This is a genomic window from Nocardia brasiliensis ATCC 700358 (assembly GCF_000250675.2).
GTDB lineage: Bacteria > Actinomycetota > Actinomycetes > Mycobacteriales > Mycobacteriaceae > Nocardia > Nocardia brasiliensis_B.
This window is the reverse complement of the sequence record NC_018681.1, coordinates 3,556,588-3,671,930: the sequence shown is the minus strand read 5'-3', so window position 1 is coordinate 3,671,930 and position 115,343 is coordinate 3,556,588. Positions and strand designations below refer to the sequence as shown.

The following is a 115,343-nucleotide window of genomic DNA, read 5'->3' as shown; positions in this document are numbered from 1 at the left end:
TGATCGCCTACACCGCGCTCTGGAATGTGACCGGCCACCCGGCAGCCTCGTTGCCCGCCGGTGTCGGGTCGGACGGGCTGCCGCTGGCGGTGCAATTGGTCGGGCCGGCCAACGGCGAAACGACGATTCTGTCGGTGGCCGCGCAACTGGAGCAGGCTCGGCCGCACCCGCGGCCACCTGCCTGAACGCCTCCGGCAGGGCGCCGGGCGACCTGCGAGTTACGAAGATAATTCAAACAACCGATAGACTCGCGAAGAAAATTCGGTACCGTCGGGGCATGCGTAAGAGTGAATCACCCGTCGGCGGGGGCGCACCGGCTCAGCTGGTGCACCCGCCTGCCGGTGTCCCGATCGATGATATCGACCGGATCCTGTTGGACAACCTCGCCCGCGACGGGCGTATGACGAACAACGCGCTCGCCGCGGCCGCGGGCATCGCGCCCTCCACCTGCCTGGGCCGGGTACGAGCCCTGGTGGAGCGCGGCGTGATTCGCGGATTTCACGCCGATATCGACCCGGCCGCACTGGGCCGCAGCCTGCAGGCCATGATCGCGGTGCGATTGCGCGCCAGCGCGCGCCAGCAACTCGCCGAGTTCGGCGAGCAGATGTCGGAATTCGAGGAGGTGCTCAACGTGTACTTCATCGCGGGCGCCGACGACTACCTGATCCACGTCGCCACGTCGCACACCGACGAGCTGCGCCGGTTCGTGCTCAATAATCTGAGCGAGCATCCGGCCGTCGCCTCGACCGAGACGATCCTCATCTTCGAGCACATGCGCCCGCGCACGAATACCCAGGGCTGACCAGGGCGGCCGGCCCCACCGGCCGGCCGCCCTGCGCAATGCGGTCCCGACTCAGGCCACGAGGCTTTCCGCGACATAGCCGTGCGCGGCCGCCACGGACTCCGAAAGCAGCACGCCCGCATGGGTGCTCAGGCCGTCGGCCAGGCCGCGGTCCGCCGCGACCGCGTCCCGCCAGCCGCGCTCGGCCAGCGAAACCACGTACGGCAGTGTGGCGTTGGTGAGGGCCACGGTCGAGGTGTAGGGCACCGCGCCGGGCATGTTCGCGACACAGTAGAACACCGACTCGTGCACCCGGTAGGTGGGCTCGGCGTGCGTGGTCGGCCGTGAATCGGCGAAGCAACCGCCCTGATCGATCGCGATGTCGACCAGCACCGAACCCGGCTTCATCTGCGCGACAAGGTCGTTGGACACCAGCGTCGGCGCCTTCGCACCCGGCACCAGCACCGCGCCGATCACCAGATCGGCCTGGCGCACGGCCTTTTCGATCTCCAGGCGGTTGGACATGATCGTGCGCACCTGGCCCTTGTACTGCGCGTCGATCTCCCGCAGCCGGGCGATATTCAGGTCGAGCACGGTCACCTCGGCGCGCATGCCGTGCGCGATGTTGATCGCGTTGCCACCCGAGACGCCCGCGCCGATCACGACCACATTGGCGGGCGGGGTGCCGGGCACGCCGCCCATCAGCACGCCGCGGCCGCCGCCGTTGCGCATCAGGTGGTAGGCGCCGGCCTGCGGGGCCAGTCGGCCCGCGACCTCGCTCATCGGCGCGAGCAGCGGCAGCGAGCCGTCCTTGGCGGTGACCGTCTCGTAGGCGATCGAGGTGATGCCGGAGCTCAGCAGCGCGTCGGTGCACTCTTTGGAGGCGGCCAGGTGCAGGTAGGTGAACAGCACCTGCCCCTCGCGCATGCGCCCGTACTCCTCGGCGACCGGCTCCTTCACCTTGAGCACCAATTCCGCTGTGCCCCAGACCTCGTCGGCGGTGGGCAGGATGCGCGCGCCCGCGACCGTGTAGGCCTCGTCCTCGAACGCGGACCCACGACCGGCGCCGGTCTCGATGTACACCTCGTGCCCGCGGGAGACGAGTTCGTGCACACCGGCCGGGGTGATCGCCACCCGATACTCGTGGTTCTTGACCTCGCGGGGTACCCCGATCTTCACCTGCGCTCCTGAATGTCGATGTCGGTCGATAGTCGATCCGCATGATGTGGACCGTTACAGGTAAAATTATGAAGATCATGCAAGATCAGGTCTAGATCTATGAAGATAATTCTAGAAATTGCCAAATAGCTCGATTAATCATCAGACGAGACCTGCCGCCGGGGTGCTCATCCGCATGATCTTCGGCACAGCGCCTTGCTCAGTCGCCGAGACCCTGCGCCAAGATCGGCCACGAGTCGTGCAGCGCGGCCTGCCAGTACGGCCAGGAGTGCGTCCCGAAGTCCGTGTAGCGGACGGTCGCCGGGACGCCGTACGCCCGTAGGTCCGCGTCGAACTCGGTCGTGCAGTCGTGCGCGAGCGACTCCAGCACGATCGAGTTGAACGTGTCCTCGGGATAGTCGGCGGTCGGGTCGTAGGTGAAGTCGGCGCGGCCCGGCACACCGCTGGCCGTCGAGATGTAGATCTGCTTGCCGCGGAGTTCCTCGATGTGCTTGCTCGGATCGTGCGCGGCCCATTCCGGATCGGTGCGGGTCCCCCACATGTTGTCCGGGTCGCCGCCTTTGATCGTCACCGCCGACCGCACGGTCGCCTGATCGAGTTTGCCGGAGATCAGGCAGCCGCTATAGGCGGCCATCGCCCGATAGAGCGCCGGATGCCGGAACGTCAGCGTCGCCGCGGCCTGCGCGCCCATCGACTCCCCCGCGATCGCGTTCCTTCCGTTGCCGTCCAGCAGCCGGTCCAGCAGCGGTGGCAGCTCCTGCGTCAGGAACGTTTCCCACCGGTTGTGGCCGAGCTTCGGATCGTCGCGCAACCAATCGGTGTAGAAGGACCCCGGCCCGCCGACGGACATCACTACGTTGACCGCTTTGTCGGCGAAGAACTGCACGATGTCGGACTTGCGGGTCCAGGTGCTCTGCGCCTCCTGATCGGTGGCGCCGTCCCCGTCGAGCAGATACAGCGTCGGATGCGGCGCGGTGCCCGCCACCGGATGCAGCACGTCGAGTTGCATCACCCGGCCCATCGCGGGCGAGCGCACGAACACCTCTGCCCAGCGATCCGATTTCGGCTCGATGTGGTCGAGCACCGCTTGCGATTGCGCGTGAGCCGGGGCGGGAGTGACCGAGATCGATATCAGCAGCAGAGCCGACACGGCGACCACACAGCCGACGGACCGGTACGCGGCGGCACGAAGCCAGAGACCGAGGGACAAGGTTCGTACCGTCCTTGCTGACGAGAGGTGACGCGGTCCGAGTGTCCGCCGGTCGGCGCGGCCGACCGGTTCGAGCGGTGTGCGCCGGTCCTGCTGGAACAGAGTTCGAGCAGTGTGCGTCGAACGGGCACGGCGCGCAGTAACAAACCTCACAGTCGGTTAGATGCTGCTCACCCCTAGGATACAACTTGTGTCTAAGACGTATTCATCGGCCGAGCAGGCCTATCGCGAGGTCAAGGAGCGCATCCTCACCGGCACACTGGCCGGTGGCGAGCTGATCAGCGAGGGCGAGATCGCCGCCGACCTCGGCACGTCACGCACGCCCGTCCGCGAGGCCTTCCTGCGGTTGGAGACCGAAGGGTGGATGAAGCTCTATCCGAAGCGCGGCGCCCTGGTCGTGCCGATCCCACCCGACGAAGCCGAACACGTCGCCTACGCCCGCTACGTGGTGGAGGCCGCCGCCGTGCGAGCCCTCGCGTCGACCGACCGCACTGCGCTGACGACCCAGTTCCGTGACTCGCTCGACCGCCAGCGCGCACTGGCCGCGGCCGGCGACCTCGACCAATTCGCGTTGGTGGACACCGACTTTCATCGCTCCTACGTGATCGCGGCGGGCAACCCGCTGCTCGCGAGCTTCTACGACTCGCTGCGCGAACGGCAGCGCCGGATGAACAGCGTCGCGCTGCGCCACGGGCCGATCGACATCGACCGGATCATCGAGCAGCACGCCCACCTCGCCGGGCTGATCGAAACCGGTGCGGTGGACCGTTTCGCGAGCGCGCTCGCCGAACATCTGTCCGGCGTGCACCAATTGGAGCTGAAGGGACTGTGATGGCTGCCTCGACCACCACCGCCCCACCCACGTCCACCCGCGTCAGCTCGCGGCAGTGGTGGGGCGTCGCCGCGACGATGTTCGCGATCGCCTGGGGCGGAAACGAATTCACACCGCTGCTGGTGATGTACAAGAACCACGGGCTGCCCGCCACCACCGTGGATCTGCTGCTGTTCTACTACGTGCTCGGCATCGTGCCCGCCCTGCTGATCGGCGGTCCGCTCTCGGACCGGTACGGCCGTCGCGCGCTGCTGCGTCCCGCCCCGCTGATCAGTGCCGCGGGCGCGCTGCTGCTGGCGTTCGGCGCCACATCGGTGCCGCTGCTCTCGGCCGGGCGCGTATTGTGCGGCGTCGCACTGGGTCTCGCGATGGCCGTCGGCGGTAGCTGGCTCAAGGAACTCGCCCAGCCGCCGTTCGGTCCCGCGCAACCCGGCGGCACCGGGGCGCGTCGGTCGGCGATGAGCTTGACGGGCGGCTTCGCGGTCGGCGCGGGCCTGGCCGGTGCGCTCGCCCAGTGGGCGCCGTGGCCGAACGAGCTCGCCTACCTGATCAACGTGGCATTGTGCCTGATCGCCGCCGTGTGGGTGACCCGGGTGCCGGAAACCGTGGTGACGCAGGCGAACCCCGGCCGATTGGTCGACGACCTGAAGGTGCCCGCCGCCGGGCACCGGCGCTTCCGCTACGTCGTCCTGCCGGTCGCCCTGTGGTTGTTCACCTCCGCCGGTACGGCTTACGCGATCATGCCCGCTCTGATGGCCCCGCATCTGCGTGGCGCGCCGATCGCCTTCTCAGCGCTGATCTGCGTCATCACCCTGAGCTGTGGTTTCGCCATCCAGTCCGTCGCTCGCCGGATCGACAAGCCCGGCACCGCGCGCGCCGCGGTCGTCTCCCTGCTCTTCGTAACCATCGGAATGGTCACGGCCACTTGGGCTTCCGGGGCGCTCACCTTCTGGGCCACACTCGCCGTCGCCGTCGTCCTCGGCGCGGGCTACGGTATCGGCCTCGTCGCCGGCCTCCAGGAGATCGAACGCATCGCCCGCCCCGATGATCTAGCCGGCCTCACCGCCGTCTTCTACTCCGTCAGCTACCTCGGCTTCGGCGTCCCCGCCCTCCTCGCCTTCCTCCACGAATCCGCCGCCTTCACCTACCCCTCGATGTTCGCCGTCGCCACCCTCGCCGCCCTGGCTTGCCTTGCCCTGGTAGCCGCCAACTACCGCACGGGTTCGCTCATCGACAAAACCGATGGCGAGTCGGGGGTGGGGGTTGTTACGGTTTTTCGGCGCTGAGTACAGCGCCGAGAACTTCGATCAGGGCCGGTTCGCCGGCGGAGAGGGTGTCTATGCCCCGGAATGCGCCGCGCGCGCCTCAATGCGTGGACGGTAGCCGTATCGGTTGCCGTCGCGCACGTACCGCTGAACGCCGCTAGCACTTTCGAGGCGCGCTCGGCCTGCTCCTGCTGTCACTGCATCAACCAACAGCCGAGGAGTAATCCGAGTGTCAGACAACACTTCGCCCAATTCCGGACCCAGCGCAGCGCTGCGGACCGACACCTTCACCTGCGTCCGCTGCGGCCTCGTCGTGGCGACGCTCGCACCGGACAACAGCTGGCGCAACCACTGCCCGAGCTGCCTGAGTTCCCGGCACACCCACGATCAGATCGAGGGTGGCACCTCCGACTGCCGAGCCCGGATGGCTCCGCTGTCGATCGCCGTGTTGCGCAGCGGCGAATGGGCGGTGGTCCACCGCTGCACCCGCTGTCAGGAACTGGCGCTGCACCCCGTGTGCGGCGACGACAACCAGCTCATCCTGATGCGGATGGCCGTCCGGCCGCTCGCCGAACCCCCCTTCCCGCTCGAAGTCTTCGGCGATCTGTAGGGGTGCGGCATGCCACGACGCAAACCGGCGGCCCGCCGGCCACAGCGGGCCAAACATGTATTGCACGGCCGCGCAGGCGAATCCGGCGAGTCGTTCCGCTGCGTCGGCTGCCGGATGGACGTATCCGTCACGGCGCCGGGCACCGCGCACCGCAACCACTGCCCGCACTGCCTGTCCAGTCGCCACTTGGACCGGCGGGTGCCCGGCGACCGGGCGGCGACCTGCCGCGGGCGGATGGTCGCGGTCAGCATGTGCACCCGCGACGACGGCGAATGGCTGCTCGTCCACCAGTGCCTCCCCTGCGGTGCACTGAAGACGAACCGCATAGCCGGCGACGACAACGCACTCGCGCTGATGCGAATAGCGTTGCGCCCGTTGGCCGATCCCCGTATCGGCCACCGCGCCCTACGCGCACTGTGACCGGGTGGCGCTCGCTCCCCTCCCGGGCGAGCGCCACCCTGGCCTGCCCCCGACTCCACGTACCGGCGGGTCACGCGACAAGCCCGCAGGACCGGTCAGTGCTGCGCGCCGAAGGCGACGGCCTCGGCTAGTACCGTGCCGATTTCGTCGCCGTACGTGGCGAGTTCGGCGCGCAGCGCCCGCTGCGCATCGGTGTCCGCGCCGTTCAGCAGCGCTTTCAGCATGGTCTCGTGCACCACATCGGCCGGTGTGGCGATCAATCCGGTCATGGCGAAGAAGGTCAGGAAGGTCGGGTCGAACGCCGTGCCGTCACCCGCGAACTGCTCGGTCATCCGCTCCAGCGCCAGGTCGAAGTATTTGTGCAGCAGCGGGATCCGCGCGAACGCCGACCCGCCGCGGTGCTCGACCCCGGGCCAGCGCAGGTCTTCGAGCGCGCTGAGCCACCACGCCGGGTAGGACGACCGCTGTAACCGCCGGAGCATGTCGAGTTCGCCGCCCGGACCATGCTCCTCGGCCAGGTATTCCGCGAGCGCCTCGGCTTGGATCGCCGCGACGGTCATTCCCTGCCCGTAGATCGGGTCGACGGTGGACATCGCGTCGCCGAGCACCAGCAGACCGGCCGGCCACCGCGTCATCTGCTCGTAGTGCCGCCGGACGCAGACCGGAATCCGGAACCCGCGCGGCGCGGTCAACGGCTCTGCGCCGCACAGCGCTTCGGCCATGGCCGGGCTGATCAGTTCGGTGAGTCCCGCGTCGAAGCCCGCGGCGTCGACGGGCGGATACTGCCCGCCGATACCGGACAGGCACGCGCTCCAGACGTCGTCTTCGATCCGCTTCAGCACTCCACCGGCGGGATTGCCTGCCCGGTAGTCGTTTTCGATGACCACCAGGGCCGGTACGGTCGCCCGGTCCCGCGGCACCCGGTAGTAGCGCGTGCTGTATCCGATCCCGGAGCTGACCGTCTCGTCCGGCGGCGCCTGATACCCGAGCTGCGAAAGCCATTGCGGCAGTTTCGACGACCGCCCGCTCGCGTCGACGACGAGATCCGCCGTCAGTGTTGCCGACGCCCCGGGTGCGCCGCCGGCTCGGCAGCGCACGCCGGTGATCCGCGCACCGTCCCCGGCCGCGACGAGATCGACGACTTGCTGCTCGTAACCGAAGCGCACGTTCGCGATCGCGCGCACGCGGTCGCGAATCGCCTGTTCGACAAGCCCTCTGCTATAGAAGGCGCCCTTCTCCGGGCTGGGCGTCGCCATCGTCCCGTACCGGTTCGTCCAGGTGAGCGTCGCATCAGCCAACGGAAAAGCACCGAGCCGCAACACATCGTCGAGAAAGCCGGGCAGCAGGCGTTCCAGGACCTGTTCGCCGCGCGGCAACATCTGGTGCAGATGAAAGGTCTGCGGCACACCGCGGCGGCGAATTCCCGGCCCCGGCTCGACATCACGGTCGAGTACCAGCACCTCGGCGTAATGTTCGGCCAGCACGCGCGCCGCGAGCAACCCGGCGATCCCACCGCCGATCACGATCGCTCTCGCCCGCCCGTCTCCCTGCCATTGCGTCATGCTTTCGACGGTAAGCACGTCGTCGGCGACGCGCCTCACACCGCAGTGCGAATCCGGTGTCCCCCGTGGGTATGAGCCCTACCGCTGCACCGCGAGACGCACGCCGAGGCCGATGAAGATGCCGCCGGTGGCCACCTCGATGCGCCGCCGCGCGGCGTGCCGGCGGCGCAGCCAGCCGCCGATCCGGCCCGCCAGCACTCCCACCGCACCGTCCACCAGGAACTCCAGCACGATCATGATCGCGCCGAGAATCGCGAACTGCAGCCAGATCCGGCCGAGCGACGGGTCGATGAACAGCGGGAGGAACGCGATCGTGAACGTCACCATCTTCGGGTTCAGCAGGTTGGTCAGCAGCCCGGACACGTACGCCTTGCGGGCCGAGACACCGACTTCGCGCTCGTCCGCAGGCAGGCTGCCCCGCTTCCGGATCGCTTGCACCCCAAGGTAGATCAGATAGGCGGCACCGAGTATCCGGACCACGGTGAAGGCCGCGGGCACCGCCGCGAACAGCGCCGCCAGCCCGGCCGCGGCGACCGCGATGTGGATGGCCTCGCTCGTCGCCACCCCGGCGGTGGCGTACAGCCCGGCCCGTGGGCCGCCGCGCATCCCGCACCCCAGCACGAACAGCATGTCCGGCCCCGGCGTGATCATCGCGACGAAGGTGGTGGCCACGAAGGCGAGCAACAGACTTTGATCAACCGGCATAGGCTGATTCTCGCAGTGCGCGAGGCCGGCGGCGAGCCGGTAGAAGCCTGGTCAGTCGGCAGACGGCAAGCGGAACCGGAAGATCGCCCCACCATCGTGCGCCGACTGCGCGGTCACCGTGGCCCCGTGCAGATCCGCCACCTGCTGCACGATCGCGAGACCGAGTCCGTGGCCGGGTTTACCGCGACCGTTGGTGGCGCGATAGAAGCGATCGAAGATATGCGGCAGATCATCGAGCGAGATACCGGGACCGTGGTCGCGGACCGTCAGTTCACCGTCGTGCAACGTGACCCGGATGATGCCTTGCGGCGCACTGAATTTCGCCGCGTTGTCGAGCAAGTTGGTGATCGCGCGAGCGAGCCGGCCCGGCACGCCGGGCACGACGGTCGGGTGCAGTTCACTGGTGAACGTCAGGCCGGGCCAGTGCCGCTCGGCGGCCCGCAGGCACTCCGTCACCAGGGTGTCCAAGCGCAGATCCTCGAACGGTTCCGGGACGGCGGCCGGGTCGTCCGCCCGCGCCAGCTCGATCAGATCCGTGACCAGGCCGGACAGTTCCGCGGACTGGGCGCGCAACGCGGTCGCGGTCGCGTCGAGTTGGCCGGCCGACATGCGCGAGGCCCGACCCAGCAGCTCGATATTCGTCCGCAATGCCGTCAGCGGCGTGCGGAGTTCGTGGGAGGCGTCGGCGATCAAGCGATGTTGCGCGGCGCGGGCCGCGCGTTCGGCGGTCAGCGCTTGATCGAGTTCATCGAGCATCGCGTTGAAACTTGTTGCCAGGCTAGCTAGTTCGACCGGCCCGCGGACGGTGATGTGCTGCCGCGGATCGCGGGTGGTGGCGATGCGCTCGGCTGCCGCGGTCAACGCGGTGACCGGCTCGACCGCGCGGCGCGCCACGACCAGCCCCGCGGCGACGGCGAGCAGGGTGCCGACCCCCGCTGCGGCGAGCAGTGCGTATCCGACGCGGCGCAGGCTGGTGTCCACCGGATCGGCCCGTTGCGCGCTCTGGACCGCGGAGCCGGAACGCAGTGGGGCGGTGTACATCCGCAGCGGATGATCGCCGAGCCGGACATCGCTGAAGAACGCGGCCCTGGTGCCCGCGGCGACTTCTTCGGTCGCACGGTCCACCGGCAACGACTGCGCGGGGTCGTGCTCGGACTCGATCCGCCCGTCGGCGGCCACCACCTGCACGCAGCTCGGCGCGGTCAGATACCGGCACGGCCCGGACGCCGTCGCGACATCGGCGTCCGCGCCGACCGTGCGGCCGATCCGCGTTGCCTCCCTGCGCAATCCGAGGTCGAGCGAGCTGTCGAGTTCGTGCGCGACGACGACGTAGGCGGCCACCCCCATCCCGGCGAGCGCCACCGCGATGGCGACGACGCAGAACAGCGCGACCCGCGCGCGCAACGACCCCGGCAGCCTCATGCCGCCGCCAATCGATAGCCGATCCCGCGCACGGTGTGGATCAGGCGCGGCTCGTCGCCGGATTCGAGTTTGCGGCGCAGATAGCGGATGTAGACCTCGAGCGAATTCGAGGTCGGCCCGAGTTCGGTGCCCCAGACCCGTTCGATGAGCGTCTCGCGGGGCAGCGCCTGGCCGCTGTTGCGCAGCAGCACTTCGAGCAACGCGAATTCGGTGCGGCTGAGCTCCACCGGGCGGGTACCGCGCCGGACCGTGTGCGCGGTGGTGTCCATGACGAGGTCCGCACACGACAGCACCGCGCCGTCCTCCGGATAGGTGCGCCGGACCAGCGCGCGCACCCGGGCCAGCAGCTCCTCGAGGTCGAACGGTTTCACCAGGTAGTCGTCGGCACCGGCGTCGAGCCCGTCGACCCGGTCGGCCACCGCGTCCCGCGCGGTGAGCATCAGGATCGGCGTGCGGTCGCCCCGTGCCCGCAACCTCCGGCACGCGGTGAGGCCGTCCATGAACGGCATCAGCACGTCCAGTAGCACGACCTCCGGCTGCCAGCGCTGGATCTCGGCGAGCGCGGCCGCGCCGTCCGCGGCGGCTCGGGTCTCGTAGCCTTCGCTGTCCATGGCGCGCACCAGGGCCTCGCGGACCGAGTCCTCGTCGTCGACCACCAACACGCGCATCTTCCGGATGATACGGACCGCGTCTGCCCAGGCCGGGGACCCGGCGCGGTCTCATCGAACTCTCATCCGGCGCCGGAAAGGTGCGGGCCATGAGACGTCGGAGCATCGAGCGCACCCACCGCAGGATCGCCGCGGGCGCCACCGTGTTGTTGATCTTGGTACTGACCGGCACCGCCTGCGACCGCGCCACCGCGGGCCCGCGCCCGGAAGTCCGCGGCACCCACGTGCTGGTGCCGATCGGCGGCGGCCGGGCCGATATCGACACGGCTTCGCTGGCGATCACCGCCGACCCCGGCGACGAGCCGAACCTCATGCTCTCCGCCCCCGCGGCCGCAGAGCTGGGCGCAGCGGGACCCATCGAGACCGCGCCGGATCGAGCGACCTGGAGCTATCCCGGCAAAGGATTGACCGTCACCGCCGAGGCCGCCGACGGCCGCCTGAGCGTCACGCTGCGCAGCGATCGCGACCAGCACCTGTCCTGGCCGGTGACCGGCACCGATCCCATGACGACGGCATTGCAGCTCCCCCGCGGTGAGGGCCTGTCCCTGCCGGTCGGCGATCCGTTCTGGAACTCCCCCGACGCCGCTCTGATCGACCGGCCACTGGATCTCACCGAGAGCCTGACCATGCCGTTCTGGGGCTACCAGGCGGGTGCGCGTGGCGTGAGTTACCTCGCGCCCACCGATATCGGCACCACCCTCACGGTGCGCTCGGTGGACGAAAAGCTGCGCACCACAGCCGAACACGACTTCGACGCCAGGGCGGACACGCGTGCGTACACGGTCACCTTCGCGCTGACGGACGCCTCGCCGGTGGCCGCCGCAACGGATTACCGCGCCTGGCTCATCCAGCACGGCCGATTCCGTTCCCTCGCCGACAAAATTGCGCAGCACCCGGCGGTCGGCAAGCTGCTCGGCGCCTTTCACGCCTACCTGTGGGGCGACGGCCGCACGCCGGAGGCGATCCGCACGATGCGCGAGCTCGGCCTCACCCGCATGTGGCTGGGCTACGACGCCGGGGCCGATCCGATGACCCGCGCCGCCGTCGATGCCGCGAAAGCGGCCGGTTACCTTGCGGGACCGTACGACTCGTACGACAACGCCCAGGACCCCGCGACCGCCGATAACCCCGGCTCGAGCTGGCCCGGCCTGTGGCCGTCGGGCTGCGTGCACGACGCGGAAGGCAACCCGGAGACCGGCTTCGGCGGCCGCGGCTGCTACCTCAGCACGCAGGCGCTGGCGCAGCGGCCACAGGTTCTCGACGAGCGCTACGCGACCATGACGGCGAACGGCGCGAACACCTACTTCCTCGACGTCGACGCCGCGGGCCAGTTCTTCGACGATTACAGCCCCGGCCATTCGATGAACAAGAAGCAGGACCGCGACAACCGGCTCACCCGCATGCGCGCCCTCGTCGAACAGCGCGGACAGGTCCTGGGTTCGGAATCCGTCGGCGCCTGGGCGAGCACCCTGCCCGCGTTCAGCCACGGCTCCCAGACCCCGGTGTCCGATTTACTGTGGAAAGCACAGCGCGACAAGCAATCCTGGGGCGGGTGGGCGCCGGAAAGCTCACCGAAGTTCTTCTTCCAGCCCGCCGAGCTGCCCGCCGCCGCGGCCAGGGCCATGTTCGATCCGGCCTATCGGGTGCCCCTCTACGAGACCGTGCTGCACGACTCCCTCGTCAACCTGGACCGCTGGGAACTCGCCTATTACAAACTGCCGCAACAGCAGACCATGCGCGCGCTCACCGCGATCCTGAACAACACCCCGCTCAACTTCGCGCTCGACCGCGCCGAGCTAGACCGCCACGGTGCCGAAATCGCCCGCCTGCAACAGTTCTTCGCACCCCTGCACGAGGCCGCCGGCACCGCCCCGATGACCGGCTTCCAGTGGCTCACCGCCGATCATCTGGTGCAACGCAGCACCTTCGGCGACGGCCTCCTCACCGTCACCGCCAACTTCGGCACGGTGCCGCACGACGGGCTCCCCGGCGGCTGCGTAGACGCCCGGCTCGCGACCGACGCGGCGCCGCGACGGTTGTGCCCCGCCGGGTAGCGGACAGCACGATGGACCCGGCGCCCCTCCAGCTCCGGGTCCATCGTGTTCCACCGGCCGCCTAGGCGGCCGTGCATCGGGTGGGCAGCGCTGCCAACCCGCGGATCACCACGTTCGGCTTGTACGCCGGCGTATCGGTCAGCGGCTCGATGTCCCGCACCTTGCGCAGCAGCACATCCAGCAGCACCTCCATCTCCAGCAGGGCCAGCGGCGCGCCGAGGCAGTAGTGGATGCCGAGGCTGAAACCGAGGTGCTTTTTGGCCGGGTGCTTCGGATCGGAGTATCGCGCAACGTCCACCCGGTCGGGGTCGCCGAACGCGGCGTCGTCGCGATTGGCCGAATTGATCAGCACCACAACGCCTTCGCCGGTCTCGAAATCGTGGCCGGCCACAGTGATCGGCCTGGTCGCGGCCCGGGTGGTGATCTGCACCGACGGTTCGAGGCGGAGCAGTTCGTCGGGCGCGTACGCGGTCAGCTCGGGACGTGCGCGCAGCGCGGCGATCTGGTCCGGATTGCGCATCAGCTGCAGCAGACCGGTGCCGATCAGATTCGCGGTGGTCTCGTGCCCCGCCACGAAGGTGGTGATGCAGGTGGCCAGCAGTTCCTGCTCGGTGAGCACGTCCCCGCGGTCCTCCACCTGCGAGAGCACGCTGAGCAGATCGTCTTTCGGGTTCGCCCGGCGCTCGTCGAGCAGTTCCCGGAAGTAGTTCATGAAGCCGCGGGAGGCCGCGCTACGCGCCCGCAGGGCCTCCTCGGGCAGCGTGTAATCGTGGTCGAAACCGCGCGCCAGATCCTGCGACCACCGGTGCACCTGATCGTAGGCCTCCGGCGGCACGCCGATCAGCTCGCCCGCGATGATCAGCGGCAGCGGGTAGGCGATCTGCTCGACCAGGTCGAATTCGCCAGCGGCCAGACAATTGTCGACCAGCTGCTCGGTGAGCTGCTCGATCCGCGGCCGCAGCCTGGTCACCATGCGCGGCGTGAAACCCTTCGTCACCAGGTTGCGCAGCCGGGTGTGGTCCGGCGGCTCCATCCACAGGAACGAGGTGGGCAGCTCTTCGGGCGCGTCCTCGGGCGACACTGTGGGGTGCATCATCGCGGCCTCTTCCGCGTGGCTCCACGCGGTGGTGGACAGCACGGCGACGCAATCGTCGTAGTGGGTCAGCAGATGGTGGCCGAGCGGCGTCCGGTGCAGCCGTCCCGCCTCCCGCAACACCCGCGCCGGGGTATACGGATCGGCCCGGCCGTCCGGGCCGAACAAGTGGGCGATGGCGGTCTGCACCGCGGAATCCTGTTCCGCGACAGCCGTACTCGCGTGCGACGAGTCCATGTCGAGTAGTCCCTCCTGTGCGCCCCGGGCGGCAACGCCTGGCCCGGATCGCGGGTAACGTTCGGAATGCGGATGAAGGCTGTTCGCTCAGTGCAGCTGCGCCGGCTGCGTAGCTGCGGTCGGTACGAGATCGGTGGACGGGGCCGCCGACGCGGGTGCGACCTGCGGTTCGGCGTTGCTTGCCCTGCCGCGCAACAGCACTCGCGCGGCGAGCTGCGGCCGCAGCAGTGCCGCAGGCGGTTCGACGAGATTGGCCACGCGCAGGAACGTGCGCGCGACCACGGGGTCCACCTGCGCCGCGCGTTGTACCCGCGATACATAGGCGTTGGTGAGGCGAGTGCGGGGGCTGCGCGGGCCGACCACCCCGGGGTGCCCGAGATCCGCACCGGACGCGAGTTGCCAGGCCACGTCCACCACACCCGCGGCGGCGGCGTAGAACCGGCCGGGCAGTTCCGCGGAGGCCGTGCCCGCCCCGAGGCATTCGCGCAGCGCCAGTGCCTGCTGCGCGGCCACGGCCATACCTTGGGCGTAGAGCGGATTGAAGCTGCACAGCGCGTCGCCCAGCACCAAGAACCCCTGCGGGGCTCGGTGCAGCCGCTCGAACCGGCGCCGCACCGGTGACCGGAACCGGTGCGGCACAGCGTCGTCGAGCGGCTCCGCGCCGGTGACGAGTTCGTGGATATCCGGGGCCGCGATCGTCGCGGCGAAGGCCGCGAAGCCCGCGGGATCGGTCGGTGGGTGGTCGCCCAGCATCCCGGCCAGCGTCACATGCCAGCGATCGCCCTCGACCCGGATCGCCCCGCCGCCACGGCCGTTCGATCCGGTGGAGATGATCACCGACGAGTGATCGCCCAATTGGCCGGGCGTGCGCCGGAACATCCGTGAGGCGTAGCCGAGGTCGACGTCGAGCCGGTCTTCCTCCGGCGCGTCCGCGCCGATGGCGTTGAGCCACATCGGCGCCCGGGAACCCCGACCGGTCGCGTCGACGACCAGGTCCGCGTCCTGTGCCTGTGCGCCGTACGCGCCGGCGACCGAGACCGCGCGCACCCGGCGCGCATCGCCGATCAGTCCGCGCGCCGTCCCCTCGCACAGCCGGACACCGGGTGCGGCCAGCGTCCGTTGCCGCAGCACCGATTCCAGCAGTGGCCGGGTCGCCATCACCGAGGTCAGTCCGGTCGAGGCGGGCGCGACGCGTGATCCGCCGACATACCAGCGGGTTCCGACGAGCGCCTCGGCCGTACTCGCGCCCCGTGCCGCCATCTCGCTGGTGAATCCGGGATACAGCTGCTCGATGATCGTCCGCCCGCGATCGAGCAGCCCGTGCAGATGCCGCGCCTGCGGCACCCCACGCCGCAGCGCACCGTCGGCGTCGCCGTCGCGCTCGACGATCGTGACCTGCGCGAAATTCTCGGAAAGCACGCGGGCGGCGAGCAATCCGGCGATTCCGGCGCCCAGCACGACGGCGTGCCCACGCGCGTTCACAGCGTCACCGGCAACGAGCGGATGCCCCGGTGGATCAGGCTCGGCTGATACTCGATCGACTCGGTGGCCAGTGCGAGTTCCGGTGCCTCGCTCAGCAGTCGCCCGATCGCCTGCTCCGCTTCGATCCGGGCCAGCGGCGCGCCCACGCAGTAGTGAATGCCCAGGCTGAACCCGAGATGCTTACGCGCGGGCCGGTTTCCGGCATAGCGGGTGACGTCGAAGACATCCGCGTCCGGATAGACCCGGTCGTCCCGGCTGGCCGACGCGGTGAGCACCACGACGCCGTCACCGCGCCGGAATTCGTGCTCGCCCACCGTCGTATCCGCCAGCGCGACCCGGATGGTGAACTGAGTCGGCGCGTCGTAGCGCAGCATCTCCTCCAGCGCGGGACCGATCAGTGCGGGGTTGTCCCGAAGCAGCGCAAGCTGTTCCGGGTTGCGCAGCAGCGCGAGCATGCCGTTGCCGATCAGGTTGATCGAGGTCTCCATGCCCGCGACCAAGGTCAGCAGCGCGATGCCGATCACCTCGGGCTCGGTGATCAGGCCCGCACCCGCGGCGGACACCAAGGCGCTCAGCAGATCCGGCGTCGGATTCGCCTTCTTCTGCTGGGCCAGCCTGCCGAAGTAGCCCATGCACTCCATCGCCGCTGCCCCGCGCTCCTCGACGTCGGCCGCGCCCAGCAGCGAATCCGGGTCGCTGCCCCGGGCGATCGCCAATTGCCACTGCCGGAACAGCGCGCCGTCGGCCGGATCCGCGCCGAGCAGCCGCACCGGGACCATCGCCACCGCCAGCGGCACGGCCAGCCCGTTCAGCACGTCCAGTTCGCCCCGTCGCAGCGCCGCCGCGACCAGATCCGCCACGACCTGCCCGGCCAGCGGCACCATCTCGGCCATCATGCGCGGCGTGAACGCCTTGGCCACCAGCTTGCGGTAGCGACTGTGCTCAGGCGGGTCCATCCGCACGAACGAGCCGGGGATCGCGGCGGTGGTGTCCCGGAACGGGCTGATGCCCGCGGCGTAACCGTGCCCCCAGTCCGCGCCGGTCAGGATGGCCGCGCACTCGTCGTATCTGGTGACGAGGGTGACCGGGACATCACCGAAGGCGTAGGGGAACAGCGGCGCCGCGTCGCGCACCCGGCGATAGGCCGGATAGGGGTCCACCCGCTCGCTCGGATCGAACGCGTCGAAGGTGAGGTCGGTGGGGAGGGCTGTGCTCATGGTTGCTCCTGTTTCCGTGCGCGAGCGAGGGTCATCGGCTGTCCAGCCGGACGCGGAGTCGCGACATGCCGCGCACGACCACGTTCGGCCGGTACGGCGGTTCCTCGAGCAAAGTCATCGCATCGACCCGGTCGGTGATCGCGCGCAGCACCACCTGCATCTCGAGCCGCGCCAGCGGTGCGCCGAGGCAGTAGTGCAACCCGAGCCCGAAGGACAAGTGCCGCTCCGCTTTCCGGCCACGGGCGTAGCGGGCGATATCGAACCGGTCCGCGTCGGGAAAGGCCCGCGGGTCGCGGTTGGCGGAGGCGAGCAGCACGATCACCGCGTCGCCCGGCGCGAAAGTGCGCCCGGAAACGGTGATCACGTCGTGCGCGGTCCGGGTGGTCAGGTGCACGGGTGCGTCGTAACGCAGCACCTCGTCCACGGCGGGCTCGCACAGCTCGGGAAAGCTGCGCAGCCGCTCGAATTCGCCGGGGTTACGGATGAGCGCGAGGACACCGTTGCCGATCAGGTTCACCGTCGTCTCGTGCCCGGCGACCACGAGAATCAGCAGCGTGCCCAGCAATTCGTTCGAGGTGAGCCGCGCGCCCGCGTCGTCGGCCTGCACCAGCGCGGTGATCAGATCGTCGCGCGGGTCCCGGCGCCGCTGCGCCACCAGCTCACCGAAGAAGTCGAGGAACGCGTAGACGGCGGCGGTCCGGGCGGCCAATTCGTCGGGGGAAAGCAGCACATCCGGGTCGAGGCCGCGGGCAATGGCCGTGGAGATCTCCCGCACGTGCTCGTGGGCATCGGCAGGCACGCCGAGCAGTTCACACACCATGGTCAGCGGCAGCGGATACGCCAGCGCGTCCAGCAGGTCCACCTCGCGCGCGGCGAGCATCTCGTCCATCAGGTCCGCCACGAGTTGCTCGGCGCGCTCGCGCATGCCGCTGATGGTGCGCGCGGTGAACGCCTTGCTCACCAGGCCGCGCAGCCGGGTGTGGTCCGGCGGCTCCATCCAGAGAAACGAGCCGGGCAGTTCGACGTCGCTGTCGCCGTGCAGCAGCTGTGGCTCCTCGGCGTGACTCCAGCGCGGATCCTGCATGATCGTCTGTGCTTCGTGGTGCCCGGTCACCAGGTGCATGTCGTGCGGTCCCGGCACGAACGGTCCGGCGCCGCGCAGCACCGCGTAACTGCTGTACGGGTCGTGGCGCATATGCGGTGCGACGCTCTCGATCACCGCCAGTTGAACCGGGGTCAATTCCTCGACCGCCGCATGCTCGGAACTCACCGGTAACTCCTGAATTGTCGAAAATTAGGCGCGCCATCGAAATAGCGATGCGTAATGGATCGTCGTGGTCACCGACACTTCCGCGCTGCGGCGATCATCCGTTCCTATCGCGCCATAGTGGAAATCCTTTATCGCGCACGGCGATTGGTTGATCGCCGCTGCTTATCGCACACGGCAATTCACAGTCAGTTCAAGGGACCGTCACAATTCGCTGTTGTCGTGGCAGCCATGAATTCTGCGGAATCGGTCGAAACCCTGCACGGCGCGCTGGCCGAGATCGCGGCGGGGCACCCCGGGGTGTCGGCCACGTTCTGGTCGGTGTCGGAAACCGTGGACTACGCCGAACTCGACCGGCGCGCCCGGGCGGCCGCCGCCGCGCTCGTACGGCACGGGATCACCCGCGGCGAGCCGGTGGGCATCCTGTGCCCCAACGCTCCCGAGTTCCTGGTCAGCCTGTTCGGCATCGCGGCCGCGGGCGGCGCGGCCACGCCCCTGCCGCTGCCCGCGGGCACGCGCCAGCTGGACGGCTATCCGCGCAAACTCGCGGCGATCGTCGCGGCGGCGGGCATGCGCACCATCCTGGTATCGCCTCGATTCGCGGATCTGACCGCCCTGCTCGGCTCCGCCGTCGATGTCGAATTACTCGACACCGCAACGCTGTTCGCCGCAGACGGGGACGAAGAGCTGCCCGAGCTGACCTCGGACGATCTCGCGATCGTGCAGTTCACCTCCGGCAGCACCGCGACACCCAAGGGCGTGCGGTTGACCCACCGCAACGTGCTCAGCGGCCTGGCCGCGATCCGCACCGGGATCGCGCTGAGCCTCGACGACCGCGGCGGCTTCTGGCTGCCGCTGTTCCACGATATGGGCCTGTTCGGCACGCTGTCGGCGATCCTGCGCGGCATACCCGCCCATGTCTGGTCGCCGGTGGCCTTCGTCAAGGACCCCGCGCGCTGGCTGGCCGAATTCGCCGCCAGCGGAACCACGATCACCGCCATGCCGAACTTCGGTTACGAGGCACTGCTCGCCGCGGTGCCCCCGGAACAGGTCGCCGAGTTCGATCTGCGGCACTGGCGGATCGCCTTCAACGGTTCCGAGCCGATCTCGCTGGACGTGGTCGGCGCGTTCTGCGCCCGGTTCGCGCCCGCCGGTTTCGCGACCTCGACCATGTTCGGCGTCTACGGCATGGCCGAGGCCACCCTCGCGGTCGCGTTCCCGCCGCTGGGCCGGGCCCCGGTGTTCGATTGGGTGGATCGCGCGGCGCTCTCCGACGACGCTCTGGCACAACAGGTTTCCTCGCGCGCACCCGGCGCGCGGGCCGTCGCGTCCGTCGGGTCGGCCGTGGCCGGCCTGCGGTTGCGCATCGTCGACCCGGCCGGCGACCGCGAACTGCCCGACGGCGTCGTCGGCGAGATCCTCATCCAGGGTCCCTCGGTCACCGACGGCTACCTGACCGCGGCGCCCGAGACCGTCGCGGGCCTGCACACCGCGGACGGCTGGCTGCGCACCGGCGATCTCGGATATCTGCGCGACGGTGAGCTTTTCGTCACCGGCCGGTGCAAGGACATGATCACCGTGCGCGGCGTGAACTACTACGCCCAGGACGTCGAGGCGGCCGTGCACGACCTCGACGGCGTCTACAAGGGCCGCTGCACCGCCGCCATCGATCCGGACGGCACCGACGTGATCGCGCTCATCGCGGAGACCGAGCTCACCGGACCGGCCGCCGACGCGCTCGGCGACCGGATCCGGGCCCGGGTCGCGGCCCGGCTCGGGCTCGCCGCGGTGGACGTGTACCTCGTTGCGCCCCGGACCATTCCACGCACCAGCAGCGGCAAACTCCAGCGGCTGGCCGCGCGCGGCCTCATCACCGCGACCCGATGACACCGCCACCACAGACATCCTCCCCGCACCGACGAACAGGAGTCACCTGTGCACAGCTATGACGTCTTCCGCCACTACGAGCGCCTGCACTGGCAGCTGGCCGACCTCGAGCTCGACGCGGTCGACCGCGCGCTGGTCCGTCCCGAATACGTGACCCTGGCCAAGAGCGCGACGATGGGCGAGTCCAACGTGATCGCCGCCGTCCACGGCTTCATGAACGAATTCCTGGACGACTACGACTTCTCCACCTTCGCGGTGGTGTGGGGCTACCAGGAAGTGCAGCACCACTACGCCTTCCGGTCCTGGCTCGGCGCGATCGGTGAGAGCGTGGACGAGAAGGCGGTCGACTCGATGCGCGAGCCGTACGCGCCGGGCAGCACCCCGTCGGCGACGCTCGCGACCAACATCATCTCCGAACTCACGGTGAATCACATCTACCGGGCGGTCGCGGCCTGGGTCCAGGAGCCGGTGCTGAAAGGCTTGCTGCTCAACGCGAGTCGCGACGAGGCCGGGCACGCGCGCGAGTTCATCCACTACGCCACCAAGCGGCTGGCGCAGCGGCCCGAGGAGCTGCCCTCGGTGCTGGAGACGCTGTACGTCTACAGCTCGGAGGCGAAGATCAAGCACCCGGTGAGCACCTTCAAGGCGGGCATCAGCGAACTCGGCGACCACGAGACCATCGACACCGGCTTCGACCTGTTCCTCGAGCAGGTGGCGGCCGAGGGCGAGCTGAATGTGCTGCACGACAAGGTCCGTCGCACCTTCGCGAACATGACCGGCCTGGACCTGTCCAGCAACGCCAAGGTGCGCCGCGCGCTCGCCGACGTGCTGGGCTGACGCGATGGCCGCCCCGGTTTCACCGAGCCCGGACACCGTCGAGGTGCCGTGGTCGATCATCCCCGACTATCACTGCTTCGGCTGCTCGCCGCACAACGCCGGCGGATTGCGACTGAGCTTCGTCCCGCATCCGGACGGGCTGCAGTCCCGGTTCCGGCTCGGCCGGCGGTTCGAGTCGTATCCCGGTGTGGTGCACGGCGGTTTGACCGGCGTGATCTGCGACGAGGTGATGGGCAACCTGATCGTGCTCGCGCGCAATCAGCCCGCCTTCACCGTCACCCAGCGCACCAGGTTCCTCACGCCCCTGCTGGTCGACCACGAATACACCTGCGTCGCAACGCTGGCCGAGTCCGCGCCGGATCGGCCGATCCATGCCTCGGCCGAGATCCTGGACCGCCACGGCGCCGTCTGCGCCACCTCCGCCGCCACCTACCAGCCCTTCGCGCTCGACGACGTGCGCCACCAGCTCACCCTCGGCGACGACGAGGTCGCCGTGCTCGCCGCGGCACTGTCCGCCACCACTACCTTTTCGACGAACGGAGTTCACTCATGACCGCCCCCGCCGACATCCTGACCACCGTCACCGCGATAGCCGCCGCCGAAACCGGCATCGCCGCAACGGATCTGCGGCCCGACCTCGACCTGCGCGGCATGGCGGGCGTCGATTCCGTGCGGGTGCTGCGCATGGTCGCCAAGATCGAGAAGACCTATGACATCGAGCTCGAGGACGAGGACGTCTTCGGGCTGTCCACCTTGCACGACGTGGTCGCGGTGGTCGAACACGCGTTGCGCGAGGCCGCGGCGTGACCGCCGTCGAACAGCCGGTAGCGCCGCAGGCCGGCACCGCCGACACCAACCAGCACTACGACCTGGATCCGGATATCTTCGGCCAGTTCCTGGATCCGCTGCGCAAGTACAGTTCCGCGCTCTACACCGCCGCGAACGATACCCTCGAGCAGGCGCAGCGCAACAAGCTGCACTTCGTCGCCGACCGGCTCGGCTTGCGCGGCGGCGAACAGCTGCTCGACGTCGGATGCGGCTGGGGCTCACTGATCCTGTTCATGGCCGAGGAATTCGGTTGCCGCACACTGGGTGTCAGCCCGGCGCCCCGCCAGCACGCCTATATCGCGGAACAGGCCGCCGTGCGTGGCGTCGGCGAACTCGTGCAGACCAGGGTCGGCCATTTCGAGCGAATGGACCTGCCGCCCCGCAGCGTCGACGCCGTCACCCTGCTCGGCTCCATCGTGCACATGCCGGATCTCGGCGAGGTCTTCCGCCGGGCGCGCGCCGTGCTGCGCCGCGGTGGCACCCTGTACGTCTCGGAGAGCTGCTTCCGAAATGCCGCGGCGCACCGGGCCTTCGACACGAAGGACGGCACCGAGTTCGTCCGTGCGGACATCTTCGGGTGGGGTGATCTGCGGCCGCTGTCGGACCTGGTGACCGCCGCCGAGGACGCGGGCTTCTCGATCGTCGCGGTGGACGACCTCACCGACCACTACCGCCGCACCATCGACGACTGGATCGGCAACGTGGACGCGGCCGCGGCGCGCATCGACGCGCACGGGCCGGGACTGTCCGCGAAACTGCGGCACTACCTGGAGATCGCCAACGCGGGCTGGGGCTACACGACCAAGCACTACGCGCTGACCTGCCGCAACGCCCGCTGACGGGCAGGAGAGACAGATGGATATCGAGTCAGCACGCATCCCGGTCGACGAGGTGGCGGCGGCGGTCGACGGCTTCCTGGCCGCCTCCCCCGCCGCGCGGGCGTGGGACGTGGAGACCGCCTTCGACTGGGCCCGCGCCGACGCCGGCCGGCTCACCGAGGGCCAACGGTCGGCGGTGCAGTTCGTCACCCTGATCGAAGATCACCTGCCCGGCTATTTCGAGGTGTACCACCGGTATTTCCCGGTGGACGACAGCGTCGACCGGGACACCTTCGTGCACAACCGCGAGCTCTATCACTTCACCGTGCGCTGGGCGCTCGAAGAGGACACGCACGCCAGGGCGCTCGCCCGGTACCAGGAGGCGTCCGGCCTCGCCGAACGAGGCGCGCTGCGTAAGGAATTGGCGGTCGAGGGCCAGAAGCCGTTCGACCTGCCCTACGACCACCCGGTGCAGTTCTTCGCCTACGCGCTGGTGCAGGAGAAGGCCACCCAGATGTACTACCAGCACCTGCGCGACGTCGCCGACGATCCGGTGCTCGCCGCCGTGCTCGGCCGGCTGGCCAGGGACGAGGCCAGGCATTTCAGCTTCATGGCCGACGTGGTCGGGCGCTATCTGCGAGTACACGGCGACGCGACGGTGCAGCCGATCCGCGACGTGATCGCCAACTTCCGGATGCCGTTGGCCGACACCATGCGTGGCTACTGGCGCTGGGCGTTGCGGATCGCCGACGTGGCCGCCTACGACCACACCGAGGCCTACGAACACCTGATCAAGGTGATCGATCGCGCGGTGGACGCTCGCACGGATCGACTGGACGAACTGGTGCGCTTCATCGACGAATGCCGCACCGTGGCCTGAACTTCGGCAGCGAACTGGCCCTGCCCCCGAATGCTTTCGGGGGCAGGGCCATTCGGCTGTCAGCGGCGGTTCACTTGTCCGGCGACAACACCAGCACCGTGGTCGAACCGTGCGCGATCAGCTTGCCGTTCGCGTCGACGATGCGGCCTTCGGCCGTCGCGGTCCGCCTGCCGACGTGCACCGCGGTGGCCTCGCAGGTGAGCCGGGAGCCGTCCAACGTGACCGCCCGGATGAAATTCACCTTGAGCTCGAGGGTCGTATAGGCAATGCCGTCACCGAGTTTCGTGAACACGGCGCTGCCCATCGCGGTGTCCATCAAGGTCGCGAGAACCCCGCCGTGCACGGTGAACATGGCGTTGATGGTGGCCGGATTCGGGTCGAGGTAGTAGCGCGTGTATCCCGCGCCCGCTGTCTCCAGACGGATGCCGAGCGAGGCGCCCACGCCCAGGTTCTCCTGTAACCCGCGCTCGAAAACCGTGGTCAGCTCGTGGACGCGGGACGCGACCGTCGGATCGGCGAGCGTACCCGTGTCCGCGCGCTGCGTGGCCGCTTCGCCGGCCTGTAAATCGGTGCTGGTCATGACCTTTTCCTCCCTGGCGAACGATGCCAGGCCATTCGATCAGCACCCGGTGAACACCAGCGAGCTTGCCGCCGTTGCATTCTCACCTTCGATCGGCTGATCGAACACAGGCCGCCCGCTACGCGTCCGCCGGCACGCCGAGCACGAGTCTGCCGATCTCCCCGGCGATCACCTCGGTCGAGTACGCCATGAGCTGGCCGGCTTCGGCGTCGCGCAGATGCCGCTGGATCGGTGAGGTCTTGAGGTAGCCGGACGCACCGCCCACCCGCACGCCGAGCTGGGCGACCTCGACGGCGATCTTGTTCGCCAGATATTTGGCGCGCGACAGGTTCGGGAAGAACGCCGGGACACCGTTGTCCGCCTCCCACAGCGCACGGTCGTACAGTGCGTGCGCGGCAGCCAAGCGCGTTTCGACATCGGCGACCTCGTACTGCACCCACTGTTGATGCGAGAGCGGCCTGCCGAGGATCTCGCGCGAGCGCGCGTGCTCGATCAGCGCCGCCAGCGCCGCGTCGGCGATGCCGAGCGAGATCGCGGGCAGGCCCGCCGGAATGACCGCGAAGTCGCCCGGACCCGGTGCGCGACCGCGATATTCGGCCCGCAGCAGGGTGTGGTCGAACGAGAGCAGCTGGCTGCGGGTCGCGCGCAGCCCGAGGGTGTCCCAGATCGGAATGGTCGTCACGGTGTCGTCGGGCACCACCCCGAAGAACGCGGGCACATCGTCGACCCGCGCGTTCACGAGCAGATATTCGGCGATCTCACAGCCGGAGACGAAGCGTTTCGCGCCGGTGAGCTGCCAGCCCCCGGCCACCGCGACGGCGTCCTGCTGCGGATTGAGAAACCGGTTGCCGCTGGCGGGTTCGGACAGCGCGTTGGCGAATCGCTTGCCCGCGAGGAACTCCTCGGCGAAGAACGAGCCAAGGGTCTCGGCGGTGAATTCCGCGAGCGCGACGCCCGCGCCGGCGTGCATCGTCCAGATCGTCGCGGTCGAGGGATCCGCCTTGGCGAGCACCCGGACCACATGCCCGAAGGCCGCGTAGCTCAGCCCCAGCCCGCCGACCCGTTCCGGCAGCACGGCACGGTCGAGTTCCGCCTCGTGCAACGCCGCCAGGTGCCCCACCGCGATCTCCGCGCGTTCGTCGTATTCCGCTGCGACAGTGGCGAATCCCGCCGCCAATTCGGCGACTCGATCGAGCACCTTGCGCTCGACGTCGCGGACCGGGAATGAGAATTGAGCAGTGGTCACGAAACGCTCCCTGGTCGAAGGTCCGGCGCGCTCGCCACCGCGCGGCGATCGCCGGGCAAGAGTACGCGCCGAATCGGACAGCCGGGGCGAGTCGACCATTTCCGAAGCGACTACTCCGCTGCCGGACGCCCGATCCCCGTGCGGCGCAACCCCTTGTAGTCGTAGTACCGCGTCACCACCGCGCCCAGCACCACACCGATCACCACCCCGAGCACGGCCATCCACACGCCGCGCGTGAGCCCGGCCGGACCACTGGCGTCGAAGTAGAGGATGGCGCGCACGCCGAGGAACACCTGATGCATCGGCTCGAAGGAGGCCAGCCAGCCGAAATATTTCGGCGTCGCCTCGATCGGCACCGTGCCGCCGGAGGACGGCAGCCCGAGGATGATGAACAGAATCAGGTTGATCAGCAAACCGGCCGACCCGACGGCCGCGAGCACGGACAAGCCGGTGACGCCGACCGCGATGATCGCGAACGCGCTGAAGAGGAACAGCCCGAGCGGGTGATCGACCGGCATGCCCAGCACCTTCGCGACGAGCAGGAAGACCCCGGCGACGACGTTCGCGGTCACCACCATGACGCCCCATTTGATCAACAGCGTGTGGAAGCGCGAGATGGGCGTCGGCGGGAAATGCACGTACCAGGGCCCGTATTCGGTCGGTACGAAGCCCAGTTGCGCGTCGATCATCGTGTGAATGGTCATCGAACCGACCAGGCCCGCCAGCAGGAGCAGTAACGCGTAGAAGAACGCGGTGAGGCCCTGGCCGGTGCCCTCGGGCAGCGGATGGAACGGCTCGACGACGATCTGCAGCGGCTCCGCGAGCGCCACCCTGGTCGCCCCGCTCAGTTCGGGCGCGGGCGGCCCGCCGGGCGGGGGCGCCAGCTGGGCCTGTACCTGCTCGGTGAGCTGCGCGCCGACCTGCTTGTTCACCTGGTTCAGCGCCTGGTCACCGATCTGGGTGACGATCGAGGTGACGAACGCGCCGCTGCGCGGGTTGGTCTGCAACGTGATGAGCGGACGCTGGATATCGCCGGGGATCACGCTGCCGACGCCGAAGATGCCCAATCGTTTGCTGAAATCGCTCGGAATGAGGATGGTGCCGTAGACCTTGTTGTTCTGCATCCGCTGCGAGGCCTCGTTGACGCCGAGCACCTGCAGATCGATCTTGTCCCCGGGCACCGCCTGCCGCAATCCGTCGACCACCTGCGCCCCGAACTCGACCCGCCGCTCCTGGCCCGGCGCGCCGATCGTGTCGCCGACATCCTGATTGACCAGCGCGATGGGGAAATCGTGCAGGTTCTCCTCCGGATCGACGACGTAGTCGAGATACATCGTGCCGAGCAGCGCCATGAACACGGCGAGCACCGCCACCGGCAGCAGCCACAGCCGCAACCCGAGGTTGCGCGGGGATCGACTAGTTTCCGCAGGGTCCGTAGTCACGATTTCGGACGGTAGCAGCTGATTGCGCACGGCTCGGGGAGCTACGCGCGGCTAGTTGCCAGAAGAATGCGCGAGCGATCACGGCGAACGCAGGTCGAGTCGCCGCATCACCCGGTCGACCAGATCCGGCGGCACCCCGGGTTCGCGGCGCGCGGCCATCGCTTCTTCGCGCCCGGCCGCCAGTATCTCCTGATCGATCCGGTGCAGCGCGCGGTTCAGCTCGGCGCTCTGCTCGGTCGTCTGCCGGGCGTCGTCCGCGGCCTCGGGATCGGCTCGGGCGAGCCGTCTTTCGATGCCGACGTGCAATCGGTCGTAGACGTCGTCCGGGAGCCGCTCGGTCACCGCGACCTGTTGCAGGCGCGTGAGTTCGGCGCGCAGGATGCGCGCCCACAGCTTGCGCTCCATATCCCGCTCGGCGTCGATATCGACCCGAACTCCGGTGGCGCGCACCACGAGGGACAGCGTCGGCCCCTGGATCAGCAGCGTGAACAACACCAGGGCGAAAGCGGTGAAGAGGATGCCGCTGCGCCAGGGGAACGGCGCGCCCGAAGCGGTGGTCAACGGCACCGCCAACGCCAGCGCCACGGTGGCCACACCTCGCTGTCCCGCCCACCAGGTGACGACGGTCTCGCGCCAGGTGTAGGGCTCGTCGGCCTCGCGGCGGCGCCACCACCGGCCGAACAGGGCCCAGGTCGCCAGCAACCAGAGCAGCCGCAACCCGACCACCACGCCGATCACCGCGGCCGAGACACCGAGGTAGCGCGGCCAGTCCGGCCCGGCCGCCCGCAGCACGGTGGCCAGTTCCAGCCCGATCAGGCCGAACGCGATCCCGCTGACCAGCATGTCGATGATCGCCCAGAACGAATCGCCGACCAGCCGGTAATCGCTGTCACCGAAGTCGGAGGCGGCGTCGGTCAGATACAGCGCGCACACCAGCACCGCGAGCACCGCCGACCCGTCCCAGGCATCGGCGAGCCGGTACGCCGCGAAGGGCAACGCCAAGCCGAGCGCGACCTGCCACGGGGCCTCGGCCAGCCGCGGCATCAGCCTGCTGCCACCCCAGCCGAAGACCAGGCCGACCGCGACACCCACCACCGCCGACACCACGAAGTCCAGCGCCGCCGACCACGCGGAGAACTCGCCGGTGACCACCGCCTGCACCGCGATGCCGTAGAGCACGATCGCGGTGACATCGTTGAACAGCCCCTCCCCCTCCAGCACGGACACCAGCCGGCGCGGCAGACCGAGCCGGCCCGCCAACGCGCCGACCGCCACCGGGTCCGGCGGCGCGACCAGCGCACCGAGCACGAACGCCGCGGCCAGCGGCACGGCGGGATGCCACAGGTGCACGGTCACCGCCACCACCGCCGCGGTGACGACGACCAGGCCGACCGCCTGCAACGCGATCGCGCTCCAGTTCTGCGCGAAGGTACGCCACGACGTGCGCCGGGCCGCGGCATACAGCAGCGGCGGAAGCAGCAGCGGCAGAATGAGATCCGGCGCCACCCGGACATCGGGCACCGTCGGCAGCAGCGCGAGGACGCAACCGAACACCGTCATCAGGACGGCCGGTGCCACCCCTAGCCGCCGCCCGAGCGGCTGGGCGAGGATCGTGCCGAACAGCACGAGAAACGGCAGTTCCAGATGATTCACGCTCGTCCAGCATGCGCCCCGATCCTGAGAATCCCCGAAGCGGTTGCTGATTGTTCCGCGCGAGGTGCGCAAGCTGGCGGCATCCGGACAACCGAGTGTCCGCCCGCTTTCCCGGTGATCTGCCGTTTCGGCCGCGAGCACGGGGCAATCATGTGCTTACGAGGCAGTTCCGGTGTGGTGAAAGGAGAATCCGATGATCATCGGCGCGGTCAGTCACTGGGTTCGGTTCATGCTAGATGTGATCGGGATCTGACTGGCGAATGCTCCAGCGTTCACCGTGGTGTGGCCCGCGAGACCGCCGGTCTCGCGGGCACTCTCGTCACAACCAGATCAGGCAGAAGATGTGCCCCACCGGATCGGCGTAGACGCGGAACTGATCATTGTCGTTGGGCTGCACCAGTTTCGCGCCGAGCGCGAGCGCGCGCGGCTCAGCTTCCTCGATATCGTCGACCAGCACATCGAAGTGGACCTGCTGGGACGCTTCGGGATCCGGGAAACGCGGCGGCTTGTACTCCGGCGACAACTGGAACACCAGCCGCCGCCCTTCGCCGTCCGCGGTGACGATCCAGGTGTCGTCCTCGTCCTCGATCAGCCGTACGCCGAGCAGGCCGATGTAGAACTGCGCGAGCTTACGCGGCTCCGGACAGTCCAGCACCACGCTGCGCAGGGTGCCGACCGGCTTCTCGCTGTCCGCTGTCATGACAAGACCTCCTTCTGTTCCGATGTCGATCACCTACCCGCAGTCGTCCGTGCGAAACGCTGCCACGGTACAGGGCCGAACAGCACCGGAGGGGTGCCGCACGATGCGACACCCCTCCGGTGGCAAAGACTTGCGCGAGAGGACTATTCAGGTTGCAGCAGCACCGGCAGCCTGCCGTGCCCGTTCGAGATGAAACTCACCACGGTGCCCAGCTCCGCCGGGTCCGCGGCTAGTCGCATGTTCGGGAAACGCGCGAAGAGGGCGGGGAGCGCGACCGCCGCCTCCAGCCTGGCCAGCGGCGCGCCGAGGCAGTGGTGCACCCCGTGCCCGAAGGCCAGGTGATCCTTGCTCGCCCGGGTGACGTCGAACTCGTCGGCCGTCTCGCCGTGCACCTTCGGATCCCGGTTGGCCGCCGCGTAGGAGGCGAGGATCGGATCGCCCTTGGCGATCTTCACGCCCTCCACGTCGATGTCCTCGACCGCGAACCGCAACGGCAGATGCGCCACCGGCGCCTCGAACCGCAGCGCCTCCTCGATCAGCTCGGCCCAGCCGACCTTGCCCTCGACCACCGCGGCGCGCTGCTCGGGCCGGGTGAGCAAGGCGTAGATCGCCTGATCGAGCAGATTGACGGTGGTCTCGTGGCCCGCGCTGATGACCAGCAGCAGCGTGTCGATCAGCTCCTGCTCGGTGAGCTGCGACCCGTCGTCCTCGTCGCGATGCGAGATGAGCAGGCTGGTCATGTCGTCGCCCGGCTCGCCGCGCCGGAAGGCCACCAGCTCGGCGAGGATGCGGTACATCTCCATGTAGTTGGCCTGCGACTCCTCCGGGCCGAGCGAGGTGTCGAAGATCCCGTCGACGCATTTGCGCAGGCCGGGATTGAGCGACTCCGGCACGCCCATCAGCTCGGAGATGACCTCGATCGGCACCGGATACGCGAAACCCTCACGCAGATCGACCACTTCGCCCGCGGGCACCGCCGCGAGCTCGCCGATCAGCCGCTCGGTGATCCGGTTGATCCGCGGCCGCATCGCCTCGGTGCGGCGATGGGTGAACGCGGGGGCGACCAGCTTGCGCAGCCGCCGGTGATCGGCGCCGTACGCGGTGAACATGTTGTTCACCGCGACCCAGAGAAATAACGGCCAGTCCTGCGGCACTTCACCTTTGGCGAAAGCGGGCCAGTGCTGCCTGGCATCCTTGGACACTTTCGGATCGACGAGCAGTCGCTTCAGCAGGTCGGCATCGGTCACCGACCACGCTTGCACGCCGCCGGGCAGCTCGACCAGGGTCGCCGGTCCACGCTCGCGCAGGCGTGCCGATTCGCCTTGAATATCGGTTCCCGTCGGATCCAGGACTAGGGGCGCAGTGTCCATCGCGGTCTCCTTAAAACACGTTCAACGGTGGTGACTTAGGAAACACTACGGGGAGGGAGACCAGCGCGCGATGGAAAGGCCCTGGCCGCCAAGACAATTCGTGGGCAGGCACGGCCAGATCGAGCTCGGGGAGGGCATCGAGAAGTTGATCGATGGCGTCTTGCACGATCAGATAGGCCATCGACCTGGCGGGGCACGCGTGCGGCCCGACGCTCCACGCCAGATGGGACCGGTTGTCCACGTACTCCCCCACGCTGATGGTGGGATCGTTGTTGCAGCCGGACATGCTGATCACCACGGGCTGATGGGCGGGCAGCCACACGCCATCTATCAGGATGGGCTGTTTGGGGTACGACACGCAATAGTTCGCCATCGGCGGGTCGGTGAACAGCACCTCGTCCAGCGCGTCGCGCGTCGAAAGGCTGCCGCCGAGAACATTTCCCGCGAAGCGGTCGTCGGTGAGCATCAGCAGCAGCGTGTTGACGATCAGGTTCTGCTGCGGCTCGATGCCCGCGCCGTAGAGCGTGACCAGCTGATGGATCATCTCCACGTCGTCCAGCTTGGCCGGATGGGCGAGCAGCCGCGAGGTGATATCGTCGCCCGGCTCTTTGCGTTTCAGCGTGACCAGGTCGAACAGCGCGTCGGTGAGCATCGCGTTGCCCTTGTCGGCGTTGACGCCCTCGAAGATCGCGGCCATGCCGGTCGCGACCTGCTGGCCGATCTCCGGCGGGCAGCCGAGCGTGGCGTTGAGCACCGCGAAGGTGAGCGGAAAGGCGTACTGGCTGATCAGATCTGCCGCACCGTCCTGGCAGAAGGCGTTGATCAGCGGGATGGCGATCCGCTCGACGGTGGCGTGCAGGGTGTGCAGGTCGACGTCGGCCACGGCCGCTAAGTTGGCCTGGCGGTAGCGCAGATGCTCGAGGCCCGCGCTGCGCAGCGCGTTCGGCCGCCACTCCAGCATCGGCAGGATCGGGCACTCGCCCGGCACGTTCTTCTGCCAGGTGCGCGGATCGGCCGGAAAGTGGTCGGGATCGTTGAGGATTCGTAAGGCCGTGTGGTAGCCGATCACCAGCGTGGCCGGAACATCCGGCGCGAGATTGACCGGCACCAGCGAACCATATTGGCGCCGCATCTCGCGGTAGGCCAGATGCGGATCGGCGGCGAACTCCTCGGAATATATTGAGACCCGAGGACCTTCGGTATCGATCGGGGATCCGTGCTGGACGGGGCAGGACGGGGGCGTGGTCAAAGACGTGACTCCAGACGCTGGAACAGGAATTCGACGAGCGTGATCAGGGAGCGCAGGCACGTGCCTCTGTCACGTGCGTCCAAGGAGGTGAGCGGGGTGTCGGGAGCCAGGTCCAGCGCGTCGCGAACCTCGCTGAGCGGATAGTTCCTGGCACCTTCGAATTGGTTGACCGCCACCGAATACGGCACGCCACGCTCCTCCAGCACCGAGAGCACCTCGTCGGATTTCTCGATGCGTCGCGTGTCGACGAGCACCAGCGCGCCGAGCGCGCCGCGGGCCAGCTCTTCCCACAGCGGGACGAACCGCTGCTGGCCCGGCGTGCCGAACAGGTAGAGCGCGAGTTTCGGGCTGAGTGTGATGCGCCCGAAATCCATCGCGACGGTCGTCTGCGATTTACCGGGCAGGCCCGCCATGTCGTCGACGCCGACGCTGGCCTCGGTGATCGTCTCCTCCGTGCGCAGCGGCTTGATCTCCGAGACGCTGCTCACGAAGGTGGTCTTGCCGACCCCGAAATTGCCTGCCACCAAAAGCTTTACGGAACGGGTAACGGTCTCCGGCACATAGTCGACTGGGCGATCAGACGGCGAGAGCACGGAGCCCATTGAGTACCTCCTCCAGCAGAGCGATCTCCGGCAGGTTTTCCGCCGGGGTAGGTGAGACAAGGTGGCCGCTGTCCATGAGATCGGCCGCGACGATCTTCACGACGGACGGCGGCAGGTCGAGGTACGCGGCGATCTCGGCGATCGACAGCGCACCCCGGCGGCTGCAGAGATTCATGACCCGGCGTGTGTCGGGTGTGGCACCCGGCGCCGGGTCCTTGGCCGCACGGACCAAAGTGACCAGGTCCAGCTCACGAGTGGGACGGGTGCGTCCCCCGGTGCGCACGTATGCCCGAACCAGGTCGGGATCACGCCGGGACCGTGGTGTCATGGCAATTCGCCACCATCGACACGCCTGCGGGGTTGGCTGCCGAGTTCGTGCCCGACCCGGCCGGCCAGTTCGTTCATCCGGTGCGCGATGAGGGCGATGTCGATCTCGGTGCTGGTCGCGACGCCGAGCAGCGCGCCCTCCCCCGCCGCGGTGATCAGGATCATGCCCTGGTCGTATTCGGTCATGTTCTGTCGCACACCGTTGTTCGCGTCGCCGCAGAACTCGCCGAGTGCCTTGCCGAGCGACCGCAGGCCCGACGCCGCGGCGGAGAACCGCTCGGCCTCGTCGCGCTCGATACCCGGCGAATGCGCGATCCGCAGACCGTCCTCGGAGAGTAAGACCGAGAATCTGACGCCGGGAACGTTGAGATCGTCGAGTAGCCAGCCGAGCTTGTTGCTGCTGTCGGTCACGGGGGTGCCCATCAGGATGTCATCCCTTCGGTGTGCTCGGAGTGATCGGTAGCGGCGGCACGGCCGCTCTGGGAGCCGGTGTGCCAGGCGGCGGCGACATCGGGGCGGGCCAGTCCCGGCTCGGTACGCGGCCCGACCGGAGCTAAGGCGACGGTACGGCGACGGCGCTTCGGTAGACCGCCGCTGGTGATCTCGTGCACGGCGAATTGCTCACTCTCGCTGGGCTCTTCACGCTGCGGTTCGCGGGCCGCGGGCACCGGGGCGGGCGCGGGCGGCGGGGCGACCTCGGCGGCGGGCTGCTCGTGCGCGGGCACCACGTCCTGACCGGGCTGCTGGGTCATCAGCAGCGCCTCGGGGATATAGACCATCGCCCGCATGCCGCCGTAGACGTTGGGGCCGTCGATGTAGACGGTGAAGCCGTAGCGGCGGGCCAGTGCGGCGATGCCGGGAAAACCGACCTTGGGCGAGGGGCCGAGCTGATGGATGTCGACCGAGCGCTCGTGCGCGAGCACCTGCCGGGCCTCCTCCATCTGTTCGGCGTTCATCCGGACACCGGCGTCATCGATGATCACGGTGACGCCGTGATGCCCTTCCTGGAAACTCACGTCCACGAAAGACGTTGGCGGAGAATAGCGCAGCGCGTTGTCGAGCAGCGTGGCCAGGGTGTGCACGAGCGGTTCCACCGCCCGGCTGATCACCACCCGGTCGAGCTGATTGGGGCGCACCCGCAGGTAGTCGCGGACGCGGCCGATGGCGCCGCCGACCACATCGGTGAGCGACTGGGCGGGCCAGCGGCGACCGGGCAGGCCACCGCAGACGATCACGTAGGACTGCGCCTGGCGGATCATCTGCTGCACGGTGTGGTCGATCCGGGTGAGCGTCTCGTAGACCTCGTCGTTGCGGTGCTCACGCAGCGCGGAACTCACCACCTGGCTCACGTCGGCGCCGAGGCTGACCACCGAGGTGCCGAATGAGCGCACGGCCGCGCTGGTCGCCTGCCGCGACGCGGCCGACACCTCCTCGCGGACCTTGCCCTCGGCGGCGCCGATCGCCTGCTGGGCCTCGTGATTGGCCTGCTCCCTGGTCTCGGACCGCAGCAGGCTCAGATCGTCGGCGTACCGCTCGGCGATCCAGCGCAGCACCTGGGCCAGCCGGGAGTTCTCCAGGCCGGGCGGCACCTCGACGGTGGGCGGCTGGGTGTCGAAACGTCTGATCGACTCGGTGACCGCGGGCATCGTGTTCGTGGCGAACCGCTCGACGGTCTCGTCGACGGCTCGCTGCTCTCTGGCGAGTGCTTCGGCTCTGGCTCGCTGTTGTTTCGCATACTGGAATGCGTACAGCGCCACCGCTATCGCAACCAGCAGAGCGGCGGCGAGGATCCATGCAAGCACCACGGCGATATCTTGATTCATCAGTTCTTTCGTCGTCGATTGGCGCCGAGGAATCGACTCTCCGTCATCGTGCTTCGTCTCGCCTTCCTCGCGACGCCGACCATGCACATCCCTGGTCGGATCTGGTCCACGTCGGAGGACCGGTAGACCTGCGCGCACTGACGAGGCCGTTCTGCTCTTGCCTCACAGTGCCCGCGGGGCAGGCGATTCCACGGTCGATCGCCGACCGAACGGATTGTGTCCGAACGGTTACCAGAACCCGACGCCCCGACATTAGCAGCAATGCAACCAAGTCTCGCCCGATCCACTCACATGATTGCGTTTGCAGACAAGAGGTGACTACCGCACACGAATGCGCAATAATGCTGCGCCCCTGGCGATCACGGCCGCTAGCCACGCAGTGACCAGGGGTGTTTCCATGGTGTCGATAGAGGACACATCATCCGATCTATTCGTGCCGCCGCACATCTCGCGCATTCTGTCAACCGCGCCTACCTAGCCGACCGCCGGAAACCGGCCCGCAACAGGGCATTCGGTTTGCTCTTGCTCGAAAGTTAGCTGGTACGTCCAGTTTGATATGAGCGATTTACGGACCGGTCGGTCTACCGGAGGCGGACCGAACAGTTGCCCGGAAGTCGCCGGTCGAGCGAGACACCGCGACCGCCGCGAGTCCCGAGTGCACTTGGACAACGCCGCACCGAGGTCGCACAGGTAACTCAGACTGGCGGTACCGGATACTATGCCGCCATGGCAAAGCTGAAGGTGTCCGTCGATGTGCCGATCTCCCCGGAGGACGCGTGGTCGCACACGTCCAACCTGGCCGACCTGGACAAGTGGCTGACGATGCACGAGGCGTGGCGCAGCGGGGTGCCCGAGCAGCTGACCGTCGGCACCCAGTTGGTCGGCGTCGCTTCCGTGAAGGGACTGCGCAACCGGGTGACCTGGACGGTGAAGGCCGCCGAGCCGCCGCGGCGGTTGCTGCTCACCGGGGCGGGCAAGGGCGGTACGAAGCTCGGGCTCGAGTTGCTGGTCGCGCCGAAGGGCACCGGCTCGGAGGTGACCGTCGATATCGAACTCGGCGGACGACCGCTGTTCGGGCCGATCGGCGCCGGCGTGGCGCGCGCGGTGAAGGGTGACATCGAGCGGTCACTGGACAAGTTCGTCGCGCTGTACGCCTGAAAGATGCCGCAGGACAGGGCGTTTGCGTCGAGCGCGGCCTACCGGGCCGCGCTCGGTGCGTCCTGCGGACCCGCCCCGGTGATCCGGCGGCCGAGCCCCGCCTTCAGATGATCGATCACCGCCCTGGTCCGGCGCGGTAACGGCGCGGCGGCCGCGTACACCGCGCAGATGTCCGCGGGCGGCGTCTCCAGCTCCGGCAGCACCTGAATCAGCGACCCGTCTTTCAGCAGCGGATCGACGTGCCAGCGCGACCGCATGACCAGCCCGCGACCCTCCAGGCACCAGCGGGTGATCACGTCGCCGTCGTTGCTGATCAGGTTCCCCGCCACCCGGACCGCGAGTTCCTTTCCCGCGCTCTCGAACCGCCACAGCGCGTAGTCGGATTCGTTCTCCCGCAAGATGATGCAGTTGTGCTCGGCCAGCTCCTTCACGGTGGCGGGCATGCCGTGCCTGCGCACGTACTCCGGAGCCGCGCACACTACCCGCCGATTGACCCACAGCCTGGTCGCGGTCAACCGCGAATCCTGCAGCGGGCCTACGTGAATGGCGATGTCGTAGCCGGTGCCCGCGATGTTCAGCGGCAGCGCGGACAGCTCCAGGTCCACCTGCACCGAAGGGTGTCGCTGCACGAAATCCGCGACCAGTGGCGCGATGTGCGCGCGGCCCAGGCCGATCGTCGACCGCAGGTGCACCCGGCCACGCAGGTCGTGGCGCTGTTCGGCGATCGAGTCCTCCAGCTCCTCGAGCTGGGCGGCGATCACCGCGGCGCCCGCCGCGTACCGCTCCCCTTCCGGGGTCAGCGTCAGCCTGCGCGTGCTGCGCTGTACCAGCACTACCCCGAGCCGGGCCTCCATCTGCGCAAGCCGCTTGCTCACCGACGACACCGAGATGCCGAACTCGCGGGCCGCCTCGGTCAGGCTGCGTGAGCGCGCGACGATGTCGAAAAACGTCACGTCGTCGGTGGACGCACCGTACACGGCGACCTCCTTCGTCTTTTCCTTTCGGGAAAGAGTCTCTTGCGCGTTCCGTGCTTTTGCCGCGGAATATCCGAGCCTACCGTTGAGAACGTCTCGTTACCAAGAAGATCGGAGCACGCGACGATGGGTGCCACACACCGAATTGCTGTCATTCCGGGCGACGGCATCGGCAAGGAAGTCGTGCCGCAGGGAATTCGAGTTCTCTCGGCCGCGGCGGCCGCATTCGACTTCACCCTGGATATCACCGAGTTCGATTTCGCGAGCGCGGATTACTACACGGCGACCGGGAAAATGCTGCCGGACGGCTGGTTCGACCAGCTGTCCGTCTTCGACGCGCTCTTCTTCGGCGCCGTCGGCTGGCCCGAGGTGGTGCCCGACCACATCTCGCTGTGGGGCAGCCTGTTGCAGTTCCGCCGCCATTTCGACCAGTACGTGAGCCTGCGCCCGGTCCGGCTGCTACCGGGCATCAGCAGCCCGCTCGCCGGGCGGCGGCCCGGCGACGTCGACTTCTACGTGGTCCGGGAGAACACCGAGGGCGAATACTCGAGCGTCGGCGGCAAGATCTTCGAGGGCACCGACCGGGAAACGGTGCTGCAGGAGACCGTGATGACCAGAACCGGCGTCGATCGAATCCTGAAGTACGCGTTCGAACTAGCGCAACGCAGGCCGAAACGACACCTCACCTCCGCGACGAAGAGCAACGGCATTTCCATCTCCATGCCCTATTGGGACGAACGCGTCGCCGACATGGCGGGCAGTTATCCCGACGTGGCGGTGGACAAGTACCACATCGATATTCTGACGGCGAATTTCGTCTTGCATCCGGACTGGTTCGACGTGGTGGTCGCGAGCAATCTCTTCGGCGATATCCTGTCCGATCTCGGGCCCGCCTGCACCGGCACCATCGGCATCGCGCCGAGCGGGAACATCAACCCCGAGCGGCGTTTTCCGAGTCTGTTCGAGCCGGTGCACGGTTCGGCGCCCGATATCGCCGGGCTGGGGATCGCCAACCCCATCGGCCAGATCTGGAGCGGCGCGATGATGCTGGAGCATCTGGGCGAGGACGCGGCCGCCGCGGCGGTGCTCGCCGCGGTCGAAGCCGCGCTCGTGCAGGACAGGTCCGCGATGACACCGGATATGGGCGGGTCCGGGACCACGGAGTCCTTCGGTGCCCTGGTCTGCGCGCAGCTCGAGGCGGCCACCTCGATGACCGCGGCGAGGCGAGCATGAAGCTCGACGCCCGGCCCCGTTCGTTCCCCGCGCCCGCGCTCGACGGCATCCCGCTGGTCGTGCCGGTGGCCCTGACCGCGGGTGTGCTCGCCGCGGGCTTCTTCGATGCCATACCCGAGAACATGATCGGCGGACTCGCGGTGATCGTCGGCTTGGGCATGCTGCTCGGCCCGCTCGGCAACCGGCTCCCGGTCATCTCGAAAATCGGTGGCGGCGCGTTGATCTGCCTGATGGTGCCCTCGATCCTGGTGTACCTCGGCGCTTTCAGCGAGAACACGCTCGCCGCGGCGACTGCGCTGATGAAGCAGGCGAACTTCCTCTACTTCGTCATCTGCACGCTGGTGGTCGGCAGCATCCTGGGCATGAGCCGAAAGGTGATGATCGGCGGGCTGATCCGCATCTTCCCGCCGCTGCTGCTCGGCACCGCGGTCGCGGTATCGGTGGGGATCGCGGTCGCCATGGCGTTCGGCTACAGCTTCCATCGCGCGCTGTTCTACATCGTCGTGCCGATCATCGGCGGCGGCATCGGCGAGGGTGTCATTCCGCTGTCGTCGGCCTACGCGTCGGCGCTCGGCGGGCAGCAGGCCGATTTCGTCGCCGAACTCATCCCGGCGGCGATCATCGGCAATATCGCCGCGGTCATCACGGCAGGCGTACTACGCCGGCTCGGGGATCGCCGTCCGCACCTCGACGGTGGCGGGCAGTTGGTGAAGGTGCCGACCGCCGACCCCGACCCGGTCGGCCCAGTGGCACCCGCCCCGCGCGATCCGGCCGCGCCCCCGCGCAATCACGCGCTCGGCGTGCTTCTCATCTGTGGCATGTTCGTGCTGGCCACCTTGCTGGAGCATGTGGTACACCTGCCCGCGCCAGTGCTGGTGATCATCATGTCGGTGCTGTGCAAGCTGTTCGGCGTCTTCCCGCCGGTGGTCGAGGACAGCGTGCGCGGCGTCTATACCGTCATCTCGAAATATTTCATCTACCCCACGATGATCGGGCTCGGGCTGCTGTACCTGCCGTTGGAGAGCATCATCGGCGTGCTGTCGGTGGGGTATGTGATCGCGTGCGTCGCCGTTGTCCTGTCGATGGCCGCCACCGGCTATTTCGTCGGCCGCGCCATCGGTATGTACCCGGTGGACGCCTCGCTGGTCACCGTGTGCCACAGCGGCCTCGGCGGAACCGGTGACGTGGCCATCCTTTCCGCGTCGAACCGGATGAATCTCATGCCGTTCGCGCAGATCTCGACCCGGATCGGCGGCGTCACCACGGTCATCTCGGCGGCCGCGCTGATCAAGGTGTGGCAAGGATGAGAGTGCTGGTCGCGCCCGACAAGTTCAAGGGCAGCCTGTCCGCCGCCGAGGTGGCCCGCTGTCTTGTGCTGGGGCTCAGCGCATCCGGGGCCGAATGCCGGGCCCTTCCGCTCGCCGACGGCGGCGACGGCAGTGTCGACGCCGCAGTCGCCGCCGGATTCGAGGCGGTGCCGGTCACCGTCGCGGGCGCGACCGGGACGCCGCGGCAGGGCCTGATCGCCCTGCGCGGCGACACCGCCGTCGTCGAGGTCGCGAACACCTGCGGACTCGCCACACTGCCCGGCGGGCGGCTCCGGCCGCTCGACTCGTCGAGTCTCGGCCTGGGACAAGCGCTTCGGCAGGCGCTGCGGTTCGGGCCGGGGCGAATCGTCTTGGCACTCGGCGGCAGCGCGAGCACCGACGGCGGCATGGGGTTGTTGACCGCCATGGGATTCCGGTTCACCGATGCCGCCGGCCGGGTCCTGCCGCCGAGTGGTCGTGCGCTGCTCGACATCGCCGCGGTCGACGTGTCCGCGGCGGTGCGCCTGCCCACCGTCGAGTTGGTGCTCGCCTCCGATGTCACCAACCCGCTCACCGGACCCGACGGTGCGGCCGCCGTCTACGGCCCGCAGAAGGGCGCGACCCCCGCGCAGGCGCGCCGCCTCGACGCAGGCCTGCACCGATTCGTACAAACGCTGTCCCACAACGGTTTTCCCCAATCCCCCACCCTCGCCGCCACTCCAGGAGCAGGCAGCGCGGGTGGCGTCGGCTTCGCTGCCCTGCTCCTCGGCGCCCACCCGCTCTCCGGCGCCGACTACTTCCTCGACCTACTCGACTTCGACCGGCACCGCGCGGCTGCCGACCTGATCGTCACCGGCGAAGGCCGCCTCGACCAGCAAACCGAACGCGGCAAACTCCCCGCCGCCGTCGCCCACCGCGCCGCCCCCACCCCCGTCATCGCCGTCGCCGGCCGCAGCGAACTCCCCCGAACCCACTGGCCCCGAGCCGGTTTCACCCACGTCTACACCCTCGCCGACCTCACCCCCACCGACACCGCCCAAAACCCCACCCTCACCGCCCACCTCCTCACCCGAATAGGAGCCCGGATCGCCAGCCTCGGACAGACCGTTCACACGAGCTGCACATCGTCCTGAGCGACACTGCCACAAGGCAATTCACGCCTTCAGTTATCCGCGTGCTGGTCGTCCATGTGCCGCACCATCATGGCGTGCGCTCGAACCGCAAAGGCTCGAGGCAGAGCCGGGTACGAACTATGCCGAAACTCATTGCTGTGCAGCGGCAGTTCTGTTCACGCCCAGCGCCGCAGCGATCGGCGTGACGACGACGGTCACCGTCACCTCGGAAAGCCATGGCGGCCGGGCGGGGACCGGCTGCAAGGTCACTCTCACCTAGGTTCTGTCTCGCAGTGGTGAGGGGGGTCATTAGCAGTTGCACCACTTCTCGGGATTCACACCTTTTCTGGGCGGCCAGAAGGGGTGTGAATCCCGAGAAGTGGTGCAGGTGTGCGGCTTTCGCGTGTCGACACGGGGCTAACTGTCGCTTGGTTTGCTTGCGTTCGGGCTTGTTGGCTGGCTGCCGAAGCGTGACTTTCCCGGATTGGTGTGCCTGCCGCGGGAGTTACAGGGATGGTGCTGGGCGCGTCAGGTGGGGTTCCCGGCTTTAGGCGCATGTCAGGTGCGCGGGGGTGGGGTTCCGGCGGGGTCGTCTGGCTGTGGTGCTGTTTTCGAGAGTTCCTTGACGAGGTAGCAGCGGTTTCGGGTGGGTGGGGTTGTGGCTCGGCGTGTTTTGCTGGGCGAGTCGTGGGGTCACAGACTTTCCATACGGTTCACAGCAGCTATAAACCCTGTGAGCAGTACGAAAACTCTGTGACCCCAACCTATCTGTCGCTTGGTCCACACCAACCGGCCCGCCTCCCAACCGCCCTTCTCTTCCCAAGCCGCTCGAGACGCCACCACAGCCAGATGACCACGCAGGAACCCCACCTTCACGCACCTGACCTGCGTCTAAAGCTGGGAACCCCACCTGACGTGCTCAGCACTATCCCGGTAACTCCCGCGGCAGGTGCACCGAACTAGGCAGGCGCGAATGGGACTTCGAGACAGAACCTAGACGAGTAAGTCCGAACTGTGGCCCGACGGCTATCTATCAGGGGAGACTTGGTACTACTCCTCCGCGGCGACGGCCTGTAGGACGGCCGCCAGAATGGCGGGGAAGTGGCCGAGGGTGTCCTCCCGCAGGGACACGAAGCATCGGGTGCCTTCCATGCGATGCCGGGTCAGGCCCGCCTCGCGCAATGTTTTCATGTGATGACTCAGGGTCGAGGGGCCGACCTGCACCTCGAAATCGCCGCGCTGATGTTCTCCGCGATCAGCCAGCACCTGCATGATCCGAAGGCGGGCGGGGTCGCCGAGGGCCGACAGGACTTTGTCGAGCCGGAGGGCGTCGAGTTCGGGATGGTCGGGCTGACGGGGCGCGAGTCTATGAACTGCCCGCCGAAGAACGAGACAGGGTGATCGAGCGAGAGCGGGCTCGAGGGCGTGAGCTGCAGACCGAGGGCGTGCTGCGCGACATCTGGCGGGTGCCCGGGCGGCGGGCGAACATCGGTATCTGGTCGGCCGCCGACGCCGACGCGCTGGAGGCCACGTTGACAAGCCTGCCGATCTGGCCCTACGCCGAGTTCGATGTGAGCCCGCTGGCCACCCACCAACTGAGCCGCTCTGTGTAATCGACACCGCCCAACTCGGGTCGGCGACCATCAGTCCGAACTGTGGCCCGCCTGTCGGCGGGCCACAGTTGATTCGCGGTGGTTCAGTGCCCGGAGTCGCTGCGAAACACGAGACGGATGAAAGTTTCGGCGTGGCGGGAGATTTCGGCGCGGGCTCGGGTGCGTTCCTCATCGGGGGCGTGGGCGTGCAGGTGCAGGACTCGGGTGAGGCCGATCAGGCCGGTGAACGACATTGCGAGGTCTTCCGGGGTGGCGAGGTCGGCGGGGATCTGATCGGCGGCGATCCAGTGTTCGAACAGGCGGCTCACGGGCAGGCGCATGGCCGAGATCGCTTGCTGCAGTGCGGGACTGTGCAACAGGCCGTCCTGCGCCATGACGCTGATCAGTAGGCGTGCGTCTTCGTGTTCCCACCCTTCGAGGACGGCGCGCACTAGTTCGCGCAGGTATTGCGGCGGGTCGGTGTCGACGAGGGCGGCCGTGGCGGCGTCCATCATGTCGAGCGGGTTGGTGGGGCCGAGGGTGGCGAGCACGGCGTCGAAGATCGCTTGCTTGCCGGCGAAATGTGCGTAGAGCACGCTCTCGCTCAACCCCACCTCGCGCGCGATGGACCGGATCGAGGTGCCCGCGTACCCGTTGCGGGCGAACAGGCGCAGGGCGGCGCTCAACAACGCGGCTTTGGTGTCGCCCGCATCCGCCTTGCGCGGCCGTCCTGGTCTACGCCGTGGTGTCGTCATGCCACTTCCACCCTTCCCTTTCGAGGCCTACAATTAATCGAACGATCGATTATTTTACTCGAAAGGACGAGATCATGAGCACCGACCCGCGCACCCAGACCAACCCACCCGCGCCATACGTCGAACCGGCCCCCTACGGCTATCTCTACCTCGGCTTCCGCGTGGACCCACCCCGGCGAATCCCGTTCGTGCCCCGGAGTTCCCGTCGCCGCGAGGTCTTGCAACGATGCCAGGACCTCGCGCGCCGACTGGCGGCGATGGACGAGGTGCTGTCGGCCAGGGCCTACCGCGCGATCGCGATCCAGCCGTCCGAGGTGAGCCCCCGCTTCGACGTGATCGTCCTGATCGAGACCAGCACACCGGAGACGCTCGCCGCGGTGCAGGCCACGCCGGAGTTCCAGCAGCTCAACGCCGACTTCATCATGCCCGCGCGCAATATCAGGCGCCTCGGCGACATCGATCGCGCCCCGACCGGCACCTTCCTGTTCAACCACTTCACCGCCGACGACTACGACCGCGCCTTGCGCTATTTCGACTCGGTCGCCGGCTGGTTCGACCACGACGCCAAGGTGGACGACATCGCCCTGCTCGGCCCGATCGAAGACGCCCCCTACGTCTTCGTCAACCAGGTCCGCCTGCCCGGCACCCTCGCCGCCTTCATCCTCGCCCTGCTCCGCCCGAACTTCCGCCACTCGGTCCACGATGTGATGGTTGCCAACCGCGTCGGCTTCGCGTCCATCATCTGCAAGCCCGTCTGATCCGCACCCCGCACGCAACCCCGTTGGCGCCCTTCCCTTCCGCCGGTAGGGTGAGCGAATAATTCACCGCGGCGGACGCCTGGGACGGCCCGGGTCGCGCGCTGGCAAAGGGTATGAGATCTGCTGAGTCAGGATGTCTTCACTCGGCCGGCAGGTCCGCGGTGACGAGACGGTAGCCGAGGTCGAGGTGGGGCCGGCTGAGGAGGTCGGCGTAGCGAGCGGACCAGGAGCCATCGGTGAGATCTCGACGCAGGCGGGACAGTCCTTCTCGGAGTTGCGGTTCCGGTGTGAGCGCGAGCATGGATATTCCGGCGCGGACGGTTTCGTCGAGGTAGGCCTCCGGGCGACGCCAGTATGCGCCGCCGAAACCGTCGACGCAGTCGTGTGGCACCGGGACCGGCTGTACGGCAAAGTCTTCCAACTGAGCGGTCAAGCGGGCCACAGGCACGGCGAGGCGGGCGTCGGTTTCCGCGGCCGCGGGTAGGTAGTCGCGCACCAGCCAGAATTGACGGAACACCGAGTGATCCCAGGTGAGGATCACGATGCGACGCCGCGCAACTCGGATCATCTCGGCGATGCCGCGCTCGAGGTCAGTCCAGTGATGGATGGTGAGCACCGCCAAAGCCGCATCCACGGCACCGGTGCGGATCGGCAACTGTTCAGCGGCCGCGCGCACGGCAGCGGCGGCACCGCTCGGCCGCTGCGCGATCATCACCCGGCTGGGCTCGACCGCGAGGACAGTGCCGCCCGGTTCGTAGGAGCCGGTGCCCGCGCCGATGTTCACGATCGACGCCATACCCGCGAGGGACGCATCGATCGCAGCGGCGATGCGCGGATCCGGTTGCCGGGTCGCCGCATACGTACGGCCGGTGGTGTCGTACACCGTCATCGCCGCCACCTCGCCGAGCGGCCGCGACGGCCACCCACCCCGGTCCGGACTTCGATCGCCATCGTCGGACCTTAGCGGGCGCACGGCCGCCGCAGCCACCCCGTCAGCGGGACGGCCGCGCTCACACTCGCGGCGCAGGAATCACTTTCCGTCCGACAACCAGCGCGAATTCAGCTCCCGCTCGGCCGCCGCGGTGAGCGCACCGAACACCCGCAACCGCGCGATGCCCCCGTCCGGGTAGATGTCGACGCGCACATGCGTGGCAGCCCGTTCGGACGGTGCCAGCCGGAAACGATGCGGCGTGTCGGGCTGCAATGCGGTGCGCGGCAACAACTCGAACCAGGCCGGGTCGTCGCTCGGCGGCAGTGGCCCGGTCCCCTGGTGATCGATCGCCACGACGCGGGCTTCGCCGGGCGCGTTGAACAGCAGATGCGTGGTGTCGAGTTCGATCAGCGCGGGAACGCCCTGCGCGGCGAGCTGGATTGTCGCCCAGTCGTTTCCGCCGTCCCGGCGGCGCGCCGTCTCCCAACCCTCGGCCTGGTTGCGAGCCAGTCCGGGCGCGAGCATGTTGTCCGGCGCCGAGTAGAACATGTTGGAGCAGGCGATGGTTCGCGCGCCGTGCGCCAGCGCGGCGAGGTCGACGGTGAGCCCGGTGAGCAGCGTCGGATCCGGCACCACTTCACCGTGCACACGCAAGCGGGCGACTCCGCCATCCGGGAAGATGTTCAACCGGACGTGGGTGAAGATGCGGTCGTCGGCCACCGGAAGCTCGTGCTTGGCGTCGCCGCCGAGCGCGGTCCGCGGCACGATCTCCACCCACTCCGCCGAATCGAGTTGCGCCGGAGACGGATAGCCAGGCGCCCGGCAAGCCTCGACGGAGGTAAACGGCGGATAGTTGCCTTTGAACCAGGCCGTGTCGACGACCACTCCGCGGATCACGCCGGGCATGCCGAGCCGGATGACGGCCCAATCGTGGCCGGGTCCGCGATGACGGCGGGTCTCCCAGCCGTCGTACTCCTGACCTTTGGGACCGAAGGTGTGCTCGGCGAACCGGGGTTCCCATGGGTTGATGAGGTTTTCGCGTTCCTCGAACGATTCGTCGCTCGCGGCGATCACGCCGGCGCGATTGGTGCGCAGCGCCAGGTCGGGCAGATTGGTGAAGTCAGACATATTTCCCTTGTCGATTGCGGTTCGCGATAGTGTCGGCGGGTGCTGTATCCCACTGCCGCACAGCGTCTCTGGGCTGTACGAGAAGTTCCCCCGCCGGCGGATGCCCGTTCCCCACGACCCGCCCGCGCAGCCAGGTCGCGTGCACGAGGCCGCGCAGCTCACGCCCGCCGTAGGGCGTGATGGGGTTCTTGTGCGCCAGTGCGGCGGGATCGACGGTGACCGGCGCCCACGGATCGAAGGCCACCAGGTCTGCGTCGCAACCGACTGCGATGCGGCCCTTCTGTGGCAACCCGGCCAACTCCGCGGGGGCGGCGGCCATCCACCGCACCACATCGGTGAGCCGGAAACCCCGTTCGGCGGCGGCCGTCCACACGGCGGGCAAACCGATCTGCAGGGACGAGATTCCGCCCCACGCGGTGGCGAAGTCCCCCTCCTTCAGCTCCGGCGTGCACGGCGAATGATCGGAGACCACACAACTGAGCACGCCGTCGGCCAGGCCCTGCCACAGCGCGTCCTGATTACCGGAATCCCGTATCGGCGGACAGCATTTGAACGCGGTGGACGACGCCTCCGCCGCCGAGAGCGTCAGGTAGTGCGGGCAGGTCTCGGCGGTGATCCGCACGCCACGGGCCTGCGCCTGCGCCAGCGGTTCGAGGCAGGCCGCCGCCGAGACGTGCAGGATGTGCGCCCGCACCCCCGTGAGTTCGGCGAGCGCGATGACTTCTTGCACCGCGGCCTTTTCCGCCTCGCCCGGCCGGGAATCGAGGAACGCGCGATACGTCCCGTCGACCGGATCGTGCAGCCGCACGGGATCTTCCGCGTGCACCACGAGCAGACCGTCGTACGCGGCGAGCTCCCGCATGACCTGTTCGACCTCGCCGAGTCCGAGCGGGGGGAACTCGTCGACTCCGGAGGGCGAGAGGAAGCATTTGAAACCGACGACCCCCGCCGCGTGCAGCGGTCGCAGCGCGGCCAGATTGCCGGGGATCGCGCCGCCCCAGAAGGCCACGTCGACATGGCACTGCCCGTCCGCGACAGCCTGTTTGGTGCGCAGGTGCGCCACGCTGACCGTCGGCGGCAACGAGTTCAGCGGCATGTCGACGATCGTCGTCACCCCGCCCGCGGCCGCCGCCTTGGTGGCCGTGGCGAAACCCTCCCACTCGGTACGCCCCGGCTCGTTGACGTGGACGTGGGAGTCCACCAGTCCGGGCAGCACGACCAAGTCGGCTAGATCGGTCGTCGCGGCCGCGGGCAGCACGGCCTCGTAGTCGGCAAGGGCCGCGATCTTGCCGTCCCGCACCGCGATCGAGGCCGCGCGAATTCCCTCCGGCAGCGCGACCCGCCGGGATCGGATCACCAGATCATGCATGAGCGTTCGCTCCCAACCAGGCGCCGGCGAGTTCGCCGGCCAGCTGTTCCAGCAGTGGTCCCGCCTGCGCGATGCAGACCTCGGGGTCGGGCTCGAGGTCGGTCAGCGCGTACGCGGCTTCGATGTGCGCGCCGCGCAGCTGCTCGTCGGTGAGTGCACGCTGCCCGGCGACCGCGACTACCGGCACGGACGCGCTCGCCGCCGCTCGCGCGACGCCGACCGGAGCTTTGCCGTGCAGGGTCTGCGGATCGAGCGAGCCTTCCCCCGTGATCACCAGGCGAGCACCCTGAACCTTTTCGGTGAACGACATCAGTTCGAGGATCAGCTCGATGCCCGGCCGCACAGTCGCGCCCAGGAAGGCGAGTGCGGCGTAGCCGACCCCGCCGGCCGCCCCCGCTCCGGGCCGCTGCGCCACCGCGGCGCCGACGTCGCGTTCGACGATCGAGGCCAAACGTGCCAGACCCCATTCCAATTCGTCCACCTCACGCGGCCGGGCGCCCTTCTGCGGACCGTAAACCTGTGCGGCGCCGCGCGGCCCGAGCAGCGGATTGTCGACGTCGGAGGCGACGATCACCGGCACCTGCAGCATGTCCGCGGCGTCGATGCGCGCCAGCCTGCTCAATGCCGCTGCGCCGGGCGGCAACTCACGATCGTGCTCGTCGAGAAAACGCACACCCAGGGCGGACATCATGCCCACCCCGCCGTCGGTGCAGGCGCTGCCGCCGAGCCCGAGCACCACCTGGCGGGCGCCGCGCCGGGCCGCCGCGCGAATCAGTTCGCCTGTGCCGTAACTGGTTGCGGTCATGGCGGTGTGGAAGGTAGGCCGCAGTGGCAGCCGTCGCAGGCCGGACGCTTCCGCCAGCTCGATCACGGCCGCCTCGCCCCTCATCGCGAACGAGGCGGCCACCGGCAAGCCGAGCGGACCGGTGACGCTGGTCTGGAAGCGGACGAAGCCCGATTCCACCACCGCGTCCACCGTGCCGTCCCCGCCGTCGGCCACCGGCATGGTGACGAGCGGGAGATCCGGGCGGACCCGGCGGAGTCCGGTCGCGAGGTGCGCGGCGACCTCGGGCGCGGTGAGCGAGCCCTTGAATTTGTCGGGGGCCAGGACGCAGTGTCCGTCGCGCCACCCGCCGCGCACGCTCGCCGATCGCAGCTCTACCGGCGGCGCGTCCGGCCTGCTCACCGCCCGCCTCCCACCGGTTCGGGTGCGATGGGGGCGGTGGCGGTTGGTGCGTCTGCGGCGGAGGTCGCGAGTTCTTCGAATTCGACGATGTTGTCGATCTCGAGGCCCATGGACACGTTGGTGACCCGCTCGAGGATGACCTCGACCACCACCGGGACACGATGTTCGGCCATCAGCTTCTTCGCGTCTTCCAGTGCGGGACCGATGTTGTCGGGTTCGAAGACCCGGATCGCTTTGCAACCCAACCCTTCCGCGACCTTGAGATGGTCGACACCGTAACCACCGACCTCGGGACTGTTGATGTTGTCGAAATCGAGCTGAACATAATAATCCATATCGAACTGCCGTTGCGCCTGCCGGATCAACCCCAGATACGAATTATTCACCACCACATGGATATACGGAATATTGAACTGCGCCCCGACCGCCAACTCCTCGATCAGGAACTGGAAATCGTAATCACCCGACAACGCCACCACCATCGCATCCGGATCCGCCGTCGCCACCCCCAACGCCGCAGGCAACGTCCACCCCAACGGCCCCGCCTGCCCCGCATTGATCCAATGCCGCGGCCGATACACATGCAACAACTGCGCCGCCTGGATCTGCGACAAACCGATCGTGCTGACATAGCGCGTGTCTCGCCCGAACGCCCGGTTCATCTCCTCATAAACACGCTGCGGCTTGATCGGGATATTGTCGAAATGGGTCTTCCGCAACCCCTCCTGCTTCCGGGCCCTGACCCGATCCGCCCACTCCGTCCGATCGGCCAACTCACCCGCGGCTTTCCACTCACGCGCCACCTCGAGGAAGACCTCCAACGCCGCACCCGCATCCGAGACCACCCCCAAATCCGGGGAAAAGACCCGCCCGATCTGCGTTGGCTCGACATCGACATGCACGAACCGCCGATCCCGCGTATACGTCTCCACCCCACCGGTATGCCGATTCGCCCACCGATTACCGATCCCCAACACGAAATCGGACTCCAGCATCGTCGCGTTCCCATACCGATGCGAGGTCTGCAACCCCACCATCCCCGCATGCAACCGATGATCATCACCGATCGCACCCCACCCCATCAACGTCGGCACCACCGGCACCCCTGTCACCTCCGCGAACTCCACCAACAACCCCGCCGCATCCGCATTCACCACCCCACCACCAGCCACGATCACCGGCCGCTGAGCTGCGTTCAACATCCCCAGCACCTTCACCGCCTGCCCCCGCGAGGCCACCGGCCGCCCCACCGAAACCTCCTCGTTGTGGCGTGCGGCGCGACGGCTCGTCACGGCGCTCATTCGCCCTTGCCCGACAGTGCTTCGGCCACCAGCAACAACCCGGAGTGATCCAGCGAGCCGTAGCCCATCGCCCTGGCCGCGGCGATCAACTGCGCGGTCAGCGCGCCCATCGGAATGGCGACCTCGGCCTCGCGCGCGGCGGCCTGGATGATGCCCATGTCCTTGTGGTGCAGGTCGATCCGGAAACCGGGGACGAAGTTGCGGGCCAGCATGGTCTCGCGCTTGAGCTCGAGGATCTTGCTGCCCGCGAGGCCACCCGCCAGCACGTCCAGCCCCTTCGCCGCGTCCGCGCCGAGATTCTCCATCAGCAAGATGGCCTCGGCGACAAGGGCGTACGTCCCGCCGACCACGAGCTGGTTGGCCGCCTTGACGCACTGCCCCGCGCCGTTGCCGCCGACCAGCGCGAAGGTCTTGCCGAGCGCCTGGAAAATCGATGTCGCCGAGTCGAAGTCGGCCTGCGTGCCGCCGACCATGATCGACAGCGCGGCGTTGACCGCGCCGGCTTCGCCGCCGCTCACCGGCGCGTCCAGCACCCGCAGGCGGTTCTTCTTGCCTTCGGCCGCAGTCCATTTGGCCGTCTTCGGGGTGATCGTGGAGAAGTCGATGTACAGCGTGCCCGGCTCGGTGTGCGCGACGATGTCGCCGAACACCGCCTCGATCTGCTCGTCCTGCGGCAGCATCGTGATCACGATGTCCTTGTCGCGCACCGCCTCCGCGACGCTGGCCGCGGCGGCACCGCCTGCCTCTTTGAGCTTTTCCAGCCCCCTGGGGCCGATGTCGTAGCCGGTCACCTCGTGACCGGCCGCGACGAGGTGCCCCGCCATCGGGCTGCCCATGATCCCGAGGCCGATAAAACCGATCTTGCTCATGCCTTGATCCACTTCCAATCCAGCTCAGGGTCTTTGTATTCGAGGCCGATCCAGCCGTCGTAGCCTGCGGCGGCGAGGGTGTCGAAGAGGGTGCCGAAGTCGAGTTCGCCGGTGCCGGGCCTGCCGCGGCCGGGATCGTCGGCGATCTGCACGTGGCCGATGTGGCGTGCATGGGTCTTGATCACCTCGAGCAGGTTCTCGTCCATCCGCGCCAGGTGGTACAGATCGCAGAGGAAGCGCACATTCGGCTCGCCGGTCTGCTCGATCACGCGCACGGCGTGCTCGGCGCTGACGATCGGATACTGCGGCGACTCATACGCGTTCAACGCCTCGACCAAGACGACGGCCTCGATCCGGGCGGCGGCGCGGGCGGCCAGGCGCAGGTTCTCCAGCGCGAGCTCGTCCTGTCGCACGGGATCCTCGCCCGCGATCCGGTTGCCGTACAACGCGTTCAGCGCGCGGCACCCGGTGCGTTCGGCGAGACCCACGGCCACGTCGATGTTGTCCCGGAAGCGGGCGACCTCGCCGGGCACCGACACCAGTCCGCGACCCGCCGGAATCAGATCGATGAAATTCAACCCGACCAGCGCCACGCCGGCGTCGTCGAGCGCGCGCACGAAGGCGTCGATCTCTTGGTCGCCCGGCACCGGATTCTCGCCGAAGGGCCACCAGAATTCGACCGCGTCGAATCCCGCGGCCTTGGCCGCGGCGGGGCGTTCCAGCAACGGCAGATCGGTGAAAAGAATAGAGCAGTTGACGTCGAACTTCGGGAGACCGGACTCCCCTGCGTAATGCTTCACTCAGCTCCTTCGCGATATTTCTGCCAACTGCCGACGCGGGTGATGTCGATCAGCTCCGGGTAGGACGTCGGCGGTTTGCGCAGCACCATGGACAGCACCGAGCGCCCGTCGTCGAGCTCGATCGCGCCGAGCTCCAGCTCGGGCGGTTCCGCAGGCAGCAGATGTTCCCGCAGCACGTCCATGGGCACGTCGAACAGCTCGCCGCTGATCGAGTTGCCCCCGTCGGCCGCCGGGTCCAGCCCGGGAAACCGGTCGCCCACCGAGAAGAACCGGTAGCGCGGCGCGGTTTTCGCCTCGCCGGCGAACGGCGCCCCGTGCAGCAGATGATTGAGCGGCCCTCCGCGCATGGCGGAACCGTTCAGGAAAATCAACGGCATGTTCGGGTCCTTTGTCTAGAATTTCACCAAGTATGCGGGCATTTCATATTCTTCGGATAGCTGAGATCAGCCCGAAATCGGCTGATAATTCCGAAGCAGAATTTGTATGAAGCTCCAGCGCCGGAAGTCCCGCAGCGCCGTGCGGTCACCAGGTGGGAATCAGGTCCCGGTGAATAGGTCCGCCGCTCGCGCGCAACGGCTGGGCCGATCCGCCCCGGCGGACCGCGACGATCTCCGCGGCGATGGACACCGCGGTCTCCTCCGCCGTGCGCCCGCCGAGATCGAGTCCGATCGGTGAATGCAGTGCGGACAGTTCGGTTTCCGACAAGCCCGCGGCCCGTAGACTCGCCATCCGATCCTCGTGTGTGCGTCGTGACCCCATCGCGCCCACATAGGCGACCGGCAGCCGTAATGCCAACTCCAGCAACGGAATATCGAACTTCGCGTCATGGGTCAGCACGCACAGCACGGTGCGGGCGTCGACCGTGGTGTGCCGCAAATATCGGTCGGGCCAGTCCACCACGACCTCGTGGGCGTCCGGAAAGCGCGCCTTGGTGGCGAACACCGGACGGGCGTCACAGACGGTCACCCGATAGCCCAGGAACCGGCCGATCCGGGTGAGCGCCGCGGCGTAATCAATGGCGCCGAAGACGATCATCCGCGGCGGCGGCACATAGGATTCCACGAACACGGTGGCTTCCCGGTCACCGCACCCGATGATTCGCAGGCCGGTGCTGCCCGCGTCGAACATCGCTCTCGCCTCCGCCGCGACCACCGGGTCGAAGGTGGCGCCGAGCGTCCACCACGGACCCAAAGCCATTGCCGCGCCGGAGTTCAGGTCACGCACGAGGGCCACCGGCTCGACCGAGCGCAGCAGCGCCTCGATGGTGCCGAAGTCCGCCGGGGTGATCGGCTGCACGAACACTTCGATGGTGCCACCGCAGGTGAGCCCGACGGCGAAGGCGTCGTCATCGCTGTAGCCGAAGCTTTCGCGCACCGGCTGCCCGGTGCGCAGGGCCTCGCGACAGAGCTCGTACACCGCGCCCTCGACGCAGCCACCGGAAACACTGCCGATGACAACGCCTTCGGCGTCCACCGCGAGGGCGGCGCCGGGCGGTCGCGGCGCACTGCCGCTGACGCCGATGACGGTGGCGACGGCATACGACTTGCCCGCCGTGTGCCACTGCAGGAGTTCTGTCGCGAGGTCACGCATTGTTGTCGCCGTTCTATCCGCCGAGCAGTAGTTCGATGGCCGAGATGCCGAAGTAAGCGGCGAACACCACGCCCACCACCCAGATGAGCCAGTGGATCTCGCGGAACTTCCCGCGTGCCGCCTTGATCACCACGTACGCGATGACGCCCGCGCCGACCCCGTTGGTGATCGAGTAGGTGAACGGCATCAGCACGATGGTCAGGAACGCGGGCACCGCGACTTCCAGGTCGGACCAGTCGATCTTGCGGGCCTGAGTCATCATCAGCGCGCCGACCAGCACCAGCGCCGGCGCGGCCGCCTGGATCGGCACCACTGCGGCCAACGGCGTGAAAAAGACTGCCACGCAGAACAATCCACCGGTCACCACGCTGGTCAAGCCGGTACGAGCGCCCTCACCGACGCCCGTCGCGGACTCGACGTAGACGGTGTTGCCCGCCCCACCACTGAGACCACCGATGATCTGGCCGACGCCGTCGACGGTCAGCACCTTGCCGAGACCGGGCATGGTGCCCTTCTCGTCGAGCAGGCCCGCCTCGTCGCAGACGCCGAACACGGTGCCCATGGCGTCGAAGAAGCCGGTGAGCACCAGCGTGAACAGCACGACACCGGCGACCAGCCCACCGGCCTCGGCGAATCCGCCGATCAGATCGATATCGAACAGTAGGCCGAAGTCCGGCGCGGCGAACAGCCCCTTGGGTGTCTCCGGCACGACCGGACCCCAGGTCTTGGGATCGATCTTCGCCAGCGAATTCACCACGATGGCCAGCACCGTGGCGATGGCGATGCTGATCAGCATGGCGCCGGGCACCTTGCGGATGAACAGCGCCAGCATGAGCAGCAGCCCGACCGCGAAAATCACCACGGGCCAACCGGAAAGGTGCCCGCCCGCGCCGAGGGTCACCGGCGGGCCGGTCTGCGCGCCGTGCCCGACCACCCCGGCCGACACCAGCCCGATCATCGCGATGAACATGCCGATCCCGACGCCGATGGCGTTCTTGAGCGCGAGCGGGATGGCGTTGATGATCATCGTGCGCAATCCGGTGGCGGCCAGGATCACGATGATCACGCCCATCAGCACCACCAGGCCCATGGCTTGCGGCCAGGTCATGTGCGGCGCCGCCTGGAAGGCGACCACCGGCACCACACCCAGCCCCGCGGCCAGTGCCAGCGGTACGTTGCCGACCAGGCCCATCAGAATGGTGCTCAGGCCCGCGGAAAACGCGGTGGCGGTGGTGAGTTGCGCGATGCTGAGGGTGTTGCCGTCGATGTCCTGGACCCCGCCGATGATCAGCGGGACGAGCAGGATAACGTAGGCCATCGCGACGAAAGTGGTGATACCGCCGCGGATCTCGCGCGATACCGAGGTCTTGCGGTCACTCAACCGGAAGAAGCGGTCGAGCGCGGACCTTCCGGTGGCCGGCTCCGGTACGGAGGAGTGGGTCTGTACTTGGGTCATGGCGTGCCCTCCTCGGGGCATGGCCGACCTACGATCCGGCTGCGTCGCCGGATCGCGTGGTTCGGTTTGCTGTTGTGGGACCTGTGCTGTGTTGTCCGCGCCGGCAACGGGATTCCGTCGCCGGCGCGGACGCGCACCGCCCCTGTTGATCAACTGCTCCGGATGATGTCTTCCGGACGCACCGGCACTCGGTTGATGTGCACGGTTCCTCCCGCCGCTCGGCACGCGTCCCGTATGGCGGCGACGATCGCGGGAGTCGAGGAGAGCGTGGGTGGCTCTCCGGCGCCGCGCAGCCCGTATGGGGCGTGCGGATCGGCGTTTTCGAGAATCTCGAGCCGCTGTGGCGGCGAGTCGAGAATCGTGGGAATCAGATAGTCGGTGAACGAAGGGTTGAGCACCTTGCCGTCGCGGACCTGGATCTCCTCCATCACCGCGAGGCCCAGGCCTTGCGCGGAACCGCCGTGAATCTGGCCCTCCAGCGAGAGCCGGTTCATGATCTTGCCGACGTCCTGAACCGCGTCCAGCGCAACCACTTTGACCAGGCCGAGTTCGGTGTCGACATCGACCACCGCGCGGTGCACGCACAGGGCCAGCTGGGTGTGGCTGTTCCCCTGTCCGGTGACCGGATCCATGCCGGTGGTCGGCTTGTGGTGGTACTTCCTGGTCTCCTCGATGATTTCGTCACCGAGCAGATCGACGATCGCGGCGAACACCTCACCGGTGCCCGAGACCACCTTGCCGCCGACCAGCCGCAGCCCGCGGGTGGCGCCGAAACGTCCTTGGGCCAGGGCGAGTACGCGCATGCGCACCGCCTCGCACGCGGCCTTCACCGCGCCGCCGGTCATGTAGGTCTGCCGGGAGGCCGACGAGGAGCCCGCGCTGTCGATCTGGTTGTCTGCGGGGTGAATGGTCACCTTCTCGATGCCGAGTTCGGTGCGCGCGATCTGCGCTTCGACCGTGACCAGTCCCTGTCCCACTTCGGCGGCGGCGGTGTGCACCAGCGCGACGGGTTCGCCGCCGATCACCTCGAGGCGTACCCGCGCGGTCGAGTAATCGTCGAAACCCTCGGAGAAGCAGATGTTCTTGATGCCGACGCCGTAGCCGACGCCGCGCACCACGCCTTCACCGTGCGTGGTCTGTGAGGCGCCGCCGGGCAGGTTCCGGATGTCGGCCGCGTCCAGCGGCGCGGGCAGCGGCATCGCGCGCAATTGCCCGAGCATCTCGGCCATCGGCATCGGCGCGTGCACCACCTGACCGGTCGCCAGCTTGGAGCCCTGCGACACCGCGTTCACCTGACGGACGTACACCGGGTCCAGGTCGAGCGCCTGCGCCAGCTTGTCCATCATCGACTCGTGCGCGAAACAGGCTTGCACCGCACCGAATCCGCGCATCGCACCGCACGGCGGATTGTTGGTGTACACGCCGTAGGCATCGATCTTGATGTGCGGAACCTCGTACGGGCCCAACGCCAGTGAGGACGCGTTACCGGTGACGTTGAGGGTGGCGGAGGTGTAGGCGCCGCCGTCGAGCACGATCCGCACCTCGGCGAAGACGATCTTGCCCGCGCGGGTGGCGCCGTACTCGTAGCGCAGCTGCGCCGGATGCCGGTGCACGTGGCCGAAGAACGACTCCTCGCGGTTGTACACCATCTTGATCGGCTTACCGGTGTAGAGCGCGAGCATGCCGGCGTGGATCTGCATCGAAATGTCTTCGCGGCCACCGAACGCGCCGCCGACGCCGGCCATGGTCATCCGGATCTGGTCCGGGGACAGGTCGAGACAGGGACCGATCTGATCGAGATCGTTGTGCATCCACTGAGTGGCGACGTAGAAGTCGAGCCCACCGTCCTCGCCCGGCGCGACCAGCCCGGCCTCCGGGCCGAGGAACGCCTGATCCTGGATGCCGACTTCGTATTCGCCGGTTACGACGACCTCGGACATGGCGCGGCCGACCGCGATATCGCCGACCCGGACCGGCTGATGCCGGGCGATACCGCCCCGCTCCTGCACCTTGTTGGCCTCGGGATCGGCGACCACCGCGAGCGGATCGATGATGGGGGTCAGCACCTCCCACTCGATGGCGATCACTTCGACCGCGCGCCGGGCGATCTCGGGATGATCGGCGGCGACCAGCGCGATCGGCTCACCGTGGTGGCGCACCTCGTCGAAGGCGAGAACCGGTTGGTCCCAGGTCATGTCGAGGCCGTAACACTTGCGGCCGGGCACATCCTCGTGGGTGAGCACCGCGTGCACGCCGGGCAACGCGAGCGCCGCGCTGATGTCCATGCCGAGGATGCGGGCCCGCGGGTGCGGACTGCGCAGCGTGGCGCCCCACAGCATGCCGTCCATCCACATATCCGAGGCATAGGCGAACTCGCCCTTGACCTTCAGCGTGCCGTCGGGCCGCAGCGGGCTCTCGCCGATACCGCCCTTGCCCGGCGCCGCGACCTCACCCGGAAAGCGGGTGCTCCGTACCGCGGTCATCGTGCTTCCTCCCGTTCCAACAGCCGCTTGCGCGCGGCGGCGCCCGCCCGGCCGACCGCGTCGTGCGACACGGTGCGCAGTTCGTCGTCGGCCACGACGGTCCGGCCACCGACGAACAACCGCGCCAGCGGCGGAGTCGGGCCGAACACCAGGGTGCAGACGGGATCGGTGACCGCGGCGCGGAAGCCGTCCACCCGCCACATCGCGATATCGGCGAGCTTGCCGACCTCGAGGCTGCCGATCTCTTGCTGCCGCCCGAGATTGCGGGCACCGCCCAGGGTGCCGATCTCCAGGGCCTGGCGCGCGGTGAGCGCGGTGGGACCGTGCACGGCGCGCTGGAACAGCATGGCCTGGCGCAACTCTCCCGCCATCGAGGTCAATTCGCTGGAGGCGGCGCCGTCCACACCCAGGCCGACGGTCGCGCCGGCCCGCAGAAGCTCGGAGACCCGGGCGATTCCGGCGCCGAGCCGGGCATTGGAGCTGGGGCAGTGCGCGGATCCGGTGCCGGTCTCGGCGAAGCGCCGGATATCCGCGTCGTGCAGGTGCACCGCATGCGCGAACCAGACGTCGTCACCGAGCCAGCCGAGCTTGTCCATGTATTCGACCGGCGTGCAACCCATCTGCTCGCGGCAGTGCACTTCCTCGTCCAGCGTCTCGGCGAGGTGGGTGTGCAGCCGCACGCCCTTGGTGCGGGCCAGCAGCGCGGCGTCGGTCATCAGGCCCTCGCTCACCGAGAACGGCGAGCACGGCGCGACGGCGACCCGGAGCATGGAGTCGAACGACGGATCGTGGTACTTGTCAATGGTTTCCGCGGTGTTCAGCAGGATCTCGTCGCGATCCTCGACCACCTCGTCCGGCGGCAGGCCGCCTGCGGACTGCCCGCGGTCCATCGAGCCGCGGCACGGATGGAAGCGCAGGCCGATCTCGTGTGCCGCGCGGACCTCGGCGTCGAACAGGTCACCGCGTCCCTTGGGGAACACGTAGTGGTGGTCGCTGCTGGTGGTGCAGCCGGTCAGGGCGAGCCAGCCCAGCCCCGCCGAGGCCGCGCCGTAGACCACCTCCGCGTCCATGCCCGCCCAGGTGCGGTAGAGCCCGGTGAGCCATTCGAACAGCGTGGCATCCTGGTACAGCCCCTGGGTCGCCCACTGGTAGAGGTGATGGTGGGTGTTGACCAGACCCGGGGTGACCAGGCAACCGGTGCCGTCGACCCGCTGCGCGTCCGGCACCGCCGGCGCGGGGCCGGCGCCGAGCACTTCGATCCGGCCGTCGGCGATCACCAGGTAGCCGGACGGGATCTCCGGGCCGACCACCGGTGCGATGTAGGCATTTTCGATGATCGTCTTCATCGCGCCGCCGCTTTCCGCTGCGCCGCGAGCCGCACGGCGTCCAGGATCTTCTCGTAACCGGTGCAGCGGCACAGGTTTCCGGCCAGGGCCTCGCGGATCTCCACATCCGAGGGATCCGGGTTGTGCTCGATCAGGTCGTGCGCCTGCACGATGAGACCCGGTGTGCAGAAACCGCATTGCACCGCGCCCGCCTCGACGAACGCCTGCTGCATCGGATCCAGCTTCGGCCCGTCGGCCAGCCCCTCCACGGTGCGTACCGAGCGGCCTTCGGCCTGGCCGGCCGCCACCAGGCAGGAGCAGACCGGCGTGCCATCCAAATAGACGGTGCACGAACCACATTCGCCTTGCTCGCAGGCATTCTTGGAACCGGGCAGGCCCATCCGCTCGCGCAGCATGTAGAGCAGGCTCTCGCCCTCCCACACGTCGTCCACGGTCTCCTGCGAGCCGTTCACGTCGAACCTCACGCGCATCAGGCCGCCTTCCTTTCTGTCAGATAGTCCGTCCAGGCCCAGCCCAGGGTGCGGCGAGCCAGCACCGAGAGGGCGTGTTTGCGGTAGTCCGCGGTGCCGCGGACGTCATCGATCGGCTTCGCGGCGGCAGCGACGAGCGCACCGAATTCGCGCAGCACGCCTTCGGTCAACGGCGTCGCCTGCTGCCACGGCAACTGGGTCGCCAGGAATTCCTCGGCCGACCCGGCGCGCAGCGGTGTCGGGCCGGACGATCCGATGCCGGTGCGCACCGTCCCGCTGCCGGGGTACAGCGCGATCGCGAACGAGCACACCGCGATCACCATGGCGTTGCGCGTGCCGACCTTCGAAAAGTATTGCGGCCCTTCGGCAGGTGGCAACCAGATCGCCCGGATCAGCTCGTCCGGCTCGAGCGCGGTCTTGCGCACCCAGATGTAGAAGTCGTCGATCGGGATCATCCGGGTGCCGCGCGCCGCGGACTCGACCTCGACGACCGCGTCCCCGGCGAGCAGCGCGGGATGGGCGTCACCGGCCGGGGACGCCCCGCCGAGATTGCCGCCGACCGTGCCGCGATTGCGGATCTGCGGCGAGCCGACGGTGCGCGAGGCCTGCGCCAGGCCGGGCAACTGCTTGCCGAGCCGGTTGATGATCTTGACATACGGCACACCGGACCCGATCCGGATTCTGCCGTCGATCTCCTTGTGGTCGAACAGTTCTCGGCACGGGTTGAGATCGAGCAGGGCATTCGGCCTGCCCTTGTCGAAGTTGAGTTCGACCATCATGTCGGTGCCGCCCTGGATGGGCACGGCGTCCGGTCGATCGGCCTTGATGGCCAGGGCATCCGCCCAGCTGCTCGGTCGCAAGAAATCCATCGTCACTCCCACGCCGGGCCGGCGGACGGCGCGTCCTCGCGCAGGACCGTGCCCTCGATCAGGCCGTAGGGGCGGTCGGCGGCGTAGAACACCTCGTTGTCGTTGGTCAGGCCGAATGCGGACAGGTCGACCACGAAGTGATGTTTGTTCGGCAGCGACAGCCGTACCTCGCCGATCTCCGGGCAGGCGGCGAGCACCCGCTCGCCCATCGCGTACAGCGTCTGCTGCAACGAGTAGCTGTAGGTCTCGGCGAACGCCGCCAGCAGGGCGCCGCGCGCCTCGCGGTAAGTCTTGTCCCAGTCGCTCGGCTCGGCGATGAAACGCCACTCCGCGTTGACCTCGGTGGCCAGGATGCGGTCGTAGGCTTCCTGCAGGGTCGTGTACTTGTCCTTGATATAGCCGTGGAACTCCGAGCCGGTGGAGTTCAGTACCACCAGGCCCTGCAAACCCGCTACCACCCAGGTCTTTTCGCCGTCGTGGTGCACCCGTGCGATGCGGGTCTCCTGACCCGAGCGGACGAACGAGTGCTGATCGTCGCCGGGATTCAGCACGATCCGCTCCCAGGCGTGTTCCTCGACGCTGACCCGCGCGTGGTGGATGGTCGGCTGCGAGCCGACGAAATGCTGTGCCAGCAGAACACCGAACGCCTCGGGCGAGGTGATCCCGTGCTCCTTGGCGAAGGCGAAGACGGTGTTCTTCTGCGTGTCCGTCGGCAGGACCGCGCCGTTGTCGCCGGTGAGGTGCACATCGTCCATGTCGCCGGAGAGCGCCACACCGACATTGAGATCGCGGATCTCGTGCACGCCACCGTTTTTCGTCACGCCGACGACGTGGGTCTCCGCCTTGCCGTATCGGTTCGGCCCGAGCTTGATCGACATTGTTTCAGCTACCTCGATAAGTGGAGTAGGAATACGGACTGAGCAGCAACGGCACGTGGTAGTGCGCTGCCGGGTCGGCGACGGTGAAGTCGATCGCGACCGTGGGGTAGAACGGGCTGATCTCGCCCGTCTCGAAAGTCAGCCGGTGCGTACCGGTTCCAGGTGCGGGCAGATCCTTGACGCGGCCGTCGTCGTCGGTGCGCCGTTCGGCCAGCACCGTGCCGGCCGCGTCCGAGAGCCGGATCAGCATCCCCGCGGCGGGGCGGCCGGTAACCGCGTTGAGCACGTGCGTGGACAGACTCACTGCTCCCCCAGCAGCTTTCGCACCCGCAGCCGAGTGATGTCGGCGAGCTCGCTCTGTACCTTGATCCGCTCGTCGAGCTCCGAATTGGCCAGGCGCAGCCGCAATTCGGCGAGGATTTCGGTGGCGGTGCGGCCGGTGGCACGGATCAGGAAGACGTGACCGAAGCGCACTTCGTAGGCGAGATTGCCCGCGGCGAGTTCGGCCCGCACGGCGGCGTCGCCGGTCGCGGCGCCGGACTGTTCCCCGCGCGACCAGCTCGCCTCCCGCTCGGACAGTTCGGCCTTCGCACGGTCACCGATGCGCGGATGCGCCGCGAGCGCCTCCTCGACATCCGGCCAACTCAGCTCGCACACCGTGGCGACGGCCGCGGCGACGAGGCTCGCGGTGTCGGCGTAAGGCCGGGCCGCCGCGACCTTCTGCGCCCACTGCCGGGACGCACAGCAGGTCAGCAGTTCCTGTTCGACCCGGTCCGGTGGCAACGAGTTGAGCCATCCGATGTCGCCTGCCATCTGACCTCCTGTAGGGGGTTGCCGATCTGTTCCGCAAGTACACCCGCCGGAGAACGCCGCAGACAGAAACGAGAAATCTGAACTGTGCGCCAGTTCACACCGGAGTCTTTGTGTGAATGTCCAAGGGCATTCACCAGGGGGTTGACTGTTAGCCTTCGCACCGTGCGCCTCAGATCCCTGCTGACCATGGCGGACCTCGGGCTCGAGCTCGTCACCGGCGAAGACGAACTGGACCGGTTCGTCCGCTGGGTGGTGACCACCGACATGCTCGACCCCGGTCGCTACCTGTCCGGTGGGGAACTCGTCCTCACCGGCATGCAGTGGCGCCACGACCCGGCCGACAGCGAGGTGTTCGTCCGCGCGCTCGCGCAGGCGGGCGTGGCCGGGCTGGCCGCGGGCGACGCCCGCTACGGCGGTGCGCCCCCGGATGTGGTCGAGGCTTGCCGCAAGCATCGGATCCCGCTCTTCCGGGTCCCGGAGAACATTGCGTTCGCCCAGGTCACCGAGCAGATCACGCGCAATCTGTCGACCGGGCGCGCCGCGGACCTGACCGCGATCCTGGACCGGCATCGCCAGCTCGTCTCGGGCGCCGGGCTCGGCTCGGTGCTCGAGTTGATCGAACGCGATCTGGGCATGCGCTGCTGGGTGATCTCCTCGACCGGCCGGGCGGTGGCGGGCCCCGCGACCGCGCCACCGGCCGAGGTGACCACCGCGTTCCTCAGTGCTCGCCGCCTGCCGTCGGCGTTCCGGCCGGAGAGCGGCCGGTTTTCCCTGTTCGCGGTGGACGAGCACCGCACGTCGCGGGCGGCCGACTGGTTCCTCGTGTTCGAGGGCGACTACACCGAGTGGCCGGAGGAGCGTCGCGCGCTGGCCGGTGAGCTGGCCGCGGTCGTCTCGCTGGAACGCGCCCGCCAAGACGACCGGCAGAGCGCCGAGGGGCGACTCGCCCAGGAACTGATCGAGCTGATCGTCTCCGACGCCAAGCCCGCGGAGATCATCTCCCGCCTCGAACTCACCGGGCTCGGCCCGGCGGAGACCTATATCGCCGTCGCCGCGGCCGCCGATGACACCTTGCGCCCCGGCGAATTACGCGTCTTGTTGCGCGAAATCCTTTACGGCAGAAGGCCTGCCGCGGGTGTGGTGGACGGCGAGGCGATCGCGCTCATCCCCGCCGGACCGGACAGCCCGGTCATCGACGAGATCAACCGCGCGGTCACGGCTCTGGAGCCGGGGCTGGGCGGCAGCAGGCTATCCATCGGCGTCAGCGGCGTGGTCGACGGCGAGGGTCTGCGCGGCGCGGTGGAGGAGGCGCGCTACGCGCGCCGGATGGCCGCGGGCCGCTCGCAACCGGCCAGCGTTGTAGGCCACGACGAGCTGGCCACCCACATGCTGTTGCTCGCCTCGGTCCCCGACGAGGTCCGCCGCATGTTCCGGCTGCGCCTGCTCGATCCCCTCACCACCTACGACCAGGACAATCGCGCCGACCTCGTGCACACGCTGGAGACGTTCCTCGAGGTGTCGGGTTCGTGGACCAAATGCGCCGACCTCCTGCACGTGCACGTGAACACTCTGCGCTACCGCATCCAGCGCATCGAAGAACTCACCGGGCGCGATCTGTCCCGTCTGGAAGACCGCGTCGACTTCTTCCTGGCGCTCGCGCTGCGCTGAGTCACCGGCGTCGCCGAGATACGCGAATCATGATGCAGCTATGACGCTTTCAACGGAACGCTCAAACGTCGGGTCCGCCGACCTGGGTGATCTTGTGGGTACCGAGGCGGGTCATCAGATCCTGGTGCAGCAGACGCAGCAACTCGGTCAGGTCGGACTGCTGGGTGCGGGTGAGGCCGGCGAGCAGTTCCGACTCCCGGCCGAGCACCTGATCGACCAGCCGTTCGACCAAAGCGTGTCCGGCGCCGGTCAATTCGACGACCACCCCGCGCGAGCCGTCGTCGAGCGACGCGCGGAAAACCAGGCCTTCGGCTTCGGCCCGCGCGACGCGCTGTGAGATCGCGCCCGCGGTGAGCATCGTCTGCTCCTTGAGCTGCCGGGTGGTCAGCCGATACGGCCTGCCGCTGCGGCGCAGCACGCTGAGCAGGTCGAGGGTGGCCGTGTCGACTCCCTCGGCGGCCAGCACCCGGCGGCGATCGTCGCCGAATGTCTTGGCCAGCTGCCAGATTCGGGTCACCACCCCGATGCCGTCGACCGGAGTACCCGGCCGCTCCCGCTGCCACGCCAATGCGATCGCGTCGACCGGATCGTCGGGATCCATGCGCACCTCCTGGTTGCGTTTAGCCCTAAACGAGAGCTACTGTTTAGATCTAAACGTACCCGATTCGAGAGGTAGACATGCCACGCAACATTGTGGTGACCGGCGGCGCGACCGGAATCGGCCGGGCGATCGCCGCGGCTTTCGTGGCCGCGGGCGACGCCGTGGTGATCACCGGACGCCGCGCCGAGGCGCTACGCGCGACCGCCACCGAACTCGGCGTCACCGACCAGGTCTGCGATGCCACCGATCCCGCACAGATCGAGGCGTTGCTCAGCGCGCTGCCCGACCGGATCGACGTCTTGGTGAACAACGCGGGCGGCAACACCGACTTCGACCAGGACTCCCCCACCGACCTGGCCGCCGTGGCCGCCGCCTGGCGCGCGAACCTGGACGCGAACCTGATCAGCGCGGTGCTGATGACCACGGCACTGCGCGACCGGCTGGCCGCGGGCGGGACCGTGATCAACATCGGGTCCATCGCGGCCGACAAGGGGGCGGGCGCATACGGCGCGGCCAAGGCCGGTCTCGCCTCGTGGAACATGCAGCTGTCCGCCGAGCTCGGCCCTCGGGGCGTCACCGCGAACGTCATCGCCCCCGGCTACATCGCCGACACCGAATTCTTCCGCGACCGGCTGACCGAGCAGCGCCGCGATGCGCTCATCGCCGCCACGCACACCGGGCGGGCCGGCCTCCCCGATGACATCGCCTCCGCGGCAACCTATCTCGCTTCGCCGGGCGCACGTCAGCTGACCGGTCAGGTGCTGGCGGTCAACGGCGGCGAGCGCACGAGCCGCTGAGCGAGCGCCGACCGCGGCGCGCGGAGCGAGGCGGCGAATAGGGTCTATCCGGGCAACCGGCGCGGCAGGGTCTAGCATGAGCGGGCTGGTAACGGTGGATTTGCCGATCCCAAGGTGGTTCGATGACTAAAGCTGTTCCACAGCCGGTGGCGTTGGGCGATGAAGCGGCCCGGACACTGGCGAACGCCACGAAGACCGTGCCACAGATGGAGTCGATCACTCCTCGGTGGTTGGTCCATCTGCTGAACTGGGTACCCGTCGAAGCCGGTATCTACCGACGTAACCGGGTTACGCACGAACAGACCGTCGATATTCAGTGCGACAACTTCGACGAGTCTCCGCTGCCGGAGACCTTCATCGACTACGAGCGGGACCCGCGCGAGTATCGGCTCAAGGCCGTGCACACCATCCTCGATGTGCACACGCGCGTCTCCGATCTGTATTCGAGCCCGCACGATCAGATAGCTCAACAGTTGCGCTTGACCATCGAAGCGATCAAGGAACACCAAGAGGGCGAGCTGATCAACAGCCCGGACTACGGCTTGATCGCCAATACCGCCAAGAAGCAACGGCTCTCGACGATCGCGGGCCCGCCGACGCCCGACGACCTCGACAATCTGATCACCAGGGTCTGGAAGGAGCCCGGCTTCTTCTTGACCCACCCGCAGGGCATCGCCGCGTTCGGACGGGAATGCACCCGGCGCGGTGTGCCGCCGCCGACGGTGAGCATGTTCGGCTCCCAGTTCCTGACCTGGCGCGGGATCCCGATCATTCCGTCGGACAAGGTTCCGGTGGAACGCGGTAAGACCAAGTTCCTGCTGATCCGCACCGGCGAGGCGCGCCAGGGCGTCGTCGGCCTGTACCAGCCGGGGCTGGCGGGCGAACAGGGGCCGGGGCTTTCGGTGAAGTTCATGGGTATCGATCGCAGCGCGATCGCGTCGTATCTGGTGTCGCTGTACTGCTCGTTGGCCATCCTGACCGACGACGCGGTGGCAGTGCTCGACGGAGCCGAGGTGGGCAAGTTCCATGACTACGCACCGACCTACCGGAGCTGACGTCTCGCGCCCAGCGGACGACGGTGGTGCCGGGTGGCTGCTGCCGGACGAGGCGACGCTGAATCGTCTTGCCGGCGAATTCTTCTCGGCGCTGCCGTCGGGGTCGGCGGGCATGCCCGCCGCACCGGCGGGCGTGAGCGTGGCACAGCCGGATTTGCCGACGTCGCCGCCGAATGCGCCCGCGCCGTCACCGGTGCCGACGGCGACTTCTATGGGCGCACCTGGGTTTTCGGGTGCCCCACACCCGGGCGCGCATCCGCCGATGGCGCCGGCGAGTGCGTCGGGCGTGACCGGCACCGGACGTGAGGCGCCGGGTACCTATGTCCCCGGCGTGTCCGGCGTCGAAGTGCCGTCGAGCCCTCCCGCCGGTGGAGATGTCGCGTCCGTTTCGACATCGGAGACGGCGCAGGGGGTTTCGAGTAGCGCACCGCCGGGCGGTCGCACTCCGGAACCCTCCGTACCGGGCGCGGCGTCCGCGGCGACACCGAGATCGGCCGGCGCCGCACCGCCCGGTGGCGCCACCCCCGACCCGTATGTGCCGACCTGGGGCAGCGACGTCCCGATGGCGGACGCCGCCGGGCGGTCATCGAGTCCGGCCGTGGACCCCGCGGCCATCCACAGCGATCCGTTTCTCACCGCGCTGCCCTCGCTACGGGAAGTGCTGTCTCCACAGCGTTTTCCCGAGGCCCCGCAGCAACCGTCGACGGCGCCGAGCTTCTATTTCCTGGAGCCCCCTGCGGCGGCGCCGGTCGCGAGCGGTATCGCGCCGAACCGTTTCCCCGCCGCGCACCCTCCGTTCGACGTGCACGCGGTGCGCAACGATTTCCCGATCCTGCGGGAGCGGGTGAACGGCCATCCGCTGGTCTGGTTCGACAACGCCGCGACCACGCAGAAGCCGCGGGCGGTGATCGAGCGCATCGCGCACTTCTACGAACACGAGAACTCCAATATCCACCGCGCCGCACACGAATTGGCGGCGCGCTCTACCGACGCCTACGAGCAGGCCCGCGATCTCGTGGCTCGGTTCATCGGCGCGGCTTCGGCCGAGGAGATCATCTTCGTCCGCGGCGCGACCGAGGGCATCAACCTGATCGCACAGACCTGGGGCCGCAAGAATCTGCGGGCGGGCGACGAGATCGTCATCTCCCATCTCGAACACCACGCGAATATCGTGCCCTGGCAGCTGCTGGCGGCCGAGACCGGCGCTCAGCTGCGGGTCATCCCCGTCGACGACGACGGTGAGCTGCTGCTCGGCGAGTACACCCGGCTGCTCTCCGATCGCACCAAACTCGTTTCGGTGACCCACGTCTCGAACGCGCTCGGCACCATCACGCCGGTGCGCGAGATCGTCGCCGAGGCGCAGCGCGCGGGTGCGGTCACGCTCGTCGACGGCGCGCAATCGGTGCCGCACGCCGCCATCGATGTGCGCTCGATCGGCGCGGATTTCTTCGTGTTCTCCGGCCACAAGGTGTTCGGGCCCACCGGAATCGGCGTGGTCTACGGGAAATCCGAGGTACTGCAGGACGTGCCGCCGTGGCAGGGCGGGGGCAACATGATCAGCGATGTGACCCTGGAACGTTCGCTGTTCCAGCCGCCCCCGGGGCGATTCGAGGCGGGTACCGGGAACATCGCCGACGCGGTCGGTCTCGGTGCCGCGATCGAGTACGTCCAGCGCCTCGGCATGGACGCCATCGCTCGCTACGAGCACGGCCTGCTCGAGTACGCGACGCCGCGGGTCGCGGCGGTGCCGGGTGTCCGGCTGGTGGGCACCGCCGCGGAGAAGGCGAGCGTGCTCTCCTTCGTCATGGCCGGCTATGCGCCGATCGAGGTCGGTAAAGCCTTGAACGAGAAGGGCATCGCGGTCCGGGCGGGGCACCACTGCGCTCAGCCCATCCTGCGACGGCTCGGCCTGGAGGCGACGGTGCGTCCGTCGTTCGCCTTCTACAACACCTGTGCGGAGATCGACCGAATGGTCGCCGCGCTCGAAGAATTGGCAGTGCGCACACCCCGCTCACGCTGAGCGCTCGACCGCCGACCGCACCGAGGCAGCAGGGATTATCCCCGGCCGCCTCGGTGTTTCGCGTCGAGCAGGCCCGGCGGCGATCAGTAGGACTGCGCCCGATCTGACCAACGTGCGTTCAACTCGCCGGACACGCCTGCCGGAAAAATGATCTTGATCGGGTTACCGTCCGAGGTGTAACGCTGGTCGGGGTGCTCGGCAAGCCGGTCGAGCCAATACGTCGAGTCGAAGGCGACCGGCTCTCTGCCCGAACGGATTCGCGGCACCGCGGTGCGGTCGATCGAACCGAACGGGGACGGAGCGGGCTCGGCGCCGACCAGCATGACGGAGTCGAAGGCGTAGTGGGTACCCGCCCAGTCGCCGGCGACGGCCAGGGCGCGGTCGGCCGGATAGATCCCGAGCGGCAACGCCATGGTGCGCACCGGACCGGGTGTCGCGGCCGTGATCGCGCGGACGTTCTCGGCCAGCTCACGCTGCACACCGGCGCCGTCGAGCTGACCGAGGTTCGCGTGGCCGGCGGTGTGGGCGCCGATCTCGTAGCCGTGCGCCGCGAGCCAGGACAGTGCGCGCTCGTCACTCGCGAAGGGCTCGTTGTTGACATAAAAGGTTGCGGTAGGGGCGAAGTCGGGATGCTCGGCACGGAACTGTTCGAGGATGCCGAGCGCGGTGCCGGGCGCGGGCTGCCCGTTGTCGGTGAACGAGACCTGACTCAGGGTCGAATCGTCGAAGGTGAGGACCACGGGATGGGTGCCTGCGGGGATGTCGATGGCACCGGAGACATAGGCCGACGCGGTCACCGGCCGATAGTTCTCCCGGTACAGCCGATCGAGCTCGGCCCGGAACTTGGCCGGGGTCTGGTCGTAGTCGCTGGCCGGCGCCGCAGACAGCTGGTGATACATCAGGATCGGCACGACGCCGAGTTCGTTCGCCTGCACCGCAACGGGATCGGGCGCGGGTGCAACCGCGGACGCGGCGTCCGTCGTCGCGCTCACCCGCTCGTCACCGACGGCGGATTCCGCCGCGGTACATCCCGCGCAGACCGCGAACAACAATGCCGACAACATAACTCGAACACCGATCGTTGTGCTCTTCGCCATCGGCCCAACGCTACGCGAACTCACCGATTCTCCCGTGGAGGACATTGACCGAAAGTAATCGCGACAGTGCGGCACAGCCGGGATAGTAGAAACATCTTCGAACGAAAGTTGGTGTGCGCGTTGCTCGAATGGGTCCGCCTTCCGGGGCACCGACGGTTGACGGCAGTAATTGTTACCGCAGCCTTATCGATTCTCGTCGCTTCTGTGACCATCAGCTCGGTCCGGGCCGAACCCACCGGTTTGACGGTGACCGGGTTGCCCGGCGGTCCGATCGGCGCGACGGCGTTGTCCGCCTTGACATTGCGGGTGGACGCGCGCGATCACGATCCGCACGCCATGCGGCTGGAGCTGGACGGCGAGCCGGTCACCGGACAGGTCGAGGGCAATTCCGTGGTGTACAGACCGGAGAGACTAGGCAGTGGGGGGCACAGATTCACCGCCGAGATCCCGGCCGGGGGCGTCTTCGGTTTCTTGCGGACGGGCCCGGGGGCGGCCGAGATCTTCACCGTGGACAACGAAGCACCCGCGCTCGAGGTGAGCCAACCGGCGAACGTGACGTCCTACCGCCAGCCGGTCACGGTGCGCGGCAAAGCCCAAGGCGCAGAGCGGGTATCGATCGGTGATCAGACCGCGACCCCCGCGGCCGACGGAACCTTCGAGATCCCCCTCCCGCGCGCGCCGATCGGCGCCCACGTGGTCGCGGTCGATCTCGCGGGCAACGAAACCACCCAGCCGATCACCACGGCCATGGAGACGGCTCCGATCCGGGCGGTCCACGTCACCGCGCACGCGTGGTCGCACGAAGGGCTGCGCGAGGACGTGCTGAACCTGGCCCGCGACGGCCGGATCGACACGGTCCAGCTCGACATCAAGGACGAGGACGGCGTCGTCGGCTACGACTCCCAGGTGCCGCTCGCCCGCGAGTCCGGCGCCGTCGAGGCGATCTACGACGCACCCGCCGCGTTGCGGCAACTCCACGACATGGGCCTGCGCGTAGTCGGCCGCATCGTCGCCTTCCGCGACAGCCGGATGGCCGAATGGGCCTGGCACGCCGGGCATCCGGATTGGGTCATCCAGAATCCCGGCGGCGGCCCCTACGCGAGCAAATACGGGCCGATCGCGTTCACCAATTTCGCGAGCCCCGAAATGCGCCGATACAACATCGATCTCGCCGTCGAGGCGGCGAAGCTCGGTTTCGACGGCATCATGTACGACTACATCCGCCGCCCCGACGGCGACCTCTCGCAGATGGTGTTCCCCGGGTCCACCGAGTCGCCGAGCATGTCGATCGCCGAGTTCCTCCGCGAGAGCCGCGATCCCGTCCGCGACGCGGGCGCCGATCAGAGCGCCGCCGTCTTCGGCATCGCCTCGACCCGCCCTGACCAGATCGCGCAGGACATTCCGCGCATGGCCCGCCACGTCGACTACATCGCGCCGATGCTGTATCCGTCGCATTGGAACGCGGGTGAGTACGGCGTCGCGAACCCCAACTCTCAGCCTTACGACATCGTGTTCCGCTCACTCCAGGACTTCCGCGCCCAGACCCAGGGCACCGGCGCGAAAATCGTGCCCTGGCTCCAGGATTTCAGCCTCGGCGTGAATTACGGCCCGCACGAGGTGCAGGCGCAGATCGATGCGTCCCGCGATGCGGGCGTCCACGGCTTCTTCCTCTGGAGCCCGACGGTGCGATACCACATGGCGGGCGCGGCTCCCGCCTGAGTTTCCTTGGCGCGCAACGGCAGATGGAGCGCGGCGCCGACTCCATCTGCCGCCGGGCTCATCCGCTGAACACGTCGAACACCTCTTCGGCCCGGTCCCGGGCGCGGTACATGTCCCAGGCCTTGTCGGCGAGTTCGTCGGGGTCGAGGGTGTGGCCCGCCGCGTCGCCGAAGTGCCCGGGAGCCGCGGTGACCATGGCGTGGATGTCACCGCGCTCGATCAGGCCGCCGATGGTCAGGGTGCCTGCGTAGACACCGCGGTCGGCGAGGCCGGCATGCAACGTGACGGCGTAGTTGCGCAGCGCGGCCGAGGCCAAGGCCAGCTGGCCGAGCATCGGCATGGGCAGCACGCTGGAGAGCCCGCCCGCGAACAGCAGTCCGCCGGAGCCGCGTTCGAGCATGCCCGGCAGGACCTCGCGTACCAGGTCCAGCGCGGGCCAGACCAGTTCGAAGCCGGATTGTGCTGTCGCAACGTCTATTTCGGTGATATCGGCGAGCGGGGCGGCAGGCTGGGTCGTCGCAGGCCCGTAGTAGACCAGTTCCACCTCCCCGCCGATCGCGGCGAGCGCGGATTTCAGCTGGATGGGGTCGGTGATGTCGGCGGCCTGGGCCGTGGCAACGATCCCCTGCGCGGCAAGATCTTTCAAATACTGCTCGTGTCGAGCGGGGCTGCGCGAGATCAGCGCGACCCGGAAACCTTCGCGGCCGAAGCGCGCGGCCATCGACATGCCGAGGCCGGGTCCGGCGCCGACGATCACTGCCGTTGATGGGGACATCTGTCTCTCCTCCTGAATATTGAGGGGCTCCTCATTTTCAGAAGATAGCACGAAGTCGAGGAGCCCCTCGATTTTTGTAGAATGGTCCCCATGACCAAACCGCTGCGTCGTGACGCGGCCCGCAACCGCGAGAAGCTGCTGCGCGAGGCCGCCGATGTATTCACCGAGCAGGGCCTGGACGGTTCCCTGGAGGAGATCGCACGCCGCGCCGGGGTGAGCATCGGCACGCTCTACAACCACTTCCCGCACCGGGACGCGCTGATCGAAGCACTGCTTCCGCCGCGCTTGGCGGCGCTGGACGAGTTCGCCGTACGCGCCGCGGCCGAGCCGGACGCCTGGACGGCGCTCACCGGATTCCTCGAAGATCTGCTCGGCCAGATGACCACCGACCGCGGCCTGCTCGAAGCCCTCACTCGCGATCACCCCGCGGCAGACCAGCTGGCCGCGGCCTGCCACCGCGGGATGTCACACCTGGCCACATTGCTGGCACGGGCCCGGCGCGCGGGCGTGCTCCGCGCAGACGCGAGCGACGAAGACGTGACGAATCTGGTGTGGGCGCTGTCGCTGCTCGGCGAGGCCACCGGCTCCCCCGCCTGGCGGCGCTGCCTGGAATTCGTGTTCGACGGCCTGCGTTCGAGCAAGTAGACCAACCCCTCGCGAAAGGATCAGTACTGTGCCGCATGCCAAGGCCGCCGACGGCGTTCGCCTCGCGTATCAGACCGCAGGCGCCGGCACACCGCTGGTCTTGCTCGCCGGGCAGGCCAACAACCACCACTGGTGGGACGGGATCCGCACGGACTTCGAAACCCGGTATCGCACCGTCACCGTCGATTGGCGCGGCACCGGCGACAGCGACAAACCCGACGAGCCGTACAGCACAGCGGGTTTCGCCGAGGATGTGGTCGCGGTGCTCGACGATCTCGGGATCGAGCGAGCGGCGGTGTACGGCACATCGATGGGCGGGCGAGTCGGCCAGTGGCTGGCGGCCCGGCATCCGGATCGAGTGCACGGGCTGGTACTCGGCTGCACGTCACCGGGCGGCAGGCACAGCGTCGAACGCGGCCCCGAGATCAGGCAGTCACTCATCCAGCCCGACGCGACCGCGGCCCGGCAGGCGCTGCTGGAGTTGATGTACACACCACAGTGGCTGGCGCGTACGCCCGGACCGTTCAATACGCTCGGCGACCCGGAGATGCCCGCCTACGCCAAGCGCAGGCACCTGGTCGCGAGCAACAAGCACAACGCGTGGGAGGTGCTGCCGGAGATCCGCACGCCGACGCTGGTGGTGCACGGCACCGAGGACCGGTTCAATCCGGTGGCGAATGCGCCGCTGCTGGCCGAGCGGATCCCGCACGCGCGCATGCAGCTGATTCCGGGCGCTCGACACGCCTACTTCGATGAGTTCCGCGAGGTGGCGAGCCCGCTCGTCCTGGACTTTCTCGACGCGACCTGAACCACACGCGTATCGCCCCCGCTTCCCTTTCAGTATATCTAATTAACCGGCCAATTGTCAAAACCTTGACTTCACAATGGCCGTAGAGTTATTCTATAAATGCGGGAACATTCGAAACGGATTCGATCCGAGCAAATAAATTCGAATGCCTATTGCGCTGCCGGAAATCTGCGAGTAATTTGAAGCGTTGCGCAGGCCGCCTCCTGTCCGGACTCTCGAATCAAACAGCAGTGAGTATCACCGTTTGCCGTGATGCTCACTTTCTTGCTGATGCGTGAGCTCTGTCCGCAGGCGCGCACGTGCAATTCGTCAGCAGCGAAGTCCCGAAAGGACGCACCGTGCCCGTATCGCCCCAGACCGACGCCGATCACGCCGTGGCCGTTGCCGCTATCCCCGGAGCACCGCACCGGCTGTCTTTCGCCAGAGTGCAAGAACCCATCGATGTGCCGAAGCTGCTCGACCTGCAAACCGATTCGTTCGGCTGGCTGATCGGCACACCGGACTGGCGCGCCAGGGCGCTCGCCCGCGGCGAAACCGACCCGGTCGGTGGACTCGAGGAAATCCTCGCGGAACTGTCCCCGGTCGAGGATTTCGCCGGCTCGATGTCGCTGTCTTTCTCCGATCCTCGGTTCGAAGAGGTCAAGGCCTCGATCGACGAGTGCAAAGACAAGGACATGACCTACGCGGCGCCGCTGTTCGTCACCGCGGAGTTCATCAACAACAATACCGGCGAGATCAAGAGCCAGACGGTCTTCATGGGTGATTTCCCGATGATGACCGACAAGGGCACGTTCATCATCAACGGCACCGAGCGCGTCGTCGTCTCACAGCTGACCCGCTCGCCCGGAGTTTATTTCGATCACTCGGTGGACAAGACCACCGATAAGAATCTGTACAGCGTGCGCGTCATCCCGTCGCGTGGCGCGTGGCTGGAGTTCGACATCGACAAGCGCGACACCGTCGGCGTCCGCATCGACCGCAAGCGCCGCCAGCCGGTGACGGTACTGCTCAAGGCGCTCGGCTGGAGTCCGGAACAGATCGCCGAGCGGTTCGGCTTCTCCGAGGTCATGCTGTCGACCCTGGCGAAAGACCACACGAGCGGCGCCGACGAGGCGCTGCTGGACATCCATCGCAAGCTGCGTCCAGGTGAGCCGCCGACCAAGGAGTCCGCGCAGAACCTGCTGGAGAATCTGCTCTTCAAGGAGAAGCGCTACGACCTCGCGCGCGTGGGTCGCTACAAGACCAACAAGAAACTCGGCATCACCGACAGCACCACGACCACGCTCACCGAGACAGACCTGATCGCGACCATCGAGTACCTGGCACACCTGCACGCCGGCGACAAGACGATGACGGGGCCCGGCGGTGCCGAGATCCCGGTCGAACTCGACGATATCGATCACTTCGGCAACCGTCGCGTCCGTACCGTCGGCGAGCTGATCCAGAACCAGATCCGCATCGGCCTGTCCCGGATGGAGCGGGTGGTCCGCGAGCGGATGACCACCCAGGACGTCGAGGCGATCACGCCGCAGACCCTGATCAACATCCGCCCGGTGAGCGCGTCGATCAAGGAGTTCTTCGGCACCTCGCAGCTCTCGCAGTTCATGATGCAGGACAACCCGCTCGCCGGGCTCACGCACAAGCGCCGCCTGTCCGCCCTCGGCCCCGGCGGCCTGACCAGGGAACGCGCCAGCCTCGAGGTGCGCGACATCCACTTCAGCCACTACGGCCGGATGTGCCCGATCGAAACGCCGGAAGGCCCGAGTATCGGTCTGATCGGCTACCTTTCGGTGTACGCGCGGGTCAATCCGTTCGGCTTCATCGAGACGCCGTACCGCCGGGTGGCCGGCGGGCAGGTCACCGACGAGATCGTCTACCTCACCGCCGACGAAGAAGAGCGCTACGTGCGCGCGCAGGCCAACTCGCCGGTCGACGCCGACCGGCGCCTGTCCGAAAGCAAGGTGCTGGCACGGCGTTTCGGCGAGGAGGTGGAATACGTCGCCCCGTCGGCGGTCGACTTCATGGATGTCTCACCGCGCCAGATGGTTTCGGTCGCCTCGGCGATGATTCCCTTCCTGGAACACGACGACGCCAACCGCGCCCTGATGGGTGCGAACATGCAGCGTCAGGCCGTGCCGCTGATCCGTTCCGAGGCCCCGATCGTCGGCACCGGCATGGAATTGCGCGCATCCATCGACGCCGGCGACCTGGTCCTCAATGACAAAGCCGGTGTGGTGGAAGAGGTTTCGGCCGACTACATCACCGTCATGGCCGATGACGGCACCCGGCGCAGCTACCGGTTACGCAAGTTCGCGCGCTCGAATCAAGGCAACTGCTACAACCAGCGGCCGATCGTGGACGAGGGGCAGCGGGTCGAGACCGGTCAGGTGCTCGCCGATGGTCCGTGCACCGAGAACGGTGAGATGGCGCTGGGCAAGAACCTGCTCGTGGCGATCATGCCGTGGGAGGGCCACAACTACGAGGACGCGATCATCCTGTCGCAGCGCCTCGTGGAAGAGGACGTGCTGACCTCGATCCATATCGAAGAGCACGAGATCGATGCCCGCGACACCAAACTCGGTGCCGAGGAGATCACCCGCGATATCCCCAACGTCTCCGACGAGGTCCTGGCCGACCTCGACGAGCGCGGCATCGTGCGCATCGGCGCGGAGGTCCGTGACGGTGACATCCTGGTCGGCAAGGTCACCCCGAAGGGCGAGACCGAGCTGACCCCGGAAGAGCGGTTGCTGCGCGCGATCTTCGGGGAGAAGGCCCGTGAGGTGCGTGACACCTCGCTCAAGGTGCCCCACGGTGAGTCCGGCAAGGTCATCGGTATCCGGGTGTTCTCCCGCGAGGACGACGACGACCTGCCTCCCGGTGTGAACGAGCTGGTGCGCGTCTACGTCGCGCAGAAGCGCAAGATCCAGGACGGTGACAAGCTCGCCGGTCGCCACGGCAACAAGGGTGTCATCGGCAAGATCCTGCCCACCGAGGACATGCCCTTCCTGCCCGACGGCACCCCGGTCGACATCATCCTCAACACCCACGGCGTGCCGCGTCGTATGAACATCGGCCAGATCCTGGAAACCCACCTCGGGTGGATCGGCAAGGCCGGCTGGGAGATTCAGGGTGCACCGGAGTGGGCCGCGGCGCTGCCCGAAGCACTGCGGTCCGCGCCGCCGAACAGCAATATCGCGACGCCGGTCTTCGACGGCGCCCAGGATGCCGAACTTGCCGGGCTGCTCGGGTCGACGCTGCCCAATCGGGACGGCGACGTGCTGGTGGGCGCGGACGGGAAAGCGACGCTGTTCGACGGGCGTTCGGGTGAACCGTTCCCGTACCCGGTGGCGGTCGGCTACATGTACATCCTGAAGCTGCACCACCTGGTCGACGACAAGATCCACGCCCGTTCGACCGGTCCGTACTCGATGATCACCCAGCAGCCGCTCGGCGGTAAGGCCCAGTTCGGTGGCCAGCGCTTCGGTGAAATGGAGTGCTGGGCGATGCAGGCCTACGGCGCGGCTTACACGCTGCAGGAACTGCTCACCATCAAGTCCGACGACATCGTGGGTCGCGTGAAGGTCTACGAGGCGATCGTCAAGGGCGAGAACATTCCGGAGCCGGGCATTCCGGAGTCGTTCAAGGTGCTCCTCAAGGAACTCCAGTCGCTGTGCCTCAACGTCGAAGTCCTCTCCGCGGAAGGCCTCGCGATCGAGATGCGTGACGGCGACGACGAGGACCTGGAGCGCGCGGCCGCGAACCTGGGCATCAACCTGTCCAGGAACGAGGCCACGGTGGACGACCTGCCCAGCTGATCGGCATAACCGGGCCGAGATCGTCACCACCGGTGACGATCTCGGCCCGGACGGCTATACGTGCACCGTGGCCACCGCGTCGACCACATCCGGATTCTTCGGCTTGGTCCGCGGCAGGAAGAAGGCCGGTACCAGGGTGAGCACGATCAGCACCAGCGCCACGATGTAGGTGTGGCTGAATGCCGTTGCGGCCTGGTCCAATCCGGCCGCCAGCACGCCCGGCGGCAGCTGACTCGCCAGTTCGGGCTTGGTGGTCGCGGCGATCGCGGGCAGCGCGAACTCCCGATCGTTCAGCAGCGCGGTCAGCACCACCGAGATGGTCGCGGTGCCGATCGAACCGCCGGTCTGGTTGATGATGTTCATCAGGGTCGAACCGCGGGCGACCTGCTGGTGGGTCAGCGTCTGGATCGCCGCGGTCATGATCGGCATCATGGTGCAGCCCATGCCGAGACCCATCACGAACAGGGCGGCCAGCATCATCGGATACGACGTGTCCACCTTCAGCTGCACGAAGAACGCGGTGCTGACCGCGATCAACGCGATGCCGACCAGCACGATCTTGCCCGGGCCGATCTTGTCGACCAGCTTGCCCGCCACCGGCATGGTGAGCATCGCGCCCAAACCCTGTGGCACCAGCAACAATCCGGTCTGCAACGCCGATTCACCGCGCACCTGTTGCAGGTAGGCCGACAGCAGCAGGCTGCCGCCGAAGAAGGCGATCGCGAACAGCACCATGGTGAGCACCGAGAAGGTCAGCGCCCGGTTGCGGAACAGATGCAGATCGATCAACGGGTGCTCGGTGCGCAGTGCGTGGAAGACGAACGCCACCAACAGGATCAAGCCGATGATGGCGGGCAGCAGCACCTTGGTCGCGAGCACCGTGCCCTCGCCGGGGATCGACGAGACGCCGAACAGGAACAATGCCAGACCCGGTGAGGCGAGCAGCATGCCGACGAAGTCGAACGACTCGGCCGGCTCCGGCTTGTCCGCGGGGAACACCACCTGCGCCAGGATCAGCGCGACGATGCCGATCGGCAGATTGATCAAGAAGATCCACTGCCAATGGAATTCGATCAGCCAGCCGCCGAGGATGGGGCCGCAGATCGGGCCGAGCAGCATCGGCACACCGAGCACCGCCATCACGCGGCCGACCCGCTGCGGACCGGCCGCGTGCGTCATGATCGTCATGCCGAGCGGCATCAGCATGCCGCCGCCGATGCCCTGGACCACGCGGAAGGCGATGAGCGACTGGATGTTCCAGGCCAGCGCGCAGAGCACCGACCCGAGCACGAAGAAGGCGAGCGCCGCCATGTACAGGCGCTTGGTACCGAAGCGGTCCGCGGCCCAGCCGGTGAGCGGAATGACCGTGGCCAGTGCGAGGGTGTAGCCGGTCACGGTCCACGCCGCGATGGCGTAGCTCGTGTCGAAAGTGTCCTGGAAGGTGGGCAACGCGATGTTGACGACGGTGATGTCGAGAATCGACATGATCGCGCCGAGTACCACGACGCCCGCCACCTTGAAGACCGCCGCGTCGAGTTTGTCGGCGGTCGGATCAGGCGTCGTCGCCTGCGTATCCGGAGGTTGTGTCACCGCTTCAGCGTTGCACTTCTTCAGTCGCTACACCAGCAAATTGTCCTGCCATTCGTGAGAAAAATTCGATCTCGGCCAGGGCGGCCGCGGTCGTGACCTCACCGGCGGGCAGCAGCGGCAGCCGCACGGCCGGGCTCGGAATGCGGCCTTGAGCCGCGAGAACGGCCTTGATCACGGTGGGGTTGGGCTCGGCGAAGAGGGTGGCCGACAGCGCGGCCAGCCGATGCCCGAGCGCACGCGCCTGCTCGATCCGGCCGTCGCGCCAGGCCGCGATGAGCGCGGTGAACGGCGCGGTGGCCACGATGCCGGAGGCCAGGATGCCGCCCTCGGCGCCGAGCGCCAGCAGCGGCGAGACGAACAGGTCGTCGCCCGCCAGCACGGCGAAGTCCGCGGGGCGTGCGCCCATCAGCGCGACGGTGGCCTCATCGATACTGCCCACGGCGTGTTTGACGCCGACGATGTTCGGATGCGCCGCGATATCGAGCAGGGTTTCCGCGCACAGCGTGCGACCGGTGCGATACGGAATGTTGTAGACCACCAGCGGCACCGGGCTGCCCCCGGCCAGCGCCCGGAAGTGCGCGAGCACCCCGGCCTCGGTGGGCCGGGTGTAGTACGGGACGACGGTGAGCGCGGCGGCGATCTGCCCCGACAGCGCGGCCAGCGCATCGGCGGAGTCGGCCGTCGAGTTGGAGCCGGCGCCGACGATCAACGGCGCGTTGTGTTCCCGGCACACGCTCGCGCAGACGTCGATCACCCGGGCGCGTTCGGCCGGCGTCAACGTCGCCGCTTCGGCGGTGGTGCCGAGCGCGACCAGGCCGGTCGCGCCCTCGGCGAGCGCCGAGTGGGCCAGTCCGGCCAGCGCTTCGGCGGCCAGGGCGTTCTCTGCCGTGAACGGCGTGACAAGGGGGACGAAAAGGCCTGCGAGCGTCATGGTTATGAGGGTGACGGCCACAAAGCGTCAGGTCCAGTTCACATTTCTACATTCGAGCATAAGCTGACCTGATGCTCGATATTCGCAAATTGCGGCTGCTGCGCGAGCTCTCGCATCGGGAGACCATCGCGGCGGTCGCCGAGGCACTGGCCTACACACCTTCGGCGGTCTCGCAGCAACTCACGGCGCTGGAACGCGAAGCGGGCGTGCCGCTGCTCGAACGGACCGGGCGGCGGGTGACGCTCACCCCGGCGGCGCGCACGCTGGTCGAGCACGCCGAAACCATCCTCGCGGTGCTCGAACAGGCCGCCGCCGACATGGCCACGGCGCGTACCGAACTCGCCGGGACGCTGCGGATCGGCGCCTTTCCCACCGCCATTCGCACCATTCTCTCTCCGGCGCTCGTCACGCTGAGCCGGGATCATCCCGGCCTGGAACTGATGGTCACCGAGATCGATCCGGCGACCGCGCCCGCCGCGTTGCGCGCGGAAGCGCTCGACGTCGCGCTGGTGCAGGAATACGACTACGTGCCGGTCGAACCCGACCCCGCGCTCGACACCGAGCCGCTGCTGGAAGAGACGATCTATCTGGCCGCGCCCACCGCCGAACCACTCGTCGCGTACCGCGAAACCGCTTGGATCGCAGGGATTCCCGACACGCTGTGCTACACGATGACCGTCCGAGCTTGCCAGGCAGCGGGATTCACGCCGCGGATCCGCCATCACGCCGACGATTTCGGCACCGTGCTCGCGCTCGTCGCGGCCGGGCAGGGGGTCGCGCTGGTGCCCGAACTCGGCGCGCTGGACTGCCCGGCCGAGGTCACGCTGACCCCGCTGCCGGCTCGGCGGCGCACCCACCTGGCGTATCGGCGCGGCACCGGTAACCACCCGGCGGTCCGGGCGGCCCGTGCGGCGCTGGTCGCGGCCGCGAACTCCGGGTGACGCCCCGGTCGGCAGGCGCCGCAGGGGACCGCTGATTATCCGTTGCGGCCCCGGGTAACCGTCGGTCAGTAACCGGGAGGTGGTGGCCTGTGCGGACGATATCGACCGATATCCCGGCGCGCCTGGATCGATTGCCGTGGTCGCGCTGGCACTGGATGGTGGTGATCGGGCTGGGGTCGGTCTGGATCCTGGACGGCCTCGAGGTCACCGTCGTCGGTAGCGTGGCGAGCAGATTGTCCGAGCCGGGCAGCGGGATAGACATCACCGCCGCACAGGTTTCCGGTGTGGCGGCCGCGATGTACGTCACCGGCGCGTGCACCGGGGCGCTGTTCTTCGGTTGGCTCACCGACAGATTCGGCCGCAAGAAGCTCTTCCTGATCACCCTCGCGGTGTACTTGATCGCGACGGCGCTGACCGCCGTCTCGTTCTCGATGTGGTGGTTCATCCTCTTCCGGTTCTTCACCGGGTTCGGGATCGGCGGCGAGTACGCGGCCATCAACTCCGCGATCGATGAGCTGATCCCGCGAAAGTACCGCGGCCGCATCGACATCGTGATCAACGGGACCTATTGGCTCGGCGCGGTGGGCGGCGCGCTGCTGTCCATCGTCGCGCTGAACACCGATTGGTTCGCGCCGAATATCGGCTGGCGCTTGACCTTTGCGCTGGGCGCGGTGTTCGGCCTGGTCATTCTCGTGGTGCGCCGGCACGTGCCGGAGAGCCCGCGCTGGATGTTCATCCACGAGCGCGAGGACGGCGCCGAACGGATCGTCGCCGATATCGAGAAACAGGTCCGCACCGATACCGGTGACGAACTGGAAGACGTGTCGGAGCAACGGATCGAGATCCACCAGCGGCGCACCATCAGCTTCCGCGAGATCGCGGCGGTGATGGTGCGGCACTATCCGCGCCGCAGCGCGCTCGGGCTCGCCCTGTTCGTCGGGCAGGCGTTCCTGTACAACGCCATCACCTTCAATTACGCGCTCATCCTGGCGAAGTCGTTCGACGTGCCCGACGATCGGGTCGGCTACTACTTCGCGGTGATCTGCTTCGGCAATTTCCTCGGGCCGTTGCTGCTGGGGCGGTTCTTCGACACCGTCGGCCGCAAGCCGATGATCGCGGGCTGCTACATCGGCTCGGCGGTGCTGTTGTTCGGCACCGCATGGCTTTTCGCGGCGGGCCAGCTCTCCGCGGTGACCTTGACCGCGTGCTGGACCGTGGTGCTCTTCGTCGCCTCCTGCGGGGCGAGCGCGGCGTATCTGACGGTGAGCGAGATCTTCCCGATGGAGACCCGCGCGATGGCCATCGCGTTCTTCTACGCGATCGGCACCTTCGCGGGTGGTGTGGCCGGGCCGCTGGTGTTCTCGAAGTTGTCCGCCGAGGGCGACCCGGGCAAGACCGCGCTGGCCTTCGCCATCGGCGCGGCCACGATGTTCGCCGCGGGCCTGGTCGAGCTGGCCTATGGCGTACGCGCGGAAGGGCGCTCGCTGGAGGACATCGCCAAACCGCTGAGTGCCACCTCGAAAAGCCCGGTGACCTGAGACTGGGCAAATTGTCTCAGACACTCTAGACTCAAGCCCTGCCACCGCGCCGAAGGGGACAACGATGTCAGCCACCACGCCACCGGCCCGCGCCTACCACCGACTGGTGACCTCCGGCTGGAACCGGCTCGCCGCGATCTACAACAATCCGCTCGCGCAGCGGTTCGGGTATCGGCCGCCGCAGGACGAGATCATCGACCAGTTGCGCCGGGCGAATATCCGCCGGATCGCCGATGTCGGCTGCGGCACCGGGATTCTCGCCGCCCGCATCCAGCAGGAGTTGCACCCCGAGGTGATCTACGGCTGCGACGCCTCCCCCGGCATGCTGCGGCAGGCGAAAGCCCGCTCCGGACAGGTGAACTGGGTCAACCGCCGGGCCGAAGACCTCGGACTGCCCGCGGGCTCGGTCGACGCCGTCGTCTCCACCCACGCCTTCCACTTCTTCGACCAGCCCGGCGCACTGGCCGAGTTCCACCGGATCCTCTCCCCCGGTGGGCTACTCGCGATCGTCGTGATCAACCCGCGCAGCCGGTTCGCGCCGCTGCTGCAACCCACAGCGATCCAAGGTGTCGCCTACTTCCCGCCACCTGCCGAGATGCGGGAACTGATCGTGGCGGCGGGCTTTCGCCTCGTGACGCAGCGACCGGTGCGCCGGCCGATCCCCGAGGCGTTCGTCCCCGACCAGCTGACCGTCGCGCGCAGCGGCTGAAATCCCGGCGCGCCTCGCCGACGAGCTGTCGGGGGCGCGCGGTAATCTTGTCGCTCGGAACGCGCTGCCCCAGACCCCGCCAGCCGACCACACAGCAACGAAATCGGTCGAGGTGGGAAGGGGCAGTTCGTGGATCAGCCTGTCGATATGCCGGATATCACGCGGGGCGGCGGCAGCGAGGGCGCGGCGACACCACTGCTCGGTTCCGGAACCGAACCGGTCCATCCGATCGAGGAGGTCCTCGGCGCGGGCGCGTGGCAGAACGCGGGCACCTTCCGGTTCTGGCGGGCCGGCGAGCGCTGGGAATGGTCCGACGAGGTCGCGCAGATCCACGGCTACGCTCCGGGTGCGGTCCAGCCGACCACCGAACTGCTGCTCTCCCACAAACATCCGGACGATCGGGAACAGGTCGCGAACACCATCGCGCGCACCGTCGAAACCGGTGAACCGTTCTGCAGCAGACACCGGATCATCGACACCAGAGGACGGGTGCGCCACGTGCTGGTGGTCGGTGACGACATGTACGACGACAAGGCGAAGGTGGTCGGTACCTCCGGCTATTACGTCGATATCACCGACACCCTCGCCGAGGATCGCAGGCAAACCCTCGACGGTGCCCTGCCCGAGCTGTACACCGCCCGCGCCGCCATCGAACAGGCCAAAGGCGCGCTGCGGCTGGTCTACGGGATCAGCGCCGAGCAAGCTCTCCGGGTGCTCGTCTGGCGCTCCCAGGAGACCGGTGTCGAACTCCGCGTCCTGGCCACCCAGTTGCTCTCCGAACTCACCACCCTCGACGGCCCGATGGTCGAACTCCGTACCCGCTTCGACCATCTGCTGCTCACCGTCCACGAACGCATGTGAGCACGGGTGCGCCGCGCCGAATTCGGTGGCTCCCTACGCCTTCCCCTCATCAGCACGCACAAAACGTTCGTCCGGTTCAGCGTCGGCGGACTCTCTGGTCCGTAGTTCGCCGCCGTTGCGGGCGCGGACCGCGTTGATCGCGGCGAGCGCGACGCCGAGGGCGACCAGGATCAGTCCCCGCAACCAGACCGCACCTTCGATCCGGGTGCACAGCAACAGGCACGACGCCAGGCCCAGCCACGGGATGAACACCGGCACCCGGAAGTGGTCCGGTTCGCCGCCCGAGGTGCGGCGCAGCACCAGCACCGCGGCGTTGACGGCGGCGAACACGACGAGCAGCAACAACACCAAAGTGGCGGCGAGCGAATCGACTTCGCCGGTCGAGGCGAGCACCAGGGCAACCGCGGAGGTCGCCAGGATCGCCACCCACGGCGTCCGCCGCCCCGGCAGCACCCGGGCGAGGATCGGCGGCAGCAAGCCGTCACGCGCCATGCCGTAGGTCAGCCGGGACGACATGATGCCGGTGAGCAGCGCCCCGTTCGCCACCGCGACCAGCGCGATCGAACTGAACAACCAATCCGGCAGATCCCCGGCCGCCCGCACCACCTCGAGCAGCGGACCACTGGACTCGCTCAGTAGCCCGGTGGGCACGCCGGCACTGGCCACGAAGCCGATCAGCAGATAGACCACCCCCGCGGTGAGCAGCGCGCCGAACAGCGCCCGCGGATACGAGCGCCGCGGGTTCTCGATCTCTTCGGCCAGATTGACCGACGTCTCGAATCCGACGAACGAGTAGAACGCGAGCACGGTCCCGGCGAGCACCGCCCCGAACGGCCCGTGCTCGGCGGTGCCGACCTCGGTGACGCGGTGCAGGTCGGCGTCGCCGCGCGCGATGATCCAAGCGCCGAGCCCGATGATCAGGACCAGCCCACCCAATTCGATCACCGTCGCTGCGACATTGGCACGCAGGGACTCTTTGATCCCGCGAATGTTGAGCGCGGCGAGGACGGCGAGGAAGACCACCACGACCGCCGCCGCGGGCAACGAGATCAGCGCCTGCAGGTAGTCCCCGGCGAAGGCCCGGGCCAGCGCGCCCACCGAGACCAGTCCGGCTGCCAGCATGCAGAATCCGACGAACGACCCGGCCGCGGGCCCGAATGCCGTGGTGACGTAGTGCGCGGACCCGCCCGCCCGCGGATACCGGGTCGCCAATTCGGCGTAGGACGCCGCGGTCAGGGTGGCGAGCCCGAGCGCGAGCAGCAGGGGCAGCCACACCGCGCCGCCGGTCTCCCCCGCCACCGAACCGACCAGGACATAGACGCCGGCACCGAGGGTGTCGCCGAGTATGAAGAAATACAGCAGGGGTGTGCCCACCGTCCGCTTCAACGCGAGGCTCATGCTGGTCCGATACCCAGATGATCTCTGTTGAAGCGCCGAGAGCTCAGCTGGCGGTGAGCGTGGCGGGCGCCGGGTTCTCGGCCGGACGCCCCGGCACGGGCAAGCCGATGTGGCGGCGCGACTGCGCGACTTTGCGCATGATCGGCTCGGCTTCGTCGCCACGCCCGGCGGCGGTGAGCGCGCGGCTGTACACCCGCATGGCCCGCAGGCGGCGCACGGTAGCGGAGACCTCGGTGAGCGCCCGCACGGCCTCCGCCGCGATCGGGACCGCGGCTTCGGCGTCACCGCTGTAGAGGGTCACCTCGGCGAGCCGGGCCAGCGCCCAACCCTCCTGATGCCGGCGGCCGTCGCGGCGGGCCACCGCCAGCGCCCGCTCGCACAGTTCCCGCCCTTCCTCCGGATCACCCCGCTGCAACGTCGCGAAACCCAACTCGTGCAACGCCATTGATTCGAGCCGCAGGCTTCCCACCATGCGCGCGAGGAACAGGGCTTTGCCCGCGGCTTCGACGGCTTCCGGCCAGCGCCGCGCATCGCAGTAGGCCCGGGCCAGGGTCGCCCAGCCCATCCCCTCGCTCCACTGATTGCCGTCCTGGCGGCCCAATTCGATGGCCCGCCGGAAGTGCTCCACGGCCACGTCCACTTTTTCCTGGTAGGCCATGGCCGTGCCGAGCATCTGTTCGGCGAGGATGGCGCCGGGCCGATCGCCTGCCTCGCGCAGCATCGCACCGGCTTGGCGCAGGATGTGCCCGGCGCTCAGATCGCCCATGCCGACCAACCGGGCGACGGCCGCGGCCAGCTGGGCGCGCGCCATGGTGCGCAGGTCGCCGTCGTTCTCCGCGGCATGACTCATCAGCTCGAGCGCCTCGGCCACCTGCGGCAGATGTTCGCCCGCGTCGCCGCCGACGGCCAGCGACAGCGCGAGATCGACTGCGAGCGTGCGGGTCTGCGCGTCCGGCAGTTCGATGACCTGCCGATAGAGCGCGACCAGGCCGGATCGCTCGGTCATCGCCCATACGGCACACTGCCGTTCGTCGGTGAAGCGCTGCCCGCCCTGCTCGGTGACGGCGTAATACTCCGTGCCGACACCCGGATCGCGAAGTTCCACAATGTTTTTCGCGCTCGCCAGATAGAAGTCGAGCAGCCTGCGCAGGGCGAGCGGCCATTCCTGCTGCTGCGACTGATCGGCCACGCCGCGGGCGAACAGCCGCAACAGGTCGTGATAGCGGTAGCGACCCCATTCCGGCGTCTGCAACATGCCCAGATCGACCAGTGCTTCGCAGAGCCGCTCGGCCTCGGCCCGCTCCCGATCGATCAGCGCGGCGATCGCGGCGACCGACAGGTCGGGCGCGTCGGAGAACGAGACCAGGACGAACACGCGCGCCAGCTCAGGCGTGAGTTGCCGGTAACTGTCCCGGAACACGTGTTCCACGCTGGTGTTGCCGACCGCGAGTTCGGCGAGCCTGCCCCGCTCGTCGGCCAGCCGCTCGGCGACCGCGGCGAGCCGCCAGTTCGGTCTGCTCGCCAGTCGCGCGCCGACGATCCGCAGCGAGACCGGCAGATGCCCGCACGCGTGCAGGATTTCGCGGGCGGCGTCCGGCTCGTCCGATACCCGCCGTACCGAAGCCATGCGCTCCAACAGCGTCAGCGATTCGTCCGGGGTGAGCACGTCCAGCGGAACCAGCCGCGCGCCGAACAATTCCACCAGGCTCGAACGGCTGGTCACCAGTACCGCCGCCGCGCCGGGGCCGGGCAGCAGCGGGGTGAGATGCTCGACGTCGCGCGCGTTGTCCAGCACCAGCAGTGCCCGCTTGTCTGCCACGGTGTCGCGCCACAGCGCGGTGCGCCCGGCCAGCTCCGTCGGCAGCTCGCCGGACTCGATGCCGAACGCGCGCAACGCGACCGCCAGCAGCACCTCGGCCGAGCGCGGATGTTCATCCATGCCACCGAGATCGAGATACAGCACGCCGTCCGGATAGTGTTTGCGCGCGCGATGCGCGAGATGCACTGCCAGCGTGGTCTTTCCGACACCACCGAGGCCGGTGATCGCGATCACGGGGCGGCCGGCGCAGTCCGCGTCGAGCAGTCCGCCCAACTCCCGGGCCAGCTCCGCGCGCCCGACGAAGTCGGCGATATCCGGCGGCAACTGCGCCGGGACGCGCGGGAGATCGAAACTCTTCGGCGCAGACGGCGGTTCGTAGGCGGGCTCGGTGTCCATCGACTCGGCCGACAGGATCTGCTGATGCAGGCGCACCAGCTCCGGCCCGGGTTCCAAGCCGAGTTCATCGGCGAGCAGCCGGCGTGCGGTCCGGTAGACCTCCAGGGCCTCGACCCGCCTGCCGCTGCGGTGCAGCGCGATCATCAGCAGTTCGTGCCACCGCTCACAGTGCGGATCGGCCGCGATCAGCGCCTCCGACTCCGCGACGGCGGTCGCGTACCGGCCGAGATCCAGCGCCACCGAGACCCCGACTTCGTACATCGCCAGGCGCAACCGCTCCAGCCGCGTCCGCTCACCTTCGGCCCAGGGGCCGGGCAGTCCGATCAGCGGATCGCCGCGCCACAGCTCCTGGGCCGCGGCCAGCTTGGCGTTCGCGTCGTCGGCCGCACCCGCCCGCCGATCGGCTTCCGCGGCCGCGATCAAGTCCTCGACCGCGATGACGTCGAACTCCACCGGCACCCCCAGCCGGTAGCCGCCTCGGGTCGAATCGAGCCACTCGGTCCCCGCACCCGGGTGCCCGTGCGTGTCGAACTGCCTGCGCAGGGCGAGCACATGATTGCGCAGCACACTGCCCGCGGTCTTGGGCGGGCGCGCCGACCACAGGCGCGCGACCAGTTGCGTCGTCGAGAGAGTGCGGCCGGGCTCGGCCGCGAGCATGGCCAGGACGGCCAGCAACTGCGGGGCGGCGAGGTCGAGCTGCTTGTCGCCCAGCCAGACCTCGACCGGCCCCAACATCCGTAACCGAAGTGCGCCCGGCCCCGCCCCGTCGAGTCCTGAACACTGCTGCGGTGCCACTCGAATCCCTCACATCCCGTCCGCGCAGACCATGCCGGTACAGCGGACTCACCTGAATGCGCGTGCAGTTACGCGACCACCGGTCGCCGTCACCTCTGCTGATGGCGAGTCGGCCATGTAATGACCGTAGAAGCGTGCCGACCGGACGGCAATCCGAGATTACGAGAAGCTGATCGAGAAATTACGGGGCGGTGGGATGAGCGCCGCACCGACCGCAGACCGGGAAGCCTACCGTGGCACCCGTGCGCGCGGCGATCTCACCGGGCGCCTTCGGGCAGCAGATGCGCGAGCAGCAGCTTGATCAGCAGCACCGGGGCGAACCAGGCCAGCGCGTGCGGCACCGTGAGCACACTGGTCACGCCGACGATCGCGAAGGCCGTGACCCCGAACGCGACCGGACGACGCAGTTCGTCCGGCGAGATCGTCACCGCGACCGCGCCGATCATCGCGAGCGCGTAGATGACCAGCGCGCTCGTCCAGGTGAACCCCGGCACCACCGCCGCCAAGATGAACGGCTGCAGGTGGATCGCGACGAAGCCGAGATGGTGGGCGGCGGTCCGGCCAGGCCGGTGATACCAGCGTTTCGCCGAATTCGTCGCGTTGACGACGGCGCCGCCGAACATGTCGAAGGCCACCAGTGCGACGATCGCGGCTCGCCACACCGCCAGGTCGGCGTGCAGGCTCAGCGCGAAAGCTGTTGCCGCACCGGCGAATGCCGCCGCGAAAGCGGTGGTGATCTCGCCGTGGGTCGCGTTCGGTGCGATCAATCGATCGGTGAGCGTGGTCATTTCCGGATTCCTTCCACACAGAGCTGCACGAGCGGGTCGGCCAGATCGCGCAGCGAGACCTGCGGGTCGGCGAGCGTCTGCACGAGGCAGCCTTCGATGGCGCCGACGATCACCGCGGCATGCCGGGTGTCGATGCCGTCGCGGAGCTCGCCGTCGGCCCGCGCCTGCGCGAGGAGATCGGCTACGGCGTCCCGGTATTCGCGATACATGGCGGCCAGATCGAGCGGCGGATTCGAGGCCCACACGTCCAGGAGCACACGTGCGTGATCCGGATGCGCGGCGAGCAGGTCCACGATGCCGCGCACCAGACGCGTCAACCGCGTCAGCCCACTCCCCTCGCCGAGGTCGCCGAGCACCGTCGCGGCCCGCGCCGAGTAACTCTCGAAAACGCCGGACAGCAACGCATCCCGGCTGTCGAAGTACAGATACACACTGCCCTTCGCGATACCCGCCGCCGCCGCGACATCCTCGATCCGCGCCGCCGCGAACCCTTTACTGGCGAACACCCGAACCGCGGCCTCGAGGATCTCCTCCTGCCGCGCAACCCGATCAACTCTCTTAGGCACAGGCCTATTATGAATGACCAGTCAGTCATAAATCAACCGGTAGACCGTTCCCAACCGTTCGGCCCGAAGACCCACCGTTCACCACTGCCGTCACGGGTGTCGTAGGTGGCACCGATCGGCAGGTGCGTGACCTCGCCGCTGTAGTACGCCAACCGGAGCATGTCGACGGCCAGCCAGTAGGCGTGATGGGCGGCCGTCGATTCCCATTCCGCGCGTTCGAGTGCCGTCAGGAAGTGCTCGTCACGACGTAGAGCGTCGCCGTTCGGACATGTCCAGTACAGCACTCGCTCCGGACCGCTGTAGCCGCGCGGGACCAGCTCACGCGGCGTACCACACACGGCGCACGGCCGCACTGCCCGCGGCGCGTAACGGTCCATCAGCCAATGCAGGTCGATGATGCTGTGCTCGGTGTCGCGGGCACAACTGCCGCCGCCCGGGACCGCACAGTCCGGGCAACGTGCGTCCTGGAATCCGTCGCCGGTATCCGGCCAGCCGGCGGGCCACCGCGCACCGCAACGCAGGCAACGGAACTGGGCGCGTTGTGCGGCCGTCACCGAGAATTGCGTGATGAAACCAGGCTTGTCCCGTAACGGACCCAAATACCCGGGATAGGTGCCCAACTCCGTGCGCGGCCATCCGCTCCCGCGCTCCTGCGGCCACAACAGGCCGATGACCTCCCGCACCGCCTGCCGATCCCAGGCCACGCCGGGTCGCGCCGGAAGCCTTGCGGCATTGAGATACTCGGTCAGGTCATCGAGATCCGACAGCGACGACGCGTTCTTCCGCGCCAGCTCCCGAACTCCGTTTTCGTCGTATCCGGCCCGTAGCGCTGCCGGTATATCGGCCCACTGCAACGCGATTCGAATCTGGTCCTGATGCTTGCGTTCGGCCGCCGCGCGCGCCGCCGACGCCGCGCGCTCGTCCGCACTGCCCGGCCACGGCTGCACCGACCGGTCGCCGTACACCCGGCGAGGCAGCCCTGACAGTGCCCCCGCGCCAGGCGGAAGCACATCTTCGTCGTGATAGTAACCGTGCCGGCGGCCTGCCTTTCGATCGAACTCGGCGAACCTCGCCTTTATTCTGGCGAGCTCTTCCTTACTGATCTTCTGCGAGTCCTCCGGCGGTCTGAAATGCCGCCCACCGACTTCCTGCGTCACCGTTCACCCCTCCCCCTCACGGCCTGTAGTTCGTAGACGAACGGTACCCGGCGTTAGAGGTCGGACCGCGTCGACACCGGCGAAAGGCTTTGCAGGGCAGGGGCCCAGTGATCAGCTCAGTATGGGACTGCTGAATTCTTTTCGGCCCAGAGCTTTTCGGTGTCGGAGCCGCCGGGTGGGGGGACCAGGCCGTTGATCATCCAGAGGTCTTCGCTGGTTTCGTCGGCGTGGAACTCCCAGTGCAGGTTGGGGTGCCGGGTCAGGTGGGGGTGCAGGATGGCCTTGATCCAGCGGGCGGTGCGGCGGCGGCTCTCCTGGTCGGGGTTGCGGCGGGCGATGTGGTCGATGACGATGCGCACACCGGCCGGGGTGGGTTCGCCGCCGACGTAGAAGTTCTCGGGACGGATTTCCTGGAAGACGGTGACGACGTAGAACCTCGGCAGACCGACGTTTTCGTAGTGATCGGCGATACGCGTGGCCAGCTGATGCTTCTCGTCGGCGCCGAAGACGCCGGGCGTGTGATGGATTGTCCACAGGGGCATGGCTTTTCGTACTCCTAGCTGAGTTCAGCGGGCGACCGCGAAGGTCAACCGCTCGACCGGACCGGACAGCGCCGCCTTGACCTCCACGGTGACGGCGTCGGCGAGCACTTCGGTATCCCCCGCCGCCACGCCGTCCAGAATCCGGCCGGCGATCTCGACGGGCGTGGCCTTGGGCTGCGCGACGGCGGCGACCATGTCGGTATCGATGAAGCCCGCGTGCACCCCGACGACCTGAGTCCGCTGCCGTGCCAACTCGACTCGCAACGAATTGGTGACCGACCACGCCGCCGCCTTGGACGCCCCGTACGCACCGCTGCCCGCCAGCCAGGACAGCACCGAGTGCATGTTCACCAGTGCCCCACCGCCGTTCGCGGCCAGGATCGGCGCGAACGCTCGCGCCACGCGCAACGCCCCGAACACGTTGACGTCGAATGTCTCGGTGACACTGTCGAAGTCGCCTGTCGACAACGCGGCGGGGAGCAAGATCCCGGCGTTGTTGAACACGATCTCGGCATCGGCCGCGAGCTCAGCCAGCGCCGCGACCGAGTCGGCGGAACGTACCTCGAGCTCGGCGGTGACCACCTCCGGACGCTGATCCGAGTACGCCGAACGGGCGGTGGCGTACACCTTGCGCGCCCCGCGCGCCAGCAGTTCGTCGACCAGCGCGGCGCCGAGCCCGCGCCGACCGCCGGTCACCACAGCCACCTTGCCTTCTATCGCAACCATGCGACCTCCATCTCAGTAACGATGCCGTTAGTTAGATGGAAGCACAGCGTCACTGACTAACGCAAGCGTTAGTTATACTGGCCGAGTGGCGATGGAGTTCGAACCGAAGTTGCGCGACCGCGACGCGTGGTCGATCGGCGCAGGCTGTTCGGCCGAGCGCGTCCTGCGCCTGCTCAGCACCAGGACGGTGTTTCTCGTGATCCGCGAATGCTTCTACGGCACCACGCGGTTCGAGGATTTCGTGCACCGCATCGACACCTCCGCTCCGGCGGTGTCCCGGGCGCTCAAACAGCTGGAAAGCGCGGGCATCGTCGCCCGCGTGCCCTACCGAGAGCCCGGCAAACGAATCCACGACGAGTACCGCCTGACCGCGTCGGGCGAGGACATGCTGCCGGTGTTCCTGTCGCTGGTGCAGTGGGGCGACAAATACCTGCAGGACGGCCACCCGCCGCTGACCTTCGTCGATGCGGAGACGGGCCGCCCCCTGCAGGTCCGGATCACCACCGAACCCGCGCCGGAACCGTCCTCGGGCGATATCGAGATCCGGCTGAATCCGGCCAGGTGAACCTGCTCGCCGTCACCGAGCACCAGCGGCTCCATACCGCCGGGCGTGATCGCCGGGACTCACGTCACTGCAACCTGCGATAGACCGCGCGCACGATCGGGCTGATCAACGCGCGCGGAGTGTATTGGCCGCCGATGGTCTGCACTTTCGCGAAGACGCCTGGAACGACCCGGCGGCGGCCCTCGGCCAAACCCGAAAGCGCCTCGGCGGCAGCCTGTTCCGCACTTACCCAGCACAGGGCGGGCAGCATACTGTCCAGCTTCGGCACCTCGGCCACCGCCGAGTACTCGGTGCGCACCGGGCCGGGCGCGAGCAGTGTGCACCGCACGCCGGTGCCCGCCAGCTCACCGTGCAACGACTCGGCCAGGGTGTTGGCGAAGGCTTTGCCCGCTGCGTACGTGGCGTTGCCGGGCCCTGGCTGATTGCCCGCGGTGGATCCGGTGAGGAGTATCGCGCCCGCGTCCCGGCGCACCATGCCGGGTAGCACGGCGAGCGTGAGGTCGTGCACCGCGACGCAGTTCAGTTCCACCTGCTGCCGCTCCCGGGCCGGATCGGCTTGCGCGAGTTCACCATAGGTGGCGAATCCGGCGTTGTTGCACAGCACCGTGATCTCGCGTTCGGACAGTTCCGTGCACAGTTTCGCGCGGGCGTCCCGGTCGGACAGGTCGACGGCCCGGATCTCGGCCTCGACCTGGTAGCTGCCGGACAGCCGGTCGGCGAGGGCGCGCAGCCGATCCGCGCGCCGCGCCACCAGGATCAGCGAATGGCCCTGCCGGGCCAACCCTTCCGCGAGCGCTTCGCCGATACCGGAGGACGCCCCCGTGACGACCGCGCGAGCGGCGGGTGTGGGTGCGGGCAAATTCATCGGATTCTCCTCGCTGTGCAGATCGGGTCAGCGTGCGCCGCCACCGTGGCACGGCCGTCACCAACATTCGCAGTGCACCCGGCCCGCCGACATGATTGTCCCGCAACGGATCCGCGCCTGAGCGGCTACCTCGATCCCCGACTCGCACCGTGTTTGCGGCAACGCACGCATCCTGGTCATTCGATCGCGTGGTGTGTCAGCGTCGTGCGCACGAGGTGAGGCGCTATGTTGCCCGGATGCCGTATCTGCGACGAGAAGGACCGGTGTTCATCGCGCATCTGGGCAACAGGGATGAACGGGACACGGAGAACAGATTCAACCCCGAGTGGATCGCGACGTTGGACGCGATCCTCGATGAAGCCACCACCACCGGCGGACCCGCCGCCCTGGTCACCACCGGTACCGGGAAGTTCTACTCGACGGGTGCCGACCTGGCCTGGGCCGCGGAGCATCCCGACGAGATCGACGCCTATCTCACCGATCTGCAACGCCTGCTCGCCCGCATCCTCACACTGCCCATTCCGACCGTTGCCGCGGTGAACGGCCACGTTTTCGGCGCAGGCGCCTTCCTCGCCGTCGCCCACGATCGGCGCATCATGCGCAGCGACCGCGGCTACTTCTGTTTCCCCGGCGTGACCCTCGGCGCCGACTACGCCCCGGCTTCGGTGGAGCTGGTGCAGTCCCGGTTGCCCGCGCACCTGGCCCACCACGCGCTGGTCTCCGGGCAGCGCTACAACGGTCCCGACGCGCTCGCCGCGGGTTTGGTCGACGCCGTCGCCGATGACGACGCCGTCCTGCCCGCCGCGATCCGATACGCCGAAGGGCTGGCTCACACCAGCGGACCGGTGCTCGGGCACATCAAATCCTGCCTGCACACCGCGGCGGCGAACGCCCTACGCGAACCGGTCATCGGCTACAACCATCACGCGCTCGCGAGCCAGTCCTAGTCCGCCCCGGCCGGCGCGACCGCACCGACGGAGTCCTGGTCGGCGCGGTCGCGCCCTGTTTGAGCCGTTGGTTTCTGGGTACCGCCCCACGACACGAGCGGCACCTCGACGCGACCACGGTGTTCGTTCCCAGGCAACGCCGATACAGGAAGGAGGATGCACCGTGCGCACTCTGTCTTTCGACAGCCACAACCTGAGCGCGATCGAGGAATTCCTGAACAGCGCCTACACGACCATGAGCATCGGCAACGGCAGCCCCCAGGACGCGTCGGCGCAGATCCGGCGCGACATGCTCGGCGCCGTGAGCCTGGATCAGCTGGATCTCGGGTTCGACATGAGCTACGACGCCGATCCGCTGGAGCGGGTGTGCCTGTGCGCGGTGCAGACCGGCGCGATCGAGGAAACCTATCGCGACGTGGGCACGGATGTGTTCCGCCCGGGCGACGTCGGCCTGCTGACCCCGCCGGACCTGCCGTACCGCGGGACGATCCGCACCGCCCGCTACAGCATCACGATGTTCGACCCGGCGCTGCTGTCCCGGGTGTGCGGTCCACTCGGCAAGCCCGTCCGGTTCACCGGCCACAAGCCCACCAGTGCGGCGGCGGCCCGTCGGCTGAATCGCGCGATCGAACATTTGCAGGAGGTCGCCGCGGACTCCGCCGCTCCCCCGAGCAAGCTCGTCGCGGCCACGCTCACCGACTATCTGGCCGCGACCGTGCTGGACACGCTGCCCACGACGGTCGTCACAGATCCGACCGCGACAGACCGGCGCGACGCCCACCCGGACGTGGTGCGACGCGCCGTCGCCTACATCGAGACGCACCTCGCCGAGGACATCGCCGTCGCCGATATCGCGATGGCCGCGTTCGTCTCCGTGCGCGCGCTGCAGTTGGCCTTCCGCAAGCACCTCGACACCACGCCACTGGCGCTGCTGCGCCGGCTACGCCTGGCCGCGGCACACGAGCAACTGCGCGCCGCGGTCCCCGGCGAGCAGGTCACGGTGACCACCGTCGCGTACCAGTGGGGCTTCACCCATTCGGGCCGATTCGCGATCGAATACAAGCGCGTCTACGGGCAGCACCCCAGCCAAACCCTGCACAGCTGAGTACCTTACGGGTGGGTGCCCGCGCCGACGGGCAGGCCCGTGACCAAACCGGCGATGGCGGGCCACGTCTCGGCGAGCAGCGCGATGAAATCACCGTCGGTGAACGTGGAGAACGGGCTGTCGATCGCGCAACCCGGGTTCACCGGAACGTCGTTCAACCGGTCGATGATGAACTGGTAGCCCTTCGGCAGCCAGCCCGGGATACCGACGACGTGTTCGGCGAAGAACTCCCGGGTGTAGCCGAGAGAGACCTCGGGATTGCGGCAGTACTTGTCCACCAACCGATCTACGCCCGGGCTCGGGATGAACTCGTCGTTCTGGGCTTGATAGATGTACATCGGCACATCCGGATCGCGTTTGCCCAGTTCCTGCGCGGTGATGGCGGCGCTCAGCTCCGGGATGTCCAGCACGTCACCGGGGCCGGTGTAGGACCCCAGATAGTTCCACCACGGGAAGAACGCGGAACCCTGTGTGTGACAGAGCATTCCCTTGATGGAGGTCATGAAGCGGCCGAACCAGTCGTACCTGGTGTCGAGCACGTGCTGCACCTCCGGATATTCCGTCGCGAAACCCCGCAGCGCGGCCCCGATCAGTCCCGCACCTAGGTTGAAGTTGTTGGAGCGCAGCACCGCTCGTAGGTCGGCCATCGCGACGCCGCCCATGGTGACGCCGACGATATTGATCTCCGGGGCGTATTCGCCGTGGTTCTCGGCGACCCAGCCCGTCGGGATCGAACCACCCGAGTAGCCCATCACCCCCACCCGCGCGTCCGGCGTCAGCTGCGCGGGGATGAAGTTCTGCGTCGCCCTGATGCCGTCGAGGGTGGCCTGACCACCCAGAATCGCCGCGCCGTAGGCGGACCCCGGCCCCTGATAGTCCGGGATCGACACCACCCATCCCTGCGAGATCCCCAGGGCGATCGCCAGCGACACCTCCGCCGAGTTCACATAGTCGACGGGTATCGAACCCTGTTGCACCACATACGACATCGCGCAGTACTGCGCCGTGGAGTCCTCGGCGACCTGATAGGACAGCAGCTTGAAGCCTTCCGCCGGTGCGGGACCACGCGGCTTGACGACGGTGGTCACCGTCGCGATCGGATTTCCGTGACTGTCGTTGGTGCGATACAGCAATTGCCACGCGTCGATGTTGAACGGAACAAGCGACAGCAGAGCGGGCGTGATCATCCTGGCCTTGATGATGCCGCCCGGCGGGGTATCGGCGATGACGTTCGCCGGTGCCTTGTAGAAGGGGTCCAACTCCGGGGGCAGGACCAGTACCGGCAACGGCGCGATCGGCACGTCCCGCGGCGCGGGTGCGGCGTGTCCGAGGGCCGGGGCCGACGCCAGGACGGCCACGCAGAGCAGGGCGGCCAGGGTCATGCGTCGACGGCCGGAGCGGGGTTCATGGGTAGCAACGTTGCGCCACATGGGTACCTCATTTTCTCGCGGTCACCGGCGGATCGTCGGCGACCAGAATGAAATGATAAGGCAGATTATCAGATCTACGGCGTTCTCGTGATCTCTTCGCAACTATCGCTCACGACCGTGAGGATCGACAATCCTCGCAGTTCAAGGCGCATATTTGAGCAGTAACTACATCGAGTGTGACGCAAGTCACTCTGTTTCAGCTACCTTCTGGCACCGTTGTAACATATCTGGTAATTTCACCTATCAATTGCTAAATGGCAAATCTCCACACTCGGTAATCGCGAAAGCCCATTCGGGGATGGGCGCGCTGCCGGAAAGGACCTCTCGATGAACGCACCCCGCATCGCCGCCGCTCTGACGGCGGGCACCCTGCTCGCGAGCAGCTGGCTGCTCACGGCTTGTTCGAGCGACACGTCCGCACCCACCCCTGCCGCGACCACCAGCCGTGGTGCGCCGACCTCGGTCCCCGCGCCGTCAACCGAGGTGCCGCACCCGCCCAGCACCGTGCCGATACCGTCGCCTACCACTACCTTCCCGGTTCCGAGCACGGTCATGCCGCCGATGTACCGGCCACCGGTCAGCGAGGCACCGCGACCGCCGGAACCGCAAGCACCGCCGGAACTTCCGAACCCGGGTTTCGCCCCGCGGCCCGGGTACTGACTCCAGCCCCGCCACGAGCAGGAGAGGAACCAGTGCAACCGAACTCGATGATTGCCCGCCTCTGCATCGCCGCCACCGCGACGCTGTGCGCAATGGCGCACGCCGCCACCGCCAGTGCCACGCCGGCACCCGGCGGTGCACGGATCGTGGTGCTCGGCGATTCGTTCGCCTCGAATTCGATAGGGACGGACCAGCACTCGAACCAGTGCGACCGCAACCCCCGGTCCTGGCCCAATCAGCTGGCACAGACGACCGGCGCGACCATGGTCGACGTGTCCTGCGCCGGGGCCGCGCTCGATACCGGCACCGGCTGGAATCTCGCCCAGCAGGCGCGAAAAGCCGCCGATGCCGCGGCCTTCGGCACCGGGACCGAGGCCGTCCTGCTTCAGTTCGGGCTCAACGACATCTGGGGCGACAACGACGTCGTCGCGTTGAACGTGGTGCTGCGCTGCGCGATCAACCTGCTGGAGGGATGCGAGCCCGATGCCGCCGGACAGGGCCGGCTACCGGACCTGAGCCGGATCACTCCGGAGAACTATGCCGCCCGCATCGCCCGGGTCATCGAATACGTCCGCTACTACGCTCCGCACGCGCGTATCGCCCTGGTCGGCTACCCCGAATTCTTCGAGCCCACCAGCACAACGGCCTGCCTCGGGCTGTTCGGCCTCGGCACGGTGACGCAACCGCGGGCGGCAGGACTCGCGGCCTATCTCGCGGCATTGCGCGCAGCCACCGCGGGTGCTGCGGCCGCGCTCGGCATCGAGTACTTCGATACCGCGGCGGCCTATCGCGGTCACGGGATGTGCGCAACAGAGCCGTGGCTCAACGGAATCGGCGATCCCCGCGCCGAGTTATTCGGCATCCCCGGGCATCCCTCCCGGCACGGTGACGCCGCGACCGCCGGGGGGATACGGCAGATGCTCGGGCTGGCGTGACGATCGAAGAGACCCGCGCGCCCGTAGGCCTTGCCGCGCAACGACCCGCCCAGCTCCCCTCCCTCACCGGCATGCGCTGGTGGGCGGCGTCGGCGGTGTTCGCGCTGCACGCCGTGGTTTTCCTCCCCGCGTATCCGTTCCAGCACAGCGAGACCTTCCGGCGCATCCATGCGGTGCTGCCGATGCAGCTCGGCGCGGCGGGCGTGACGTTCTTCTTCGTGCTGTCGGGGTTCATCCTCTGCTGGAACCGCCGACCGGGCGACAGCGCCAAATCCTTTCTGCGCCGCAGGTTTCTGAAGATCTATCCGACACATGTCCTCGCGCTGGTGCTCTTGCTCGTCGTGGCACCGGTGCCACTCGCCAGAACGGTGGTCTGGCTGCCGAACCTCCTGCTGATCCACACCTGGGTGCCCGGCTGGACGGCACTGGGCGGGCTCAATGTGCCCTCGTGGTCGCTGGTCGCGGAAGTCCTGTTCTACCTTTCCTTTCCGGTCCTCGCACCGTACGTCGACCGGCTCCGCGACAACCAGATCCTGCCCTGCCTGATCGCGGTCTTCCTGGTGATCGTCGCGTTGCACTGCGCCTTCTATCTTTTCGCGGACGGACCGAAAGGCGTGACGAACATCTTCGTGCCCCGCCTGCTGCCCGGCGAGGTGACACCGGAGCACGAGATACATTCCGCGCCAGTATGGTTCGCCCAGGATGCCATCCCCGTCACACCGTCGTACTGGCTGAGCTACAACTTCCCGCCCAGCCGCCTGCTCGAGTTCTACATCGGTGCGCTCACGGCCAAACTCGTCATGGTCGGCCGCTTCACCGCGACTCGATACCGACACCCCTTGCTGCTGTTGGCCGCCGGGTACGCGCTCACCTGGGTGGTGCCGTTGAACTTCAAGCTTTCGGTGCCGATCATCCTGCCCGCCGCGTACGTCATCGCCACCGCATGCTGCCGCGATACGGCCGGATACCGCGGCCTCAACGCGAGCCGTCCACTGGTCTGGCTCGGCGATCTCTCGTTCGCCTTCTACCTGGTGCAGTATCCGATCATGGTGACCGTCACCCAGACCTGGATGAGCGGTCATCGCTACGACATCCGGGGTTGGCTCGCCTGGTCCGCGGTCTGTCTCGTGCTCTCGATCACGCTCGCGGCAGCCATCTTTCGCTACCTCGACCGGCCCATCACCCAGTGGGCACGGTCGATCGATCGACGGCAGCGCGCCGCCTGAGTCAGGGCAGCAGCGGGCCCACCGCGTCGAGGTAGATCCGGGCGAGCTGGTCGGCGAGTTCGTCGGTGTCGGCGCCGACGAATTCGGCGAACACCGGCTCGGCGTTCACCCACTCCTGGATCGCGTAGATCACCGCACCCATGGTCGCGATCGCCGCGAACGCGAACGGCCGTGACGCGATCTCGCCGCGCTCGGCCGCGATCTCGGCCTGCGAGACGAACAACCGGGCGAATCGCCTGCGCCGCTCCCTACGCCAGATCTCGACGGTGTCGGCGACTCGCACGATCTCGACGAAACACATCCGCGCCGCCTTCCGGCTCGGGCACGTGGCCGCCAAGAACGCCCGGAACGTCACCGCGGCGCGCGTCGCGAAATCGGCCTCGTCGGTTTCGACCAGGGCCGCGACCACCCGTTCCGCCGCGCGCGCGTCGAACTCGTCCACCGCCGCGATCAACAACTGGTCGAGCGCACCGAACTCTTCATAGAAGGAGCGATACGAAACCCGTGCCGCCGTGCACAATTCGCCGATGGACGTGCCGGGATAGCCGCGTCCGCCGAACAGCTCCACCGCCGCGTCCAGCATCCGCCGCCGACGCTCGGACGCCCGCTCGTCAGCGCTGCGCCCGCGATAAACCCGCCCGCCGACCTCCTCGCCCACCACTCCACCTCGCCTCCGATTCGGCAATCGTCAACGCCTGAGCGTAGCCGCGCTCGAAGGTCGGCAAGCTACGAGTCAGACAACGCCGCCGACAGCGAACACCGTGGTGCGATAACGCGGTGCCCGATCCTGCACGCAGGCGCGGAAATTCACCCCCTGGGCACCGCAACCAGGCGGGTCATCCCGGTCTGTGGTTGCCGTGCGCGAGGATCACGCGCGCATCGATGGTCCGCTCCACCACCGCCCGCGCCAGATCCGGCAGGCGACCGCGGGAGTGACGCGCGTAGCCCCGCAACGCGTGGAATGCCGTCTCCGGATCCAGATCGCCTTGCGCGGCCAGTATTCCCTTCGCCTGCTCGATCACGATCCTGGTCTGCAGCGCCGACTGCAGCTGCCCGTTCACCGTCTTGTGGTCGGCGAGCTGACGCGCCCGCAGGATCGCGATGCTCGCGATATCGGCCATCGCCTGCCCCACCACCAGATCGTCCTCCGACAGCCGCGTCTCCCCGTAACTGAACAGATTCAGGGCCCCCACCCGGTCCGCGCGCAACCGCATCGGCAACGCGTACACCGACCGAAACCCCTCCACCAGGGCCTGTTTCGCGAACGCGGGCCAACGATCCTGGGCCGCCGCCAAGTCCTCGGCGATCACCCGTTCACTGGTCCGATAGCACTGCAGGCACGGCCCGTCCTGCGCCTGGATCTGTAGCAGCTCCAGCCATCGAGCCGCCTCACTTGTGGAAGCCAGCACCCGCAACTCGCCGTCGTCGCGCGCCAACAGGACCGCCGCGGTATCGACCTCCAACAGGTCCACCGCCCGATCCAGCAGACCCTGCACCACGTCCACCGGGTCGTACTCCTCCACCAGGGAGTCCGCCAGCTGCACAAACGCCTCAACCAGCCGCCGTTCCCGACGCATGACCGCCGCCTCCTTCGCGCTTCCGGCACCCCGCGCCTGTCACGGACCGTGCCGAGTCCCGAATGCCCCGACAACACGTCATCAATCGCCCGAATCCGACGACCCCATCACACTCCAACCCCCACGCCACGCCGTCTACCAGCCGATTAGCTCCACCGCCCGCCCCTGAGGTAATCTCTTCGAGCGCGCAGCAATGAGCGCAAACGGGCTGTGGCGCAGCTTGGTAGCGCACCTGACTGGGGGTCAGGTGGTCGCAGGTTCAAATCCTGTCAGCCCGACCAGGTCAGAGGCGGTTTCCGCCTCTGACCTCGTTGGTTTCTTGGACCAATCTTGGACCAGGGTGGATGGCCCGGGTGCAGCGGTCCTAGCAGGTAGAGGCGTACTTACCGGGCCTACCGGGCGATCGCGGTGTTGGACCCCGCAGTGATCCCGCTCGAGGTGAGCTTCCTTCCGCGTGGGGTGATCGCATCGCCCGGCGAATACCGGATGGTTGCGAGGGCCATTGCCGTCGGCCTACCCGTCTAGAGCACCTTCTCATGCCGCGGCGTTCATTGCGGTCGACCTGGTCCTGACACACCCAGTTGTGCAAGGACGCAGCACTGACTGCCAATTCGGTGGCGGCGGTGGTGATCGGTCTCCCGACCCGCACGAGCGCGACAGTGCTCAGGCGGAACTCCAGCGGAGACGGTCGTGGCATGAGATCAGCGCCTCTCAATTGGCGCTGGTCTTCACCCCGAAACAGGTAACCAAACCCATCGACGATCGTTCTACTTCCACGCGAAACGAACCGGTGGCAGCCCGTGCTAGAGCAGATGATCGACTGCCTGACAGGATTGACGCCACTCGGATTGTCGGTTTGACCGCCACCGCGGTGTCGCCTCATCTCATCTTGCGTGTCGCCGCTAACACCAAAGACGGAAGCTGCCAGCCAATCCGCGCGGTAGCAGTCACGAGCCACCCCTTCGAACCAGGAATCGCAGGCTGATTCTCACATCCGAGAGGATCTAGAAGCTGTTGTCCGAGTAGCGATTTCCCCGCTAGCTCGTCAGAGGTGGATCGGATTTGCCGAATATACCTAATCAAATAGGGCGATCCGTGACAGCAGTCGAGTTATATCCTGTCGAACCAGATTATTCTGCCTATGAATCAGGATTTCAATCACTTCCCTGGCACACGGATTCAGGAAGATCTCTTCCGGACAAAGGTCGGCGGCACGCGATAATGAATATGCGGCAGCAACATCCTCATTCTTCTGACAAAACGCATAGGCTAAAATAATATGAAACTCAGATATACAGGCCGGGGGATACGACTCCGGGATTTCCATGAGAGCGGCGATCCGGGGTATTTCGGCGATTTCTGAACGTAGTAATGCAATCTTCATCCGAGTCAATCCAATTGCTGTCATACCGAAGTTGAACTCCCCCACCCTAGACTCCACTCTCAAATTATTCGCGATACCTATTGCCCGATCAATGCATTCGTCCGCAGCACGGACATCGTTTTTACCTGCAGCAGCTGTCGCTGCGACAAGTAGACGAGAACCCTCTATAGCCATCTCCCTGAAATCTACCGTATAAGGCTTATTAGCCGAATGCGAAAGATAAATACTTTGCAGAGAATGACCGAGTGCAAGCATCGCACTCGCGCGATGCAAGCTGCTGGTAGCGACAAGAATCGGCTCGCCAACCGACTTCGCAACATTCACACACCGCTCTGCGGCAATCACGGCTATCGTAAAGCTGCCAAGTCTACTTAGTAGCATGCAGGCCAGCTGATGTGCACGAACAGATACTTGACCAACGGAAGGGTCATGAGTCATCCAATAGAGATGATTACTTCCAGCGATCAACGACGGAAGTATCTCAACCGTCAGAGTGTAAGGCTTTGCAGACGACTCCCATATTTCAATACACCTCGAAAGATCTGCATTCAGGGAATTCAGAGATACATCACCACTCGACGGGGGCGGATCTCCAGAAAGGAGTGCCTGCGCGTAAGAAGACACTATTTTACGCCCGTCGTCCGGGCGAGTAAGCGTATGATGCGTCGGCCACTCGATCAACTCGCCGATATTCTCGATCCGAAGAACATCCGCGAGGCGGACTATGAGTCGCACGCTGTCCAGGGATTGCCTACCTATTTCAACCAGCCGAAGCCATTCTTCGCTACGACCGACGAGATTTGCCACCACACGTCTCGACAGACCGCACTGGCGCCGCCTGAACTCGATTCTAGAGCCAATTGAAAGACCGCCGGCTGGATGATCCGATCGCTGCGACTGCATTGTTCCTCCACCAGTTTCCGATTACACTGCCGATCCCGCCGGTAGCGCAGCCCCTCCATCGGGCAAGGCTTCACCCCATGCAGGGCGAGACAGCCACCCCATACATTATGAAAACGCGAGATTTGCGATCTTCAAACAAATATAACGAAACACAAGACGCGGTAACAACCTGGAAGTCCTAATGAGAGTACCAATATCGATCCAGATCCTTCGGTGATCGGTCATCCAAACCCGACTTGGATGTTGCAGGAAAATAGCATGGCGGGCCGGCGGGGCGCACCAATCCGAGAAACTCGCCGCAGACCCAGCTATGCATCATCATTAGGACGGTTGCTCTAAGTAAACACGCCGGAACTTTATCAGCGGTCATCCTCACAACCCCAAGCAAAGAGCCTGTATTGTACCACCAAACGCCCGGCAGGCGCCGCAATTTATTTTCTTGATAAGTCAAGTAGCAACTGGTCGGTTGACAGTACACAACCAGGATTGATGCACAAGGAGGTCGAGTTCAACGGATCTTCTAATCGAATGGCATTTCACCGTGCCCGGTAGCACGGTTGGCCCGGTCGAACCCTCCGCGGTTGAAGACCGGCATGCTGGATACGGCAATCTCTTTTTCTACACGAACCAAATTTCACCATATCGTGGTCTACCGAGCGGCAATGCTGCCGGTGACGGCCTCGTGGCCCTTTCGGCATATCGAGCAAATAGTAAACCCCTCGACTTAAACACATCGGTCTCATTCCAGTAGCCGACACCCTTCGTCGGCTCAACCCAACTAAGACCATGCCGGAAGAAGCACAGATTTGGAGAGCACGAGACTTGGAGATGCGAGGACGAACAACGCAGACAGCCGATCTCCCATAACGCCCTCCGCCTCGCACACAAAAACTGCCGAAGCTTGCCTGCCAAAAGCAGAATTGGAAGCACCGTCAGAAACTTGGCACCGATCTTTTGCGGCGGGGAACAATCACTACATCAGCTCGCCCAAACTCCGCGACTTCGCTCGCTTCGCCTCAGCGGCTCCGTCACACCGCGCGATCAAAGAAGGTGAGAAGGATGACTTTAGCCCGCGATGCCGAACGGCGTGAGGGCGCAACGATATTGGAAGACGCGCGCAGGATCATCGAACCGGAGTATCGCGCCGTCGTCCGACACTTGCCCGCGGAGGTAAGCCACATAGGTGGCTATCACATCGGGTGGTGGGACGCCGCCGGCCGCCCAACGACCAGCTCCGGCAAAGCGATACGCCCAGCCCTCACTCTGACGTCGACCGCGGCGCTGGCGGACGGCACCATCGAACGGCACAAAGATCGAGTAGTCGCGGCGGCAGTCTCAGTCGAGCTGATACATGATTTCACCCAACTGCACGACGATGTGATGGACGGTGACCGAACCCGCCGCCACCGCATGACCGCCTGGGCCCAGTTCGGAGTCGGCCCCGCAATCCTCACCGGTGACATGTTCCTCGCCAGTGCCCTCGAAACGCTCGCCCAGCACGACGTCGCTGCAGTAGACATACTCGCGCAAGCGCTTCGCGGATTGTGTGAGGGCCAATCCGCCGATCTTGCCTTCGAACAACGCAACTCCGTCGACCTGGACGAATGCATACGAATGTCGGAGTGTAAGACCGCTACACTCATCAGCGCATCCTGCGCTCTGGGCGCATGGGCAGCGCACGCGGACGCCAGCCGCGCCACATGCCTGGCAGCATTCGGGCTGCACATCGGCCGAGCCTTCCAACTGGTCGACGACCTGCTGGGGGTGTTCGGCGACCCGGATTCGACAGGCAAACCGCTCTACGCAGATCTGATTCGCCGAAAGAAGTCGCTACCTGTAGTTGCCGCGTTGAACTCCGACACGGTAGCCGGACGACGCCTCTCACAGCGGTACGCCGATACCGAGCCGTTCGCCGGCGACGAACTCGCGCGTCTCGCCCAATTGATCGTCGATGCCGGCGGCAAACAATGGGCGGAGGTCGCCGCGCGCCGATCTCGCATCGAAGCCGAAAAGTCATTGCTCGCTGCCGATCCCGAAACCAGCGCCGCAGCAGATCTCCTGACGCTTGCCGATCTGATTCTGAGCAGAGACCACTGATGCACGAGCTCAGACTCACCAGTGCCAGAACCGTTGAACATCAACACTATTGGAGGCTGACAATGACCACCGATGCGACGTTCTCCACCAACATCGCCCGCACCCCATACGAAAAGGAGCTGCGGCAGCACTGGGATAGCAAGCAGCATGACGATGTCAACCTACTGCTGGGCGAATTGGATGGACTGTACCACCATCATTTTGGATATGGCGACTATGACCCGGCTGTCCTGCTCGGTGAGGGGCAGCAACGCGAGCAGAAGATGATTGCAGAGCTGCACCGCCTCGAATCCGATCAGGTATCACTGATTCTCGACGTTCTCGGCGACATCGGCCCCGAACATTGCGTGATGGATGCGGGATCGGGCCGCGGCGGCACCAGCTTCATGATCCATGACCGGTACGGCTGCGCTATCGATGGTGTCAACTTTTCGCAATACCAGATCGCCTTCGCCGAACAACTTGCGGAGCAACGTCATTGCGCGGATCGAGTGAGATTCCACTATCAGAACATGGCTGCCACGACGTTTCCCGACGGTCACTTCCACCGCGTCATATCGAACGAGACCACGATGTACGGCGACCTCTACGAGTTCTTCAGCGAATTCTCCCGAGTCCTCACACCCGGCGGGCGGTACGTCGCCGTCACCTGGTGTCGCGACGACGCAGTCGAGTTCTCCAGCCCAGACGTGGAACAGATCGACCAGCACTACGTATGCCACGTCCATCGTCGGAGCACCTACTTCAAGGCCCTGGCGGCGGCCGGCCTGGCGCCGATCCATGTCGAAGACTTCACCGAGCAGGCGCTTCCCTACTGGGAGTTGCGGGAGCAGTCCAGCCTCGCCACCGGCGTCGAGCAGCCCTACCTCTCGGCGTACCGCGCCGGTCACATGAATTACCTCCTCATCGTCGCGGATCGTGTCGTCCCTGATCAGCCATCGTCGCGGCCGCTCCGAAACCCGAAGGGCAACAACGAATGACGGCAGATCCTGACGCGGCTACGGCAATTGACCTGGCCCGAGTACGGGTCATGGTCGACCGCACACTCGATAAATTCCTGACCGACAAGGCGACTATCGCCGAGCGACAGCACCTGCCACCCGAAATGATCGGCGCGCTGCACGCGTTTGTCGGCTCCGGCGCCAAACGCCTGCGCCCACAACTCTGCGTACTGGGGTGGCTCGCTGCGGCGGGGGACCCCGACCTACCGCTGAGCGTCGTCCGCTGCGCAGCTGCGATCGAACTGTGCCATACCGCAATCCTCATCCATGACGACATCATCGACCACAGCGACACCCGCCGCGGAAGACCTACAGTTCATCGGGCGCTCGAACAGCGGCGCCCGGCACATTCGAACTCGGCCGAGTTCGGGGTGCACGCCGCGATCCTCCTCGGCGATCTCGCGATGGTCTGGGCTGACGAACTTCTGCACCACGCTCAGCTAACCGGGACTCAGGCGGAGACCGTACTGCCCTTGTTCGATTCGATGCGGACCTCCGTCAATTACGGTCAATACCTGGATCTGCTCACTACGAATTGCGCAGAAGCCAACCTGCAACGTGCTCTCGAGATCATCGAACACAAAACCACCAGCTACACGTTCGAGGGCCCTCTACGTATCGGTGCCGCCCTCGCGGGAGCGCCGCCTACAGTCCACGCCGCCCTTGTCGCGTACGCCCGCCCGCTCGGCATCGCGATACAACTCCAAAACGACCTGCTCGATACTTACGGAAGTCAAGACCAAACGATCAGGCCCAGCCTGAGCGACCTGCGGGAGGGAAAATGCACGGCATTGCTGGCGATCGCACTGACGCGCGCAACACCCGATCAACGCGCACGTCTCCAGCAAATAGTCGGCAAGCCGACGATGGACGATACCGACGCGACCGAATGTAAGGAAATACTCGACCAAGTATCCCGCAACGAGGTCGACGAAATGGTACGCACACGCTGGAATCAAGCTAAAAAAGCACTACACTATTCACCGTTTCCCCTGCACGTAATTCAAACGCTAGCGCATGTGGCCGAAATCGTGGCGCTCGGCACCATCAATAATGCAGACACAGCAGTCCGATACACTACATCTCCGCAAGCATGAATTGCACATCGTGGAGCACGATCTCAGATTTCAACTGTACACCCGATCCAACACTAGCCTGGCCCGCAGCTGCTAGATTTCCCAGACCCTCAGGGTCTCGTCAATTTTGACGGCTCAACAGCGCAGATCGACCGACAGACCTCACAGAGAATAGCGGGGTGAAGCGCAATTATCAATCAAATACGACTGGTCTGGCTCTTTATCAAATCCGACTATTGGGCCGTGTTTGTACCGGCACTAACCATAGGAGTAGCCGCATCTGCTAAAGATGGACTTTCATTCAGGCTAGCCGCAATCAAATTAGCCCTCGTAAGCATATTCGCCTTAGCATATCTGCTGCTACACTGCCTCGTCAGCCAGGTCGACAGCCTTGATGAAGATCGCATCAATAAGCCCTGGCGCCCCCTGCCAGCCGGTCGGATCAGCCTGAAATCCGCAGTAAAAGCGCGCAATCTCGCCATAATTTCTTTTCCACTTATTGGATATCTTCTAGACGTGTTCGTCCAGGCTCTGATTTGGGAACTGACGGTTATACTAGCTTGCTACACCCACTGGACCAACAACGTCTTCGGTAAATGCTCATATAGCCTTATAGGCGCACTCGTACTCACAGGCTATTGGCAGATAGTTGCACCCATGACAGTGGAGGTTCGTGACGATTTTATTCTCATGGGAATCGCCACATTCTTCAGTATTAGCGTTCAAGACTTCCGAGACAAGACAGGGGACCTAATCGCAGGCAGGAGAACGCTGCCAATACTATTGGGAGACGGACCATCCAGGCTACTGGGCGTGACAGCACTCGCATCTCTTCCCTTCGTCAACTATATGATAACGAACCCCACGATGCACAATGCTCTGTCCTGGGCAGCATTTTCTCTTCCTACAGCCTGCGCGGCAGTCTCCGCGCTTTTTTTATCAGTCCCACGCAACAAGCGTACAGACCACCTCGCATACCGGTTTCTAGAATGCTGGTTTGCTTTGAGCTTCTTAGGCATGGCTTTCTAAGACTCGACACCTCGCCTTGACATCGAATCTCACGCCGACTGCCCCTGACTGGCAGGCCGCGCGTGGCACGCGGACCCAGACCTTCGCCGTCCGCGCGGCGGCCCCGCAGGACTGCGACCCGCACCCACTGTGTTCGAGTACGCGTTCCCGATCCGACCTTCCCCCACCTGGGAATTGGCGACTTGGCAAGGTGCACAGTTAGCCTGGGCGACAGGCCAATTCGGGTCCCTGCCGGTCGGGTCGCGGGCGGGAAGGTTGAAAGGTATGCGCAGAGTGGTGTTTTCGGTGGGTCGGGGGAAGGTGCCGGGTTGGCGCCGACGGGCCGGCGTTATCTTGGCCGCGGCTGTACTCGTGTCGGGGATCGGTGCGACGGCGACAGCCGCACCGGTGCACGGACCAGTGCTCCGTGCACCCGCAGGCGGCTATCAAGAGCTGCTCGTGCCGTCCAGCATGGGCCCCATCAAGGTGCAGGTGCAGTGGGCGTCGCGCGGCGGCAGCTCCGCGCTGTACTTCCTCGACGGCCTCCGCGCACCGGCAGATCACAGCCAGTGGACCTCGGACACCGACGCCCTGCGCCAATTCGCCGGCGACAACGTCACGTTGGTGTTCCCGGTCGGCGGCCATTCGAGCTTCTACACCGACTGGTACCGGCCGAGCAGCACCAACAGCCAGCCGACCACCTACCGCTGGGAGACCTTCCTCACCAGGGAACTGCCCGATTTCCTTGCGGGCTACGGTGTTTCGCGAACCAACAATGCGATCGTCGGTGCCTCCATGGGCGGCAACGCCGCCCTCACCCTGGCCGGCCACCACCGCGACCAATTCAAATTCGCCGGCTCTTTCTCCGGTTTCGTGCATCCCACCTTCCCGATGTGGAACGAGGCGATGCGCGCCGCCATGCTCGACGAGGGCCGCTTCAACGTGGACGACATGTGGGGTCCCGCAGGCACTCCCGCCTGGTTTCGCAACGACGCCACCGTCCAGGCCGAACTACTGCGCGGCCTCCCGATCTACGTCTCCACCGGCAACGGCCTCCCCGGTCCTCTCGACGCCCCCAACGCCATCACCGACACCATCAACGGCGTGGCCCTCGAAGCCATGACCGTCGCCGCGACCCGAATCTTCCGAGACCGCCTGGCCACCCTGAACATCCCTGCCCGCATCGACATCACCGACGGCACCCACACCTGGCCCTACTGGCAGAACTCCCTGGCCACCGCCCGTCCCGCCATCCTCGACGCGCTGAACGCGCACTAGGTCGGTGCCACCGGCTGCACGCGAATGATGCCGGTGGCCTGCGACCAGACACAACGCCACGGGCCGCCGGCGTTGGTGTAGACGTCGGTGTGCCAGGCCTCGTGCCGCGGGATGCTCGCGCCGTCGACGACGAGTTCGATAACGCACTGGTAGCGGAGGACGACGACGTCGGTGCCGACGATGGCGTCCATGTCGCCGATCAGCCTCAGCTCCCGATAGACGACCCGTCCGGTGGTGAGGAGATCGAGGTATGCGGCCTTCGTCCACACGGTGCCGGTCGGATTGCACAACCGATACTCCGCGGCGTGCAAGCGGTCGTAGGCGCCGCGATCCACGTCGAGGAGACATTGGATCCGATCGTGCTCAGCCTTGATCACCAGGCCGGCCACATCGACGGTCATACCCGCCCCTATTCACTCGTTCGGCCGGAACGAACACCGCTGAGCTGCTCGTCATCAGCCTTCCCTTCGGGTCCGCCCCCACACGAACCAGCTTGCCGCGTACCGAAACCCGGTGACCGCGACCATTCTTCACTGATGGGAAGCAGCGTGCACCCCGGGTCGAACGCGGTCGCGCTGTCGCCGACTTGCACGTACCGTGCTCGGGTGCCCCAAGACCGAACCGGATCGCCACGAGTGGTCGCCACCGATTCCGACCGGACTGTCGAGAACCCCTCTCGGACCCAGCTGCACGACATCCTGGCGGACATGAGCTTCAATGCGCCGTTCGTGATCGTCGATCGGCTCGGCGGCCCCGAACCCGGCGACTACTACATTCAGGTTCACCTCGATGAGGACGTGGATCCCGCCGACGGTCACAGCTACATAATCGAATTCCGCGACGGCGGACCCGACGCCCATTTCCGTGCCACGACCAGCGACGACGCACCGTGGGACAGTGTCTGCTCGCCAGCCTTCGACACCGTGGTGAAAGTAGTGCAGGACTGGGCATTTCAACGCGAGGGGTGGCGGACAGCCCTGCCGTGGGAACAGGTGCGGTTCGACTCTTGACCCGGGTTCAGATCGCGGGATGACCGCCTGAGATGCCGTGCTCGACCGCGTCGAAAGCCTGGTTCAAGCGCTGACGGTGCGTTGCGGTGAGGTGGGCGAGATCGTCTCCGGCGAGCCGGCGGCGCACCGTGTCGACGGCGACTGTCCGGTACGCGGCGACGAGCAGGGCTGCCGCGAGCGCGCTGTCCCCGGAGAACGCGGGGTCTTGGTCGAGCTCGGCGGTCAGCGCTGTCTCGATCTCGGACGCGAAGGCGCGCAGCCGCGCGATCAGGGCGGGCGAGGCCGTGACGGTCCGCATCATCGGTTCGATGTCCCCGGCCAGCCCCGAGAGCACGTGCCGCTCCTCACCGAGCGCGACGGCGGCCCGGCGCAGCGCCTCGACCGCGTCGATGGTGTCGACGCGCCCGCGGATCGCGTTGCGGACGATCTCGACAACGTCCGGGAGACGGTCGAACAAAAGATCTTCCTTCCGTTCGAAATGCGCGAACACCGTCACCTTGGACACGCCCGCCGCCGCGGCGACATCGGCGATCGTGACGTTGTCGAAGCCGCGTCCCACGAACAGTTCCTGCGCGACCTCGGCGATGCGCGCTCGCGTCTTCGACCCGCCGCGGTCCCCCTTATTCGGCATGCGCGTGGAACTCCCTCCTGCTAGCGAAGCTTTACAAAGTAAATTTACCAGGTAAGGAACGGCCATGAGGAGGGACGCGGCACACGCGGGATGCTCGCCGTTCCGCCATCTTGCCCAAGTAAGCTTACTTGATAAGCTTATCGAGTAAACCTTACTTCAGCGCGGAGGTCCGGGCGCCCGTACCGGCCGCGGTTCGATGGGAGAAGCCATGACGTCGAAGACGCCGCTGCACCTCGTTCACGCCGCTCGGGAGCGGTACAGCCCGGGGCCCGCTCTGGCCGAGCGAGCGCACACAGACGGCCTCACCAGAACGGACACGCCCTTCGGTGGACCGGCTTGGCTGGTCACCCGCCACGAGGACGTGCGCGCCGTACTCGGTGACGCCGCCCGGTTCAGCAGCGCGACTGCCGACCGTCGCGCGAATCCTCCCGCCGCGCAATCCGATACCGACTCGGCAGGCAAGCAGTTCGCCAGTGCGGCATCGTTTCTGGTCGGCCAGGATCCACCCGAACACACCCGCCTGCGCCGACTGCTCACCCCCGAATTCACGATGCGCCGTATGCGTGAGCTGGCGCCTCGGGTGCGGGCCGTTGTCAGCGAGGTCCTCGACGCGATGCAGGACGCGGGCTCGCCGGTCGACCTCGTCGAGCGCTTCGCACTGCCCGTCCCCTCCCTGGTCATCTGCGAACTCCTCGGCGTCCCCTATGCCGACCGGGAGATGTTCCAACATCTGACGGCGGTGCAGCTTCGGGTCACGGCCGCGCAAGACGAGCGGACCGACGCCTTCCTCGCGCTGCGTTCTTATATGGGCGATCTCGTCGACCGGCATCGCAGTGCTCCGGGTGCTGATCTGATCGGGATGCTCATTCGCGAACACGATGACGACATCACCCACGACGAACTGGTCGGCGTCGCCCTCGTCCTGCTGATCGCGGGGCATGAGACGACCGCCAACACCCTCGGTGCGGGCACCGCTCTGCTTCTCGAACACCCCGAACAACTCGCTGCGGTCCGCGACGAGCCACATCAGGTCGACGGTGCGGTCGAGGAACTGCTCCGCTTTTTCACCCCGGTCCACACCGGCCTGGCCCGGACCGTCACGACGGACACCGTCATCGGTGGACAGCAGATGAAAACCGGTGACCTGGTGGTTGTTTCGCTCCCCATGGCCAACCGTGACCCGCGCCTGGTCACCGCACCGGACGATTTCGACATCGCCCGCAAGCCGGCCCCGCACGTCGCATTCGGCCATGGCATCCACCACTGCGTCGGCGCTCCCCTGGCCAGGATGGAACTACGGATCGCACTCCCGGCCCTGTTGCAACGCTTCCCCGGACTCCGGCTCGATCTCGATCCGGCAGACATCCAGTTCCGCACCATGACCGCCGTGCACGGCGTCGAAAGGTTGCCTGTCGCTTGGTGATCACGCACTGCGGGCCATTCGACGCCGGTCTCGGCCGGATAGAAATGTAGTCGGCGGCGGGGCTGAATCCGACCAGCTGACTGTGAGAGCACCTCAGACGGGACGAGGGGCGAAGATACGGAACGTGTTGCCCTCCGGATCATGGAAGACGACCCAGCGGACCCCATCGAGATCGTTGTCGCTGATCCTTTCGGCGCCGAGAGCCTCGATGCGGTCGGCCTGTTCGGCCCAGTCCGGTTCCCCGCCGAGATCCAGCATAAGCCGGTTGGGGCCGGCGGCCGGCTCGCCGTCGGGTCGGTGGAACATCCACGTCGGTCCGCCGCCGTCGAATCCGATGGTCGCGAATTCCGTTGTCGCACCGGGATCGACGGTGCGCTGCAGCACCGCCGCCCAGAACTCGGCAAGCGCCGCCGCGTCGCGGCAGTCGAAGGAAAACATCCCGACCTGCATGCCGCTCGAATCAGCCATGTCACGCATCCTTCCGTAAGATCACGGCACCCGAATGTGCCGCGCACCATAGCAATTGAGACGATGCCGGCCATCCGGATGCATCGGCCGGCACTCCAGCGGTCAGCATCGCAGTTTCACAAAGAAGCCACGTGTACGTATCAGTTGTCGAGCACCTCGCGCAGGGTCGCCGCGAACGCCTCCGGTTTGCCCGCGTAGCCGAATTCACCGTCCATGAAGCCGCCGTGATGGCTGGGGAATACTGTCGCCTGTTGGCCGAGCATTTCAGCTGTGGCGATGGCGGCGCGGCCGGTGCAGGTGTTCGCGGATTCCTCGCCGACGGCGATCACGACGCGGGTCGGGGCGGCGGTCAGCGCCGCGAGGTCGGGGCGGTAGTCACTCACCGCCCAGGCCCGGTCCGACAGCAGCGGGTCGTCGCGAGAACCGTCGTCCTGCGCGGGTATCCCGAACATGGCCGGGTCCGGCGGGGACTGGGCGAAGTAGTCGTCGGTGTACTCACCTTCCCACGACGTCATCGTGATGAAAGCCGCCATGCCCGCACCGAATCCTTCGGCCAGATAGATGTCGTGCATGGCTTGCCTGGCGCGTGCCGCCGCTTCGGCATCGGGCAGCAGGGTGAGCAACGGGGGCTCGTGCACCACCAAAACCGTCACGTCGCCCGGATAGGCCGCGACAAGCGCCAACGCCGTGACCCCGCCGCCACTGCTGGCGAACATCTCGACCGGGCCTGCGCCCAGCACTTCGATCACCGCGTGCACGTCGCCTGCCTGTTCGTCCGGTTCGTGCTCGACCCTGCCGTCCTTGCGGACGCTGCGGCCGAGCCCGCGTGGGTCGTAGGTGATCACGGTGCGTTCGGGGAACTGCTCCCGCAGTGCCCGAAAGCCGCTGGCGTCCATCGGCTGCGCGATCAGGAACAGCGGTGGTCGCCTGTCCGTGGTGGGCAGCGGACCGAACACGTCGTAGGTGATATCCGCACCGGGGGTCTGCAGGACATATGTAGCCATATCTGATACGACGGGGCATGTCCGGAAAATTCATCGGCGGCGAGCTGGTTCGTCCGGCGATTGCCGGCGGTGCATCTCGCCCCCGCCCTAGTACTCAGCGAACACTGCTATGCCGGCGATGCCGGTCGCCCGCCCTACGGGTGCACCGCGAACCGGCTCGATCCGTGTGACCCGTTGCTGCGGAGCGGAACTCCCGCGCCACCAGATCGTCGCGAAACGGTGGTCCGGCCTTGCGGCCGATACCGCTCCGGGTTCGTGCCGAACAGAATGAGGCTATTGCAGGGTCAAGATCATCGACGATGAGGAATACTTCGCGCATGATGTTTGCGCTGGCGACAGCCGCGGATGTTTCTGAGCCCGGCCCGGCAGGGGTTCTCGCGGCACACGCTGACGTCGTGCCGCCCCGTACGACGACTTCCTCAGCGGCACTAAGGTTCTCGGCCAGGCTACGCTCGGTGCTGCTCGACGCCGTACGTCAGCTCTCGCCGTCATCGTGCGGATAGCAGCCAATCAGGCGGGGGCACCTCGAAGGTCCCGGCGCATCGTCGTGGTCGGTGCAGGTCTGGCCGGCACCGCAACAGCCATCCGACTGCTGCGCTTCGCCACCGAGCCTGTGGAAATTGTCCTGCTGGAACGCCAGAAGGAACACAGACACGCGGGAGTCGCGTATCACGCGGCGGGAAATCCGTGGAACCACATCTTCAACATCCAAGCGGGCAGGATGTCTGCTTTCCGGGAGGATGTCGACGACTTCTTGAATTGGGCCAACGGAGAAGCCGATCGATCGGCGTGGCCGCCGGAATGGCGGGAAGTCACCTTCTTCGAATCGGATCCGGCACCGCGCCGGATTTACGCGGATTACCTCGGTCGACGACTGGCCGAAGCCGCCGCGGAAGCCGCTGACGGCGTCGTCCTGCGCGAGGCAGACGGTGAAATGGTCGAGCTGACGCCGGCTACGGACAGCATTTCCGCCGTGATCGAAAATCTGTCCTGGTCGGGAGGCCCCGGTCTCGAATCGACGACCATAGACGCAGACCACATAATCCTCGCGACGGGGCCCGAACTGCGCCACCCGCGCTACGCACAGGCCGTGCTCGATCACCCGTCCTACATTCGGCTGCCCTACACCGGCGAGGCAGTGGAGCGAATCAGGACATTACCGCCGCATGCTGTCGTCGCGATCATCGGAACACTGCTCAGCGCTTACGATTTCGCTGCGCTGCTGCTACGACAAGGGCACGCCGGTGCGATATACATGATCTCGCCGTCGAGCTCGACGCCGAGAACCTACCCGGCCGACCACCGGCATCGCGTACTGGCCGTCCCGCCACCCATCATCGACGTCGAGCAGGGACGTGCGGCTCTCGCCGGCCAACTCGAAGCCGAGTGGATCAGGGCATGTCTTTTCGTTGCCGAGCAGCATCCCGAAGTGCACCCAGCCGTGATTTCGGAGCGAGTCGCGAAAGCCTGGGAAGCGTATCTGCCCGACATATTCCAGAACATCTCCGCTGAAGACTTGCAGTTCCTCTTGGAAAAGTACGGCAGCCGTCTCGCCACGCTGCGGGTCAGTGCGATGTCGTACACCACCGCCGTCGTGGATGCCGCGCACCGCGCGAGCGGCCAGGTCCAGGTGGTCGCCGGTCGCGTCACCGATGTGCGGCCGCTCGAGCAAGACCGATTGTTGCTGACGCTCTCCGGCGACGGGCCGCACCGAACCTTGGCGGCAGACCTGGTCATCTCCAATTTCGGCCGGGAGTTCGACTATGCCGAGGTGGCCTCTCGGCTGTGGCAATGCCTCCTCGGGCGCGGGCTGGCCGTTCCGCACCGGAAGACTCGACGAGGCGTGGAGGTAGACAGGTTCGGCGCCTTGCTCATGGCTGATGGCCGTAGGTCCGAAGCGATCTCCGCAGTGGGCGCGCCCCGGGAAGGCGACGAAATTCTTCGGCACGGACGGCTCGGCGCCTTCAGTTTCAATCTGGCCACCATCAAGAACCATTCCGTTTCGGTGGCCGCGGATGTGCTGCGCAAACTCGAATCGAGATACACGAGCCTGCCCGACTCCACCACGACTCCACCGCTGGAAAGCGCATGGGCCGAACTGGTTTCGCTGGAGGTCCAGCGCTTGGCGGCGCGCCGGCGGCGGACTCGCACCGAGTTTCAGGAACAGTTGGATACGAAGCTCCGCGAGGCCACCGGACAATCCGATATCAGCACCTGGCTGGCCGCGATAAATCGAGCCGCCGTCGACTGCTTGACCGAACTCTCCGTGACGCCGCGGGAACTGCGCGCCCAGCTCATGCTCGACCTCCGATCGGCAACGTCTGACCGGACACTCCAGTAGGCGGGTGTGGTGCCCTGAACCTCAACCG

At 67.2% G+C, this 115,343-nt stretch carries 108 protein-coding genes, 1 tRNA gene and 1 pseudogene (2 of these 110 only partly in view); 47 read left to right on the top strand and 63 right to left on the bottom strand.

Annotated elements, in window-relative coordinates:
• Both O3I_RS16650 and O3I_RS16645 read left to right on the top strand, forming a co-directional pair.
• A protein-coding gene (locus O3I_RS16650) for an amidase (RefSeq protein WP_014984110.1) crosses the window boundary here: on the top strand, positions 1-185 show its end. Its footprint begins 1,210 nt before the window's first position; 185 of the gene's 1,395 nt are visible here — the last part of the coding sequence; its start codon lies off the left edge, out of view; it ends in the stop codon at positions 183-185.
• A 92-nt stretch (positions 186-277) separates the two neighbouring features.
• Positions 278-802, top strand: coding sequence for an Lrp/AsnC family transcriptional regulator (locus tag O3I_RS16645; protein ID WP_014984109.1), 525 nt, complete (start codon positions 278-280; stop codon positions 800-802).
• A gap of 51 nt (positions 803-853) precedes the next feature.
• Here O3I_RS16645 and ald read toward each other — a convergent pair whose 3' ends face one another.
• Complete coding sequence (ald, locus tag O3I_RS16640; RefSeq protein ID WP_014984108.1) at positions 854-1,960, bottom strand: alanine dehydrogenase; 1,107 nt, start codon at positions 1,958-1,960, stop codon at positions 854-856.
• A 199-nt stretch (positions 1,961-2,159) separates the two neighbouring features.
• Entirely contained in the window at positions 2,160-3,170 is a 1,011-nt protein-coding gene (locus O3I_RS16635; RefSeq protein WP_014984107.1) for an alpha/beta hydrolase, read from the bottom strand.
• 190 nt (positions 3,171-3,360) lie between these two features.
• On the opposite strand from O3I_RS16635, the gene O3I_RS16630 reads away from it, so the two are divergent.
• The 4 genes from O3I_RS16630 to O3I_RS16615 all read left to right on the top strand — a co-directional run bounded on the left by O3I_RS16630 (position 3,361) and on the right by O3I_RS16615 (position 6,297).
• A complete protein-coding gene (locus O3I_RS16630; protein WP_014984106.1) occupies positions 3,361-4,002 on the top strand; it encodes a GntR family transcriptional regulator in 642 nt (213 codons plus the stop codon).
• On the top strand, positions 4,002-5,288 hold the full coding sequence (locus O3I_RS16625; RefSeq protein WP_014984105.1) for an MFS transporter: 1,287 nt from the start codon (positions 4,002-4,004) through the stop codon (positions 5,286-5,288). Before O3I_RS16630 ends, O3I_RS16625 begins: the two co-directional genes overlap by 1 nt.
• Positions 5,289-5,496: 208 nt before the next feature.
• Positions 5,497-5,877 carry an RNHCP domain-containing protein gene (locus O3I_RS16620; RefSeq protein ID WP_014984104.1) on the top strand — a complete coding sequence of 127 codons (381 nt, stop codon included), beginning with the start codon at positions 5,497-5,499 and terminating at the stop codon, positions 5,875-5,877.
• Positions 5,878-5,886: 9 nt separating this feature from the next.
• Positions 5,887-6,297: an RNHCP domain-containing protein gene (locus O3I_RS16615; RefSeq protein WP_014984103.1), complete on the top strand. Its 411-nt coding sequence runs from the start codon at positions 5,887-5,889 to the stop codon at positions 6,295-6,297.
• A gap of 95 nt (positions 6,298-6,392) precedes the next feature.
• On the opposite strand, the gene O3I_RS16610 is transcribed toward O3I_RS16615, so the two are convergent.
• The 4 genes from O3I_RS16610 to O3I_RS16595 all read right to left on the bottom strand — a co-directional run bounded on the left by O3I_RS16610 (position 6,393) and on the right by O3I_RS16595 (position 10,654).
• Positions 6,393-7,859 (bottom strand): FAD-dependent oxidoreductase, encoded by a 1,467-nt coding sequence (locus O3I_RS16610; RefSeq protein WP_051066637.1) that lies wholly within the window; start codon positions 7,857-7,859, stop codon positions 6,393-6,395.
• A gap of 78 nt (positions 7,860-7,937) precedes the next feature.
• The gene (locus O3I_RS16605; RefSeq protein WP_014984101.1) at positions 7,938-8,564 is read right to left on the bottom strand and encodes a LysE family translocator; all 627 of its coding nucleotides are present in this window, start codon (positions 8,562-8,564) and stop codon (positions 7,938-7,940) included.
• A 51-nt stretch (positions 8,565-8,615) separates the two neighbouring features.
• Entirely contained in the window at positions 8,616-9,986 is a 1,371-nt protein-coding gene (locus tag O3I_RS16600) for a HAMP domain-containing sensor histidine kinase (RefSeq protein ID WP_014984100.1), read from the bottom strand.
• On the bottom strand, positions 9,983-10,654 hold the full coding sequence (locus O3I_RS16595; protein ID WP_041562658.1) for a response regulator transcription factor: 672 nt from the start codon (positions 10,652-10,654) through the stop codon (positions 9,983-9,985). The genes O3I_RS16600 and O3I_RS16595 overlap by 4 nt, the downstream gene beginning before the upstream one ends.
• 89 nt (positions 10,655-10,743) lie before the next feature.
• Here O3I_RS16595 and O3I_RS16590 point away from each other — a divergent pair, with 89 nt between their 5' ends.
• Positions 10,744-12,708: a glycoside hydrolase gene (locus O3I_RS16590; protein ID WP_014984098.1), complete on the top strand. Its 1,965-nt coding sequence runs from the start codon at positions 10,744-10,746 to the stop codon at positions 12,706-12,708.
• Between the two features lie 61 nt (positions 12,709-12,769).
• On the opposite strand, the gene O3I_RS16585 is transcribed toward O3I_RS16590, so the two are convergent.
• From O3I_RS16585 to O3I_RS16570, 4 genes are all read right to left on the bottom strand, one after another.
• Complete coding sequence (locus tag O3I_RS16585; RefSeq protein ID WP_014984097.1) at positions 12,770-14,038, bottom strand: cytochrome P450; 1,269 nt, start codon at positions 14,036-14,038, stop codon at positions 12,770-12,772.
• An 87-nt stretch (positions 14,039-14,125) separates the two neighbouring features.
• The gene (locus O3I_RS16580) at positions 14,126-15,520 is read right to left on the bottom strand and encodes an NAD(P)/FAD-dependent oxidoreductase (protein WP_014984096.1); all 1,395 of its coding nucleotides are present in this window, start codon (positions 15,518-15,520) and stop codon (positions 14,126-14,128) included.
• Complete coding sequence (locus tag O3I_RS16575) at positions 15,517-16,737, bottom strand: cytochrome P450 (protein ID WP_014984095.1); 1,221 nt, start codon at positions 16,735-16,737, stop codon at positions 15,517-15,519. Before O3I_RS16575 ends, O3I_RS16580 begins: the two co-directional genes overlap by 4 nt.
• A 31-nt stretch (positions 16,738-16,768) precedes the next feature.
• Positions 16,769-18,007 (bottom strand): cytochrome P450, encoded by a 1,239-nt coding sequence (locus O3I_RS16570; protein ID WP_014984094.1) that lies wholly within the window; start codon positions 18,005-18,007, stop codon positions 16,769-16,771.
• A 228-nt stretch (positions 18,008-18,235) separates the two neighbouring features.
• On the opposite strand from O3I_RS16570, the gene O3I_RS16565 reads away from it, so the two are divergent.
• The 6 genes from O3I_RS16565 to O3I_RS16540 are packed head-to-tail and all read left to right on the top strand — an operon-like array spanning position 18,236 to position 23,254.
• Positions 18,236-19,891: a fatty acyl-AMP ligase gene (locus O3I_RS16565; RefSeq protein WP_014984093.1), complete on the top strand. Its 1,656-nt coding sequence runs from the start codon at positions 18,236-18,238 to the stop codon at positions 19,889-19,891.
• A 48-nt stretch (positions 19,892-19,939) separates the two neighbouring features.
• Positions 19,940-20,728 (top strand): ferritin-like domain-containing protein, encoded by a 789-nt coding sequence (locus tag O3I_RS16560; RefSeq protein WP_014984092.1) that lies wholly within the window; start codon positions 19,940-19,942, stop codon positions 20,726-20,728.
• Positions 20,729-20,732: 4 nt separating this feature from the next.
• Positions 20,733-21,281, top strand: a complete 549-nt coding sequence (locus tag O3I_RS16555; protein ID WP_014984091.1) for a PaaI family thioesterase — start codon at positions 20,733-20,735, stop codon at positions 21,279-21,281.
• On the top strand, positions 21,278-21,535 hold the full coding sequence (locus tag O3I_RS16550; protein ID WP_014984090.1) for an acyl carrier protein: 258 nt from the start codon (positions 21,278-21,280) through the stop codon (positions 21,533-21,535). The genes O3I_RS16555 and O3I_RS16550 overlap by 4 nt, the downstream gene beginning before the upstream one ends.
• The gene (locus O3I_RS16545) at positions 21,532-22,395 is read left to right on the top strand and encodes an SAM-dependent methyltransferase (RefSeq protein ID WP_014984089.1); all 864 of its coding nucleotides are present in this window, start codon (positions 21,532-21,534) and stop codon (positions 22,393-22,395) included. The genes O3I_RS16550 and O3I_RS16545 overlap by 4 nt, the downstream gene beginning before the upstream one ends.
• Positions 22,396-22,411: 16 nt before the next feature.
• Positions 22,412-23,254 (top strand): acyl-ACP desaturase, encoded by an 843-nt coding sequence (locus tag O3I_RS16540; protein WP_014984088.1) that lies wholly within the window; start codon positions 22,412-22,414, stop codon positions 23,252-23,254.
• A 70-nt stretch (positions 23,255-23,324) separates the two neighbouring features.
• On the opposite strand, the gene O3I_RS16535 is transcribed toward O3I_RS16540, so the two are convergent.
• The 11 genes from O3I_RS16535 to O3I_RS16485 form a co-directional block, all read right to left on the bottom strand.
• A complete protein-coding gene (locus O3I_RS16535) occupies positions 23,325-23,834 on the bottom strand; it encodes a PaaI family thioesterase (protein ID WP_014984087.1) in 510 nt (169 codons plus the stop codon).
• A 118-nt stretch (positions 23,835-23,952) separates the two neighbouring features.
• On the bottom strand, positions 23,953-25,080 hold the full coding sequence (locus O3I_RS16530) for an acyl-CoA dehydrogenase family protein (protein ID WP_202804942.1): 1,128 nt from the start codon (positions 25,078-25,080) through the stop codon (positions 23,953-23,955).
• A gap of 110 nt (positions 25,081-25,190) precedes the next feature.
• On the bottom strand, positions 25,191-26,522 hold the full coding sequence (locus O3I_RS16525; protein WP_424769571.1) for a YhgE/Pip domain-containing protein: 1,332 nt from the start codon (positions 26,520-26,522) through the stop codon (positions 25,191-25,193).
• A gap of 78 nt (positions 26,523-26,600) precedes the next feature.
• Complete coding sequence (locus O3I_RS16520) at positions 26,601-28,175, bottom strand: Na+/H+ antiporter (protein ID WP_014984084.1); 1,575 nt, start codon at positions 28,173-28,175, stop codon at positions 26,601-26,603.
• A gap of 319 nt (positions 28,176-28,494) precedes the next feature.
• Positions 28,495-28,875: a VOC family protein gene (locus O3I_RS16515; protein ID WP_014984083.1), complete on the bottom strand. Its 381-nt coding sequence runs from the start codon at positions 28,873-28,875 to the stop codon at positions 28,495-28,497.
• A 143-nt stretch (positions 28,876-29,018) separates the two neighbouring features.
• A complete protein-coding gene (locus O3I_RS16510; protein WP_014984082.1) occupies positions 29,019-30,245 on the bottom strand; it encodes a cytochrome P450 family protein in 1,227 nt (408 codons plus the stop codon).
• A 10-nt stretch (positions 30,246-30,255) separates the two neighbouring features.
• Positions 30,256-31,494 carry a cytochrome P450 gene (locus O3I_RS16505; protein ID WP_014984081.1) on the bottom strand — a complete coding sequence of 413 codons (1,239 nt, stop codon included), beginning with the start codon at positions 31,492-31,494 and terminating at the stop codon, positions 30,256-30,258.
• The gene (locus O3I_RS16500; protein ID WP_014984080.1) at positions 31,491-32,096 is read right to left on the bottom strand and encodes a GTP-binding protein; all 606 of its coding nucleotides are present in this window, start codon (positions 32,094-32,096) and stop codon (positions 31,491-31,493) included. The genes O3I_RS16505 and O3I_RS16500 overlap by 4 nt, the downstream gene beginning before the upstream one ends.
• On the bottom strand, positions 32,071-32,424 hold the full coding sequence (locus O3I_RS16495; protein ID WP_014984079.1) for a DUF742 domain-containing protein: 354 nt from the start codon (positions 32,422-32,424) through the stop codon (positions 32,071-32,073). The genes O3I_RS16500 and O3I_RS16495 overlap by 26 nt, the downstream gene beginning before the upstream one ends.
• Positions 32,421-32,846, bottom strand: coding sequence for a roadblock/LC7 domain-containing protein (locus O3I_RS16490; RefSeq protein ID WP_014984078.1), 426 nt, complete (start codon positions 32,844-32,846; stop codon positions 32,421-32,423). The genes O3I_RS16495 and O3I_RS16490 overlap by 4 nt, the downstream gene beginning before the upstream one ends.
• Positions 32,846-34,246, bottom strand: a complete 1,401-nt coding sequence (locus tag O3I_RS16485; RefSeq protein WP_014984077.1) for an ATP-binding protein — start codon at positions 34,244-34,246, stop codon at positions 32,846-32,848. The genes O3I_RS16490 and O3I_RS16485 overlap by 1 nt, the downstream gene beginning before the upstream one ends.
• A gap of 726 nt (positions 34,247-34,972) precedes the next feature.
• Between O3I_RS16485 and O3I_RS16480 the strand changes: the two genes are divergently transcribed.
• The gene (locus tag O3I_RS16480; RefSeq protein ID WP_014984076.1) at positions 34,973-35,404 is read left to right on the top strand and encodes a type II toxin-antitoxin system Rv0910 family toxin; all 432 of its coding nucleotides are present in this window, start codon (positions 34,973-34,975) and stop codon (positions 35,402-35,404) included.
• A gap of 38 nt (positions 35,405-35,442) precedes the next feature.
• Here the strand turns inward: O3I_RS16480 and O3I_RS16475 are convergent, their stop codons facing one another.
• Positions 35,443-36,381: a LysR family transcriptional regulator gene (locus O3I_RS16475; protein ID WP_014984075.1), complete on the bottom strand. Its 939-nt coding sequence runs from the start codon at positions 36,379-36,381 to the stop codon at positions 35,443-35,445.
• A gap of 123 nt (positions 36,382-36,504) precedes the next feature.
• Here O3I_RS16475 and O3I_RS16470 point away from each other — a divergent pair, with 123 nt between their 5' ends.
• From O3I_RS16470 to O3I_RS16460, 3 genes are read left to right on the top strand one after another with little or no spacing between them, the layout of a single operon-like run.
• Positions 36,505-37,611, top strand: a complete 1,107-nt coding sequence (locus tag O3I_RS16470; protein WP_014984074.1) for a tartrate dehydrogenase — start codon at positions 36,505-36,507, stop codon at positions 37,609-37,611.
• Complete coding sequence (locus tag O3I_RS16465) at positions 37,608-38,918, top strand: 2-hydroxycarboxylate transporter family protein (RefSeq protein ID WP_014984073.1); 1,311 nt, start codon at positions 37,608-37,610, stop codon at positions 38,916-38,918. The genes O3I_RS16470 and O3I_RS16465 overlap by 4 nt, the downstream gene beginning before the upstream one ends.
• On the top strand, positions 38,915-40,051 hold the full coding sequence (locus O3I_RS16460; RefSeq protein ID WP_041562657.1) for a glycerate kinase: 1,137 nt from the start codon (positions 38,915-38,917) through the stop codon (positions 40,049-40,051). Before O3I_RS16465 ends, O3I_RS16460 begins: the two co-directional genes overlap by 4 nt.
• A 1,029-nt stretch (positions 40,052-41,080) precedes the next feature.
• On the opposite strand, the gene O3I_RS47055 is transcribed toward O3I_RS16460, so the two are convergent.
• Complete coding sequence (locus O3I_RS47055) at positions 41,081-41,302, bottom strand: helix-turn-helix domain-containing protein (RefSeq protein ID WP_202804981.1); 222 nt, start codon at positions 41,300-41,302, stop codon at positions 41,081-41,083.
• Here O3I_RS47055 and O3I_RS46055 point away from each other — a divergent pair.
• Positions 41,225-41,431: a hypothetical protein gene (locus tag O3I_RS46055; protein ID WP_202805034.1), complete on the top strand. Its 207-nt coding sequence runs from the start codon at positions 41,225-41,227 to the stop codon at positions 41,429-41,431. The two genes, O3I_RS47055 and O3I_RS46055, sit on opposite strands and share 78 nt — an antisense overlap.
• Positions 41,428-41,643, top strand: coding sequence for a muconolactone Delta-isomerase (locus O3I_RS46050; protein WP_014984069.1), 216 nt, complete (start codon positions 41,428-41,430; stop codon positions 41,641-41,643). The genes O3I_RS46055 and O3I_RS46050 overlap by 4 nt, the downstream gene beginning before the upstream one ends.
• A gap of 83 nt (positions 41,644-41,726) precedes the next feature.
• Here O3I_RS46050 and O3I_RS16445 read toward each other — a convergent pair whose 3' ends face one another.
• Positions 41,727-42,377, bottom strand: a complete 651-nt coding sequence (locus O3I_RS16445) for a TetR/AcrR family transcriptional regulator (RefSeq protein WP_063632253.1) — start codon at positions 42,375-42,377, stop codon at positions 41,727-41,729.
• Between the two features lie 74 nt (positions 42,378-42,451).
• Here O3I_RS16445 and O3I_RS16440 point away from each other — a divergent pair, with 74 nt between their 5' ends.
• On the top strand, positions 42,452-43,135 hold the full coding sequence (locus O3I_RS16440; protein ID WP_014984067.1) for a hypothetical protein: 684 nt from the start codon (positions 42,452-42,454) through the stop codon (positions 43,133-43,135).
• Between the two features lie 139 nt (positions 43,136-43,274).
• Here the strand turns inward: O3I_RS16440 and O3I_RS16435 are convergent, their stop codons facing one another.
• The 17 genes and pseudogenes from O3I_RS16435 to uraD all read right to left on the bottom strand — a co-directional run bounded on the left by O3I_RS16435 (position 43,275) and on the right by uraD (position 60,624).
• Entirely contained in the window at positions 43,275-44,024 is a 750-nt protein-coding gene (locus tag O3I_RS16435) for a class I SAM-dependent methyltransferase (protein WP_014984066.1), read from the bottom strand.
• Between the two features lie 141 nt (positions 44,025-44,165).
• Positions 44,166-45,194: an allantoicase gene (gene alc / locus O3I_RS16430; protein ID WP_014984065.1), complete on the bottom strand. Its 1,029-nt coding sequence runs from the start codon at positions 45,192-45,194 to the stop codon at positions 44,166-44,168.
• Positions 45,187-46,563, bottom strand: a complete 1,377-nt coding sequence (gene allB, locus O3I_RS16425) for an allantoinase AllB (RefSeq protein WP_014984064.1) — start codon at positions 46,561-46,563, stop codon at positions 45,187-45,189. The genes alc and allB overlap by 8 nt, the downstream gene beginning before the upstream one ends.
• Positions 46,556-47,749: a glycerate kinase gene (locus O3I_RS16420; protein WP_014984063.1), complete on the bottom strand. Its 1,194-nt coding sequence runs from the start codon at positions 47,747-47,749 to the stop codon at positions 46,556-46,558. Before O3I_RS16420 ends, allB begins: the two co-directional genes overlap by 8 nt.
• A pseudogene (gene gcl, locus O3I_RS16415) lies at positions 47,746-49,011 on the bottom strand (glyoxylate carboligase); the annotation flags it as partial. The gene O3I_RS16420 and the pseudogene gcl, both read right to left, overlap by 4 nt.
• Before the next feature lie 35 nt (positions 49,012-49,046).
• Entirely contained in the window at positions 49,047-49,919 is an 873-nt protein-coding gene (locus O3I_RS16410; RefSeq protein WP_014984061.1) for an NAD(P)-dependent oxidoreductase, read from the bottom strand.
• Positions 49,916-50,719, bottom strand: coding sequence for a hydroxypyruvate isomerase family protein (locus tag O3I_RS16405; protein ID WP_014984060.1), 804 nt, complete (start codon positions 50,717-50,719; stop codon positions 49,916-49,918). Before O3I_RS16405 ends, O3I_RS16410 begins: the two co-directional genes overlap by 4 nt.
• Positions 50,716-51,096 carry an allophanate hydrolase-related protein gene (locus O3I_RS16400; RefSeq protein WP_014984059.1) on the bottom strand — a complete coding sequence of 127 codons (381 nt, stop codon included), beginning with the start codon at positions 51,094-51,096 and terminating at the stop codon, positions 50,716-50,718. Before O3I_RS16400 ends, O3I_RS16405 begins: the two co-directional genes overlap by 4 nt.
• A gap of 145 nt (positions 51,097-51,241) precedes the next feature.
• Positions 51,242-52,309, bottom strand: coding sequence for an XdhC family protein (locus tag O3I_RS16395; RefSeq protein WP_014984058.1), 1,068 nt, complete (start codon positions 52,307-52,309; stop codon positions 51,242-51,244).
• A gap of 13 nt (positions 52,310-52,322) precedes the next feature.
• Positions 52,323-53,765 (bottom strand): NCS2 family permease, encoded by a 1,443-nt coding sequence (locus O3I_RS16390; RefSeq protein ID WP_014984057.1) that lies wholly within the window; start codon positions 53,763-53,765, stop codon positions 52,323-52,325.
• 149 nt (positions 53,766-53,914) lie between these two features.
• Positions 53,915-56,248 (bottom strand): xanthine dehydrogenase family protein molybdopterin-binding subunit, encoded by a 2,334-nt coding sequence (locus O3I_RS16385; protein WP_014984056.1) that lies wholly within the window; start codon positions 56,246-56,248, stop codon positions 53,915-53,917.
• Positions 56,245-57,594: an 8-oxoguanine deaminase gene (locus tag O3I_RS16380; protein ID WP_014984055.1), complete on the bottom strand. Its 1,350-nt coding sequence runs from the start codon at positions 57,592-57,594 to the stop codon at positions 56,245-56,247. Before O3I_RS16380 ends, O3I_RS16385 begins: the two co-directional genes overlap by 4 nt.
• A complete protein-coding gene (locus tag O3I_RS16375) occupies positions 57,591-58,064 on the bottom strand; it encodes a (2Fe-2S)-binding protein (protein WP_014984054.1) in 474 nt (157 codons plus the stop codon). The genes O3I_RS16380 and O3I_RS16375 overlap by 4 nt, the downstream gene beginning before the upstream one ends.
• Positions 58,064-58,933, bottom strand: coding sequence for an FAD binding domain-containing protein (locus O3I_RS16370; protein ID WP_041562656.1), 870 nt, complete (start codon positions 58,931-58,933; stop codon positions 58,064-58,066). Before O3I_RS16370 ends, O3I_RS16375 begins: the two co-directional genes overlap by 1 nt.
• A gap of 2 nt (positions 58,934-58,935) precedes the next feature.
• A complete protein-coding gene (pucL, locus tag O3I_RS16365) occupies positions 58,936-59,811 on the bottom strand; it encodes a factor-independent urate hydroxylase (RefSeq protein WP_014984052.1) in 876 nt (291 codons plus the stop codon).
• A gap of 4 nt (positions 59,812-59,815) precedes the next feature.
• Entirely contained in the window at positions 59,816-60,115 is a 300-nt protein-coding gene (gene uraH / locus O3I_RS16360) for a hydroxyisourate hydrolase (RefSeq protein ID WP_014984051.1), read from the bottom strand.
• Positions 60,112-60,624 (bottom strand): 2-oxo-4-hydroxy-4-carboxy-5-ureidoimidazoline decarboxylase, encoded by a 513-nt coding sequence (uraD, locus tag O3I_RS16355; RefSeq protein WP_014984050.1) that lies wholly within the window; start codon positions 60,622-60,624, stop codon positions 60,112-60,114. The genes uraH and uraD overlap by 4 nt, the downstream gene beginning before the upstream one ends.
• A 162-nt stretch (positions 60,625-60,786) precedes the next feature.
• Between uraD and O3I_RS16350 the strand changes: the two genes are divergently transcribed.
• A complete protein-coding gene (locus O3I_RS16350) occupies positions 60,787-62,292 on the top strand; it encodes a PucR family transcriptional regulator (RefSeq protein WP_041562655.1) in 1,506 nt (501 codons plus the stop codon).
• Positions 62,293-62,353: 61 nt separating this feature from the next.
• Here O3I_RS16350 and O3I_RS16345 read toward each other — a convergent pair whose 3' ends face one another.
• On the bottom strand, positions 62,354-62,893 hold the full coding sequence (locus tag O3I_RS16345) for a MarR family winged helix-turn-helix transcriptional regulator (protein WP_014984048.1): 540 nt from the start codon (positions 62,891-62,893) through the stop codon (positions 62,354-62,356).
• Positions 62,894-62,970: 77 nt separating this feature from the next.
• Here O3I_RS16345 and O3I_RS16340 point away from each other — a divergent pair, with 77 nt between their 5' ends.
• The 3 genes from O3I_RS16340 (at position 62,971) to O3I_RS16330 (ending at position 66,765) form a co-directional block, all read left to right on the top strand.
• Positions 62,971-63,690, top strand: coding sequence for an SDR family NAD(P)-dependent oxidoreductase (locus O3I_RS16340; protein WP_014984047.1), 720 nt, complete (start codon positions 62,971-62,973; stop codon positions 63,688-63,690).
• Positions 63,691-63,812: 122 nt separating this feature from the next.
• Entirely contained in the window at positions 63,813-64,745 is a 933-nt protein-coding gene (locus O3I_RS16335) for a family 2A encapsulin nanocompartment shell protein (protein WP_014984046.1), read from the top strand.
• Positions 64,717-66,765, top strand: coding sequence for a family 2A encapsulin nanocompartment cargo protein cysteine desulfurase (locus O3I_RS16330; protein WP_081594011.1), 2,049 nt, complete (start codon positions 64,717-64,719; stop codon positions 66,763-66,765). Before O3I_RS16335 ends, O3I_RS16330 begins: the two co-directional genes overlap by 29 nt.
• 83 nt (positions 66,766-66,848) lie before the next feature.
• On the opposite strand, the gene O3I_RS16325 is transcribed toward O3I_RS16330, so the two are convergent.
• The gene (locus tag O3I_RS16325; protein WP_237748310.1) at positions 66,849-67,862 is read right to left on the bottom strand and encodes a polysaccharide deacetylase family protein; all 1,014 of its coding nucleotides are present in this window, start codon (positions 67,860-67,862) and stop codon (positions 66,849-66,851) included.
• A 204-nt stretch (positions 67,863-68,066) separates the two neighbouring features.
• Here O3I_RS16325 and O3I_RS16320 point away from each other — a divergent pair, with 204 nt between their 5' ends.
• Positions 68,067-69,581, top strand: a complete 1,515-nt coding sequence (locus O3I_RS16320) for a putative glycoside hydrolase (RefSeq protein WP_014984042.1) — start codon at positions 68,067-68,069, stop codon at positions 69,579-69,581.
• A gap of 58 nt (positions 69,582-69,639) precedes the next feature.
• On the opposite strand, the gene O3I_RS16315 is transcribed toward O3I_RS16320, so the two are convergent.
• On the bottom strand, positions 69,640-70,356 hold the full coding sequence (locus O3I_RS16315; RefSeq protein ID WP_041562654.1) for an SDR family NAD(P)-dependent oxidoreductase: 717 nt from the start codon (positions 70,354-70,356) through the stop codon (positions 69,640-69,642).
• A 90-nt stretch (positions 70,357-70,446) separates the two neighbouring features.
• On the opposite strand from O3I_RS16315, the gene O3I_RS16310 reads away from it, so the two are divergent.
• The 3 genes from O3I_RS16310 (at position 70,447) to O3I_RS16300 (ending at position 75,624) form a co-directional block, all read left to right on the top strand.
• Positions 70,447-71,001, top strand: a complete 555-nt coding sequence (locus O3I_RS16310) for a TetR/AcrR family transcriptional regulator (RefSeq protein WP_014984040.1) — start codon at positions 70,447-70,449, stop codon at positions 70,999-71,001.
• A gap of 28 nt (positions 71,002-71,029) precedes the next feature.
• The gene (locus tag O3I_RS16305; protein ID WP_014984039.1) at positions 71,030-71,809 is read left to right on the top strand and encodes an alpha/beta fold hydrolase; all 780 of its coding nucleotides are present in this window, start codon (positions 71,030-71,032) and stop codon (positions 71,807-71,809) included.
• Positions 71,810-72,147: 338 nt separating this feature from the next.
• Positions 72,148-75,624, top strand: coding sequence for a DNA-directed RNA polymerase subunit beta (locus O3I_RS16300; protein WP_086006280.1), 3,477 nt, complete (start codon positions 72,148-72,150; stop codon positions 75,622-75,624).
• A 54-nt stretch (positions 75,625-75,678) separates the two neighbouring features.
• On the opposite strand, the gene O3I_RS16295 is transcribed toward O3I_RS16300, so the two are convergent.
• Entirely contained in the window at positions 75,679-77,214 is a 1,536-nt protein-coding gene (locus O3I_RS16295; RefSeq protein ID WP_014984037.1) for a DHA2 family efflux MFS transporter permease subunit, read from the bottom strand.
• Between the two features lie 4 nt (positions 77,215-77,218).
• Complete coding sequence (gene dapA, locus O3I_RS16290; protein WP_041563892.1) at positions 77,219-78,145, bottom strand: 4-hydroxy-tetrahydrodipicolinate synthase; 927 nt, start codon at positions 78,143-78,145, stop codon at positions 77,219-77,221.
• Between the two features lie 71 nt (positions 78,146-78,216).
• Here dapA and O3I_RS16285 point away from each other — a divergent pair, with 71 nt between their 5' ends.
• The 4 genes from O3I_RS16285 (at position 78,217) to O3I_RS16270 (ending at position 82,194) form a co-directional block, all read left to right on the top strand.
• Positions 78,217-79,086, top strand: coding sequence for a LysR family transcriptional regulator (locus tag O3I_RS16285; RefSeq protein WP_014984035.1), 870 nt, complete (start codon positions 78,217-78,219; stop codon positions 79,084-79,086).
• A gap of 89 nt (positions 79,087-79,175) precedes the next feature.
• Positions 79,176-80,624: an MFS transporter gene (locus O3I_RS16280; RefSeq protein ID WP_014984034.1), complete on the top strand. Its 1,449-nt coding sequence runs from the start codon at positions 79,176-79,178 to the stop codon at positions 80,622-80,624.
• A gap of 64 nt (positions 80,625-80,688) precedes the next feature.
• Positions 80,689-81,333, top strand: a complete 645-nt coding sequence (locus O3I_RS16275) for a class I SAM-dependent methyltransferase (protein WP_014984033.1) — start codon at positions 80,689-80,691, stop codon at positions 81,331-81,333.
• 129 nt (positions 81,334-81,462) lie between these two features.
• Positions 81,463-82,194: a PAS and ANTAR domain-containing protein gene (locus tag O3I_RS16270; protein WP_014984032.1), complete on the top strand. Its 732-nt coding sequence runs from the start codon at positions 81,463-81,465 to the stop codon at positions 82,192-82,194.
• A gap of 33 nt (positions 82,195-82,227) precedes the next feature.
• On the opposite strand, the gene O3I_RS16265 is transcribed toward O3I_RS16270, so the two are convergent.
• The 7 genes from O3I_RS16265 to O3I_RS16235 form a co-directional block, all read right to left on the bottom strand.
• Positions 82,228-83,592 (bottom strand): APC family permease, encoded by a 1,365-nt coding sequence (locus tag O3I_RS16265; RefSeq protein WP_014984031.1) that lies wholly within the window; start codon positions 83,590-83,592, stop codon positions 82,228-82,230.
• Positions 83,593-83,635: 43 nt separating this feature from the next.
• A complete protein-coding gene (locus O3I_RS16260; RefSeq protein ID WP_014984030.1) occupies positions 83,636-86,542 on the bottom strand; it encodes an AfsR/SARP family transcriptional regulator in 2,907 nt (968 codons plus the stop codon).
• 317 nt (positions 86,543-86,859) lie between these two features.
• Positions 86,860-87,390, bottom strand: coding sequence for a hypothetical protein (locus O3I_RS16255; protein WP_014984029.1), 531 nt, complete (start codon positions 87,388-87,390; stop codon positions 86,860-86,862).
• Positions 87,387-87,956, bottom strand: coding sequence for a TetR/AcrR family transcriptional regulator (locus O3I_RS16250; RefSeq protein ID WP_041562652.1), 570 nt, complete (start codon positions 87,954-87,956; stop codon positions 87,387-87,389). Before O3I_RS16250 ends, O3I_RS16255 begins: the two co-directional genes overlap by 4 nt.
• Before the next feature lie 32 nt (positions 87,957-87,988).
• Entirely contained in the window at positions 87,989-88,921 is a 933-nt protein-coding gene (locus O3I_RS16245) for a hypothetical protein (RefSeq protein ID WP_014984027.1), read from the bottom strand.
• A 308-nt stretch (positions 88,922-89,229) separates the two neighbouring features.
• Positions 89,230-89,655 (bottom strand): tautomerase family protein, encoded by a 426-nt coding sequence (locus O3I_RS16240; RefSeq protein ID WP_014984026.1) that lies wholly within the window; start codon positions 89,653-89,655, stop codon positions 89,230-89,232.
• 24 nt (positions 89,656-89,679) lie between these two features.
• On the bottom strand, positions 89,680-90,381 hold the full coding sequence (locus tag O3I_RS16235) for an SDR family oxidoreductase (protein WP_014984025.1): 702 nt from the start codon (positions 90,379-90,381) through the stop codon (positions 89,680-89,682).
• 91 nt (positions 90,382-90,472) lie between these two features.
• On the opposite strand from O3I_RS16235, the gene O3I_RS16230 reads away from it, so the two are divergent.
• Complete coding sequence (locus O3I_RS16230; RefSeq protein WP_014984024.1) at positions 90,473-90,946, top strand: winged helix-turn-helix transcriptional regulator; 474 nt, start codon at positions 90,473-90,475, stop codon at positions 90,944-90,946.
• Between the two features lie 64 nt (positions 90,947-91,010).
• Here the strand turns inward: O3I_RS16230 and O3I_RS16225 are convergent, their stop codons facing one another.
• Positions 91,011-91,811: an SDR family NAD(P)-dependent oxidoreductase gene (locus O3I_RS16225; RefSeq protein WP_014984023.1), complete on the bottom strand. Its 801-nt coding sequence runs from the start codon at positions 91,809-91,811 to the stop codon at positions 91,011-91,013.
• A gap of 236 nt (positions 91,812-92,047) precedes the next feature.
• On the opposite strand from O3I_RS16225, the gene O3I_RS16220 reads away from it, so the two are divergent.
• Both O3I_RS16220 and O3I_RS16215 read left to right on the top strand, forming a co-directional pair.
• Positions 92,048-92,758 carry an enoyl-CoA hydratase/isomerase family protein gene (locus O3I_RS16220; RefSeq protein WP_014984022.1) on the top strand — a complete coding sequence of 237 codons (711 nt, stop codon included), beginning with the start codon at positions 92,048-92,050 and terminating at the stop codon, positions 92,756-92,758.
• A 163-nt stretch (positions 92,759-92,921) separates the two neighbouring features.
• Positions 92,922-93,863, top strand: a complete 942-nt coding sequence (locus O3I_RS16215) for a helix-turn-helix domain-containing protein (RefSeq protein ID WP_014984021.1) — start codon at positions 92,922-92,924, stop codon at positions 93,861-93,863.
• 5 nt (positions 93,864-93,868) lie between these two features.
• Here the strand turns inward: O3I_RS16215 and O3I_RS16210 are convergent, their stop codons facing one another.
• Positions 93,869-95,245: a lipase family protein gene (locus tag O3I_RS16210; RefSeq protein WP_014984020.1), complete on the bottom strand. Its 1,377-nt coding sequence runs from the start codon at positions 95,243-95,245 to the stop codon at positions 93,869-93,871.
• Positions 95,246-95,620: 375 nt separating this feature from the next.
• Between O3I_RS16210 and O3I_RS16205 the strand changes: the two genes are divergently transcribed.
• The 3 genes from O3I_RS16205 to O3I_RS16195 are packed head-to-tail and all read left to right on the top strand — an operon-like array spanning position 95,621 to position 98,114.
• Positions 95,621-95,953, top strand: a complete 333-nt coding sequence (locus tag O3I_RS16205; protein ID WP_041562651.1) for a hypothetical protein — start codon at positions 95,621-95,623, stop codon at positions 95,951-95,953.
• Between the two features lie 32 nt (positions 95,954-95,985).
• Complete coding sequence (locus tag O3I_RS16200; RefSeq protein ID WP_014984018.1) at positions 95,986-96,888, top strand: SGNH/GDSL hydrolase family protein; 903 nt, start codon at positions 95,986-95,988, stop codon at positions 96,886-96,888.
• Entirely contained in the window at positions 96,885-98,114 is a 1,230-nt protein-coding gene (locus tag O3I_RS16195; protein ID WP_014984017.1) for an acyltransferase family protein, read from the top strand. Before O3I_RS16200 ends, O3I_RS16195 begins: the two co-directional genes overlap by 4 nt.
• A gap of 1 nt (position 98,115) precedes the next feature.
• On the opposite strand, the gene O3I_RS16190 is transcribed toward O3I_RS16195, so the two are convergent.
• Both O3I_RS16190 and O3I_RS16185 read right to left on the bottom strand, forming a co-directional pair.
• Positions 98,116-98,772, bottom strand: a complete 657-nt coding sequence (locus O3I_RS16190; RefSeq protein ID WP_141692328.1) for a TetR/AcrR family transcriptional regulator — start codon at positions 98,770-98,772, stop codon at positions 98,116-98,118.
• A 178-nt stretch (positions 98,773-98,950) separates the two neighbouring features.
• Positions 98,951-99,691: a GAF and ANTAR domain-containing protein gene (locus O3I_RS16185; protein ID WP_014984015.1), complete on the bottom strand. Its 741-nt coding sequence runs from the start codon at positions 99,689-99,691 to the stop codon at positions 98,951-98,953.
• Positions 99,692-99,895: 204 nt separating this feature from the next.
• Here O3I_RS16185 and O3I_RS16180 point away from each other — a divergent pair.
• Positions 99,896-99,972, top strand: a tRNA-Pro gene (locus O3I_RS16180).
• 794 nt (positions 99,973-100,766) lie between these two features.
• On the opposite strand, the gene O3I_RS43825 is transcribed toward O3I_RS16180, so the two are convergent.
• Positions 100,767-101,978, bottom strand: coding sequence for a helix-turn-helix domain-containing protein (locus O3I_RS43825; protein ID WP_014984014.1), 1,212 nt, complete (start codon positions 101,976-101,978; stop codon positions 100,767-100,769).
• Between the two features lie 1,059 nt (positions 101,979-103,037).
• Here O3I_RS43825 and O3I_RS16175 point away from each other — a divergent pair.
• The 5 genes from O3I_RS16175 (at position 103,038) to O3I_RS16160 (ending at position 108,438) form a co-directional block, all read left to right on the top strand.
• On the top strand, positions 103,038-104,075 hold the full coding sequence (locus O3I_RS16175) for a polyprenyl synthetase family protein (protein ID WP_041562649.1): 1,038 nt from the start codon (positions 103,038-103,040) through the stop codon (positions 104,073-104,075).
• A gap of 62 nt (positions 104,076-104,137) precedes the next feature.
• Positions 104,138-105,055: a methyltransferase domain-containing protein gene (locus tag O3I_RS16170; RefSeq protein WP_014984011.1), complete on the top strand. Its 918-nt coding sequence runs from the start codon at positions 104,138-104,140 to the stop codon at positions 105,053-105,055.
• Positions 105,052-106,173, top strand: a complete 1,122-nt coding sequence (locus tag O3I_RS16165; protein ID WP_141692327.1) for a polyprenyl synthetase family protein — start codon at positions 105,052-105,054, stop codon at positions 106,171-106,173. Before O3I_RS16170 ends, O3I_RS16165 begins: the two co-directional genes overlap by 4 nt.
• Positions 106,174-106,395: 222 nt before the next feature.
• Positions 106,396-107,181 carry a UbiA family prenyltransferase gene (locus O3I_RS43820; RefSeq protein ID WP_167829145.1) on the top strand — a complete coding sequence of 262 codons (786 nt, stop codon included), beginning with the start codon at positions 106,396-106,398 and terminating at the stop codon, positions 107,179-107,181.
• Between the two features lie 264 nt (positions 107,182-107,445).
• On the top strand, positions 107,446-108,438 hold the full coding sequence (locus O3I_RS16160; protein WP_051066631.1) for an alpha/beta hydrolase: 993 nt from the start codon (positions 107,446-107,448) through the stop codon (positions 108,436-108,438).
• On the opposite strand, the gene O3I_RS16155 is transcribed toward O3I_RS16160, so the two are convergent.
• Positions 108,435-108,839 (bottom strand): nuclear transport factor 2 family protein, encoded by a 405-nt coding sequence (locus O3I_RS16155; RefSeq protein WP_014984008.1) that lies wholly within the window; start codon positions 108,837-108,839, stop codon positions 108,435-108,437. The two genes, O3I_RS16160 and O3I_RS16155, sit on opposite strands and share 4 nt — an antisense overlap.
• Positions 108,840-109,145: 306 nt before the next feature.
• Between O3I_RS16155 and O3I_RS16150 the strand changes: the two genes are divergently transcribed.
• Positions 109,146-109,448, top strand: coding sequence for a hypothetical protein (locus tag O3I_RS16150; protein WP_141692326.1), 303 nt, complete (start codon positions 109,146-109,148; stop codon positions 109,446-109,448).
• A 7-nt stretch (positions 109,449-109,455) separates the two neighbouring features.
• Here O3I_RS16150 and O3I_RS16145 read toward each other — a convergent pair whose 3' ends face one another.
• The gene (locus tag O3I_RS16145; RefSeq protein WP_014984006.1) at positions 109,456-110,079 is read right to left on the bottom strand and encodes a TetR/AcrR family transcriptional regulator; all 624 of its coding nucleotides are present in this window, start codon (positions 110,077-110,079) and stop codon (positions 109,456-109,458) included.
• A 208-nt stretch (positions 110,080-110,287) separates the two neighbouring features.
• Between O3I_RS16145 and O3I_RS16140 the strand changes: the two genes are divergently transcribed.
• Positions 110,288-111,502 carry a cytochrome P450 gene (locus O3I_RS16140; protein ID WP_014984005.1) on the top strand — a complete coding sequence of 405 codons (1,215 nt, stop codon included), beginning with the start codon at positions 110,288-110,290 and terminating at the stop codon, positions 111,500-111,502.
• 93 nt (positions 111,503-111,595) lie between these two features.
• Here O3I_RS16140 and O3I_RS16135 read toward each other — a convergent pair whose 3' ends face one another.
• Together O3I_RS16135 and O3I_RS16130 are read right to left on the bottom strand one after the other, a co-directional pair.
• On the bottom strand, positions 111,596-111,970 hold the full coding sequence (locus O3I_RS16135) for a VOC family protein (RefSeq protein ID WP_014984004.1): 375 nt from the start codon (positions 111,968-111,970) through the stop codon (positions 111,596-111,598).
• Between the two features lie 140 nt (positions 111,971-112,110).
• A complete protein-coding gene (locus O3I_RS16130) occupies positions 112,111-112,974 on the bottom strand; it encodes an alpha/beta fold hydrolase (RefSeq protein ID WP_014984003.1) in 864 nt (287 codons plus the stop codon).
• A 547-nt stretch (positions 112,975-113,521) separates the two neighbouring features.
• On the opposite strand from O3I_RS16130, the gene O3I_RS16125 reads away from it, so the two are divergent.
• Positions 113,522-115,315 carry an FAD/NAD(P)-binding protein gene (locus tag O3I_RS16125; protein ID WP_014984002.1) on the top strand — a complete coding sequence of 598 codons (1,794 nt, stop codon included), beginning with the start codon at positions 113,522-113,524 and terminating at the stop codon, positions 115,313-115,315.
• 21 nt (positions 115,316-115,336) lie between these two features.
• Here O3I_RS16125 and O3I_RS16120 read toward each other — a convergent pair whose 3' ends face one another.
• Positions 115,337-115,343: the 3' portion of a transketolase-like TK C-terminal-containing protein gene (locus O3I_RS16120; RefSeq protein ID WP_237748308.1), read on the bottom strand. 2,333 nt of this gene lie beyond the right edge of the window; the window shows 7 of its 2,340 coding nt (coding positions 2,334-2,340); the start codon falls outside the window, past its right edge; the stop codon is at positions 115,337-115,339.

Coding starts and splice junctions, on each gene's coding strand:
- O3I_RS16645 (WP_014984109.1), top strand. CDS start 278: ATGCGTAAGAGTGAATCACCCGTCGGCGGGGGCGCACCGGCTCAGCTG.
- O3I_RS16625 (WP_014984105.1), top strand. CDS start 4,002: ATGGCTGCCTCGACCACCACCGCCCCACCCACGTCCACCCGCGTCAGC.
- O3I_RS16615 (WP_014984103.1), top strand. CDS start 5,887: ATGCCACGACGCAAACCGGCGGCCCGCCGGCCACAGCGGGCCAAACAT.
- O3I_RS16610 (WP_051066637.1), bottom strand. CDS start 7,859: ATGACGCAATGGCAGGGAGACGGGCGGGCGAGAGCGATCGTGATCGGC.
- O3I_RS16605 (WP_014984101.1), bottom strand. CDS start 8,564: ATGCCGGTTGATCAAAGTCTGTTGCTCGCCTTCGTGGCCACCACCTTC.
- O3I_RS16600 (WP_014984100.1), bottom strand. CDS start 9,986: ATGAGGCTGCCGGGGTCGTTGCGCGCGCGGGTCGCGCTGTTCTGCGTC.
- O3I_RS16595 (WP_041562658.1), bottom strand. CDS start 10,654: ATGCGCGTGTTGGTGGTCGACGACGAGGACTCGGTCCGCGAGGCCCTG.
- O3I_RS16590 (WP_014984098.1), top strand. CDS start 10,744: ATGAGACGTCGGAGCATCGAGCGCACCCACCGCAGGATCGCCGCGGGC.
- O3I_RS16585 (WP_014984097.1), bottom strand. CDS start 14,038: ATGGACTCGTCGCACGCGAGTACGGCTGTCGCGGAACAGGATTCCGCG.
- O3I_RS16575 (WP_014984095.1), bottom strand. CDS start 16,737: ATGAGCACAGCCCTCCCCACCGACCTCACCTTCGACGCGTTCGATCCG.
- O3I_RS16565 (WP_014984093.1), top strand. CDS start 18,236: ATGAATTCTGCGGAATCGGTCGAAACCCTGCACGGCGCGCTGGCCGAG.
- O3I_RS16555 (WP_014984091.1), top strand. CDS start 20,733: ATGGCCGCCCCGGTTTCACCGAGCCCGGACACCGTCGAGGTGCCGTGG.
- O3I_RS16550 (WP_014984090.1), top strand. CDS start 21,278: ATGACCGCCCCCGCCGACATCCTGACCACCGTCACCGCGATAGCCGCC.
- O3I_RS16540 (WP_014984088.1), top strand. CDS start 22,412: ATGGATATCGAGTCAGCACGCATCCCGGTCGACGAGGTGGCGGCGGCG.
- O3I_RS16535 (WP_014984087.1), bottom strand. CDS start 23,834: ATGACCAGCACCGATTTACAGGCCGGCGAAGCGGCCACGCAGCGCGCG.
- O3I_RS16515 (WP_014984083.1), bottom strand. CDS start 28,875: ATGACAGCGGACAGCGAGAAGCCGGTCGGCACCCTGCGCAGCGTGGTG.
- O3I_RS16510 (WP_014984082.1), bottom strand. CDS start 30,245: ATGGACACTGCGCCCCTAGTCCTGGATCCGACGGGAACCGATATTCAA.
- O3I_RS16500 (WP_014984080.1), bottom strand. CDS start 32,096: ATGGGCTCCGTGCTCTCGCCGTCTGATCGCCCAGTCGACTATGTGCCG.
- O3I_RS16495 (WP_014984079.1), bottom strand. CDS start 32,424: ATGACACCACGGTCCCGGCGTGATCCCGACCTGGTTCGGGCATACGTG.
- O3I_RS16490 (WP_014984078.1), bottom strand. CDS start 32,846: ATGGGCACCCCCGTGACCGACAGCAGCAACAAGCTCGGCTGGCTACTC.
- O3I_RS16485 (WP_014984077.1), bottom strand. CDS start 34,246: ATGAATCAAGATATCGCCGTGGTGCTTGCATGGATCCTCGCCGCCGCT.
- O3I_RS16480 (WP_014984076.1), top strand. CDS start 34,973: ATGGCAAAGCTGAAGGTGTCCGTCGATGTGCCGATCTCCCCGGAGGAC.
- O3I_RS16470 (WP_014984074.1), top strand. CDS start 36,505: ATGGGTGCCACACACCGAATTGCTGTCATTCCGGGCGACGGCATCGGC.
- O3I_RS16465 (WP_014984073.1), top strand. CDS start 37,608: ATGAAGCTCGACGCCCGGCCCCGTTCGTTCCCCGCGCCCGCGCTCGAC.
- O3I_RS16460 (WP_041562657.1), top strand. CDS start 38,915: ATGAGAGTGCTGGTCGCGCCCGACAAGTTCAAGGGCAGCCTGTCCGCC.
- O3I_RS46055 (WP_202805034.1), top strand. CDS start 41,225: ATGACTCAGGGTCGAGGGGCCGACCTGCACCTCGAAATCGCCGCGCTG.
- O3I_RS47055 (WP_202804981.1), bottom strand. CDS start 41,302: ATGCAGGTGCTGGCTGATCGCGGAGAACATCAGCGCGGCGATTTCGAG.
- O3I_RS16445 (WP_063632253.1), bottom strand. CDS start 42,377: ATGACGACACCACGGCGTAGACCAGGACGGCCGCGCAAGGCGGATGCG.
- O3I_RS16440 (WP_014984067.1), top strand. CDS start 42,452: ATGAGCACCGACCCGCGCACCCAGACCAACCCACCCGCGCCATACGTC.
- O3I_RS16435 (WP_014984066.1), bottom strand. CDS start 44,024: ATGACGGTGTACGACACCACCGGCCGTACGTATGCGGCGACCCGGCAA.
- alc (WP_014984065.1), bottom strand. CDS start 45,194: ATGTCTGACTTCACCAATCTGCCCGACCTGGCGCTGCGCACCAATCGC.
- allB (WP_014984064.1), bottom strand. CDS start 46,563: ATGCATGATCTGGTGATCCGATCCCGGCGGGTCGCGCTGCCGGAGGGA.
- O3I_RS16410 (WP_014984061.1), bottom strand. CDS start 49,919: ATGAGCAAGATCGGTTTTATCGGCCTCGGGATCATGGGCAGCCCGATG.
- O3I_RS16400 (WP_014984059.1), bottom strand. CDS start 51,096: ATGCCGTTGATTTTCCTGAACGGTTCCGCCATGCGCGGAGGGCCGCTC.
- O3I_RS16395 (WP_014984058.1), bottom strand. CDS start 52,309: ATGCGTGACCTCGCGACAGAACTCCTGCAGTGGCACACGGCGGGCAAG.
- O3I_RS16390 (WP_014984057.1), bottom strand. CDS start 53,765: ATGACCCAAGTACAGACCCACTCCTCCGTACCGGAGCCGGCCACCGGA.
- O3I_RS16385 (WP_014984056.1), bottom strand. CDS start 56,248: ATGACCGCGGTACGGAGCACCCGCTTTCCGGGTGAGGTCGCGGCGCCG.
- O3I_RS16380 (WP_014984055.1), bottom strand. CDS start 57,594: ATGAAGACGATCATCGAAAATGCCTACATCGCACCGGTGGTCGGCCCG.
- O3I_RS16375 (WP_014984054.1), bottom strand. CDS start 58,064: ATGCGCGTGAGGTTCGACGTGAACGGCTCGCAGGAGACCGTGGACGAC.
- O3I_RS16370 (WP_041562656.1), bottom strand. CDS start 58,933: ATGGATTTCTTGCGACCGAGCAGCTGGGCGGATGCCCTGGCCATCAAG.
- pucL (WP_014984052.1), bottom strand. CDS start 59,811: ATGTCGATCAAGCTCGGGCCGAACCGATACGGCAAGGCGGAGACCCAC.
- uraD (WP_014984050.1), bottom strand. CDS start 60,624: ATGGCAGGCGACATCGGATGGCTCAACTCGTTGCCACCGGACCGGGTC.
- O3I_RS16345 (WP_014984048.1), bottom strand. CDS start 62,893: ATGGATCCCGACGATCCGGTCGACGCGATCGCATTGGCGTGGCAGCGG.
- O3I_RS16340 (WP_014984047.1), top strand. CDS start 62,971: ATGCCACGCAACATTGTGGTGACCGGCGGCGCGACCGGAATCGGCCGG.
- O3I_RS16335 (WP_014984046.1), top strand. CDS start 63,813: ATGACTAAAGCTGTTCCACAGCCGGTGGCGTTGGGCGATGAAGCGGCC.
- O3I_RS16330 (WP_081594011.1), top strand. CDS start 64,717: ATGACTACGCACCGACCTACCGGAGCTGACGTCTCGCGCCCAGCGGAC.
- O3I_RS16325 (WP_237748310.1), bottom strand. CDS start 67,862: ATGGCGAAGAGCACAACGATCGGTGTTCGAGTTATGTTGTCGGCATTG.
- O3I_RS16315 (WP_041562654.1), bottom strand. CDS start 70,356: ATGTCCCCATCAACGGCAGTGATCGTCGGCGCCGGACCCGGCCTCGGC.
- O3I_RS16310 (WP_014984040.1), top strand. CDS start 70,447: ATGACCAAACCGCTGCGTCGTGACGCGGCCCGCAACCGCGAGAAGCTG.
- dapA (WP_041563892.1), bottom strand. CDS start 78,145: ATGACGCTCGCAGGCCTTTTCGTCCCCCTTGTCACGCCGTTCACGGCA.
- O3I_RS16285 (WP_014984035.1), top strand. CDS start 78,217: ATGCTCGATATTCGCAAATTGCGGCTGCTGCGCGAGCTCTCGCATCGG.
- O3I_RS16275 (WP_014984033.1), top strand. CDS start 80,689: ATGTCAGCCACCACGCCACCGGCCCGCGCCTACCACCGACTGGTGACC.
- O3I_RS16265 (WP_014984031.1), bottom strand. CDS start 83,592: ATGAGCCTCGCGTTGAAGCGGACGGTGGGCACACCCCTGCTGTATTTC.
- O3I_RS16260 (WP_014984030.1), bottom strand. CDS start 86,542: ATGTTGGGGCCGGTCGAGGTCTGGCTGGGCGACAAGCAGCTCGACCTC.
- O3I_RS16255 (WP_014984029.1), bottom strand. CDS start 87,390: ATGACCACGCTCACCGATCGATTGATCGCACCGAACGCGACCCACGGC.
- O3I_RS16240 (WP_014984026.1), bottom strand. CDS start 89,655: ATGCCCCTGTGGACAATCCATCACACGCCCGGCGTCTTCGGCGCCGAC.
- O3I_RS16235 (WP_014984025.1), bottom strand. CDS start 90,381: ATGGTTGCGATAGAAGGCAAGGTGGCTGTGGTGACCGGCGGTCGGCGC.
- O3I_RS16230 (WP_014984024.1), top strand. CDS start 90,473: ATGGAGTTCGAACCGAAGTTGCGCGACCGCGACGCGTGGTCGATCGGC.
- O3I_RS16225 (WP_014984023.1), bottom strand. CDS start 91,811: ATGAATTTGCCCGCACCCACACCCGCCGCTCGCGCGGTCGTCACGGGG.
- O3I_RS16220 (WP_014984022.1), top strand. CDS start 92,048: ATGCCGTATCTGCGACGAGAAGGACCGGTGTTCATCGCGCATCTGGGC.
- O3I_RS16210 (WP_014984020.1), bottom strand. CDS start 95,245: ATGACCCTGGCCGCCCTGCTCTGCGTGGCCGTCCTGGCGTCGGCCCCG.
- O3I_RS16205 (WP_041562651.1), top strand. CDS start 95,621: ATGAACGCACCCCGCATCGCCGCCGCTCTGACGGCGGGCACCCTGCTC.
- O3I_RS16185 (WP_014984015.1), bottom strand. CDS start 99,691: ATGCGTCGGGAACGGCGGCTGGTTGAGGCGTTTGTGCAGCTGGCGGAC.
- O3I_RS43825 (WP_014984014.1), bottom strand. CDS start 101,978: ATGCAGTCGCAGCGATCGGATCATCCAGCCGGCGGTCTTTCAATTGGC.
- O3I_RS16175 (WP_041562649.1), top strand. CDS start 103,038: ATGACTTTAGCCCGCGATGCCGAACGGCGTGAGGGCGCAACGATATTG.
- O3I_RS16170 (WP_014984011.1), top strand. CDS start 104,138: ATGACCACCGATGCGACGTTCTCCACCAACATCGCCCGCACCCCATAC.
- O3I_RS16165 (WP_141692327.1), top strand. CDS start 105,052: ATGACGGCAGATCCTGACGCGGCTACGGCAATTGACCTGGCCCGAGTA.
- O3I_RS16160 (WP_051066631.1), top strand. CDS start 107,446: ATGCGCAGAGTGGTGTTTTCGGTGGGTCGGGGGAAGGTGCCGGGTTGG.
- O3I_RS16155 (WP_014984008.1), bottom strand. CDS start 108,839: ATGACCGTCGATGTGGCCGGCCTGGTGATCAAGGCTGAGCACGATCGG.
- O3I_RS16150 (WP_141692326.1), top strand. CDS start 109,146: ATGAGCTTCAATGCGCCGTTCGTGATCGTCGATCGGCTCGGCGGCCCC.
- O3I_RS16145 (WP_014984006.1), bottom strand. CDS start 110,079: ATGCCGAATAAGGGGGACCGCGGCGGGTCGAAGACGCGAGCGCGCATC.
- O3I_RS16140 (WP_014984005.1), top strand. CDS start 110,288: ATGACGTCGAAGACGCCGCTGCACCTCGTTCACGCCGCTCGGGAGCGG.
- O3I_RS16135 (WP_014984004.1), bottom strand. CDS start 111,970: ATGGCTGATTCGAGCGGCATGCAGGTCGGGATGTTTTCCTTCGACTGC.
- O3I_RS16130 (WP_014984003.1), bottom strand. CDS start 112,974: ATGGCTACATATGTCCTGCAGACCCCCGGTGCGGATATCACCTACGAC.